At 37.9% G+C, this 108830-nt stretch carries 80 protein-coding genes, 1 tRNA gene and 2 pseudogenes; 25 read left to right on the top strand and 58 right to left on the bottom strand.

All coding sequences use genetic code 11. The features are described from left to right. Positions 1-549 precede the first annotated feature (549 nt). From lipA to moaA, 5 genes are all read left to right on the top strand, one after another. On the top strand, positions 550-1521 hold the full coding sequence (gene lipA / locus H4J66_RS14050) for a lipoyl synthase (RefSeq protein ID WP_182175637.1): 972 nt from the start codon (positions 550-552) through the stop codon (positions 1519-1521). Between the two features lie 21 nt (positions 1522-1542). Beyond that, on the top strand, positions 1543-2325 hold the full coding sequence (locus H4J66_RS14045) for a ferredoxin--NADP reductase (RefSeq protein WP_182175636.1): 783 nt from the start codon (positions 1543-1545) through the stop codon (positions 2323-2325). 605 nt (positions 2326-2930) lie between these two features. Beyond that, positions 2931-3173, top strand: coding sequence for a NifU family protein (locus H4J66_RS14040; protein WP_182175635.1), 243 nt, complete (start codon positions 2931-2933; stop codon positions 3171-3173). After that, positions 3170-4921 (top strand): YdiU family protein, encoded by a 1752-nt coding sequence (locus H4J66_RS14035; RefSeq protein ID WP_182175634.1) that lies wholly within the window; start codon positions 3170-3172, stop codon positions 4919-4921. The genes H4J66_RS14040 and H4J66_RS14035 overlap by 4 nt, the downstream gene beginning before the upstream one ends. Positions 4922-4961: 40 nt before the next feature. Then, positions 4962-6065 (top strand): GTP 3',8-cyclase MoaA, encoded by a 1104-nt coding sequence (moaA, locus tag H4J66_RS14030; RefSeq protein ID WP_182175633.1) that lies wholly within the window; start codon positions 4962-4964, stop codon positions 6063-6065. 1104 nt (positions 6066-7169) lie between these two features. Here moaA and H4J66_RS14025 read toward each other — a convergent pair. Both H4J66_RS14025 and ribA read right to left on the bottom strand, forming a co-directional pair. Continuing rightward, positions 7170-7547, bottom strand: a complete 378-nt coding sequence (locus tag H4J66_RS14025; protein WP_182175632.1) for an RNA-binding S4 domain-containing protein — start codon at positions 7545-7547, stop codon at positions 7170-7172. A gap of 370 nt (positions 7548-7917) precedes the next feature. Continuing rightward, positions 7918-8514 (bottom strand): GTP cyclohydrolase II RibA, encoded by a 597-nt coding sequence (ribA, locus tag H4J66_RS14020; protein WP_182175631.1) that lies wholly within the window; start codon positions 8512-8514, stop codon positions 7918-7920. Between the two features lie 438 nt (positions 8515-8952). On the opposite strand from ribA, the gene H4J66_RS14015 reads away from it, so the two are divergent. The 5 genes from H4J66_RS14015 (at position 8953) to H4J66_RS13995 (ending at position 15079) form a co-directional block, all read left to right on the top strand. Then, positions 8953-11022 (top strand): MFS transporter, encoded by a 2070-nt coding sequence (locus H4J66_RS14015; protein WP_220463311.1) that lies wholly within the window; start codon positions 8953-8955, stop codon positions 11020-11022. 726 nt (positions 11023-11748) lie between these two features. Further along, positions 11749-12123, top strand: coding sequence for a BlaI/MecI/CopY family transcriptional regulator (locus tag H4J66_RS14010; protein WP_182175629.1), 375 nt, complete (start codon positions 11749-11751; stop codon positions 12121-12123). Further along, positions 12116-13351 carry a M56 family metallopeptidase gene (locus H4J66_RS14005; RefSeq protein WP_182175628.1) on the top strand — a complete coding sequence of 412 codons (1236 nt, stop codon included), beginning with the start codon at positions 12116-12118 and terminating at the stop codon, positions 13349-13351. Before H4J66_RS14010 ends, H4J66_RS14005 begins: the two co-directional genes overlap by 8 nt. A 236-nt stretch (positions 13352-13587) precedes the next feature. Beyond that, on the top strand, positions 13588-14136 hold the full coding sequence (locus tag H4J66_RS14000; RefSeq protein ID WP_220463313.1) for a TetR/AcrR family transcriptional regulator: 549 nt from the start codon (positions 13588-13590) through the stop codon (positions 14134-14136). Positions 14137-14524: 388 nt separating this feature from the next. Next, complete coding sequence (locus tag H4J66_RS13995; RefSeq protein WP_182175626.1) at positions 14525-15079, top strand: carboxymuconolactone decarboxylase family protein; 555 nt, start codon at positions 14525-14527, stop codon at positions 15077-15079. Between the two features lie 103 nt (positions 15080-15182). Here the strand turns inward: H4J66_RS13995 and H4J66_RS13990 are convergent, their stop codons facing one another. The 16 genes from H4J66_RS13990 to H4J66_RS13915 all read right to left on the bottom strand — a co-directional run bounded on the left by H4J66_RS13990 (position 15183) and on the right by H4J66_RS13915 (position 34837). Continuing rightward, positions 15183-17012, bottom strand: a complete 1830-nt coding sequence (locus tag H4J66_RS13990; protein WP_182175625.1) for a monovalent cation:proton antiporter-2 (CPA2) family protein — start codon at positions 17010-17012, stop codon at positions 15183-15185. A 599-nt stretch (positions 17013-17611) separates the two neighbouring features. Then, positions 17612-19645: a response regulator gene (locus tag H4J66_RS13985; RefSeq protein ID WP_182175624.1), complete on the bottom strand. Its 2034-nt coding sequence runs from the start codon at positions 19643-19645 to the stop codon at positions 17612-17614. Positions 19646-19652: 7 nt separating this feature from the next. Continuing rightward, entirely contained in the window at positions 19653-20276 is a 624-nt protein-coding gene (locus H4J66_RS13980; protein WP_182175623.1) for a chemotaxis protein CheX, read from the bottom strand. 8 nt (positions 20277-20284) lie between these two features. Further along, a complete protein-coding gene (locus H4J66_RS13975; protein WP_182175622.1) occupies positions 20285-20641 on the bottom strand; it encodes a response regulator in 357 nt (118 codons plus the stop codon). A 426-nt stretch (positions 20642-21067) separates the two neighbouring features. Then, positions 21068-21268 (bottom strand): ATP-binding cassette domain-containing protein, encoded by a 201-nt coding sequence (locus tag H4J66_RS13970; protein ID WP_182175621.1) that lies wholly within the window; start codon positions 21266-21268, stop codon positions 21068-21070. A gap of 211 nt (positions 21269-21479) precedes the next feature. Then, positions 21480-22316, bottom strand: coding sequence for a bifunctional allantoicase/(S)-ureidoglycine aminohydrolase (locus H4J66_RS13965; protein WP_182175620.1), 837 nt, complete (start codon positions 22314-22316; stop codon positions 21480-21482). Further along, entirely contained in the window at positions 22309-24504 is a 2196-nt protein-coding gene (locus tag H4J66_RS13960) for a malate synthase G (RefSeq protein WP_182175619.1), read from the bottom strand. Before H4J66_RS13960 ends, H4J66_RS13965 begins: the two co-directional genes overlap by 8 nt. A 781-nt stretch (positions 24505-25285) precedes the next feature. Further along, positions 25286-26206 (bottom strand): allantoinase PuuE, encoded by a 921-nt coding sequence (gene puuE, locus H4J66_RS13955; protein WP_404842808.1) that lies wholly within the window; start codon positions 26204-26206, stop codon positions 25286-25288. A 99-nt stretch (positions 26207-26305) separates the two neighbouring features. Continuing rightward, positions 26306-26410: an ureidoglycolate lyase gene (locus H4J66_RS20820; RefSeq protein WP_182175618.1), complete on the bottom strand. Its 105-nt coding sequence runs from the start codon at positions 26408-26410 to the stop codon at positions 26306-26308. Positions 26411-26856: 446 nt separating this feature from the next. Continuing rightward, on the bottom strand, positions 26857-28059 hold the full coding sequence (locus H4J66_RS13945) for a urate hydroxylase PuuD (RefSeq protein WP_259369128.1): 1203 nt from the start codon (positions 28057-28059) through the stop codon (positions 26857-26859). Between the two features lie 304 nt (positions 28060-28363). Then, positions 28364-29026, bottom strand: a complete 663-nt coding sequence (locus tag H4J66_RS13940; protein ID WP_182175616.1) for a TetR/AcrR family transcriptional regulator — start codon at positions 29024-29026, stop codon at positions 28364-28366. Positions 29027-29056: 30 nt separating this feature from the next. Next, positions 29057-29758 carry a GntR family transcriptional regulator gene (locus H4J66_RS13935; protein ID WP_182175615.1) on the bottom strand — a complete coding sequence of 234 codons (702 nt, stop codon included), beginning with the start codon at positions 29756-29758 and terminating at the stop codon, positions 29057-29059. A 536-nt stretch (positions 29759-30294) separates the two neighbouring features. Then, entirely contained in the window at positions 30295-32283 is a 1989-nt protein-coding gene (locus tag H4J66_RS13930; protein WP_182175614.1) for a TonB-dependent siderophore receptor, read from the bottom strand. 94 nt (positions 32284-32377) lie between these two features. Next, entirely contained in the window at positions 32378-32752 is a 375-nt protein-coding gene (locus H4J66_RS13925; RefSeq protein WP_182175613.1) for a hypothetical protein, read from the bottom strand. A gap of 296 nt (positions 32753-33048) precedes the next feature. After that, complete coding sequence (locus H4J66_RS13920; protein ID WP_182175612.1) at positions 33049-33579, bottom strand: hypothetical protein; 531 nt, start codon at positions 33577-33579, stop codon at positions 33049-33051. Between the two features lie 322 nt (positions 33580-33901). Continuing rightward, positions 33902-34837, bottom strand: a complete 936-nt coding sequence (locus H4J66_RS13915) for a LysR family transcriptional regulator (protein WP_182175611.1) — start codon at positions 34835-34837, stop codon at positions 33902-33904. A gap of 138 nt (positions 34838-34975) precedes the next feature. Between H4J66_RS13915 and H4J66_RS13910 the strand changes: the two genes are divergently transcribed. After that, positions 34976-36001, top strand: a complete 1026-nt coding sequence (locus H4J66_RS13910) for a zinc-binding alcohol dehydrogenase family protein (protein WP_182175610.1) — start codon at positions 34976-34978, stop codon at positions 35999-36001. A gap of 78 nt (positions 36002-36079) precedes the next feature. Next, entirely contained in the window at positions 36080-37165 is a 1086-nt protein-coding gene (locus H4J66_RS13905) for an L-dopachrome tautomerase-related protein (RefSeq protein ID WP_182175609.1), read from the top strand. 253 nt (positions 37166-37418) lie between these two features. Here H4J66_RS13905 and H4J66_RS13900 read toward each other — a convergent pair whose 3' ends face one another. The 5 genes and pseudogenes from H4J66_RS13900 to H4J66_RS13880 all read right to left on the bottom strand — a co-directional run bounded on the left by H4J66_RS13900 (position 37419) and on the right by H4J66_RS13880 (position 45739). Then, positions 37419-39065, bottom strand: coding sequence for an FMN-binding glutamate synthase family protein (locus tag H4J66_RS13900; protein ID WP_182175608.1), 1647 nt, complete (start codon positions 39063-39065; stop codon positions 37419-37421). Positions 39066-39212: 147 nt separating this feature from the next. Beyond that, positions 39213-40538: an NAD(P)/FAD-dependent oxidoreductase gene (locus H4J66_RS13895; RefSeq protein ID WP_182175607.1), complete on the bottom strand. Its 1326-nt coding sequence runs from the start codon at positions 40536-40538 to the stop codon at positions 39213-39215. Between the two features lie 416 nt (positions 40539-40954). Continuing rightward, the gene (locus tag H4J66_RS13890; protein WP_182175606.1) at positions 40955-41950 is read right to left on the bottom strand and encodes a hypothetical protein; all 996 of its coding nucleotides are present in this window, start codon (positions 41948-41950) and stop codon (positions 40955-40957) included. Then, positions 41947-42978: a hypothetical protein gene (locus H4J66_RS13885; protein ID WP_182175605.1), complete on the bottom strand. Its 1032-nt coding sequence runs from the start codon at positions 42976-42978 to the stop codon at positions 41947-41949. Before H4J66_RS13885 ends, H4J66_RS13890 begins: the two co-directional genes overlap by 4 nt. A 345-nt stretch (positions 42979-43323) precedes the next feature. After that, positions 43324-45739, bottom strand: a pseudogene (locus H4J66_RS13880) (prolyl oligopeptidase family serine peptidase). 228 nt (positions 45740-45967) lie between these two features. Here H4J66_RS13880 and H4J66_RS13875 point away from each other — a divergent pair. The 4 genes from H4J66_RS13875 to H4J66_RS13860 all read left to right on the top strand — a co-directional run bounded on the left by H4J66_RS13875 (position 45968) and on the right by H4J66_RS13860 (position 50633). Continuing rightward, on the top strand, positions 45968-47335 hold the full coding sequence (locus tag H4J66_RS13875; RefSeq protein WP_182175604.1) for a M17 family metallopeptidase: 1368 nt from the start codon (positions 45968-45970) through the stop codon (positions 47333-47335). 270 nt (positions 47336-47605) lie between these two features. Continuing rightward, the gene (locus H4J66_RS13870; protein ID WP_182175603.1) at positions 47606-48151 is read left to right on the top strand and encodes a GbsR/MarR family transcriptional regulator; all 546 of its coding nucleotides are present in this window, start codon (positions 47606-47608) and stop codon (positions 48149-48151) included. 112 nt (positions 48152-48263) lie between these two features. Then, positions 48264-49631: a cytochrome ubiquinol oxidase subunit I gene (locus H4J66_RS13865; RefSeq protein WP_182175602.1), complete on the top strand. Its 1368-nt coding sequence runs from the start codon at positions 48264-48266 to the stop codon at positions 49629-49631. Between the two features lie 3 nt (positions 49632-49634). Next, on the top strand, positions 49635-50633 hold the full coding sequence (locus H4J66_RS13860; RefSeq protein WP_182175601.1) for a cytochrome d ubiquinol oxidase subunit II: 999 nt from the start codon (positions 49635-49637) through the stop codon (positions 50631-50633). Between the two features lie 146 nt (positions 50634-50779). Here the strand turns inward: H4J66_RS13860 and H4J66_RS13855 are convergent, their stop codons facing one another. Together H4J66_RS13855 and H4J66_RS13850 are read right to left on the bottom strand one after the other, a co-directional pair. Next, positions 50780-52981, bottom strand: coding sequence for a xanthine dehydrogenase family protein molybdopterin-binding subunit (locus H4J66_RS13855; RefSeq protein ID WP_182175600.1), 2202 nt, complete (start codon positions 52979-52981; stop codon positions 50780-50782). Next, on the bottom strand, positions 52978-53436 hold the full coding sequence (locus H4J66_RS13850) for a (2Fe-2S)-binding protein (RefSeq protein ID WP_182175599.1): 459 nt from the start codon (positions 53434-53436) through the stop codon (positions 52978-52980). Before H4J66_RS13850 ends, H4J66_RS13855 begins: the two co-directional genes overlap by 4 nt. Before the next feature lie 1111 nt (positions 53437-54547). Here H4J66_RS13850 and H4J66_RS13845 point away from each other — a divergent pair. Beyond that, positions 54548-58720 (top strand): hybrid sensor histidine kinase/response regulator, encoded by a 4173-nt coding sequence (locus H4J66_RS13845; RefSeq protein WP_182175598.1) that lies wholly within the window; start codon positions 54548-54550, stop codon positions 58718-58720. Positions 58721-59303: 583 nt separating this feature from the next. Here H4J66_RS13845 and H4J66_RS13840 read toward each other — a convergent pair. The 9 genes and pseudogenes from H4J66_RS13840 to rlmE form a co-directional block, all read right to left on the bottom strand. After that, a pseudogene (locus tag H4J66_RS13840) lies at positions 59304-60256 on the bottom strand (transposase). A gap of 145 nt (positions 60257-60401) precedes the next feature. Then, on the bottom strand, positions 60402-60719 hold the full coding sequence (locus tag H4J66_RS13835) for a VF530 family DNA-binding protein (RefSeq protein ID WP_182175597.1): 318 nt from the start codon (positions 60717-60719) through the stop codon (positions 60402-60404). A 252-nt stretch (positions 60720-60971) separates the two neighbouring features. Then, a tRNA-Leu gene (locus H4J66_RS13830) sits at positions 60972-61056 on the bottom strand. 12 nt (positions 61057-61068) lie between these two features. Continuing rightward, entirely contained in the window at positions 61069-61464 is a 396-nt protein-coding gene (secG, locus tag H4J66_RS13825; RefSeq protein WP_182175647.1) for a preprotein translocase subunit SecG, read from the bottom strand. A gap of 4 nt (positions 61465-61468) precedes the next feature. Further along, the gene (gene tpiA, locus H4J66_RS13820) at positions 61469-62239 is read right to left on the bottom strand and encodes a triose-phosphate isomerase (RefSeq protein ID WP_182175596.1); all 771 of its coding nucleotides are present in this window, start codon (positions 62237-62239) and stop codon (positions 61469-61471) included. A gap of 114 nt (positions 62240-62353) precedes the next feature. Next, a complete protein-coding gene (gene glmM, locus H4J66_RS13815) occupies positions 62354-63691 on the bottom strand; it encodes a phosphoglucosamine mutase (RefSeq protein ID WP_070373823.1) in 1338 nt (445 codons plus the stop codon). Positions 63692-63737: 46 nt separating this feature from the next. Further along, positions 63738-64520, bottom strand: coding sequence for a dihydropteroate synthase (gene folP, locus H4J66_RS13810; protein WP_182175646.1), 783 nt, complete (start codon positions 64518-64520; stop codon positions 63738-63740). 181 nt (positions 64521-64701) lie between these two features. Then, positions 64702-66663, bottom strand: a complete 1962-nt coding sequence (gene ftsH, locus H4J66_RS13805; RefSeq protein ID WP_070373824.1) for an ATP-dependent zinc metalloprotease FtsH — start codon at positions 66661-66663, stop codon at positions 64702-64704. A 131-nt stretch (positions 66664-66794) separates the two neighbouring features. Then, on the bottom strand, positions 66795-67421 hold the full coding sequence (gene rlmE, locus H4J66_RS13800) for a 23S rRNA (uridine(2552)-2'-O)-methyltransferase RlmE (protein ID WP_182175595.1): 627 nt from the start codon (positions 67419-67421) through the stop codon (positions 66795-66797). Between the two features lie 117 nt (positions 67422-67538). Here rlmE and yhbY point away from each other — a divergent pair, with 117 nt between their 5' ends. Beyond that, positions 67539-67835: a ribosome assembly RNA-binding protein YhbY gene (gene yhbY / locus H4J66_RS13795; protein ID WP_070373826.1), complete on the top strand. Its 297-nt coding sequence runs from the start codon at positions 67539-67541 to the stop codon at positions 67833-67835. Between the two features lie 182 nt (positions 67836-68017). After that, on the top strand, positions 68018-68281 hold the full coding sequence (locus tag H4J66_RS13790; RefSeq protein WP_182175594.1) for a hypothetical protein: 264 nt from the start codon (positions 68018-68020) through the stop codon (positions 68279-68281). A 311-nt stretch (positions 68282-68592) separates the two neighbouring features. Here the strand turns inward: H4J66_RS13790 and H4J66_RS13785 are convergent, their stop codons facing one another. From H4J66_RS13785 to H4J66_RS13730, 12 genes are all read right to left on the bottom strand, one after another. Continuing rightward, entirely contained in the window at positions 68593-68898 is a 306-nt protein-coding gene (locus H4J66_RS13785) for a ComEA family DNA-binding protein (protein WP_220463310.1), read from the bottom strand. Between the two features lie 142 nt (positions 68899-69040). Next, entirely contained in the window at positions 69041-69736 is a 696-nt protein-coding gene (gene pyrF / locus H4J66_RS13780; protein WP_182175593.1) for an orotidine-5'-phosphate decarboxylase, read from the bottom strand. Positions 69737-69895: 159 nt separating this feature from the next. Beyond that, positions 69896-71065, bottom strand: a complete 1170-nt coding sequence (gene lapB / locus H4J66_RS13775; RefSeq protein WP_182175592.1) for a lipopolysaccharide assembly protein LapB — start codon at positions 71063-71065, stop codon at positions 69896-69898. A 5-nt stretch (positions 71066-71070) separates the two neighbouring features. Continuing rightward, on the bottom strand, positions 71071-71313 hold the full coding sequence (locus tag H4J66_RS13770; protein WP_182175591.1) for a lipopolysaccharide assembly protein LapA domain-containing protein: 243 nt from the start codon (positions 71311-71313) through the stop codon (positions 71071-71073). An 80-nt stretch (positions 71314-71393) separates the two neighbouring features. Continuing rightward, positions 71394-71681 (bottom strand): integration host factor subunit beta, encoded by a 288-nt coding sequence (gene ihfB, locus H4J66_RS13765; protein ID WP_070373831.1) that lies wholly within the window; start codon positions 71679-71681, stop codon positions 71394-71396. Positions 71682-71790: 109 nt separating this feature from the next. Further along, positions 71791-73452 (bottom strand): 30S ribosomal protein S1, encoded by a 1662-nt coding sequence (gene rpsA, locus H4J66_RS13760; protein ID WP_070376968.1) that lies wholly within the window; start codon positions 73450-73452, stop codon positions 71791-71793. Positions 73453-73573: 121 nt separating this feature from the next. Beyond that, positions 73574-74254 carry a (d)CMP kinase gene (gene cmk / locus H4J66_RS13755; RefSeq protein WP_182175590.1) on the bottom strand — a complete coding sequence of 227 codons (681 nt, stop codon included), beginning with the start codon at positions 74252-74254 and terminating at the stop codon, positions 73574-73576. Between the two features lie 46 nt (positions 74255-74300). Further along, positions 74301-75644, bottom strand: a complete 1344-nt coding sequence (aroA, locus tag H4J66_RS13750; protein ID WP_182175589.1) for a 3-phosphoshikimate 1-carboxyvinyltransferase — start codon at positions 75642-75644, stop codon at positions 74301-74303. A gap of 132 nt (positions 75645-75776) precedes the next feature. Continuing rightward, complete coding sequence (gene serC, locus H4J66_RS13745) at positions 75777-76865, bottom strand: 3-phosphoserine/phosphohydroxythreonine transaminase (protein ID WP_182175588.1); 1089 nt, start codon at positions 76863-76865, stop codon at positions 75777-75779. Positions 76866-77139: 274 nt separating this feature from the next. Beyond that, on the bottom strand, positions 77140-79863 hold the full coding sequence (gyrA, locus tag H4J66_RS13740; protein WP_182175587.1) for a DNA topoisomerase (ATP-hydrolyzing) subunit A: 2724 nt from the start codon (positions 79861-79863) through the stop codon (positions 77140-77142). Between the two features lie 191 nt (positions 79864-80054). Beyond that, complete coding sequence (locus tag H4J66_RS13735) at positions 80055-80612, bottom strand: Mpo1-like protein (protein ID WP_310650664.1); 558 nt, start codon at positions 80610-80612, stop codon at positions 80055-80057. 199 nt (positions 80613-80811) lie between these two features. Further along, a complete protein-coding gene (locus H4J66_RS13730; protein ID WP_182175586.1) occupies positions 80812-83151 on the bottom strand; it encodes a S8 family serine peptidase in 2340 nt (779 codons plus the stop codon). 454 nt (positions 83152-83605) lie between these two features. On the opposite strand from H4J66_RS13730, the gene ubiG reads away from it, so the two are divergent. Then, positions 83606-84328: a bifunctional 2-polyprenyl-6-hydroxyphenol methylase/3-demethylubiquinol 3-O-methyltransferase UbiG gene (gene ubiG, locus H4J66_RS13725; RefSeq protein WP_182175585.1), complete on the top strand. Its 723-nt coding sequence runs from the start codon at positions 83606-83608 to the stop codon at positions 84326-84328. A 15-nt stretch (positions 84329-84343) separates the two neighbouring features. Next, a complete protein-coding gene (locus H4J66_RS13720) occupies positions 84344-85003 on the top strand; it encodes an HAD family hydrolase (RefSeq protein ID WP_220463309.1) in 660 nt (219 codons plus the stop codon). Positions 85004-85150: 147 nt separating this feature from the next. Here the strand turns inward: H4J66_RS13720 and H4J66_RS13715 are convergent, their stop codons facing one another. The 3 genes from H4J66_RS13715 to H4J66_RS13705 all read right to left on the bottom strand — a co-directional run bounded on the left by H4J66_RS13715 (position 85151) and on the right by H4J66_RS13705 (position 88254). Beyond that, complete coding sequence (locus H4J66_RS13715; protein ID WP_182175584.1) at positions 85151-86194, bottom strand: NADP-dependent oxidoreductase; 1044 nt, start codon at positions 86192-86194, stop codon at positions 85151-85153. 139 nt (positions 86195-86333) lie between these two features. Beyond that, the gene (locus H4J66_RS13710; protein WP_182175583.1) at positions 86334-87491 is read right to left on the bottom strand and encodes an iron-containing alcohol dehydrogenase; all 1158 of its coding nucleotides are present in this window, start codon (positions 87489-87491) and stop codon (positions 86334-86336) included. Positions 87492-87567: 76 nt separating this feature from the next. Next, positions 87568-88254: a type 1 glutamine amidotransferase domain-containing protein gene (locus H4J66_RS13705; protein ID WP_182175582.1), complete on the bottom strand. Its 687-nt coding sequence runs from the start codon at positions 88252-88254 to the stop codon at positions 87568-87570. Positions 88255-88432: 178 nt separating this feature from the next. On the opposite strand from H4J66_RS13705, the gene H4J66_RS13700 reads away from it, so the two are divergent. From H4J66_RS13700 to yfaE, 4 genes are all read left to right on the top strand, one after another. Next, complete coding sequence (locus tag H4J66_RS13700; protein ID WP_182175581.1) at positions 88433-89338, top strand: LysR family transcriptional regulator; 906 nt, start codon at positions 88433-88435, stop codon at positions 89336-89338. Positions 89339-89919: 581 nt separating this feature from the next. Further along, positions 89920-92193 carry a class 1a ribonucleoside-diphosphate reductase subunit alpha gene (gene nrdA, locus H4J66_RS13695; RefSeq protein ID WP_070373844.1) on the top strand — a complete coding sequence of 758 codons (2274 nt, stop codon included), beginning with the start codon at positions 89920-89922 and terminating at the stop codon, positions 92191-92193. Between the two features lie 132 nt (positions 92194-92325). After that, complete coding sequence (gene nrdB / locus H4J66_RS13690) at positions 92326-93456, top strand: class Ia ribonucleoside-diphosphate reductase subunit beta (RefSeq protein ID WP_182175580.1); 1131 nt, start codon at positions 92326-92328, stop codon at positions 93454-93456. 82 nt (positions 93457-93538) lie between these two features. Beyond that, positions 93539-93850 carry a class I ribonucleotide reductase maintenance protein YfaE gene (gene yfaE, locus H4J66_RS13685; protein ID WP_259368602.1) on the top strand — a complete coding sequence of 104 codons (312 nt, stop codon included), beginning with the start codon at positions 93539-93541 and terminating at the stop codon, positions 93848-93850. A 110-nt stretch (positions 93851-93960) separates the two neighbouring features. Here yfaE and H4J66_RS13680 read toward each other — a convergent pair whose 3' ends face one another. The 9 genes from H4J66_RS13680 to H4J66_RS13640 all read right to left on the bottom strand — a co-directional run bounded on the left by H4J66_RS13680 (position 93961) and on the right by H4J66_RS13640 (position 108810). Then, the gene (locus tag H4J66_RS13680) at positions 93961-95274 is read right to left on the bottom strand and encodes a diguanylate cyclase (protein ID WP_182175579.1); all 1314 of its coding nucleotides are present in this window, start codon (positions 95272-95274) and stop codon (positions 93961-93963) included. Positions 95275-95295: 21 nt separating this feature from the next. Further along, on the bottom strand, positions 95296-99486 hold the full coding sequence (locus H4J66_RS13675) for a response regulator (protein ID WP_182175578.1): 4191 nt from the start codon (positions 99484-99486) through the stop codon (positions 95296-95298). A gap of 237 nt (positions 99487-99723) precedes the next feature. Beyond that, positions 99724-102297 (bottom strand): ATP-binding protein, encoded by a 2574-nt coding sequence (locus H4J66_RS13670; protein WP_182175577.1) that lies wholly within the window; start codon positions 102295-102297, stop codon positions 99724-99726. Beyond that, complete coding sequence (locus tag H4J66_RS13665) at positions 102294-103454, bottom strand: response regulator (RefSeq protein ID WP_182175576.1); 1161 nt, start codon at positions 103452-103454, stop codon at positions 102294-102296. Before H4J66_RS13665 ends, H4J66_RS13670 begins: the two co-directional genes overlap by 4 nt. A gap of 46 nt (positions 103455-103500) precedes the next feature. Continuing rightward, the gene (locus H4J66_RS20670; RefSeq protein WP_182175575.1) at positions 103501-104424 is read right to left on the bottom strand and encodes a diguanylate cyclase; all 924 of its coding nucleotides are present in this window, start codon (positions 104422-104424) and stop codon (positions 103501-103503) included. A 43-nt stretch (positions 104425-104467) separates the two neighbouring features. After that, positions 104468-106195 (bottom strand): SpoIIE family protein phosphatase, encoded by a 1728-nt coding sequence (locus tag H4J66_RS20665; protein ID WP_310650663.1) that lies wholly within the window; start codon positions 106193-106195, stop codon positions 104468-104470. A gap of 9 nt (positions 106196-106204) precedes the next feature. Continuing rightward, positions 106205-106513, bottom strand: coding sequence for an STAS domain-containing protein (locus H4J66_RS13650; protein ID WP_070376971.1), 309 nt, complete (start codon positions 106511-106513; stop codon positions 106205-106207). Between the two features lie 22 nt (positions 106514-106535). Next, on the bottom strand, positions 106536-107735 hold the full coding sequence (locus tag H4J66_RS13645) for a methyl-accepting chemotaxis protein (RefSeq protein WP_182175574.1): 1200 nt from the start codon (positions 107733-107735) through the stop codon (positions 106536-106538). Continuing rightward, positions 107725-108810 carry a chemotaxis response regulator protein-glutamate methylesterase gene (locus H4J66_RS13640; RefSeq protein ID WP_182175573.1) on the bottom strand — a complete coding sequence of 362 codons (1086 nt, stop codon included), beginning with the start codon at positions 108808-108810 and terminating at the stop codon, positions 107725-107727. Before H4J66_RS13640 ends, H4J66_RS13645 begins: the two co-directional genes overlap by 11 nt. Between the last annotated feature and the right edge of the window lie 20 nt (positions 108811-108830).

The raw sequence follows: 108830 nt of genomic DNA, 5'->3' as shown, positions 1-108830 counted from the left end.
AAACTCACCACAAACTTTGAAGGTATATTCACTGGCGCGGTTGGCACCGCAGAGCATTTGTGTGAATTTACTGAGCACGTAGGGTTAAAGCGCGCACACGGGAAAGCAAATGCCCAAGCTTGTTTTAATAGCGCGTAAAAATAACCACATGCAAGACCGCACTAAAACCATAAGAAAAAATACGACTACCTTTAAGTAGCAAGTAAAACTTGCCTGAAATTCACTCCTTTAATCAACATCTATAAAAATCGATAGGCAAAAGCTTACAAGATGCAGTACATGCATTATTGTTGACCAATTGATAGCTGTGTTTCAGAGCATTATCACTGCGTAGTATTATCATGGGTGGCATAGTAATTATTATGGGTGGCATAGTAATTATTATGGGTGGCATAATAATTCCTCTCAGCCATTGCGCCTTTTATGTCTGAGAATAATTTGCCTGTCCACGCAATTGATAACTTAGAAACACAGCTGCCAAAATTGTAATCAATAGCGTATATTATAAACGTAGGAGGTCAGTTTTTGGCCTCAAGGTCGATCACTATCATGAGTAACATTAAACAATCACTATTGGTCGCTGGCGAAAAACTTCGTGATGCGGATAAGTTGGCTTTTATTCCAGTAAAAATTATTGCAAGTGAAAAAGCAACCACTTTAAAAAAACCTAGTTGGTTAAAAATAAAGATGCCGAGTAACACCGCTAAGGTAACAGAAATTAAACAAGCGATGCGTAAGCATAATTTAAACTCAGTGTGTGAAGAAGCGTCATGTCCTAATTTACATGAATGTTTTAACCACGGCACAGCAACGTTTATGATCTTGGGTGCTATTTGTACTCGCCGCTGTCCATTTTGTGATGTCGCGCATGGTAGACCCTTACCAGTGAGTGCAGAAGAGCCAGAAAAGTTAGCCGCAACAATACGTGACATGAAATTAAAGTATGTGGTAATCACTTCGGTCGACAGGGATGATCTTCGCGATGGCGGTGCTCAGCATTTTGTTGACTGTATTAAAGCCATACGTAAAGAAATACCTCATATAAAAATTGAAATTTTGGTGCCTGACTTTAAAGGTCGAGTAGAACGAGCACTCAACATTTTAAGTCAGGCACCGCCCGATGTGTTTAACCATAACTTAGAGACTGCACCACATATGTATCGTGAAGTTCGTCCGGGGGCAAGTTATAAAAATTCATTGGAGTTGTTAAGTCGTTTTAAAGCCATGCACCCACAGGTCGCGACAAAATCAGGATTAATGATGGGGCTTGGCGAGACAAATGATGAAATTTCCGCCGTATTAAACGACTTGCGTAAACATAATGTAGAGATGCTAACGTTAGGGCAATACATGCAACCGAGTAAGCATCATCTTGCGGTTAAACGCTATGTACCTCCAGAAGAGTTTGATGAGCTGGGTATTATCGCTAAAAGACTTGGTTTTACTCATGCTGCGTGTGGCCCTTTGGTACGTTCAAGTTACCATGCAGATCTTCAAGCCTCGGGTAAAGAAATAAAATAATAAAACTGTATAGGATAAAACATGAATAAGAAATTTAATCCCGAAAAAGTCATCGATGTTGTTCACTGGAATGATAGCCTATTTTCTTTTAAAACCACACGCAGCCAAGGACTCCGCTTTAGAAATGGGGAATATATCATTATTGGCTTAGCGCAAGATGATGCTAGACCGATCTTACGCGCTTATAGCATTGCTAGTGCAAACCATGAAGATTATTTAGAATTTTTCAGTATTAAAGTTGAAGGCGGTGCTTTCACCTCTAAATTACAACATTTAGCGATTGGTGATGAAGTTATTATTGGCAGTAAACCAACCGGAACCGTGGTTATTGATGATTTACGCGATGGTCGAAACTTATTGTTAATTGGCACTGGCACAGGGCTAGCTCCCTTTTTAAGTATTATCAAAGATCCCGAAACTTATGAACGTTTTGAAAAGGTTATATTATTCCATGGCGTAAGATATGCCAATGAATTAGCATATAAAAACATAATCACTGAAGATCTGCCTAATCACGAATATCTGGGTGAAATGATTACTGAACAGCTCATCTATTATCCATGTGTCACACGAGAGCCTTATAAAAATCAAGGACGAATAACTGATTTATTGCGAACGGGAAAGTTATCTCTTGACCTTGGTATAGCTAAACTTGACCCAGAGTTTGATCGTGTGATGTTGTGCGGTAGTCCTTCAATGTTAAAGGATACCTGTACCATTCTAGATGAAAAAGGCTTCAAGGAAAGTCCTAAAAAAGGAATACAAGGTGACTACGTTGTTGAAAGAGCTTTTGTTGAAAAATAACAGGTTTATTCCATGAAAAAATAGGTAGCAAGGGTCTAAATATTGCTGGTTGCATTTATCAAGTTATCTGAATTTGGCTATAAAAAAACGAATAAAATTAAAAAATAACAGGTGTTTTCATACCTAAAAAAAGAGTGGTGGTCAATTGCATATTATCATGTGTGGCAATTGAGGTTGAAAATCGAACTGACCGATAAAACGATTGAAAAATATTATTCGAGTGATGTACTGAATCTAATTCGTACACCACCACCTATTTTTTACATAGGACCTAAAAATAAGAAAAAAATACAATGAAACCTACGCACGATAATTTGTTAGAATGTTTGAGTCAGGCATTTCCCGATGCTATTATCGAGATTGAGGACGAGAGCGAATAGCATACTGGTCAAGTAGACGCTGACCATTATCGAGTTCAAGTGCTTGACGCCAGATTCAATAGATTACATCGTATAGTCCGGCATTGTCTTATTTATAATGCAATGTCTAACTGAGGTCAGAACAGGTGTATGCACTTAATATTATTCCTATGACTCTAAAAGAAGCTGCACAGGCAAAGAATGATCCACTCACAGCTGCGCGGCTTGATATCGAGTATGTAACCAATGTGTTTTACGTCGGTTGCTAACCACAGCGGCAAGATATCAATAGGAGAAATCAGTCAAGGAAAACTTTACATCAGCATGAGCGGTGGTTGCCAGGGATGTCCATCTTATCAGGTAACATTACGACAGGGACTCGAAGTCATACTGAAAAAGATCGCTCCAAAAATCGAGGAGGTTGTCGATACGACCAACCCCTCAGCGGGAAAACAACCATTCTACCCAAGTCATGAGGAGGCCCTATGACAAATCGACTGCCCCAGCAAACGACTCCAACCATAGTTACGCTAGACGATCTCGCTAAGCTAGCAAACTACTCGCTCATGGATACGCTCAACTGCGATCCTGATGCGAGAGAAAATGGCGTAGACCATAGTCCACGACAAGTATTTACCGGGCACTATGTTCCCGTCAAGCCAACCCCTATCCAAGACCCTGAGTACGTTACTCATAGTAAAACCTTTTTCCGTGAACTGGGTTTTTCCGACAGCATGGCGCAGTCGGCTGACTTCATTCGACTGTTCTCTGGCGACCTAACAGAGGTTCCAGCGCCGCTGCGCAAGTTTGGTTGGGCTACAGGCTATGCATTGTCTATTTACGGTAGCGAATACTATCAACAGTGCCCTTTCCAAACGGGTAACGGCTACGGAGACGGTCGCGCAATGTCTGTGCTTGAGGCAGTTATTAACGGTCAACGCTGGGAAATGCAACTAAAAGGCGGAGGACGTACACCATACTGCCGTGGCGCTGATGGTCGCGCCGTGCTGCGATCAAGTGTGCGCGAGTTTTTAGCACAAGAGCACATGCACGCGCTTGGAGTAGCCTCGTCGCGGTCGCTGAGCTTATACGTGTCGAAAACAGAGCAGGTTAATCGACCGTGGTACGCTGAAGGCTCACGTTCACAGGATCCCGATAGGCTTATATCTGAGGCGGTCGCCATTTCTACGCGCGTCGCACCGTCATTTATTCGTGTGGGTCAGCTAGAACTGTTCAGTCGCCGTGTTCACAAGCAGGAACACCCACAAGCAATGGCAGAGCTTGAGATGATTGTACTGCACTTGATCGATCGTGAGTACAGCGACATCATTGACAATATACTTTCCATGGCTGAAAAAGTGGTGCTGCTCGCGCGCGCGTTCCGCAACCGTTTGACGTCACTGGTAGCCAACTGGATCCGTGTCGGTTATTGTCAGGGCAACTTCAACAGTGACAACTGCGCGGCAGGTGGCTTTACACTCGATTATGGCCCCTTCGGGTTTTGCGATGTATTCAACCCGCAATATCAACCATGGACAGGAGGCGGTCATCACTTTTCGTTTATGAATCAGCCTGTGGCAGCAGAACGAAATTTCAACATGTTTTGTAAGGCGTTGCAGCCACTCGTGGCATTACATCAGGATGCTATAAAAAATCTCGACGAGATTCGCACGGGTTTTACAACCGTAATGCAAGAAAAAATGGAAAAAATGTGGGCTGAAAAACTTGGGCTGCAGACATTTAATGCGGAATTATTGCGCGAACTCGAAACACTGATGGCGCAAACTGCGGTTGATTACACCATTTTCTTCCGAGAACTATCAACGGTGCCTAGCGATATTGGCCCACTCAAAAAAAGCTTCTACAAAAACGCGACGTATAATGCAGATCCCGAAGGAATCGACAAGCGCTGGTCAGCGTGGCTCACAACATGGAAATCTCTTAACGCCAGTACGACCGACCCTAGCACTACCGAAGTAAATAGTGCCCGTTCTCCAGTTGAGCTCTCTAGGCAGATGAAACTTGTCAATCCAAAATATAATTTGCGAGAGTGGTTCGTTGTGCCTGCGTATCAACAAGCGAGCATAGGGAATTACTCGTTAGTGCGAGAATTGCAGGAAGTCATGACGCAGCCATATGCCGAGCAATCAATTGATATGGAAAAAAAATACTATCGGCTTAAGCCACTTGAATTCTTCGAAACCGGTGGGTTATCCCATTATAGCTGCTCGTCATGACTTATCGCTTAATGATCAATTTATCTATATCTAGTGCCCAATGAGCATAAACATAATCCCTACTATTGACCTGCTTTACGCTGGCCAAGTACCGCTAATTCCCGCGTACGCGCCTGCCCCCAATGGTCAGATGTCAGATACACGCGGAAGGCTCTTGGGCGATTTACGCATTTCAGTCACCGACCGATGTAACTTCCGTTGCACTTATTGTATGCCCAAGGAAGTCTTCGGAAAAGGCTACCAATACCTGCCACAATCCGAACTATTGAGTTTCGATGAGATCACGCGCATGGCGCGACTGTTTGTTGCACACGGTGTTACAAAAATTCGTCTTACCGGTGGCGAACCCCTACTACGTAAAAACCTCGAGGTGTTGGTTGAAATGCTGGCCGCCTTAAAAACACCAAACGACAAGCCACTTGATATCGCGCTTACTACCAATGCCACGTTATTACCCAAGAAAGTAAAAGCGCTTAAAGCCGCAGGCCTTAATCGGATTACCGTTTCCCTCGACTCTCTTGATGAGGTGACATTCCGGGCTATGAACGACGTTAACTTCCCTGTAGCCGATGTATTAAAGGGGATCGATGCGGCACATGATGCTGGTTTTAGCGCCATTAAAATTAACATGGTGGTTAAGAAGGGTGTCAATGATCAAGATGTCGTTGCCATGGCGCGGCATTTCAAAGGCAGCGGGCATATTGTCCGCTTTATCGAATTCATGGATGTGGGTTCTTCTAATGGTTGGCGCATGAAGGATGTTATTTCTTCGGCTGAGATTGTACGTATGGTCAATGCTGATATGCCGCTTGTCGAAGCAAAGTCCAACTACAGCGGTGAAGTTGCCAAACGTTGGAATTATGCCGATGGTAGCGGCGAAATTGGGGTTATATCCAGTGTAACGCAAGCCTTCTGTTCTACCTGCACACGCACCCGACTTTCAACTGATGGCAAATTGTTCACTTGCCTATTCGCACAGTCGGGCCATGATCTACGCGCACTTATGCGTTCAGGTAAGAGCGATACGCAAATTACCCGTGCTATAGGGCTAATTTGGAATCAGCGTAAGGATCGCTATTCACAACTTCGAACAGAAGAAACGACAAGCAACAAAAAAGTGGAGATGTCATATATCGGCGGCTGATATTTTCAACCTATCGTGATTACAAAGCGTATAGGAAAAACCTTGTAAAACAGTTTGCAGATAAGCTTGATGGATTAGTTTCAGCTCAAGCCTAAGTTCCAAGGAATGCTCAACTTTTAGTGCGAGAGAATGTATATGTTGCGCCAGATAACCGTCATATGGTCGTTGTACAAACCCTGACAAATATCTACATCTGTTATATTAAAAGGTAAGTCCCCATCAATGGTAATAGCCCCTCCGTTACTGTATTATTTGACTCTGTTAAGGAGCTAGTAGGATAGTCATTGGCATTTTTTTAATTGGTATGGGGATTGTTAGCTCCCAAGCTAGTTAAAGAATAAAAGAACAAGAAAGCCATAGAATTTGTCAATATTGTAATACTTCAATCGTATGTGAGATGCCAAAAACAGCTATTGAACTAGGGCTGCGAATAGAACCTTACCAATAAACAGAACTTATCTTCATCTTATAAAGTAGGTACAAAAATTTAAACTACTGCATAGATAAAAACAAACCAGAGAGCTAATTCAATTGTTAAAAATAAATTTTGATTTCTTGGATTGGATTAGTAATTATAACGGGAAGCTTACTCTACAAATTGATATCTTTGCTATAAATATTTAAGTCAGGTTCAGGAATACACATAAGAGCAATATTAGCTGTAAATTCATAGTTATTTATATACCCATATGGCATAGATTCCCTTTGTAATCCAACCTTCTAATGTCTTATTTGATGCCACAACAGAGGTTTACGTTAATTATTTTTCGCCTCTATATTACGTACTAAGCAATTATAAATTCTATGGCACTATATGCCCCAAGCCACGATAGAAGCAGAAACTTATATCGCTATATGATCGGAAAGTTGACCTTAACATTCAGTAAGTCTTTATGTCTCGAATACGCACTAGGAAGTCATTAACACTGATTTTTTTTCATTGCTCATTAAAGCTAGTCTAAACTTCGAGAACACATTACCCATAGTTTTACTGGGGTTCATCGCCTAGAATATTATGCCATTTATTAAAATAACTGGAAATTGAATTTCCCCCAACAAAGAAGTTACGATTTATTTTCAATATGGAGGAAATTTAACAAAGAATTAAAGTGCTGTAGACTTTCTTTTTGAGCGTTCACTCGATGGTTTTGTAACAGGTTCAGATGCAATAATCGGCGATTTACTTCTTGCTCTTTTTTTCTTTTTTGAATTCTGACTTACTGAAACGACAGAATTGATAAACTCTGCTGATTTCTTAGTCGGGTTATAAGCAACCTCAATAATTTTACCGTTATATTCGATAATATCGCCGCGACGAATTTTTTTACGCTTTTGAACTGAAACTTCATTATTTACTAAAACATTACCTTCACTGATCATGGTTTTAGCTTCGCCGCCACCACCAACCATATTAGCAATTTTGAGTAATTTACATAGTTCTATAGGTTCAACACAAATGTCGATAATAGTGTGTTCAGACATGAAATACGCCTAATAATTTTAAATAATAATATCATTGAATTCTAACATATATAAACGCTATTGAATAAGAATTATATTAAGGACACTGGGCATTGTTAAGCTAGCATAGCCAGTAAATACTTAATGTAGGAATACCTTAAAATTTAACTATTTCTGTATAATTCACTATTGGGTTATACATCTAAAAAACTTTCCCTTATTAATAATTAATACTACTGACTTAGTGAATAACGAATTTAGCTAAAAGCGCTACTTAAAAGTGATTTATTCTATCGACTGCCTAAGCATTTCATACAATGCTTTAGAGAAAAATCCAACGGATACATAATTACCGATGGACTTTATAGGTTTGGAATCAAAGATTAACTATCTAATCAATTTTCAAATCATGCTTACCATGATTTTTTTTGGTACGTAAATAATTGTTATTATCATCTTTTAAATGCAAACCCGTGTTCACTTGTTCGACAATATTAAAATAATCTTTTAAGGCATTTATTTTTTTAGGGTTATTAGTGATCAAACGTAAATCTTTAACGGCTAAAGCTTGCAGCATAGTCACTGCATCTTCAAAACTACGGGCATCTTCTGCAAAACCTAAGTGCTTGTTGGCTTGATAGGTATCCATCCCTTGGCTTTGTAACACGTAGGCATCTAATTTATTGTATAAACCAATGCCACGACCTTCTTGGCGAAGGTAAAGAATAATTCCGCCCTGCTCTTTCATCAAATTGATAGTTTCATCTAACTGCTCACCGCAATCACAACGTGAAGAGTGGAATACATCGCCCGTTAAACATTCCGAATGCATACGAACTAGTGGTGCTTGCTGATTTTTATCGGCCTGTTGAAAAATTAACGCTATGTGCTCATGGTTTTCATCAAACATTGTAAAGGTCGCGATTTCTGCCTCGATATCACTGTGTAATCCAACTTTTAGATTAATTCTTGCACGTATTTTATTCATGGGTTTCTTTATTAAATTAGCAAAGGCGCTGTTATTAGCCCCTTAAATATTACCACTCGTTACATTCATATTGAGATATTTATCTAGCTTTCAAGTTTTAATCAACTTTTTAGCTTAAATAGTACAATCTATGGGGAATTCACTGCTTATATTAACAATAATCGATTAATACGGCTAATAAGTTAACCTTGAAATATATTTACTATAACGAAGTGTTAGAGTCATTTCTGCTGTTAAATATTGAGATGACAGTGTGATTTAAAAGGTAACGATTGAATTTTGAACGAATAAACTAATTTTAGTCATCTGTTTTTATTATTCCACTGTAAACCCTAATATGCGCTTGATATACTAAACATCTGTGAGTTACTTTGAAGTAACATCAATAATTTATAATTAAAGCGTTCCGCTAAATAGATAAGAGTATTCCTTGTGATAATGACCCTCAGACCCTTTATTTTAGTATTAATAAGTGGCTTCTTGTTAATGCTAGGCTATGGACTCAGTAATATTTTATTGCCTGTACGCATGCAGAGCGATGGAATGAGCATGAACAATATTGGTTTAGTGTTATCGATGTTATCTGTGGGTTTTTTGTTGGGTGCATATTATAGCCGTATGTTATTACAACGTGTCGGGCACATAAGAATATTCGCGATGTGTGGTAGCTTAACTTCCGTCGCTATTTTACTTTCAGGCCTATATCCAGAACCATTAATGCTTGCATGTATGAGAATTGTCACTGGCTTTTGTATTGTTTGTACCAATGCCACACTTGATAGTTGGTTAAGCCACAGCGCCACAGAAAATAATAGAGGGCGCATACTATCAATTAATCAAATGATGATAATGACAGCACTATTTTCTGGTCAGTTCTTATTAAATGTCGCGCCTGTTGATGACATTACCTTATTTGTTATCTGCGGCATTTTATTTAGCTTATCAATCACACCTATCGTGATTAGTAAGCAACAAGGACCACAAATTGAAGACAGTCAATCAATGTCTTTAATGACGGTTTTCAAGTTATCTCCTTTAGGTGTGGTCAGTTGCTTTTACTGTGGAGTCCTCTATGCGGCTTTAATTAATATGCTGCCTATTTTCGCCAGTAACAATGGTATTGCCGGTTTAGATTTATCCATATTTATGGGCACAGCCATTTCTGGGGCAATCATTTTGCAGTTCCCTATTGCCTACTTATCAGATCACTTTGACCGTCGAAAAGTGATGTTCTGTATGGTCGCAACACTCATTTTATTATGTTTATTAGTACCTTTTCTTATTTCCTCAGATATGTTCAAACTCACCTTGTTGGCCGTAGCACTGATTACGGGATTAGTTGCCTGCCTTTATCCAATGAGTATGTCAGAGACTTTTGATAAAGTATTAAAGGAACAAATTTTATCTGCAATGAGTTCGTTATTATTGATCTATGCATTAGGCAGCATTTTAGGCCCCTACCTAGCCTCTATGATCATGGATACTTTCGGTAACAGTGCCTTGTTTAGTTTTATGAATGTCGTTGCGATAACACTGTTACTATTTATCAGTATTCGAATGAAACTAAGAAAAGCGTTACCGCTTGATGAGCAAGAAAGCTTTGTTATGCAAACACCCAGCGGCGTAGTATCGGAACTCGATCCTCGTACGCAATATGCAGAGGCACAATTTGAAACAACGCCAGAAGTTGAAGTTGCTATCAGCCTTGCAAATAAAAACCCATCAGCAGCCGTTAACATGGTTAAAGCGCTAGTCCTTCGAGACCCCCGAAATGCTTCAAATCTAGCCGCCGCATTAAGTACCATAGACGCGATAGACATTAGTAAACTTTATGCGGCAATAACCTCCGCAGCACCTCAAATGAGTATTCATATTGCTCAAGCATTAACAAATGCTTCCCCTGAGAAAGCCAATCAATTGGTTGATTGGATAACATCTGAGTACCCTGACCAATTTACTAATATTATTGTTGCTATTGCAAATACAATGCCTGACGACGGTATTAATGTCATGGAACTCGCCGCTGAAAATATGGCCGAAGATTACCCAAGTGAACTTTTAGAAATGACTAAAGAATACATGACAAATTTATCAGATTCTTTAGATGCAATGCGACCGATAGATAGAATAGCCGCTGTATCAGAAAATACAGCAACTGAGCTTTATAATCGATTAACAGATGTTGCTCCTGAGCAATCAGCCGAGCTTGCCTTTACGGTATCAGATTCACTTCCTGAATCGTCAAGTGATGTTGCAGAGGCCTATGTACAAAATTTAATCGACAGTGAACAAGCTGGCTCAGCACAGACCTCAGAAAACATTGAAAATGCTGCCAGTAACTATGTTAACCATATGGTTGAAAATATTCCTGAACATGCGGTAGAAATTGCCAGCACATTTGTCGATTCTTTCCCCGAGGTTGCATCGGATATGCTTGAAATATTACAAGAATCAGATGATATTGAAGATAGCAAGTTAACCACTTCTATTGATAAAAAACCCTTGTAAGACTTTACAAATCGGTGATAGCAATTATGCTACAGGTCAAAATCTTTAATATCAGTAAAAATGATGAGCCTAGAATGAAAATTGTTGACGTTAGCAATATAAGAATTAATGATAACTTTGTCTACTAAGCGAAAACTAGACGTTATTGTTTTTATTAATTTCGTACAGATATAAATATCTATTTTTAACAATACAAAATGTAAAATAAGCTAACAAAGTCATTTTTACCTAAAAAGCTAAAGTCAAAGTAAAGTTAAACGCTAAACCTGTAGGGACTATTAGGGGTTTTCTATTTTTTGCAACTTACACCTGCGCTACATATTTAATTATAAATATAACGACCTAGCATGGCCCTTTGTTTTAAAAACCAACTGTAGCTGTAAAGCGTAAATACCATTGTTCTATTTAAAGCTTAAATCCAATCAGTACTTTAAGTAAAATAAGCGCCTAAAGAATATCAACACTTTAGTTACTTTTATTCTGTGTTATAAATTGACTTACCATGGCTGATATTGTCGAACTTTGCTTAGCTTCTAGGTATTTATCTATCTCAATCAAGAAAAAGTGACTTTAAAGTACAGCAGATATCTAGGGGATTTGACTCTCTACTAAAACATGTAAACCAAGTTACCAATAGATATATAAATACCATTAGCACCTCGAGACTTGACAGCTGTGATTACAAGTGTAATATCAACACATCGATTACAACTGTAATATTTAAATATGTCTGAAATTACTAATACAGAATTTGAAGTGTTAGAAGCGTTGTGGGCTCAACACCCTGCTACAGCAAATAGCATTATTGAACAGCTTAATAAACATAAGCCCTGGCACGATAAAACAGTAAAAACGCTGATAAATCGTCTGGTAAAAAAAGAGGCGATAGGTTTTGAAAAGCAAGAACGTCATTATCTTTATTTTCCGTTACTTGAGCGAGATGCTTATACGGAAGTTCAAAGCCAAAGTTTCATTGAACGGTTATTTAGAGGAAGAGTTTCGCCATTAGTTGCTGGTTTTGCGAAAAAAAACAATTTGAAGAAAGAAGATATTGATGAATTAAAGCTTCTCATTACAAAATGGGAGCAAGACAATGATTGATAACCTCTTTACTTTATTACTGCCCTTAACATTGTTGCTAACTATACTGCTAGTTGGACATAAATGGCGAATACATTATTTAGGCGCTAGTAATACTTATTTACTATGGTTAATAGTGCCCTTAGGCCTGGTGATATATTGCTTACCACTCCCTTGGCAGCAGAATAGCCTATCAAAAATAATTGAAATAAAACGTTACTTGATAACTCCAACCCTTGAAATTCAACAAAGTCTTTCTATGTCTTGGGCTCTCTATATTTGGCTAATTATTGCGGCTGCCATGATAACCTATGGCTTGTTAACTTATCATATATTTAACAAGCACCTTCAGCTCACCGCTATTAATAAGTCTATGGTGCCATTAGTGTTACCCCCAAATATATTACTCTACCAAAGTACAGGTACTTATAGCCCAATGTTGGTGGGTTTAGTACAGCAAAAACTTATTATTCCAGAAGATTTTTTTGAGCTTTATAGTACTGAGCAACAAAAACTAATTCTTGAACATGAAATTTGTCATTTTGATCGAAATGACATTTATTGGAACCTAATTGCGCTGACTTGCTTAACGTTGTTTTGGTTTCACCCTCTTGCTTGGCTCGGCTATTTTAGGTTTCGTCAAGATCAAGAGCTTTCCTGTGATCAACTCGTTCTGGCGCGCAAACCAAAAGAGAGCAGGATTAACTATAGTAAAGCGCTGTTAGTGGCGGCTCAGTCGACACCTTCATTAGCATTTGCTCAACTATCATTTAAAAAATATGGAGATAAAAAAATGATGTTAGAACGAATTAATAATTTAAAAACTCGTCCAAAAAGCTCTAAATTAATATTGGCTAGCGTAATATTTACCACCGTTACTCTGCTCTCAGGATTAAGTTACGCAGGAAATCAACAGGAAAGTCTTGGAGATAAAGTCGCAGAGTCAGTTCAGCTTAAGCCTATTCAGCGAGTCAATCCTAGATATCCAGAACAAGCAGCAAAAGACAATATAGAGGGCTCAGTAGTACTAACGTTTGATATCATGACAAATGGTGCGGTTGAAAATGTAGCAGTCATAAATTCAAAGCCTGCCGGTGTATTTGACCAAGCAGCCTTAAAGGCATTAAAACAATGGAAATACTCTGTCAGTGACCACATGTTAAAAAATGCGTTAGTTCAATTAGATTTTTCAATGAATAAAGATAAAAAACATGAAAGTTTAATTGAGCGTATTCAGATAACTAAGTAAAGTTAGCGTAATATTTTAAAAAGGTTACCTAGGTAGCCTTTTTACATTTAAGTGAGTATACCCAATCGTAGAATTAATCACTTTTACTATAAATCTTTCCATAACGTTATCCATTTATTGCTGCTTGAATGCGCCTGTACCGTTAGGTACAATGGGTTGAGTTAAATTTACAGGGTAATATTGTGATAAAAGGTAAAAGAAGAGCCTTCGATGAGAGTACAGCATTAAATGCTGCGATGAATGTCTTTTGGCAAAAAGGTTATGTTGGCGCATCACTCACCGATTTAACTAAAGAAATGGGGATTAACAAACCAAGTATGTACAGTACTTTTGGTAACAAAGAAGCCTTATTTGTTAAAGCCACACAATGCTATATTGAAACTAAAATGAAACCTCATATGGCGTTACTATTTGCACCTGATCTTTCCCTAAAAAATCGTTTGAAAAATCATATGATGTCAATTGTCACCATGCAGTGCAGTGATGAACAAGCAAAAGGATGCTACTTAGTTTTATGTCAATCAGAACTGGTCAGTGGTGATATTCCTGAGCAAGCAAAATTGATACTCGAAGATGCTGAAGTCATTCCTAAACAATTATATGTCGATTTTTTCAATCAAGATTTAGAGGCTATCGCTTTAGGGCTAAATAAAAATGCCGACGCAAACAGTCTAAGCGTATATACGTTATTAAAAGGCACTGCCTCTATGGCTCGTTCTGGCGTAGCTAAATCGCAACTAGAATATACTGTAGATAGTATGCTTAAAGGTATCGGCGTTAACTAAAGAGATCGCTCTTTTTAAAACGATGTCCCTGGGCTATACACATCCTGCAATAATACGCTATTTAGCATTATTTTGGGGGATTTAAAATTTGATATTCCCCAATAAAGCACTACAAGTGCTCCAGTTCAATTTTAATTACCCTTTCGTGAATCAGCATACCTAAGCACGTTATTTACTCTTTAGCATAACCTCAATCTCTAGACCTTTAAATCGATAATATTTATTTCATTAATTACGGTTGACTTAATCATACCGATCGGTACAATAATGAAATCAAGGCATACCGATCGGTACATCTATTGTAAATAAGCACCATAGACGTGAAGTATTCATTCACTGTGAATTTTAATCTGATCAATAAAATTAAATTAATGATAAGGAAAGTAAAATGACAACTTTAACAATACATACCATTGAATCTGCTCCACAAGCAAGTAAGACACTTTTAGAAGGCTCAGTTAAAGCTTTTGGCATGTTACCAAATTTACATGGTGTACTTGCTAGCTCACCACAACTTCTTGAAGCTTATCAAAAACTTCATGAGCTATTTACAAATACCTCATTTGATGCAGAAGAATTAACTGTTGTTTGGCAAACAATAAATGTTGAACACGGCTGTAATTACTGTGTACCAGCACACACGGCTATTGCTCATTCAATGAAAGTTGATACTGCAATAACTGAGGCTTTGCGTAATCAATCGCCAATGCCAAACGCTAAGTTACAAGCACTTCAAGATATGACCTTGATTATTGTTCGTAATCGCGGACACGTTAGTGATACAGAATTAGCCAGTTTTAAAGAAACTGGGTATGGCGAACAGCAAATATTAGAAATAATATTAGGCCTGTCTCAAAAAGTGATCAGTAACTATACCAATCACATTGCGAGTACGCCAACAGACGCACCATTCAAAGCATTTGCATGGCAGAAAAATGCATAAGTAGCGCTGGGGGAATAACTAAGTTAATTATTCTACTGACCATTCCCCGATTAAATGCTAAATACGTTAATAAAGTGCTAATAACATCGAGTTATTAGCACTTTTATTTGTTATTTTTTTGACGATTTTTTAGTTTGTTTTGCTCAATTTTATCGTTTTGTAATACTTGTTGCAAATCTTCACTTCGTTGTTTAACCGCTACCCCATAACTTTTATCATCACCCCATTTATCAGCCAAAATTGTCATTGACTCAGTATCATGTTCAGCAAAAAGTTCTCCTGCTCTAGCCGATTCAACCGGATCGTTGCCAAGTAATACCAATGCTTCAATACCAAAATTAACGGCAGAGTCAAAAGTTTCTCGTTTAAGACTTGTCACCCCAAGCTGCATAATTTGATAAGCGTGTCGTCGGTCAATAGCGCGTGCAAGAATTTTTAAATGCGGATAGTGCTTACGAGCCAATTTAATAATATCTAATGTTTTATCGGGCTCGTCTACAGCAATAACCAGCATTTTTGCATTTTGGGCCCCTGCAGCTGCTAATAAATCTTGTCGGGCGGCATCACCATAAAAAACTTTGTTACCAAAACGCCTGAGTAAATCTATTTGGCTAGCACTGTGATCAAGAATCGACAAATGATAGCCTTGAGCTGTTAATAAACGTCCTATAATTTGTCCAAAACGTCCATAACCAGCAATAATGACATTTTTTGTGGGTTCGAGGTCTTTTATCGCATCAAATTCAGGTGTAGCAGAAGTTTTTCTCGCCAATACCTTCTCATATAAAATCAATAGTAATGGTGCGCAAAGCATTGATATAGCAACGATAAGTGTAATTAACTTAGTCTGCTCTGGTGTGGTGATAAGTAGATTACTTGTTAATGAAAGTAAGACAAAAGCAAATTCACCACCTTGTGCTAAAGCTAAAGTGAACAGTATCTTTTGACTGCCTTTCATCTTAAAAAAATGTGCCAACACAAAAAGAACCAGTGCTTTAATCGTTATAAGGGCTAATACCGTTAACGTAACAAATGTAATTTTCTCAAAAAGAAGAGGAAAATCTATCGAAGCACCTACGGTTATAAAGAACAAACCGAGCAATAATCCTTTAAAGGGTTCAATATCAGCCTCTAATTCGTGCCTAAACTCGCTTTCAGCCAGAACTACACCCGCTAAGAATGTACCCAGCGCAGGAGACAAACCTATTTTTTCCATAATCAGTGCAATGGCAATAACTAATAATAATGCCGCAATGGTAAAAATTTCACGTAACCTTGTTTCTGCAATGTAACGAAATAATGGCGATGAGATGTATTTGCCTGCTAAAATAATGGCTGCAATGACTGAAAGAGAAACCCCCACTTGAACGTAAACGGGTAAGTGAGCAATCAAACTATGGCCAGAAGACTGTGCTGTACTTAAGTCTTGAAAGGCAAGCAGTGGTAATATTGCAAGAATAGGAATTACCGCAATATCTTGGAACAGGAGTACCGAGAAAGCATTTTGCCCCGCGTCTTGTTTGATCCAACCCTTTTCTGTCAATGTCTGCAAAACAATCGCTGTTGAAGACAATGCTAACATCAAGCCTATTGCCAATGATGTTTGCCAAGGCAAACTGAATAGGTAAAAACAAAGTGTAAAAATAAGTGTGCTTGTTGCTATAACTTGTAAGCCACCTAGGCCTAGAATAGAGTGGCGCAATTTCCAGAGTCTGGCCGGTTGTAATTCCAGGCCAACTAAAAATAGCATCATCACAACACCAAACTCGGCAAAATGCATAACACTGGTTTGATCGCCAACCAAGCCGAGTAAGTTAGGGCTAATTAAAATTCCCGCTAACAGATAACCCAAAACAGAACCTAAGCCGAGTCTCTTTGCCACCGGCACGGCAACAAGTGCTGCAACTAAGTATATAACTGCTATTTCTAACATCTTTAAATGTACTCCTTTCACTAGGGCGTTATTGAATAGTTAAATTTGAGGATTAGTCGCCTAAGTTATACGTATTTTATCAATATTTTAAACCTGATGCGATTGCCTACTGCCAAGTTATAGGCGAGAAGCAAAATTGTCAGCTGAAGTTTAATGATGACGATAATAATAAAATTTATTTTTCAATTTAAAGGAGAATAAAATTTGCCACTTGTTATATGTTAAGTGTTGATGGCGACAACAGCACTAATAGTATAAATAATGATTGTTAACATCGCCAAAGTAACTGACAGCTCAGTCTCGACTGGAGAGCCTAAAGTTGTCTTTTTATCAAAAATCACTGCATTATGCGAAGAATTCAAGCGTCAATAATGCAAACATGAATATATGGTTTACTTCATGGTGAAGCTCTTGTAACGCTTATTAGCAACATTTAAATTTAAGGTTAATGTTGCTTTTGATAGTGCTCAGATAAAATAAGTAATGAGCGTTGATAATTAATTTTAGCGATACTTTAAAAAGTTACTATATTAAAAAAGTGGCCTGTGCTTTTATTTTTCTGTTTTACTAGTAAGAAAATCACTAGTTGATTACTAAAGTTAATTAAGCTTGTTCAACCAGTAACTAATTTTCTCTTCCAACAGTTTAGGGTTTATCGGTTTAGAAATATAATCATTCATACCCGATACAAAGCATTTTTCTTTATCACCTTTCATAGTATTTGCCGTCATTGCAATAATAGGAATAGTCGAGAAAAAGACACTATCCATATTATTTCTTATATGTTCAGTGGCTTGATAGCCATCCATTTCTGGCATTTGGCAATCCATTAGAATTAGGTCATAAGGTTCTTCTGGATCTTTCTTCTCTAAGATATCGATTGCATTTACACCATTGACTGCTATATCAATAGAATAATCAAACTTTCTTAATATACCTAGAGCAACTTGTTGGTTAATTCGGTTGTCTTCAACTAACAATATTTTTGCTTTAGCGATCTGACTTTTATTGTCTAACATATTACTTCTAAGGCTAGCCGTCTTTTTTAATGCCTGTGTCTTGTTAAGTGTAGCATCTAGGATATTAAGTAACTCATCAATGACTACAGGTTTTAATAAATAATCTGAGGATCCTGATGTTGATGACAAAGGACCTTTAACAATCTGATCCATTGAGGTTAACATCACTATTTTAAGCTTATCAAGTGACTTAATTCTTCTAATCTCAGCGTTTAGCTCACTACCTGACATACTCGGCATTTGCATATCAATAATAGCCATAGCAAAATAATGGCTATCGTATTGCTTCAATATAGCCAATGCCTTACTACCACTGTTAGCTTGAATAACTTTAGCCCCAAAAAGACTGAGTTGTTTGCTAAGCACTTCAAGATGAGTAAGATTATCATCAGTAACTAGAATGCTCATTCCATTTAAATGGGTACCTAACTGAATTTGCAATTTTTCTGTGGTAGGTTTTAATTGGATATTAAAACTAAATTCGCTACCTTGACCAAAGACACTGCTAACAGTAATACCTCCCCCCATTAATTCACATAATTGCTTTACAATAGACAAGCCTAAACCAGTACCACCATACTCTCGTGTTGTCGATACATCGACTTGAGTGAACACATCAAAAAGTATTGAACATTTATCCGCTGGTATACCGATTCCTGTATCTATGACATCGATATGTAGTTTTATATCTCCATTGTCATTTAAAACTGTCTTTGCTTTAATAACAATCTCACCCGTGGGGGTAAACTTTATTGCATTGCCAACTAAGTTAGTAATGATTTGTCTTAATCTACCAGGATCACCAATGACCATTTGATGAGCAACATCGGTGACATCAAGAATAATTTCTAATTTTTTATCTTTGTTGTTCATCGATAATGACTGAACCAAATCACCTAAATTCCTTAAAAGGTCAAATGTAATCAATTCTACTTCAAGTTTACCTGCTTCTATTTTTGAAAAATCTAGAATGTCGTTTAGAATATGAAGCAAGGTATCGGCGCTTGAATGCGCTAATCGAGTAAAATGAGCTTGTTCTTGACTTTGCTCGGTCGTTGATAATAAATTTAACATACCTAAAACACCGTTCATTGGCGTTCTAATTTCATGACTCATATTAGCCAAAAACTGTGATTTAGTCCGATTGGCTAATTCAGCTTTTAATTGTTGTTTCTTATTTTCATCGGCTAAACTTTTCAGCATCAATTCTTTTTTAACTGAACTAGACACATCTTGGATCAGAATTTCACATAAGCGTTCATTGCGGGAAGTATTGATGCTTTTAATCGATATTTGCTGCTGTATACGGTAATTGTTATCACCGACATGGCTTTTATGGAATAACGCTAAAGGTTTAGGATTAAAAGTATTAGAGAGTTTAGTGGGCAATCCTAACGTTAATGCCTCACTGCATGCATCACTTAAGCGAGAATAGTTAAAACCCTCTAGAATATCACCGATTTTACAACCAAAACCTTTATCATCGACTATTGCAGAATGATCTTTTATCCACTGATTATAAAAAACAACCTGATAGTTTTCATCAATAATGATAATACCAAGGGAAAGCTCATTAACAGAACTAAACAAAATATTTTTTGTTAAATTATTCATAGCAGAGCTAAGCTTCACTTTTGTTAGTAATGCCAAAAACAAATTTTCGCACAGATTCTTGAAAAATCTCTAACGAGGTAATATCCATAATAAAAGAAATAAAGCCTTCAATATTATCATCAGGTAAAGAGAACTTAACTTTTATATATAAAGACCAATCATTTTCGCTGCTATATACATAGACTTTATTAATATCTCCTTGTATAAACTCCGGCATTTCAATTTTTATTGAAGATTTAAGAAAGTTAATGACCGTTCCAAAACAAGCATTTAAAATAACATTGCCTATTTCTACTAAAGAATCTTGCTCAAGATCAGACAAAGCCTCGGGAGGAAACTTATTACCAAGTAAAGTACTCACTAATTGCAAACCACTTTCTTTGCTAAACATGAGTAATGCTTGGCCTTTAAAGTCACCTTCAAATCGTTGGATTACAGCACTAATTTCTGTATCACTAGCAAAATTCAATTTAGATTTAGCTACTTTGTTAGAGATGATTTCGACTTTTGGGATAGTTAAATCAACCGGTTGAGATACCATTTTATTCAGGGAATTGGCTGCTCTACCAATACCGATATTAAATATTTCGGTGAGGGCATCAATTTCAAGTGGAGATAAATTATCCTTCATATGCTTCCCTAACTATTTAAAAAATGGCTAATAAGTTCTTCGGTAATCGGCTTAGTTAAAAAAACAACACCCGCTTGCTCAGCCTGCTGTTTTATTTCATCTTGAATATTTGCGGTCAACAAAGCGCGCTTAGGAATTGAAATTAGTTTATCTAATGCAAAAATTAATTCTATACCTGTCATACTAGGCATATTATAATCAAAAATCGCAATATCAATTTTACTTTCCGCCGTTAATTGGCTCAAGCACTGCTCGCCACCTCCAGCTTCAATGATGTCGACTCCAGGTATATAAGATTTAACAATTTCTTTGAGCATCATTCGAGAAACAATACTATCGTCGACAATTAACACAACTTTACTCATTTAAATACCCAATTATTTTTAATAATCTTTCTCATAAAAGCATATAAACGAATGGGTTTATATGCAAGCTAATATATTGAAATATAATTAGTAATTTGATCAAGGTACAAAAACAAGCTGTAATCTTACAAACATCCCCTTAATGGGAGGTGTTTTTGATTAGAACTAATGAGCCTAAGGGGAACTTTAAAAGCCTATAAGTCGACGTTAAAAAGGTAGGAGGTGGTTAAATACATTTGTGTAATGCCAGCAACATAAGTGTTGGCTAAATGATAAATATTTGCGTTATCAAAGTTTATACTCGGCCTATAAACGTCAATAAAATTACCTAAGGTAAAAATGTCAATCCGTCGCAAAAATGAGTAATAACGAGTAACGTCTGTTTGTGTTTTCTTACACGTGCGAGAGTTTGATAATCACTACTTCTTAGTTCCCTAGATCTAAGCCTTTGGTTGGCTCGTATAAAATCAGCACCTTTGCTAGACGTAACAACCAATGTGCAATCTCTAATCGTTGTGCTTGGCCATCCGATAATCCTACATTTTTAGAGACTAGCAAAGTATCAATACCAAACGATAAGTTATCAATAAATGAAGTTAACTTTACTAATTGAGATACCTCAAGCATTTCTTAGTAGCTAGCATCATCTTTTGCTAGGTTTATAGGGATTTTATAAATGCTAGCAAATAAGAAGCCCTATTCCGCTTACAAGGATGCCTTTAGCAGACATATATAAACCTCTTATTAGCCAGCGGCTAAAGTAAAATATCCAACATTATTAGCACATTCGATATTTTACTAAAAAGTACGCATAGAGCGACGATAAGCACAGAAGAGATTAACTTCTCGGACGTATAAATGGCATATGTCTATTTACATCTTTATATAACAAATATCTAAATGGACCTGGGCCACCGGCATAGCAAGATTGTGGACAAAAAGCACGTAACCACATAAAGTCACCCGCCTCTACTTCAACCCACTCACCGTTTAAATGATAAACAGCTTTACCTTCTAAAACATATAATCCATGTTCCATCACATGTGTTTCGTCAAAAGGGATCACGCCGCCTGGTTCAAAAGTTACAATGTTTACATGCATATCATGGCGCATATCTGATTGCTCAGTAAATCTGGTGGTTTTCCATACACCACCGGTATTAGGCATTTCAATAGCTTCAACTTCATGGTCACTGGTTACAAAAGCTTCTGGTGCATCGATGCCTTCAACAACTTGATAAGCTTTGCGGATCCAATGGAATTTTACATTTTCTAAACTATTATTTTTAAGTGTCCATTTAGCACCAGCAGGTAAATAAGCATACCCACCTGATGTCATATAGTGGTTTGTCCCTTCGATAGTAACATCCATTTCACCTTCAACAATAAAGAGTACACCTTCAGCATTTTCATCAAGTTCTGGTTTTTCAGAGCCTCCGTTTGGTGCTACTTCTACTATATATTGAGAAAAAGTTTCTGAAAAACCACTCAATGGACGAGCCAGCACCCACATCCTCATATTATTCCAAAAGGGTAAGTAACTGATAACAATATCAGTTAACACACCTTTAGGTATAATTGCGTAAGCTTCGGTAAAAATAGCGCGATCAGAGATCAATTGTGTTTGTGGGGGTAATCCACCTTTAGGCGCATAATATGTACTTTTATTAGACATTTTCGTTTTTCCTTATTGTTTGGGCTTCATTAAATTCTTTTCTATAAGCGTGAAGTAAAGGCTCGGTATAACCATTGGGCTGTGTTTTTCCTTTAAAGACAAGATCTAATGCTGCTTGAAAAGCTAAACTACTGACAAAGTTAACAGACATTGGCTGATATAAAGGGTCATGGGCATTTTGTTGATCAACAATAACCGCCATTTTTTCTAAGGAAGATCTCACTTCAGACTCAGATAAAATACCATGGGCTAGCCAGTTACAAATGTGCTGACTAGAAATTCGTAATGTCGCTCTATCTTCCATTAAGCCAACATTGTTAATGTCGGGGACTTTTGAGGCGCCCATGCCTAAATCAACCCAACGAACTACGTAACCCAAGAGACCTTGGGTATTGTTATTAAGCTCTTTTTCTATTGCCTCTTTACCCAATTGCTCAGATTTTTTTAATAAGGGTACTGTTAATATATCATTTAAACGAGCACGAGGTCTTTGCGCAACACTATTTTGTACTTCAAATACATTCACTTGATGGTAATGTATTGCATGTAAGGTGGCCCCGGTTGGTGATGGAACCCATGCCGTATTAGCACCTGATAAAGGATGAGCAATTTTCATTTTCATCATCTCAGCCATTTCATCAGGAATAGTCCACATCCCTTTACCAATTTGTGCTTTACCGGAAAAACCGCAAGCTAAACCTATATCTACATTCCAATCTTCGTAGGCTTTAATCCAGGGTTGTGCCTTCATATCACCTTTTAACACCATGGGACCTAGTAGCATACTGGTATGTATTTCATCGCCCGTTCTATCTAAAAAACCAGTATTAATAAATACAACACGATTTTTTACGGCTCTAATACACTCTTTCAGGTTGACTGTTGTGCGACGTTCTTCATCCATTACCCCAATTTTAATGGTATATCTGACAAGACTTAAACCGTCTTCAACAGCATTAAACAGTTTGTTAGCAAAAGCCACTTCATCAGGGCCATGCATTTTAGGCTTAACAATGTAGACACTACCCTTTCTTGAGTTACGGTGAATACTATTTTTTTGTAAATCGTGTAAGGCTATTAAGGTGCTTATCATGGCGTCCATGATACCCTCTTGAATTTCGAAGCCCTCTTGATCGAGTATTGCAGTACTGGTCATTAAGTGACCAACATTTCGACAGAATAATAAACTGCGTCCTGGCAAATTTAAGTTACCACCGTTAAGATCCTGATAAATTTTATCAGCTTGTAATACTCGCTGGGTTATTTTACCTGCTTTATCAATAGTTTCACTTAAGTCACCTTTCATTAGCCCTAACCAATTACGATAAACATGAATTTTTTCTTTGGCGTCTACTGCAACTACCGAATCTTCAAAATCTTGTATTGTGGTTAATGCTGATTCTAAAGTAATATCTTTTATATTTGCAGCGTCTGTTTTACCAATAGCTGAGCTTGCATCTATTTCTATCGCCACACGTAAATTATGATGGTTAAGTAAAATGGAGCTGAGCTTATTCTTATCCCCCTGAAAGCCAATAAATTGTTCAGTATTTTTTAATAGTGAGGTTTGACCATCAATTAAAGTGACTAAAAGCTTTTTATTGTCAATAATATAAGCACATGACTGATGATGTGAGCCGTTGACTAGTGGAAAGTGATCATCTAAAAATTGACGGCCGTAAGCGACTACTTTTGCTGCTCTAATAGGATTATGCGTTGCTTTTTTCTCAGCGCCATCTTCACCACTAATGACATTAGTTCCATAAAGGGCATCGTATAAACTTCCCCAGCGCGCATTAGCGGCATTTAATGCAAATCTAGCGTTGGCGGCCGGAACAACAAGTTGTGGTCCAGCTTGTGAGCTGACTTCATTATCTACGTTGTTTGTGGTGATAAGAAAGTCATCACCTTCAGGGCTCAAATAGTCTATATCAAAAAGAAAATTTTTATATTCCTCAATATCAAAATTATCTTGATGCGCGAGATTCCAATCATCAAGTTGTTCCTGTAATTGAGTGCGTTTTACTAATAAGGCTCTGTTTTCAGGGCCTAATTGATGAGTTATTGTTGATAAGGACTTCCAAAAAACATCAGCAGAAATGTTTAAGCCGAGTAAAACCTCGTCTTCTATGAATTTTACTAAATCAATATCGACTTTTAGCAAGTTTTTCTGTTGATATATTGTCATTTACTTAACCACTTATTCCTTAATCATACGTTGATTGTTATGTTAATTATGTGTTGAGGTCTTCGCTGATAATTGTCTTTATCTAAAGCTGCAATGTTGATGAATGTAAACAAATTCACAACATCTGTCAACAAAGGCAGTTAATTGTAAACGTAATTGTTGACAATTAACATTTAAGTCAAATCTATTAAGGTCAAACAATATTTATGCTTAATGAAATACCTTAATAATCACGTGTAATTTACCAAAAAGTTGACCTATAATGCGAGTAACGCACATAAAAAACATAATAATCATACGCTTACTGGTTTAATGACTAATACTGACGGTCACAAACAGACGAGTTATTACTTGACGACACCAAGATTGAAGTTGGAAAGTACGTTATCATGCTCCATGTGGCAGACTACTTTTCAAATAAAAGGGCTAACAAGATAAACCACCATTGTTAAATCGTATTCCAACTCATCTTGGCATTTTGACGCTAACGCAAATTATTATGTACCGTTAGTGCGAGTATGTTGGCGAGTTATTTTATGGGAGCAGACATTTTTGGTGCGTTAACTATGCCTTTTTTAGCGGTTAGAAAAACAGATCATCGTGGTTTTATTGCTAGTGTAACCTTTGTTTCAACTTACTTCTTTTGAGGGGGGCATTGTAATATTTTTACCCTATGCTCAATCTGTTAACAACAACACCAGTCAAACCTCTTAAATTGAGGCTCTTGGTGTTGTTGCTGTATAATTAGCTTTAGCTATTTACTACTTACTCTGCTTACTACTTATTCTGCTTTATGGTTTGCTAACCAGTGCTCTGCAATATCTTGCCTTCTACACACCCAGACATCATTATATTTTCCAATATAATCTAGGAACTTAACCAAACTTGCAAAACGACCTGGTCGGCCAATAATGCGGCAATGCAAACCAATAGACATCATTTTTGGCGCATCAGCTCCTTCAGCATACAAGGTATCAAAAGTATCTTTTAAGTAACAATAAAACTGTTCACCTGAATTAAAACCTTGCGGACTCGCAAAACGCATATCATTGGCATCTAAACTATAAGGGACAATTAAATGTGGCTTTTTTTTACCTTTGACATAATAAGGTAAATCATCAGCATAACTATCAGCATCATATAAAAAAGAGCCCTCCTCCATAACCAACTGTCGAGTATTTTCACTCATGCGGCCAAGATACCAACCTTTAGGTTTTTGTCCTGTCATTTCCTCGTGGATAGCTATCGCTTTTTTTAAATGTTCACGCTCGGTTTCAATGGGTACATTTTGATAATCTATCCACCTGTATCCATGACTGGCAATTTCCCAATCTGCTTTTAACATCGCTTCAACCGCTTCAGGATTACGTTGCATCGCCATCGCGACACCAAAAACAGTTACAGGTAAGCCCCGCTGAGAGAATAAGCGATGTAATCGCCAAAAACCTGCGCGGCTGCCATATTCATAAAAAGACTCCATGTTCATATGCCGTTCGTTAACAAACGGTTGTGCGCCAATGATTTCTGATAGAAAAGTTTCCGAGGCATTATCACCATGTAAAATGCAATTCTCGGCTCCTTCTTCATAGTTGATCACAAATTGCACCGCCACTTTTGCCTTATTCGGCCAAGTAACGTTAGGTGCATGCTCTCCGTATCCTTTCATATCTCGAGGGTAATTATTCATATCTATTTTACTCATACTAATGTCAACTCAATAGTTTCGTTTTCTAAAGTAAGTTCATCACAATGTTTGCCAGCACCGACCCTGTCAAAGCCAATAAAAAATCGGTCTTTTTTCTTATATTAAGGGCATATGCCAAATTACTGCATGAAAATTAAAGCCTTGTTGTCCATGGGTTACAAAAACCTGTAAATTTGCACTAGAAACAGAATCACCTGCCATTTTTAATATCTTTGAAGTGAACTTGTTAGAGGTAATATCAGCTTGAACAAGGGTGTAAGCTCTTTAATTGCATCGTTATGATCAGTTTTAAAGAGGTGATAGCGAGGACCAAACTCGAGATCTGTACACAGGTTCAATTAACATCACTGGCAAGGGTTACATCGGCACAACAATAGCTATCACCCCAAGTAAAGCCTGTTGAATTTGCAATAGTGAACGTTACTTCATTGCCATCAGGGCTTGGTTTATCATGTCCTGTGTCCTATAAACTTGCTACTTTAATTGTACTAAAAGTAGCAGCTTGTGTTGTAGCAACACTCAAACCAAACAATAGAAACGAGGTAGTACTAATAACTGTGGTTATCATGTTCATTTATCTTCTCAGTTTTTGTTTTGTTGTAACTTTTTATTCCGTGATTATTTAGTTGTATAAAGTAAAGGTTACATTACTCTTTTGTTGTTTGACGTTGTTGGTACCACAGTGCAATTAACTTCCGCTCTGAGTCAGTAATTTTGGTTAAGTTACCTATAGGCATAGCTTTAAGGACTACGGTTTGTTGATAAATTTGGGTGGCTTGCGCTTTAATTTGTTCAGGTGTGTCATAAATAAAGCCTTTAGGCGCAGCGGCAAAACCAGCTTGAGTGGGTTTGTCTGCATGACAAGATGAACAACGCTGTTGAATAATGGCTTGAACTTGAGAGAATTCTACTGGTGATACTGTTGAATCAGTGTTCGTGACGATTGACTTAGGCGCCATAGCCCAGATAACGACCACCATAATAACTACAGCAGTAACTAACGCTCCTGTTAGTGGTTTTCCTGGCGTGTGACGCGAAACAAAAAACACCCGTATTAAAGCACCAGCCATAGAAATACCCATTAATATTAACCAGTTATATTCATGGTTATAAGTCATGGCATAGTGATTACTTATCATCACAAAGACAACAGGTAAGGTAAAATAAGTGTTATGAACAGAACGCTGTTTACCTGCTATTCCGGGGGCGGCGTCAACTTTCTCGCCTGCTATAAGCCTTTCGACCATTTTCTTTTGGCCAGGAATAATAACAAAGAATACGCTAGCGGCCATAATAGTACCTAACATGGCACCAAAGGTCATAAAAGCGCCACGACCACTAAATATGTGTGTTAATGCATAAGCGGCGGCAGAGACAAGTGCAAAAATTACAACACCTAAAACTAAATCATTTTTAGCTAAAGCAGATTTACATAAGAAGTCGTAAATAAGGTATCCACCAAACATAAAGCCTAAGCTAATTGCAATGGCTGTGCTTTGCGATATATCAGCAACACTTGTATCAATAAGGTAAATATCAGCGCCATACCAGTAGACAATAGCCATTAAAAAGAAACCACTGATCCACGTTGTATATGCTTCCCATTTAGACCAATGAAGATTATCGTCTAAAGGCTGGTTTTTGGGACCCAACATGTATTTTTGCGAATGATAAAAACCACCACCGTGTACCGCCCATAACTCACCAAAAACACCATTTTTGGTATCTGCAGGATTTTTAGGTGTATATAATGAATTATCTAGCATAACAAAATAAAATGATGCGCCAATCCAAGCTATGCCGGTAATTATATGAAAACTTCGCACTAAAAAATTTAATACATCAAACAAATACGCTTCCAAATTTCTGACCCTTTTAAAGAATTTATATTGCATTTATAGCGCGGCTTAATTTGCCAACTTAACTATAGCTTAAGGCTTGTGTTGTGTAATTTACATTCATTACTAAACATCAACTTAGCATATAAAACAAAAACAAAATTGTCAACAATCTTGTTTACAATTAGTTATCAGTACAGACAAGTGTTTTTACCCATAAACTAAAGCCAAAAAATTTAAATAACTTTATGTTTCTGAATAATATAGGTGATTTTTCTAAAGGAAAGGATTGAAATTATAAAAGTTATATCTATTGTTAGCACTTCTCAACAAGCTGCATACCACAACCTTTTAAAATGATATGTTTTATTGTTCTTTTAGCATCATCAAAGTCGCTATTGGTCAATGGCCTATCCAAAGCAGCTTCAATCTCAACTGAAAAGTTCGCATAATGTTGAGTAGCCCCCCAAATAGTAAACAACAAATGATAAGCTGATATTTGCTCATCTAACTTACCTTGCGCTTGCCATGATTGAATGATGTTAGCTTTGTCAGTGATCCACTGTTTAAAATCTGTTTTCAAATATTGACTTAAATAAGGCGCGCCATGCAGTAACTCACTAGCAAAAATAATTGAAGGAGTAGGATTAGTTCTTGAATACTCTATTTTCGCATCTATGTAGCTTGCAATTGCTTTTGCTGGGTCATCATTGGGATTTATATCAGCAAAAGCTTGATTCCATAAATTGATAATATTAGTTAACACCGCACCATAAAGCGCGAGTTTATTCGTGAAATAATAATGAATGTTACTTCTGGGTAACATTGCCGTTTTCGCAATACGCGCAATGGACGCACCATTAAAGCCATATTTCTTAAATTCTTGTTCAGCAGCTTTTATTATTTTATTTTTGTTTAATAGCCTAGCTTTTTGTTGTGTATTGACTAAATCATCATCAGTAATTTTTATTGTTGCCATATTTTAACCAAATATCTCACCGTTAACGCATTAACGTTTTTTAAATATATCAACTAAATCGCTAGTAAATTCTTTTTCATCTAAATTTAAACGCGTCTCAATACTATGAATATGTTGATACATAAGTGCTGTAGCTTTTTCAACCTGACCTTTTTCCATTACGTCGATAAGCTCGAAGTGTTCAAAATGCGAGCATTTTGGCGCATCAGGGTTTTCATACAGTACAATCACTAAAGAGGTTTGCGGTATTAAGGTTGTCAGAATGCGTTCAAGCGTGGTGTTTTTTGATATCTTCGCCAGCATTAAATGAAAGTCGCCACCGAGTTGAATACCTTCAACCATATGTTCACGTTCGATATTATTTTCTTCTGATTTAACTATTTTTTTCAATAAGTCGAAGTCACTATGCGTTGCATGCTTAATGACATCTTTAACAATCTCTACTTCAATTAATTTTCGAGCTTCAAGAATATCTTTACCTTGTTTAACGGTCGGACTTGCGATAAATGCCCCTTTGTTCGGTTGAATTTCAATAATATGGTCTTGAGAAAGTCGCAGTAAAGCACTACGAATCGTTGTACGACCCACATTGAATATTTTTGATAAATTTTCTTCAGTCAGCCGAGTACCTGGGCGTAAACGAAACGATAATATTGCATCAAAAATTTCTTGGTATATTTCTTTATCGCTAATTTTTTTAATTTTTTCGTCAGACTTCAACTTAACTTTCATCACAATCCTAAATACAAATTGACCACTTGGTACTAATCCTCTTAGATTATAGTATATAGAGTTTTATGTTAACTAGTCATTCAACTTCATTACAATCAATAACTTTATCGCTTATTTAAATAAATAGCGCCTAACTGGCGCTGAATATCAAAAAGACAGTCTCATATTAAGTAATCAAAACTTAAACTAAAGATCCCTAAATAGTTAATCTTCATTATGAGCATTTTTTTTGATAAGTTAATAGAGTAACCTGTTAACGCTAACTAATGCCACATTATAGACTAGAGGTTTTATATTCTTGATCTCAGCTGTGGCTGAGTGAGACTGACAAACTTAGCACCCTAATCCCTATTTAGGGTTTAGGGTGACGATGAGAACTAAACGCTAGCCACTAGAAGCCCTTAATAGCACATTTAAGATCACCAAAGCACCCGTTCTTCGAATCAGGGGATAGCTAAAACTGCCGGTATCCCCTCTAAAAACACTTAATACAATATGGTCAGTCCAACAAATCGTTATACTAATATAGTATAATTTTAACCGCCAAATTTAAAACGTAAACCAGCATTAACGGTAAAACCATCGTTTCTTGACCAAATGTTGGTTGTCCATCGACCGCTAGGTGCTTGTTCGGGTAATACTAAAGAGTCATCCTTTGTTTGTCGCACATTTAACAAGTTTTCAGCATTAACAAAAAAACTGACTTGTCCGATGGTAATTTGACCCAGCAGCCCTAAGTGCCAATAAGGGCTGCTTCGCTCTCGATATGGGTTGTTTTCAAGTTGTTGTGCACCCGTATAGTAAGCTTCAAATCCTACCATATGACTACCATGTTCTTCCCACATTACAACAAGACCAGCCGAATGTTTAGGGGTTAACGCTAAGGGTACTCGGCCAAATTGCGGATCTTTTTCTTTAGTGGCGTCTATGTATAGATAGCTACCGGTAAATTTAATATCTTGCCAGCGATAGCGTAGTAATAATTCAGCACCGTTAATGTTACTTTCGCCAGCAGCATTGACGATAAGAACTTGCTTTCTTGAAGCATCATCACTATTAATCACGGCTAACTCAGTAACGTTATCAATATCAGACGCAAATAATGTCAGGCTAGTTTCTACACTGCCCAGCACATAGCTAAAATCTATAGATGCGGTAGATGCTCGCTCCTCATCAATACTTTCTAGCGGCGCAAGACGAGATAAACCGGCTTCATCAATATCCTCAATAAAAGGACTTGGTGCGAAAAAACCTTGCCCATATGCCCCTCTAACCGACCAGCTTTCTTGGCCGTATAATAATGAAATTCGCGGGCTTACTTGCGTGCCGTATTCATTATGCCAATCAGCACGTGCACTAAGCGACATAGAAATATCATCACTGACTTCATAATCTAGTTGCGAAAATAGTCCCGGCACTTGATAGGAATAATTAAATTCAGAAAAGGTATCAGATTCGAACTTTTCAGACTGTAGCGCTAAGCCAACTAACCATGCCGCTTTATCCGAATACCCTGACAAACTCGACTCAATCAGGCTGCTTGTATGGCTGTCATCATCTTGAACAGGACCAAATTGATGCTCGTGGTCTTGTTTCATTGCCGAGCCACGGACATTAATAGTCATCACCTGCCCCAATGGGCGGTCATATATGAAGCCAACATCAGTTCTAAGCGTACCCTGTATTTGAGGAAAACTATTACCATCAGGTAAAGTAACGTCACCTAAAGTACCACCATCCCTTTGTTCTTTCATTGCACCCAAGGTAACGTAAAGGTTTGCACCATTATCTTGCTGCCAATAGAAACGAGGTCGGACACTATGCCTTTCGTAGCCAGCCAAATCAATCCAGCCATCGTTATCTAAGTCTTGCTCTTCTTGATGATGAACTCCAGCAGTAATCGATGCACTTAAAGCGCTAGTTAAAGGAGCGGCAAAGTATAAAGTGATATCTTGACCATTTTTAGACGTAGCATTAAGTAACACTTCGCCCTCATAAACATCTGAAGGTGTGCGTGAAATTAGATTGATCACCCCTCCAAGTGCTGAGCCACCATAAAGTGAAGAAGCAGACCCTTTAATTATTTCAACATTTGCAAGGTCTGTAGGTGGAATTTGCAACAGGCCAATTGAAGCGGTTTGACCACCGTACAAGGGTAAACCGTCACTTAAGAGCTGTGTGTAACGACCATACATTCCTTGCAGTCGAATGTTAGAACTTCCTAGCGCAGGCGAGGTGGTTTGCACTCTAACGCCACCCGTTTCAGCCACTAACATAGAGATATTCCCTGGACGCATTAGCGCTTTTTCTTGTATTTCTTCCCCATTAATAATTTCGGTTCGTGTTGCCGATTCAGTAACGATACGACCTAAACGAGAAGCGCTTACTTGAATTTTTTCAATTCTGTTATCGTTATGTTCATGGTGTTCTTTGTTGTGTTCATCTTCATTGTTATTTTCATTCGCGTAAGAAAACGCAGGAATTAACAGCATGGCTACTGCCGTTTTTAATGATATTTTAAACATTTTTACCTCAGGTATTACTTAATAATAATTCAGCACAAGGGCACTAATTAACTTGAAAAGTGATGAGTTGTACAATCTTTGTTATTCTAAGTTTTTATGAGGTAAAAATAGGAGGCCGATAGAGCAAAGGATAAATAGATTTAAGCTGCTCAAATTGTTGCATATAAAAAGCTTCAGCTAAGATAGTTATTTTAGCTGAGTGAACGACAGTATTAAAATATACAGTTGATGAACATGCATTGACAATACAAGTACAATTAACATCGCAACATTCGATACCACAGCAGTCTTCTGGGTTAGCTTTACTAACTGTACTTAAACCGTAATGTTTTACTTGTTTGCTGGTATCAAAAGAAAGAGCGTTTTCTGAAGTTTCACAAGACATAGCAGTATTAAAGCTTATTGCTTGCCCAACGAAGGCAACAAGCATCATTGCTATAATAAACATTCTTAACACTGCTTTAAACATAAAAACCCTTAAAAACCATACACAGAGTATTATAAGAGTTTATTCATGATATGTGAACAATCATAGGCAACTTCGTGCGAGTTACCTATTAAGTCGGTACTATAAACTGTTTAAGCAATTATTAAGTATAATGCCTAGTTTGTCAGATAAGCAGACAAACTAGCATTAGCCTTTTTATGATAAACGACATCTATGGTAGCCTTGCTGGCAGTTATTGGTGGGCTTTGGTTAGGTGAAACATCTATTCTCTGCCTGTTGATATCTACCTTTGAGAGCGGTTTTAATAAACGTTGATTTTAATTACCCGTATTATTTTGTACTGACAAATTAAACGTTTTTACATCACAGTTACTGAGGGCATCACAACCTCTTATAATAAACCTTAAGCTTGATAGGTCATTATCTTGAAAAGACTCGCTTCCTACAGATTTGTTTCCAAAAGAGCAAGATAAGCTGTTGTCATCAATTACACATTGAACTTCACCTGTTGCGTTTGGGCAGAGTGAGAAAGAAGCGCTACCACATTTAAGCCCGGCTATTTTATTATCGTCAGAATATACGTCGCCGTTAATCGATAAGTATAAATCTATTCTGTAGGCTGCAGAAGTCGGTGATACCCACTGAACTTCAAAGCGAATACCTTCTATAACAGTAACCTGCTCTCCTTCATAATAATCTCTTGAATCAAAGCGAATATTCTGTAAGGTGAAGCCTTCTTCAACCGGTGGCAATATATTAATCTCTGGTGCTTTTTTATCAGCACCGCCGCCACAAGCGCTAAGCACGATTAAAGTAGTGGTTAATATAGTTAATAAAAGATGTTTCATCGATGTCCTTTTTATTACGTTAAATGTATTCCATACTTAACAGCTCATTAGTCAAAGAAGACATTAAGCTTTTCAGTTCATTACGTCAATAACAGGCATTAAAGTCATGTTAATATAATTGAGTGACGGATGACGTTATTGCCAATCATAAGAAATTATTTTTAGCTAAAAATCTCTCCAGCAAACTTATAACTGCCGTTGGTATTTCACCTATTTATACACAACAATACTACATTGTCGTCACTAGCCTCTAAAGCATTTAGGATTACCATCAAACTTAAAACCAATAAAATCGCTCATTTAAATCACATAAAATGCTCAATTAGTAGACATCCGCTTGAGCTAAAATACCTTTGTTTATAAGTTGAGTAAGAACATAGTTACACTTTATTTTTAAGTGTTCTCTAAGCAGGCGAACTGCCGGAGTAATGGTCTGTCTACTTGGGCAAATAATCCATAATTCTGTTGGCTTAGGGACAAAGCCAGTTAATAGTGTCACAAGTTGGTTACTCAGCAAGTCATATGACATATCTAAACTAGATTTTACAGCTATTCCTTTACCACCTAAACACCAACGCCTGACTAGGTCAGCATCGTTTGAAACGCGATTACTTTTCATTTTGACTTTAATAAACTCACTTTTATAAGAGAATTCCCATACATCATGAACAATGTCATGTAACTTATATAGAAGACCGTTATGCGTGGTCAAATCATTAGGATGCTTGGGTATACCATTCGCTTTTAGGTACTGAGGTGTTGCACAAATAACTCGTGGTACATTACAGATTTTAAAACCGTAAAGGTTGGCATCATTTGGTGAACCATAGCGCAAGGCAATATCAACGGGATCCCTATAGAAATCAATATTACTATCACTGACATGTAATTTAACACTGATCCCCGTGTGCTCTTCCATAAATTCATCAAGCCAAGGTAATACTAAATTCCGACCTAAATCTGAGGGGATAGAAATCCTTAATTCACCATCAATAATGTCTAAATCATCTTTAACATTTTGCTTAGCTACGTCAAGCATTTGCAATGCTTGCTGACAATTTGGAATATACCTTTCACCTGCAACAGAGAGCCTTAAGCTTCGAGTCGTTCGTATAAACAGATCAACGCCAAGCGCACGTTCAACCCTTTTTATTGCTGCACTAGCTGTTGCTGTATGCATATCTAAACTCTCTGCCGCTGCAGTAATACTGCGAAATTCGGCAACTTTTAAGATAATATTAAGATCTTCTAATAGCATAATTGTCAAAAATAATTTGATAAAGAATCTATCATTATGCTGTTTCTATTTGAGCGATCAAGTCATATCATTATAATCACCATAACAATTAACGTTAACTCCCCGTAATTAATAATTATAAAGCTTTGGAGAAAAACCATGAAAGCAGTTGGCTACATACAATCATTACCGATCAGTAATCCTAAATCATTAATAGACATCGAACTATCGCAACCTACAGCTTCAGGACATGACTTATTAGTACAGGTTATGTCTATCGCTGTTAACCCTGTAGATTACAAAATCCGTCAAAATGTTGCAGCAGAGAACGATGAATACAAAGTACTTGGTTGGGACGCTGTTGGTGAAGTCGTGGCCATAGGTGAGTCAGTGAGTCACTTTAAACCTGGGGATAAAGTCTTTTATGCCGGAGATTTAAATCGCCAAGGAAGTAACGCCGAATATCAATTAGTTGATGAGCGCATCGTCGGTCATAAGCCAAAAAGTTTATCAGATGGCGAAGCCGCTGCATTACCATTAACCGCGATTACTGCTTGGGAATTATTGTTTGAACGCTTATTAATCAAACAACAACATCCTGAGATAAAGAAAAAATCAAACGATATAATTTTAATTGTTGGCGCGGCGGGAGGTGTCGGTTCGATTTTAGTTCAGTTAGCAAGTGCACTAACAGGCGCAACTGTCATTGCTACGGCGTCACGTGATAGTTCTGCAAAATGGGTAAAAAAACTGGGGGCAGATTATGTTATCGATCACTCCAAATCACTAGTAGCACAAATTGAACAATTAGCTATAGGGCAAGTAACACACGTTGCTAGTTTAACGCATACTGACTCCTATTTAGATAGCTTTGTTGAACTGTTAGCTCCAATGGGAAAGATAGCCTTAATTGACGATCCTAAGTCGCTTGATATCAGTAAACTTAAATTTAAAAGTTTGTCACTGCACTGGGAGTTTATGTTTACACGTTCAATGTTCAAAACAACAGATATCGATGAGCAACATCGCTTACTTAACAAAATTGCAGACTTGATTGACCAAGGATATATCCAAACTACGGTCGGTAAAAACTTAGGAACCATTAACGCTAAAAACCTAAGAGCGGCCCATAAAATACTTGAATCAGGACAATCGATTGGAAAAATTGTCTTAGAAGGTTTTTAAAAAGCAGTCCTGCAAATATAAGAGACTCATCTAAGACGATTAAGTATAATTATTAACAACTTAATAATAGGTATAAAAATGAAAAAATTACTTTCAGTAATAGCTTATAGCATAGCATTACTCACTACAGTGACTACCTTAGCCAATAACAGCGACCTTCACACAGTCGCTACATTCGATGCACAACATCCACCGGGTAACATTGCTATTACGCCATCGGGAAGAAAGTTTTTGTCGATACATGGATTTTATGGACAGAAGCAAAAGATCATGGAGCTTATGCCAGACGGCACCACAAAACCTTATCCTAATGAAGAATGGGCATATAATTATAATAATGGTAAAGGTTTTTATGGTGTTCTGGGGATTAATGTATCCGCCGAGGGTGTGTTATGGATGCTAGATACGTCAGGTCCTGATCATGCGGGGCGATTAGTGGGTTGGGATACTAAAAGTGAGCAGCTTGATAAAATTATTTATTTAGCAAAGCCAACGATTACAGATACGTCGTTTCTAAACGACTTAGCCGTTGATAACAAAAATGGCTATATCTATATTGCTGACACGGCACAAGGTAGTCAAGCCGCAATTATTGCTGTAAACCTTAAAACGGGTGCCGCACGAAGAATACTGCAAGACAGCCATTATACTCGTGCTGAAAACATCGATATAGTTATTGAAGGTCGCACAATGAAAATTGGTGGGCAAGCTGCGCGTTTGGGTGTAAACCCAATTACCCTTGAGCCAAATGAAGACTGGTTATACTTTGGCTCTATGTCGGGCACATCGGTATATCGTGTTGCCACGAGCGCAATTATAAATGAAAGTCTGTCAAGTAAAGAGCTCGAGGGAAAAGTACAACGCTACGGTACTAAGCCTATTTCTGATGGTATTATTGTCGATGGTGGCGGTAATATATATGTCACCGATATTACTAACGGCGCTATTGGTGTGGTTAAACCTAGTGGTGATTACCAAGTGTTATTTAAAGATGAACGTCTTGTCTGGCCTGATGGTTTTAGTTACGGAGACGATGATAAAATTTACCTTACCGTTAATAAACTTCACCGCTCGCCAATACTCAACAACGGTAAAGATGACAGCCAAGGGCAATATAGCGTGCTTTCTTTTAAGCCACTTGTTAAAGGTAAAGTAGGTCGTTAGTGCCCCGCTACCCTTTTCCTTGACTTATCAACACTAAAAAGTCTTTTTGCCGCTTTTAACTATTAAAAGTATGAGGGTAATTATCAATACGAACGTCTATTTTATTAATGAAAAAGACGTTCTATTCTAATATCGTGGCCCATAATATGAACCACGATATTGGAGTTTTAGTGGTCAATATTCATTGATAATTAAACGGTTCTCAACCTCAGAGATAACAATCAAAGAGTATTGCGCAACGCTCAGGTAATCATTAAAAAATTTGCTTAACGGCTAATTCAGGTGGTACCAAAGGCGCGATATCATTAACATAAAAAGTATCGCTAGAGGCTTGATTCCACCAGGTTAACCACATCCCAGTAATATTTTCTTGCCTGAACTGACTATCAGTCAGTTCAGGTACTGTGTGGGTATTAGATTCTAACATGCCGTTTGGTGTTCTACGTTTTATCATGTTGTAAGTTAACTGCGAGACATCATCTAATCCCATGCTTCCCAATAATTCAAAGAAGCTATTTAGGGTGTGATGATGAAATGAGGTTACACGTTTACCTTTTACTTCTATATCGATGGCTTTAGAGCGATTCTTATCTTGTGTGGCGACCCCCGTTGGGCACATATTGGTGTCACATTGCCTAGATTGGATACAGCCTAATGACATCATAAATGTTCGGGCCGCGTTGACAATATCAGCACCGAAGGCAACCTTGTTAAGCATGTCAAAACCAGAAGCTGTTTTACCGGCTGAAATCACCCGTATCTGTTTACGTAGTCCTAATCCGACAAGTGCCTGATGAACAAAATAGGTTCCTTCCAAGCAGGTCATACCCAGTCTGTTACTAAATTCCACGGGTGCAGCACCTGTGCCCCCTTCTGCGCCATCAACCGTAATAAAATCAAGGTAGATGTTACTTTCCAACATGGCTTTGCCAAGACATAAAAATTCAGCCGGGTTACCAACACAAATTTTGATACCAATGGGCTTGCCACCACTTAACTCTCTAAGCTGGCTAACAAATGACAGTAATTCAAATGGGCTATTGCATTCAGGGTTAATCGCCGGAGAGACACAATCTTCTTCTTTACTGACACCTCTGATTTGCGCGATTTCATCTGTTATCTTAGCTTTAGGAAGTACGCCACCATGACCAGGTTTAGCGCCCTGCGACAACTTTATTTCAATCATTTTTACTTGTGCTAATTGAGCTGTTTTAGCAAACATCTCAGGATTGAATCGGCCATCTTCATTTCGACAGCCAAAAAGCCCCGTACCTATTTGCCAAACCAAGTCTCCACCATGTTTTAAATGATAAGGGCTAACACCACCTTCGCCAGTATTATGATAAAAGCCACCTGCACCTGCGCCTAGATTCATCGCTTCAATAGCTTCTGCACTTAATGAGCCATAACTCATTGCTGATATATTTAATCTTGACGCTTTATAGGGTTTTGAACATTGTCGCCCACCGACGGTAACATGCTTAGATTCATCCTTTATTGTTTTTGGTGCTAGCGAGTGCCATATACTTTGATAGTTAGTTTGCATTAAGTCTCGTTGAGTGCCAAAGGGAATGGTGTCTGTCACCGACTTTGCACGTCGATAAACCAGATCTCTTTGTTCGCGATTAAAAGGCATTTCTTCGGTGTTATTGGCAATAAAATACTGTTGAACTTCTGTTCGTATTGATTCAAAGAAGTAACGAAAGTAAGCAATAACCGGATACAGTCTATTTAAGGTATGTTTACTTAGGGTAAGATCATATGCACCTACTATTGAATAGGTCAGGGTAAAAAACACCAAAAAACCAGGGAACCAGCCAGCAATAGTATAAAGTAAGATAAAGCTACTGATGTTACCTAGGGTTAAAACTTGCCAGTAAAATTTTTGAGCTGAAGTCATTTTTAAATATCCTACTATATTTCTAATCTGCTTATTTAACCCCATTGATCAATGGGATAATATTTTTTTTGGTGCATGGCGGTAATAAATAGGTGTAAAGCCTATAGATACTAAAAATCTTTATCAATCATCTTCACCACCCACCAGTTAATGTAATTTCAGGTTAGGCCTTAACGCTCTATTAACCCTACCAACAAGGACAATGAGTAAGGTTTTAAGCACACCAAAAAGTGTCACTTGGTGCATACGGTATAACCCAATATAAACCAGTCTTGCCAACTTACCTTCGATGAACATGCTGCGTTGATTAATGTTTCCCATTAGACTGCCTACTGCCGTATAAGATGACAATGACACCAAAGAACCATAATCGATATATTCATAGGCGACTAAGGGTTTCAATGCTAATTTAGCAATAATATTGGTAAAGACAGTCGATGCCATTTGATGTGCTGCTTGCGCCCTAGGGGGAACTTTTATCCCTTTTAATGTCGTGCATGAAGCGCAGTCGCCAAGGGCAAATATATCGGTGTCTAAGGGAGTTTGCAGGAATGGATTAACCAATAATTGGTTGTTCTTTGCACTTTCCAAACCGCCAATAGCTTGCATAAAATCAGGTCCCTTTATGCCCGCCGCCCAAACAGTAATGCTGCTAGCGATTTCACGGCCATCTTTTGTTATTACACTGTTGGGCGTAACTTCAGTAACCGCGGTGTTAGTATTTACGGTGATACCAAGCGCCTCTAGTTCTTGTTGTGCACTTTGTGCTATGCGTTCAGGAAGTGCAGCAAGGATCCGAGGCCCAGCTTCTACAATGTGAATATCTAGACTCTTTTTTGATAAATGGTCATATCCATAATTTTTCAGTAATTCAGAAGTTTTTACTATTTCTGCAGCAAGCTCTACGCCTGTAGCACCACCACCAATAATGGCAATATTGAGACTGCTGCGCGTATCGTCCCCTTTAAGTCGTAAAAAGGCATTAAGTAACTCAGTATGGAATCGCTCTGCATTTTCACAAGTATCAAGAAATGTACAGTACTCCTTTGCTCCCAGCGTATTAAAGTCATTCGTTACAGACCCTAACGCAAATACCAATAATGAGTATTTAACCTGGCGAGCAGGAAATATTAAAGCACCGTCTTGATCATTTAATTGTTTTAAAAGTACATGCTTAGATTCTCGGTTGAGTCCATCAACTACACCTAGCTGAAACAAAAAACCATTACGCGCACCATGAGATAAATAATCAACACAATCTATATCTGCGTCAAGTGAGCCTGAAGCGACTTCATGTAAAAGTGGTTTCCAAACATGTTTTCTATTTTGGTCGATTAAAATAACTTTCTGTTTGGTTTTTCGAAAATACTTGCCGAGTTTAGTGGCAAGCTCTAAACCTCCTGCACCGCCACCGATTATAACAATGGGGTCTGAAGAAATGGTCAGTTTTCGCCACCAAGGCCTGATTAACATTTTATTCGCTGATCCTTAAACTATAATGAGCCAACACCATTAAAAGCTAGCGTTATTTGTATTACATATTCCCTTCCTTAATCTATGCTTAAGTTAGTGAATATGTAATAAACTATCATGCTATCTTTATGAATGCACTAAGGATAAACGTGTCTTCCTGGTTTAAACGTTTAGGTCCATTTCTTGGTGTAGTGTTCTTTCTTATGACTGCGACACGAGTCTATTTTAAATTAGAACATTTTAAATATGCAGACTCTCTTTCAGCCTTGAGTAGTACATCTAGTTGGGTTATCGGCCAGGGTGTTATACTTACTTTGCTAAATCATCTGATCTCCAGCCGTATTAATAATAAGTTAATCCTAAATATTACTAACGACTTCATCACCAATAAAAGTCGTTAGTGTCGAGGCTAAAATTTACAGATCTTTTATATTGTTAAGATAGTTTTTGTAGTTAGACTTTTTATCTTCGAATAATTTCAGTAAATCTAAAGTAACAAAAATACCATGCTGCTGCTCGCTGTTAGTCGTTAAACCAAAAGAATAAGTATTGTTTATGTGAAACATAACCCCGTGAGTTACCGACTTAACTGAAACTCTATCTGCATAGGTAGAGACGACTGATAGTCCCAAAGGTATCTTTAACTGCCAATAATTAATCCCGGCCCATTCTATAGCAAGTGCTTCTTTCATCTGTTCGCCATGTTCAGCATCGACACTGTAATGCATAATAATAGAAGGATGTAAGGCAAAGTACTGTTTATTGGGGGGTGGAACTAAACGGTTTTCTTTTAATTTATCTTGGTAATACCAAGTATTAATGGCTAAATCTATAAAAGTTTGCGAACGCGAATTTTCAAAATAATTTGACCATGCAGTGTTCTTTAAAGCTATATTTATACCTGCTTTTGAATTGGCATATTGATAAGAAGATTCAAAAGGAGCAACAATTACCTTATGCAAATTATCAAAGAGGATCTTACAGTTTTTTGGTCCCGCCCCCTTACAGTCAGCATTATCTAAAACTGCAATTTCATCATTGTTGTACTTTAAATGATATTTTCCAGTCTTGGTGCTTTTTGAGGCATTAATATTTTTAGGGTACGACAATGTGGTTAACGATTTATAAGCATTGTTAATGATAAAATAGCTGTCGACACCAATTTTTTCTAGTGGTTTAACATGTAAAGAAAGTTTTTCCTTCCAATTAATAAACCAAGCATTCATCGCTTGATCGACTTCTGAGCCATCGAGAAGTTTATTACATATTTTCAGAGAAATATCATCGACCCCCTCATACATATCAATAAAAAATGTCCCTTTTGTAGCGTCGTGTTTTTGACAAATAAGCTCTTCAGAAAAAGAAGATAAAGATATCAAGACAAGTAAAATACCCATCAATAAATATTTCATTGTTTATCCTCTTTGAAATATCTAATAAAACCATTAATAGCTGCCACTAATCCCTTAATGTCAGCAGTAAAGCCACCTGTTTGTTGATAATGTTTAATTTTATTTAGCTCTCCTTGATAATGTTTAAATGCCTTATTAGCTTGTGCTTGCTCAGTTGAGTTGGGGTCGAAGTCATCTAAAAAGGCATAAAGTAAAGGATAAGATACTTTTGGATCTTCAATGTACCCTTTAATTGAATGGGTATTCTTGCGACTAAATTCTTTAGTAACTATTTTTCGATATGCATTATCAAACGCTGATTTACTTATCCAACTACCATTATTTTTAGGATCGAAGCGTCTAAATAGATCAAAAGCAATAGGGTCGCACTCATGATAGATATTATAAAATTCATTCATTATTCCGCCAACACCGGGTTTAACAATAGATTGATAAGGTGAAGTTAAACCAGAAGCCCACGTGACTAAATCGCTAACATTAGCGAAACTCCAATAAGTAGATATTTGCGGTTGACCGAGCGGTTTTTCATCAGGAAAGAGTTTATTTAATGAGTCATGCATTACTGACGTGCCAAGAGAATGCGTTAAAAAATGATAAGTTGTACCTGCACTGTGTTGACCAAATATACTCACTAACTCTTTGATAACAAAGCCCCTAACGCTTTCACCAAAGATAGACAAATACAGGATAACATCTAAGGCATGAGTATTTTCAAAGGTATCACTCCCCAAGTTGGCATCAATACCTATCAATTTATTCATTAAGTCAGGCGTATCAACACCCGCCAGCTGAGTTTTAATAAAGTGTTCAACTGTTTTACTACTGCTTGAAATTTCCTTGCGGATCTTTTCAAATAGATGGTCATAACTAATGCTATGGATGATCAATTCATTTTCAATTTTTAGTTTTTTATAACTTGGATACCTTTCCAATGCATTGTTAATTGACTCAACAACGTCTTCTTTAAAAGAGTCAGAGGTGTGCATTCCAATGCCATGCATTAAAATTAAGACCGGCTTATCGCTCATTTTTTTCTCCAAATATCGACGTCAATGTTAAATAGACTTTACGAACGTGAAGATTCAGCCGAGTAAAAAGGAAAGGCGCTATCCTAGCTAAGTCAAATTGAATCCATTTAAGTTCAGTAACCAACTATAGGTACAGTTTATAAATTAAACAACAATAGAGCAGCATTAGCGCATGTTATATAGATTTTTCATAATGAGCATAACCTTATGCGTTAACGCATTATTGATTTGCTGAAATTTAAAATTTCATTATTTTGCGGTGAGTAATTCGCCATGCTCACTGATAAACAGTTGACATGGCTTTTACTTAGACGATTATTTGATAGTTAAAGCGCCTGATAAATTTTATTTAGGGGTAGCGCTATTAGTGGGGTTTTTCACATGTATGTCTAACCATTGATATTGTTCCCAAAGCATATGGAGCAACGACTCTCTGGCTCGATAACCGTGTTGTTCATGTGGTAGCATCACCAAGCGAGCATTACCGCCAAGTCCTTTTAGTGCAGCAAACATTCGTTCTGATTGCATTGGAAAGGTACCTGAATTTGGATCTTCTTTACCGTGGAGCATCAACATAGGCTCATTAATTTTTTCTGCATGAAAGAACGGTGACATCGATGCATAGGCTGGTTGACCTTCCCAAAAACTACGCTCTTCTCCTTGAAAGCCGAAGGGGGGTTAAAGTTCGATTATAGGCACCACTTCTCGCAATACCCGCTTTAAATAAATCACTATGGGCAAGTAAATTAGCCACCATAAAAGTACCGTACGAATGACCCGCAATAGCAATTCGCTCTTTATCTGTAACGCCTTTTTCAACTAAAACATCAACAGCTGCTTGTGCACTTGCAACTAATTGCTCCCTAAAAGTATCATTAGGCAATTCACCATCAAAACCAACAATCGGCATTTTAGCACCAGAGAATACAGCAAAGCCTTGTGCTAAATGCGGCATCGGTCCCCAATAACTAACCCGGACAAATTCATAAGGTGAATCAGAAACCTGCCCAGCAACTTCCTTGTCTTTATATTCTCTGGGATAAGCCCAAATTAAAGTTGGTAACGGTCCTTGGCTTTTATCATAGCCGGCAGGTAAATAAAGTGTGCCACTTAATTCCACACCATCTTTGCGTTTATATTTTAGCTTTTCTTTACTAATACCGACAAAGGCAGGAGTTGGATGTGGAAAATCAGTAAACTTTGTTAAAGTATTTTTACTTAAATCACGGACAAAAAAGTTAGGTTGTTCGCTAATAGACTCTCGCAAGGTCATTACTTTACTGGCTTGGTCATTGAGTAATAAAACAACGCGTTCATAGTAAGGCGCTTTTGATTGCCAGACGTTTGTTATCTTTTTAGTTCTAAAATCATATTGATTTAAAAAAGGAATATTACCTTCTTCAGAAGCGCCTCTGCCAGTTAAATAAACTTTCTTATCGTTATCAGAAGTCTTAATAACCTCTAAACCGAATTGGTTTCGTTCTTTAACAAAACGACCAGGGTCATTGTAACGATCATTATAAGAGCGCGCTTGAAAGAGCTCCATTTTAGCGTTGGCGTCACTTGGATTGAATTTCCATTGCCTGATTTGACGATCACTAAAACGCCAATCACTGATCATCGCGAAATTATTGTTCCCCCACGTTATATCATCGAAGCGACGTGCTACTTTTTGGAATACTTGTGGAGTATTTTTAAAAGGGGCGGTCCATGCATAAATAAAATCATGGTAATCGACAACAGTTTTCATATTGCCGCCATCTTGAGCTTCAGCCCAAACTAGCGTGGCAGCTACATCACTTCGCCAACTGATATCGCGTCGGCCTTCTCTAACCGAATCAAATCCCTTAGGAATATTTTCTCCTGAAGCTAAATCAGCGACTTGAGTCACTAACGTCCCCTTTACTGTCCATACTTGTGTTTCTATAGGGAAACGACTGGCAGGTACCAAATAAGAAAAAGGCTTTTTAACTTGTGAAACCAGTAAATACTGACCATCAGGTGAAATGTTAAAATCTTTAACCATACTGATGTTACCCAGCTTATTTATTTTGCCGGTTAAGTTAATTCCAACTAATTGAGAACGCGTTAAAAACTCAAAAAGTGCTTCATCATATGGCGTTTTTAATAGATTTGAATATGTTCTTACTGCGGCTTTTTTACCTGAGGTAGTTTGAATAACCGGCTCTATAGACGCTTTAGACGCAAGAGGCTTATCGCTTGCGTTAGCAACAGTTAAACGTGTGTAAAAACCATTTGAATCATGTTTCCAACGATACTTAGTACCGCCCAGTGAAGCATTAATCGTTTGCTTGCTCACTCGCTTAGTTTTTTTCGTTTTGAGGTTATACGTCCATAATGTTAAACCTTGTTTATTTTCTAAGATAAAGGCTAAATATTGAGAGTCAGGTGAAAAGTTAACACTCATTATTTTTCCTGCGGGCAAGTCCTTAATCTCAATTTGTTTAGCACCATCAACGTGCTTAAGACTAATCCCGGTATAGCCACTAGAACGACTAGGTGCGAAGATATCAGCATTAATTCTTAATCCTGCGAGTTTTTCTTCAGCCTGAGCAAGCTCTTCAATAGTCTTAGCGCCAGGTCGAGCTAATATCGCGACCCATTGTTTATCTGCCGAAATCATCACACTCGGTTGCCTTGGGGCATCAACGAGATCTGCAAGTTGCTTGGGGGGTATTTTAAAGCCGCTATCAGCAAAAGCACTTTGGCTTAATATAAGCGTAATTAATATAAAAAGCATATGTTTCAATTAGATATTCCTTTTCTTTAGTTGAAATTCTAATTTACCATAACATAGGTAATTTCAATTTTTTGGTCTTTATATCAACATTTTATTTACAAAACACCTAAGGTCGCAATAATTACTTTATAATTAGGCCAGAAACATCCGATAGCACTTCAACTTAATCTTGCTTAGGTTACAATCTAGCAAGACATAAAAACCAATCAATTCGTCCTAAGGAAATTCATGAATCAGTTACTACGTGCCGACGATAAAGGTACATCACTTTTTATCATCAACAAAAATAACTATAACGACTGGTTAAGCGAGCAAACCCAGCAAAACCAAGCATGGTTAGCCAATACTAATTATAAAGCTGAAGGTTTAGCGTTATTACCTAATACTCAAGGGGAGTTGTCGCTAGCAGTATTTGTTGTTGAAGATGCCAGACACTTCTTTGCCTGTGGCGAATTAATTAAGCAACTTCCTCCTGGTCAGTATTTGTTACATGCGACAGATGAACAGCAACAAGCCATCTGTTTTTCATGGCTAATGGGCGCCTATAAATTCGATCGTTATGTAACAAAAAACAAAAATAATGCCCCGCTTCCCTGCTTAGCCGTTAATAATCAAACCATAGTCGGCAGTGCCATTAAATATGCCGAGGCAACGACTTTAGTCCGTGACTTAGTCAATACGCCAGCAGCTGATATGATGCCAATAGATCTTGGTGACTGTGCGCAAAACTTGGCTGATAGGTATCACGGCCAAGTTCAGCAAATTATTGGTGATGAACTTGTCGAACAAAATTACCCAACCATACATGCCGTTGGTCGCGCGAGTGCGCATGCACCTCGTTTAATTGACTTAACTTGGGGTAATAGCCATCACCCAAAAGTAACGTTAGTGGGTAAAGGCGTTTGCTTTGACAGTGGTGGTCTCGACTTAAAACCCGCTGCCGGTATGCGTAATATGAAAAAAGATATGGGCGGATCTGCACATGTCCTCGGATTAGCTCAATTAATTATGTCGCATAACCTACCGATTAATTTACGAGTACTCATTCCTGCGGTAGAAAATGCCGTGTCAAGCAATGCCATAAGACCTGGTGATGTTATTACTACACGCGCAGGTATTACCGTTGAAATTCACAACACTGATGCAGAAGGTCGCTTAGTATTGTGTGATGCTCTAACAGAAGCTGACACCGAACAGCCTGATTTAATTATTGATTTTGCAACCCTCACTGGCGCAATGCGTGTTGCTTTAGGCACAGAATTACCAGGGTTTTTCTCAACAAGCGATGAAGTTGCTGCAGGTATTACCCAAGCGGGCAGCAAAATTAGCGATCCGGTCTGGCGTATGCCGCTTTATAGCCCATACGGTGATTTACTGAAAAGCTCTATTGCTGATATGACCAATTGCGCCGCAATACCCTTTGGTGGTGCAATTACCGCGGCATTATATCTACAAGAGTTTGTAAAAAAAGAGACTGATTGGGTTCACTTTGATGTGATGGCATTTAATATCAGAGCTTTACCAGGGCGCCCCCTTGGCGGCGAAGCTTTCGGTATTCGCGCCGTATTTGATTACTTACAAGCTAAGTATAAATAACCAATTAAAACCACATCACCATAAAAGTTAATAACTGCGGTGCTTTTGCGCCGCATTTATTCATAAATTTCTGTCGCTACCAAAGCTAGTTTTTATTAATACTTTCCCCATTTTTCTGTCGGTACCTCACTTAACAACACCTTGCTTTATCACGAGCTGAGTGACTCACTTAACAATCAAAAAAAAGCCATAATATTCAAAATAACACTTGATCTAAATCAACAAAGGTTTAAACTTTCAGAAATTACTGAAAGTTCAGAATACTTAATTATGATTATGACAGCTAAAATTGAATCGTTCGTTATGCACTGTGGTGAAATGGGCAGTCGCTGGGGCTTTAACCGCACCGTTGGTCAAATGTATGGTTTATTAATTATTCACAATGATTCACTCACTGCGCTACAAATATCAGAAGCCCTCAACATTTCTCGCGGTAATGTCAGTATGGGTATTAAAGAATTACAGTCTTGGCGCTTAGTTCAAGTACAACATAAACCCAAAGATCGCAAAGAATATTACTCACCGGCTGGGTCTATTTGGGAAATGGCAATACGTGTCTTTGAAGAACGTCGCAAACGTGAGGTTGACCCTACCCTGTCACTATTACGCGATAACCTTTTAGATGAACCCGCTAACCCTCAAGAACAATATGCACAGCAAAAAATGCATGAGATGCATGACCTACTTGAAACGATTACCCATTGGGCGGCAGAACTACAAAGTATGAGCCCAGAAAAGCTTAATACATTAATGAAACTTGGCGCCGGTGTCAGTAAAGTTATTGATATAAAAGATAAACTTTTAAATAAAAACTAAATTGTTACTTTGACTTTTTTGAAGCTAACACATTAATGTTGTAAAAAATTGTCACTTTAAACGTTAAACCCGTTGATACTATTCGTGTTTTCTAGGGTTTATGGAGTAAATCATGTTAGAAACCTTAATGCTTTCACGCATCCAGTTTGCCGCTAATATTAGCTTTCATATCCTGTTTCCAACAATAACCATCGCACTGAGCTGGTTTTTGTTTTATTTCAAATTACGCTTTGACCAAACCAATGATCCTATCTGGATGCGAGCCTACCGTTTTTGGGTCAAAATATTTGCCCTTACCTTCGCAATAGGCGTGGTTACCGGTATTACTATGTCGTTTCAATTTGGCACTAACTGGCCAAAATTTATGGAGACAGTCGGTAATATAGCGGGACCATTATTGGGTTATGAAGTACTCACTGCTTTCTTTTTAGAGGCTGGTTTTTTAGGCATTATGTTATTTGGTATGAATCGAGTTTCGGCTCGAGTACATACACTATCAACGTTAATTGTCGCTTTTGGTACCAGTTTATCGTCATTTTGGATCTTAGCACTTAACTCTTGGATGCAAACGCCTCAAGGTCATGAGATGCGCGATGGTGTCGCATTTCCCGTTGACTGGTTTGCTATTATTTTCAACCCGTCATTCCCTTACAAATTGTCTCATATGCTGGTTGCCTCTGGTTTAACGGCGGCATTTTTAGTTGCCGGTATAAGTGCTTATCGCTTACTCAAGGGTGATAACAAAAAAGCGCCACAATTAACGCTTAAAATAGCGTTAACAGTCGCTGCAGTACTGGCACCAGTACAGATATTGTTAGGTGATATGCATGGTTTAAATACCTTAGAACATCAACCACAAAAAATTGCCGCCATGGAAGGTATCTGGCATACCGAAAAAGGCGCACCACTGTTGTTATTTGCACTTCCTGATGAAGAGCAAAAAACCAATCATTTTGAAATAGCCGTTCCTAAAATGGCCAGCTTTATTTTAACACACGATTTTGATGGCGAAATAAAGGGGCTAAACGAATTTGAAGGTAACCATCCCCCTGTTGCGCCGGTGTTCTTTGCTTTTAGAATCATGGTAGCTTTAGGCCTATTCATGTTTATTGTCGCTTGGTTTAGTCGTTTTCAATTGTGGCGTAAAAAACAATTGCCCCCTTGGCTATTAAAAGTGCTGGTTGCGATGAGCTTCTCGGGTTGGGCCGCCACATTAGCGGGCTGGTATGTCACTGAGATTGGTCGTCAACCTTGGCTAGTGACAGGGATTTTAACGGTAAAAGATGCAGCGACAGATATAGCGCCAGCAAATGTAGGAATAACACTTACACTTTATTTGACTTTATATGTTGTCATTATGGTTGCCTACCTACACACCCTATTTACGATGGCAGGACGAGCGATTGAACTTGAAGAATTCAGTATCGATGAACAAGTAAAATCTGTTATTCACACACCTAGTAAAATAATCGAGGGATAAGTTATGTTTGAAGAAAATACCTTAGCGCTAATTTTTGTCTCATTTATGGGTTTTTCAATCTTACTTTATGCCATTTTAGATGGCTATGATTTAGGTGTCGGCATTATGCTACCACTCGATCAAACAGACAATGCAGATACCATGATAGCTTCAATAGGTCCTTTTTGGGATGCTAACGAAACTTGGCTAGTTTTAGCGATTGGTTTATTGTTGATAGCCTTTCCTGCGGCTCACAGCTATATATTTAAAGAGCTCTATTTACCCACCGCGGTATTATTAATTAGTTTGGTGCTTCGTGGTGTTGCTTTTGATTTTCGTGCTAAAGCCGCCTTTGGTCATAAGCCTACATGGAATAAAGTCTTCAAAATAGGCTCGTTACTCGCTGCTTTAAGCCAAGGTTACATGTTAGGTATGTATGTTATGGGCTTTGAAAACACTGTAGCCGCTTATTGTTTTAGTTTACTGAGTGCCTTTGGTGTTGCGGCCGCTTATAGCTATATAGGTGCTTGTTGGTTAATTATGAAAACTGAAGGTGAACTGCAAATACAAGCGGTAGCTTGGGCGAAAAAATCAGGACTAATTTGTTTCCTTGGTATTATAGCTGTCTCCTTTGTTAATCCGTTAATTAATCCAGGTGTCTATGAAAAATGGTTTACTTGGCCAAACACTTTACTGATATTAACGTTACCGACTATTTGCTTTGGGTTATTTATTTTTAGCCTAATACAATTAAAGCAACTACCTAAAGTAAATGACAAAGGCTGTTGGCGACCTTTTATCGCGGCAGTGATTATCTTCACTCTATGTTTTTTTGGTTTAGCCTTTAGTTTTTTTCCGTACATAGTACCTAACAAACTGACTATTTGGGAAACAGCCGCAGCACCTGAATCTTTGAGCTTTCTATTATGGGGAACCTTCATTGTGGTACCTGTTATATTTAGTTATACCGCTTTTTCTTATCGGGTATTTTGGGGCAAGGTGCGAGAGCTCAGATATTATTAAGCGTGAATTTATCCTCAAGTAAACTGAGCACAGACACTTAATTATTGATGTTCTTCTATTAAGTATTTTTGCTAAGCGTCGTTCTTAATTACAAACCAGCCTTATCGCTGGTTTTTAATTAAGGTCATTATACTTTGGTTATCATATTAAGCGTTAATTGGTAAACGCATTGGTCTTTTACCTAAGACCGCCAATGCATTGGCAACTGCTGGGGCAATAGTGGGTACGCCAACTTCACCAAAACCACCGGGTTCATTAGCACTTTCAAGCAACTTCACTTGAACAATAGGCGCTTCAGCCATTTTAATGATAGGGTAATCATGAAAATTGCTTTGTTTGACACCGCCACTTTCAATATCACAACGTCCATAAAGTGCCGCCGTTAATCCAAAGAGCACGCCACCTTCGACTTGAGCTATTGCTGAGTCTGGGTTGACCACCACACCACTGTCAGTCACTATCCAAACACGATGAACACACGCTTGGTTATTTTGCAGTGAAACTTCAGCAACGGTAGCAACCATAGTGCCAAAACTTTTTTGTACAGCAACGCCCATCGCTTTACCGTCAGAGCTAACACCGTATTGCCAATTGCACAGCTGCGCCACTTCCTTTAAGCATTTGGCATGATCGTCGTTATTATCGAGTAATGCTAATCGATATTTAATGGGATCAACCTGTGCTTTTTTAGCCAATATATCGATAAAACTCTCGTTGAAAAATGCATGTTGACTATTTTCGACACTACGCCAAAAACCAATAGGCACGGGAGAAGGATGATTAGCAAACTGCACCTTAATATTATCGACGTTATAAGGTGGCATAGAAGCTGGCGCGCCACCTTCGCTGCCATAGCTTGCCGATAGCCAATAACGTGGTTTAGCGTTTTCGTCAAGCTGTGCTGAAAATTTTGCCAGAACTGCCGGTCGATAAACATCTTGTCTCGTGTCTGCCTCACGCGACCAAGTGAGTTTGATAGGAAACTTGTATTTTTTTACTAGAGTGACAACTTCATCAATCCACATTATTGGATTGTCTTCACTCATGCTAAAACCGACACGACGACCAAAGCCTCCTCCCATTGAATGGGCATGAAAAACAACATCTTCTACGTCCATATTAGCGACTTTTGCCGCATGGACACGAGCATAAAGTGGATTTTGTACACCCGCAGCAACATGAAGCTTATCGCCTTCGAACCAAGCGCTAGCATTCATCGGCTCCATAGTAGCGTGTGCTAAATAAGGCACCCAAAATTCAGCTTCAACAGTTTCACCGCTACCGCCTAACACAGACGCTACATCACCAATATTGTGAGCATCACTCAATTCTCCTTGCAAACTCTCACGTTGAAAAGTTTCAATACTTGCTGAACTTAAATCACTATTTTTATGGGATGCTGCCGTAATTTTTAACGCTTTTATCGCTTGCTCTGCTCGCCAAGGATTATTAGCAATAACAGCAACGGATAGCCCCATATTTTCAACACCCAGTACACCCCGCATCGAGGTAATTTCAACTAAGTTATCAATAGTGGCGACATTAGCGCCAAATACACCGCTGTGTGCAATAGCTGCATAGCGCATCCCTTCCACATGGCGATCGATACCGTATTGTGTTTCAAGAAATATTTTGTCCGGTAAATCATGACGAGGCATTGCCTTACCAATAAACTTACGATCACCTTTAGCACGAAGTGTGTAGTTTTCAGGAACGTCTAAAGTTGCCGCATACTCAACCAGTTCGCCATAACTCCAGCGGTTGTCGCCATCAACAACATATCCAGCATCGGTAGTCGTATTAGTACTTGCGCCGTATTTATCGATGGCTGCGTTAATCAGCATTTGACGTGCAGCTGCGGCTGCTTCACGCATAACTTGCCAGCCAGTAAAACGAATAGAGGCGCTCCCCCCTGTCATTTGCATATTCAGTAAATCTGCTAGACGGTTGAAAGCATTACTAGCAATATGCTCTGCCCAGGCTGGTGGCTTACCGATCATTTCACTAACGAAGCCTTCAAAAACGCCACCATTGGAAAATGCAGTGGTCGCAGGCGCAAGCTCTAATTTGATTTGCTGCCAATCCAAGTCAAGTTCATCAGCCACTATTTGGGTTAAACCAGTACCGGCGCCTTGACCTAGTTCGGTATGCGGAGAAAGTAGCGTAACGGTATTGTCTTTGTTGATACGAAGCCACAAGTTGAGCAAGGTGTCTTTGGTGTTGCCATCTCGCTGCACACCAAGGCGATCATGCATGGCCAAATGTGTCCCTAAACCTATAACCCCTAACGCTAATCCGCCGCCAATCGCAGCACCACCAAAAACGAACATCCGACGAGTAATACTCATAAAGACATCTCCTTTGCTACATCAAGAATGGCAGCTTTAACTCGGCTGTAAGTTCCGCAACGACAGATATTGGTCATTGCTGTATCGATATCGTCAGAAGTTGGATTAGGAGTACTCGCTAGTAATGCAGCTGCTGCCATCATCATGCCTGACTGACAATAACCACACTGAGGAACTTGGTGTTTAATCCAAGCAGCCTGTAAAGCGTGCGGAGCCTCTTTTGAACCGAGAGTTTCAACCGTATTCACTTGCTTACCTTGAGCTGCAATCGCCGGATACATACAAGAGCGAACGGCCTGATTGTCAACGTGTACCGTGCAAGCACCACATTGTGCTATGCCACAGCCAAACTTAGTGCCGCGAAGACCTGCTTCTTCGCGGATCAACCAAAGCAAAGGCATATCGTCTTCGACATCAAATAATTTTTCGCGGCCATTAAGGTTGATCGAAATCATAGGGGTTCCTTGCTAAAATATTATAAAGAGAGATAAAAATTTCCAATAAAATCAATCGATAAGATTAATCTAAGAAATCAAAACTGACAGTTATTGTGTTTGGGTTTGCGACTATCATCGCTAAAAAATATTATCCTCACAATAGCAGATATTGATAATTTACAACGATGTTCTTCACAACCAATCACTGTAAGCAGAACCTAATAAAGGTTATTCACGATTATTGAATGAAATAAATATTATGTTGCTTTCTATTTTGAGTCAATAATTACCTTATCACCACTCAATTCCTTAGCGTGCCCAACTACAATTTAATGTTTAATCTCGTGAGATTCTTGCTGTTTTTATGAGGAGGTAAAATGTGACTTCGTTAAATATAGTACAGATAAATTTACTTTAATTTCCAACAAAAAACACCTCAAAACTAATGCTATCGTCTCCCTTTATTAAAACGATATGTGATAGATTTAACGATTAATTAAGTAAATACTAGATGTTGACAATAATACAAAAAGCACCCGCTATGGATCATATTTATTAACGGTAGTTTCAGACAAAGCGAGGAGATTAATGGTAATGACTGGTAAAACAAGCACTGATTTCTGTAATTTATTTTCCATATGACGACTCACTATAATATTACGTTATTTACATCAGTCATAAAAGGTAGTTAATTTGTCTTTAATAACTACATTAACACATGATTATCAATAATATGCACTATAGATCTTAGTGTTATAAATAGCATTGTATTAATAAAGTCTCACCGTTAACGTTTAGTACATAAAAGTGAATACTCCTTGGGCCTAAAACTTTTCTCCTAAAATAAAATGATACACTTGGGTCACCTAAGTAAAGACCCAAACGGCCTTTAGTGTTATTTAATCCGCAACATGTTAACAAAAATTTTATATAACTATCAAAGCCAAAGTAGCATACTAGACGATAAGCTTATGGCTTACATTACAGGGGCGTTATATAGTGCATGAGCAAATAAAACTAAGCTTTTGGCTTAATTAGGTTTATCCGCCTTTAGCAATGTTATAACCTATTAAATAAGATCTTTTGTACTTTTTGTTGACCTTACTTGGATTTGATAATCTAAATATTTATGAAATATAATTTATCGCTTGTTAATCACGTTATCTACTTTGTTATGCTATTTATTGGAACGATTGCTCCAGCATATGGTAATGAGTCGCCTTCAAAGCTCATAAATGAATACTCGGTTAAAATGCTGACCGAGGAAGATGGCTTTATTTCTTCTGAGATATATTCAATTATTCAGGATAACCAAGGGTTACTTTGGTTTGGTACCGCTGAAAATGGCGTTATGCGCTATGATGGTCGAAAAATAACCCTATTTGAATTTGATAGTATGAGTTCAAACGGTTTATCGCATAATGATGCTGGAAACCTGATGTTGGACCACGCTGGAAATATATGGATTGGCACTTGGGGAGGAGGCGCTAGCCTATATGAACCAAAAACAGGAAGCTTTAGTAATTTCATTCATGATCCGCTTCGCCTTGCTTCTATTTCATCTAATCGAATTCAATCCTTGTTTCATGACCAAGAGGACAATATTTGGTTAGGATCATATGATAAAGGGCTAAGTCGATATATAGGTAATAATAGCTTTGAGCATATTACAAAGACTGATGATTCACCATCAAGTTTATCCCATAATAGAATATGGGATATTGAAAACAACAATAGCAATAGCCTCTGGGTTGCAACTAGCTTTGGCTTAAATTTATATGACAAAACTAAGCAAACCTTTTCTCATTTTTTCCCTGCTCCAGAAAATAAAACACCAACAGGCGCAAATGAAATACGCAGTATTTTAAAAACGTCAAAAGACAAGCTTTATTTAGGTACTCAACAAGGTCCATTCTCCTTCGATAAAGAAAATGGTCTTTTTACACGATTAAAAACACTTGATAATCAATATTTAGATCAAGTGAATTCTATGATAGAAGACCAAGAGGGCTACATCTGGTTTGTTACCAGCAAAGGCTTGTTTCGACAATCAAACACCGGCCCTCAAATTGAACAACTTGACCTTGGCAATAACAAGGGTCTAAGAATAATTTTCGAAGATAGCTCTAGAACCATCTGGGTCACTAGCGAGACTCACGGCATATATAAGTTAGTACCACATCGTAAATTTAAATCGATTAATAGCCCTGAACTGACCGCGCCAAATGGAATAATCACAGATGCTAGTGGTGATCTTGTCATTGTATCTTCGTCATCGCAGTTATATAAGTGGCAGGTATCATCACAAAAACTAACCACATTATCAGCACCGATCTTTAGTGATAAGAATGGCTATGGCGCTAATAGACTATTAGAAAATCCCATTATATTTCTTGATGGTAATAATAGTTTATGGGTTGCACAAGATGAAGGTTTAGCTAAATTCAACTTAGACACTCAACATGTTGAGTTATTAACCTACCCTAAAACAGATCCAAACCATAAAGAGTTCAGAGAGTTACGAGCCCTTAACATGGACCAATATGGGTACCTTTGGATTGGTACTTATAAAAATGGTGTCTATCGTTATAACCCATCGACTAAAACCTTTACTCATTTAAATGAATCTATGGGATTATCTCATCCCGAAGTTTTAAAAATATTTAAAGATAGTGAACAAAATATGTGGGTTGGAACCGGTAACGGTGTAAATCTTTGGCAAGCAGACGAACAAAAATTCATTTCATTTCAAAATAATAAAAAAAAATCTGATAGTTTATTAGGAAATATCGTACAGGATATCCATCAAAGTAGAAATGGCAAAGTTTGGATTGCAACACAAGAAGGACTCAACTTATATCTTCCAGAAAAAAAAGCCTTTAAACATTTTGGTAAAAGAAATGGATTACCTACTTCTTTAATCCGTGCAATTGCTGATGATATAAGTGGTCATTTATGGCTAACGACCAATAAGGGGATCTCAAGATTAGACCCTTTATCAGGAAAAGTGACTAATTTTGACAGCTATAATGGCTTATTAGGAATGAATTATTATCCTAATAGCCTAGTAAAAGGTGCAAATGAGACATTTTTTACCAGTAGCCAACGCGGCATCGAGTATTTTAGCGCTTTAGATATAGAAACAACCAATGACAAATTCAACCTGGTTTTAACCGGCTTTAATAAAATGGGTCAGCCAATAAAACTTGATAAACCTTATTCTTATGTCACTGATATTGAACTGACCTATCATGACTACTTTTTCTCTTTTGAGTTCTCTGTTTTAGATTTTATTTCACCTAACAAAAACAAATATGCTTATAAACTTGAAGGCTATGATGATAATTGGATTGAAGTGGGTAATAGAAATATTGCTTCATTTACTAATTTAGATGGAGGTACATATAAACTGCTTGTCAAAGCGACAAGCAACAGTGGAGAGTGGGGGAAGAAATTACTGTCGATTAACTTGTATATATCACCACCTCCTTGGAAAACCTGGTGGGCATATAGTTTATATGTATTATTAACCTTATTTGTTGTATTTATTACCATTTATTTAAGAACACGTTTGCAGCAGACAGAAATAGACAGACAAAAGCAATTTGTGTTAACACTTGAAGAGCAAGTAACTGAGAAAACAGCTTCGCTAAAGACACAGGCTAAGGATTTAATTGCAGCATTAAAAAAATCTGAAGAGGCAACACAACTTAAATCAGAATTTTTAGCTAATATGAGTCACGAAATAAGAACACCAATGAACGGGATTTTAGGCATGCTGGGTTTACTCATTGATAGTGACCTAACAAAAGAACAAGCCCAAAACGTAGGCATAGCAGATACCAGTGCCCACGCTTTATTGGCACTTATTAATGATATTCTTGATCTTTCAAAGATTGAAGCGGGTAAAATAGAACTTGAGTATATAGATTTTAATTTACGTAATTTAGTGGGAGAGCTTGCCGAATCTATTTCACTTGCCGCGCAAAGAAAAGGCGTTGAAATAATACTCGATTTAACGGGTATTCCCTGCTCTTTCATTAAATCAGATCCAGGACGAATACGACAAATTCTCACCAATATTTTAAGTAATGCCATAAAATTTACCGAGCAAGGTCAGATAATAATTAAAGCTAAACTCGAACCTGCCCAAAAAGATCATCACTTTATATTTAGTTGTGAAATTGAAGATACCGGCATAGGTATTCCAGCAGAAAAAATATTTTTACTGTTTGGCTCGTTTAGCCAAATTGACGCTTCCACAACCAGAAAATATGGCGGGACCGGGTTAGGATTAAGTATAACAAAAAAACTATGTAAGCTACTCAATGGTGATGTAACGGTATCCAGTAATATAGGCCATGGCAGCTGTTTTAAAGTATCATGTCTAGTACAAGAAAGTGAATTGTCGACCTGCGTAGTGCCACCGATAGAAGGCCTAAGGTTAAATATTTTAATTGTCGATGATAATAAAACTAGCCGTGAGGTGTTGCGCAGGCAATTAGAGTGCTGGGGGATAAACGTCACTGAAGCTGAAAGTGCTAAAGAAGCTTTATTTCTTTGCGATGAATGTTTTTATTCATCAAATTCAATGATATTTGATCTAGCATTAGTGGACATGGAAATGCCATCAATGAATGGAGAAGCATTAGCTAAAATAATTCGAGCGAATAAAAGCTATGACCCAATGGCACTAGTGATGATGACGTCAATCGATGAAAAGCACGACGCTAAATACTTTGCAGACATGGGTAGTAGTGCCTATTTTCCAAAACCAGCAACAACCCGCAATTTATTTAATGCTTTAGCGGTTATTAAAAATACTACTGATACATTAATAGCGGCGCATAACAATATCGACCTAGCAGCAATAAAAAAGCCTAATATTGGTGAAATGGAAGGTCACTGGCCTAGAGAAATGCATGTGCTTCTTGTTGAAGATAACCAGGTAAACCAAATGGTAGCGCTAGCTGTCTTAAAAAAAATCGGCTTAACCACAGATTTAGCGACTAATGGTGTTGACGCCTTAAATAGATTAAAAGAAGCGACTGTTATTAAACCCTATACGGTTGTGATAATGGATTGCCAAATGCCAGAAATGGACGGTTATGAAGCAACAAGGAGAATAAGAGCAGGTGATGCTGGAGGAGAAAACACCGCAATACCTATCATTGCAATGACAGCTAATGCGATGCAAGGTGACAAAGAAAAATGTATAGAAGCGGGTATGGATGATTATTTAACCAAACCAATCGAGCCAATGTTGGTGCTTGAAAAATTAAAGTTATGGCGACATAAATAAAGATATTGTCGGGTTTAAGTAGTTATTGTCTTTATAATCTCGTTATTTAACATATGGGTACGAACTCGGCCCTCGCCTTTACTACCTTAAAAGAAGTCGCTAATAAACTATTACCGGTATCAACTTTAGACGACCTTTCAACAGACTTTACTAAGGCTCAAACCATTCTTGCAAGTACCATCCTATTTATATTGTCAGCTATTTTAAAATATGGCTGACGTTAGCATATATACTCTATGGCGCTAACACACCAAAGTGCAATAATCTTAAAAGAACGTTGTCAAAACCATATAATATTAATCTTCAGGTATATTTACTTAAGCAGACACTCAATTTAATTCAAATTTAACAACATCACATCGATATTTCAATATACTGTCAGTCGTTATCATTAAAAAGGGCTTTTGATAAGATACTATGGGGTTAAAACTCATTTTCAGTCAATTAACAACCTAAAATACTCAGTTATGAGCAAGTATCATCCTCCAAGACAGACTGGTTAAATTTATAAAATTTTTGAATGAGTGTCGTTAATTTAGTTAATTTAAGCAAAGAGTTTATTGCTATGACTTAAGTTTTATCATCACTTTAACTGTTGATGTTCGCAGTAAACACTTAAGGCATCTTCGTGGCCAACCGCACCATGAAACTGCTTGCTAAATTGGGTGGTAATGATTAACCAGTTTTTGGCTGATGTATTTAATCGACTGAGTATATTGGGCTGGCCGTCTTCTATGAAACCGTTTTTATCTTCTCTGATACAACGTCCGGTTAACTCAATTAATTGTAGGTAATCGGTAAGCTCAAATGCTAGGCCCTTAACCATTTTTTTTCCTGGGTGACCAACAAAAGGGAGTAGTGCATTGGGTTGTTGACTTTTTTTGCCTGCTCGCAGCGTAGCTTGATGCTGGTGTGCGTTGAGCTTTCGGGCGTTTTGGCTATATTGGCTATATTGGCTATATTGGCTATATTGGGATTTAAATCAACATAGGCCATACAAGCAAAAAGCGCTGCTTCATCTAATAAAGCTTGAGATTTAAATCGTCCTTCCCAAAATCGACCGGTACAGTTGTCTTCTTGATTAGCAGATCTAGCAATACCTTCATTAATATAGCCCATGAACCAACTGACTTTCATCAGCCTCTTTCAATAGACCTCAGACGTTGCTTTAACGATATCCAGTAACGGTTTTGCTAATTCTTGACCACGACAGTACTGCTGTGTGAGTAATGTGCCTTTGTGTAAGCGGTGCCAACGCTCAAGCACTTCACTCATGCTCCATTGCTTTGCTTTTTCCTCATCAATAAATAGCACAACATGATAATGATTACTCATTACGGCATAGGCACAGACGTCAATCGCAAAGACGTCGATAAGAAAGTGTAACCTACCTTCCACCCAACCTCTGCGGTGTTCAAAGCTTTGTCCAGACAAGACATCTTCGCCACATAGAAAAACGCGTCGCACACAACGCGCAACACAATGATAATAAGGGGTGTCTACTAAACTGATTTGCTGTTTCCTTGGCGTAGCCATAATTCACATGTAATTATGTCGCTTAGTTATATCAGTGAAGTGCATCGGTAAGGATTATCAATGTAGGCCGAGTGTCCTGTTAAAATAGTTAAGACTGAGTATCCTGTTAAAATATAATATCTTAGAGTCGCATAAGTCTTTTTTTCTATGTTGGCCAAACGAAAGGAGCGGGCTTGGTTGAAGCCTTTTCTGCTACTGCTGTATTTTGGGCGAGTATCCCCCTTATTAATTTCCCCGTTTCTTTATGCTTACTACAAAATGTTTTTAAATATAAAATTTCAACTCTACTGCGTGCCCAAGGGGTTGTACGCAGAAATTTCAAACTTGATTTAAGGCGCGGTTTATTGGTAAAACAACGAATATTAAGTAACTCACCCATTTTATCCCAACCAATTTTTTTCTCTAGTTCGGTTAAGATCTGTTCAAGTTTAACGCCGTGGAGTGGATCATTACTTATATTCATAGTCTGCTTAAATTTAAAAATAGCATTGTAACAAGTTTACTAAATATTGACAGACTTATGCGTTTAACTCAGGTAAAAGTACAGAAAGAACTTTAAGGAAAAGTTAATATTCTCAGAGGGCTGATAACAGACAACAGACATAGATATTATTCTCAACCTAAGTCACCACCCCTTCAAATTAACGCGTCTAGTAATTCAGTAATTTAACGCAATAAAAAAGGCTTACATTACTGTAAGCCTCTTCTATAGTATTGGTGCAGATGGAGAGACTCGAACTCTCACGACCTAAGTCACCACCCCCTCAAGGTGGCGCGTCTACCAATTCCGCCACATCTGCATTTTTAAAACTTTACTTTGGAATGTCGTTATCATTCGCTTTTTTAGTCGCTGCAGGAATATCGCTATTCCCTGATGACTGACCTGGCTCTACACTCTCGCTAGGGATTGATTCATCACCTGGTATAGTTCGCTCTACAGGAGTGTTTAAGTTGTTCCACTCATCGGTAGATTTAATTCTATTTGCCGTTAAGTTACCTAACACTAAGCTGATAACAAAGAACGCAATAGCTAACCATGTAGTCGCTTTAGTTAAAAAATTACCTGAGCCACTTGAACCGAATATTGTTGCTGAAGAGCCGGCACCAAAAGATGCGCCCATATCTGCGCCTTTACCTTGTTGGATTAAAACTAAACCAATTAAACAAATTGAAACAATTAAATAAGCGATAATTAACGATTGATACAACATTTTAAGATCCTTTGGCTGACGAGCAAATTATTTTGAATTCGTCGACTTTTAAACTAGCACCACCAATAAGACCACCGTCAATATCAGTTTGTGCGAATAATTCTTCACAGTTAGCAGCATTTACGCTACCACCGTATAATAATGGCACTTTATTCGCGATAGTATCATCAGCGTTAGCTAAAAATTGACGAATAAATAAGTGTGTTGCTTGTGCCATTTCTGGAGATGCTGTTTTGCCAGTACCAATAGCCCAAACAGGCTCGTAAGCAATAACAACATCTGTAAATTTTTCTATACCTATTTCGTCAATTACTGGCTGTAATTGTGAAGCGAGTACTGTCTCTGTTTGTTCAGCAGCTCGTTCATCTTCACATTCACCAATACACAATATAGGTGTTAAACCAGCATCCAAAGTAGCTTTAACTTTATGAGCAACTTGTGTACTTGTTTCTTTGTAAATGCATCTTCGTTCAGAATGCCCTACAATAACATAATTTACAGAAACTTCCTTGAGCATATCTGTGGATATTTCACCAGTATATGCTCCACTTTGATGCTCGCTTACATTTTGCGCACCTAAATGGATGTTTGCTTGTAAATTTTCACTTTTAGCACTTATTCTAAATGCTGATAGAAAAGGAGCAGGAGGACAAACAACAACGTCGACATTTTCAGCTAGCTTGACACTATTTAATCCTGAAATCATTTCTTTTATCAGCGACAAACTTCCATTCATTTTCCAGTTTGCAGCTACTATTGCTTGTCTTTTCATTTATCTTTCCTAATTAAAGCGGCGAGATATTAACTAACCTACGAACAAGATACAAGTGTTTAACTTAATATCTTGTTCATTTGCTTATTATTCAACCGTCTGACGTCTATTTTGTTAGCAAGCGGCTTTGACAGCATCAGCAATGATATTTGCTAGCTCGGTAACTTCTGTTAATTCTGGTCCTTCAACCATAACCCGTATTAAAGGCTCAGTACCTGATTTACGTAATAACACGCGACCACGCCCTGAAAGTTGTTCATTGACCGTATGTACAGCAGCGACGACATTCTGAGCCGTTAACGGGTCATTGTCACCTGTAAACCTAACATTAACTAACACTTGTGGTAATTTAGTCATCCCTTGGCGGAGTTCGTGCAAGGTTTTATCACCACTGCAAACAGCAGTTAATACATTTAACGCGGCGATAATACCATCACCCGTAGAGGTGTTTTTTAAATTAATCACATGGCCAGAATTTTCAGCGCCCAACTGCCAACCTTTTTTGTTGAGCATTTCGGTAACATATCGATCGCCTACTTTGCTGCGAGCAAAAGGTATACCCATATCCGCAAGCGCAATTTCAAGGCCCATATTACTCATCAGTGTGCCAACAACACCACCACTAATAACGCCACTTTGTAAATCGTTTGAAGCTATAACGTAGACACACTCATCACCGTCAAGTACATAACCAGTGTGGTCAACCATCATCAAGCGGTCGCCATCACCATCTAGTGCAATACCTAAATCAGCCTGATGTTCAACAACAGCCTTACTGATAGCGTCCATTGATGTTGCACCACATTGGTCGTTAATATTGGTACCATTTGGCGACGTACCGATTTCAATCACTTGTGCACCTAATTCACGAAACACGTTAGGTGCGATGTGGTAAGTTGCACCGTGCGCGCAATCAACAACAATTTTATAATCTTTTAAAGAATATTGGCTAGGAAAATTACTTTTACAAAACTCAATATAGCGCCCAGCAGCGTCTTCAATTCGCGTTGCTTTACCTAATTTAGCCGATTCAACACAGCCCATTTCTTTATCTAATTGTGCTTCAATAGCCAGTTCGACATCATCGGGTAACTTCTCACCATTTTGTGAGAAAAACTTAATGCCGTTGTCATAAAATGGATTATGTGATGCACTAATAACGATACCCGCTTCAGCGCGAAAAGTTTTAGTAAGGTAAGCAATCCCTGGCGTCGGCATGGGTCCCAATAAGCCAATATCGATTCCCGCAGCAGAAAAACCAGCTTCTAGGGCTGACTCAAGCATGTAGCCTGAAATTCGGGTATCTTTACCGATAAGTACTTTTTTCGTGCCTTGGGCAGCTAGTACGCGGCCAGCGGCATAACCTAATTTCATCACAAACTCAGCAGTGATTGGGTATTGTCCTACTAGGCCTCTTATGCCATCGGTTCCAAAATATCTTCTTTCTGACATTTTATTTGTCCTTTATATTTACTTTTTTAGTATATTTAATGTTGAGTTATCTATTTATGGTGGTAGCTTCTAAAACCTTTAAAGCATCGACTGTTTCTTTTACATCGTGAACACGAATAATTCTTGCCCCTTGCTGAGCGGCTATAATAGCTGTTGCTAAGCTACCCGCTAGGCGTTCATTAATCTCTCGATTAAGAAGATTACCGATCATCGACTTTCTCGACAGTCCTGCCAATATCGGCAAATCTAGGCATTGAAATTTAGCCATATTCGCCAATAAACTATAATTTTGTTCTAACGATTTACCAAAACCAAAGCCAGGGTCTAAAATAAGACGAGAACGATTAATACCCGCTTGTGTACAGGCTAAAATTCTTTCCTGAAAGAAAATGGTAATGTCGTCTATTAAATTAACGTAGTGAGGATTGTGCTGCATGGTTCGAGGTAAACCTTGCATATGCATTAAACAAATACCAACACCTTGGTCTTGTGCTAATACCGTTAAGCAACCTTCATTTTGCAGAGCTCGAACATCATTGATGATACCTGCCCCATAAGTGATGCCCTCAGACATCACCGCGGCTTTACTGGTATCAATAGAGACAATGATATTAAAACGTGCATTAATGGCTTTTAATACGGGAATAACACGCGCTAACTCATCTTTAACAGAAACTTCTTTTGCGCCTGGACGGGTTGATTCGCCCCCGATATCAATAATGGTGGCGCCATCGGCTATCATTTGTTCGGCTTGTCTTAATGCAGAGTCAATACGAGAGAATTGTCCGCCATCAGAAAATGAGTCTGGGGTTACATTTAAAATCCCCATCACCTGCGGGGTTTCAATATTAAGGAAATGTGTACCACAAGGTAGATTTTTCAACAAAACTTATGCTCTTTGTGATTATTCTGTATAGAAATTTATTTTATAAAAAACAATTTACTGTCAACAAAGTAAATTAGCTTTTATAAAATAAAGCCTCGTTAATCGAGGCTATATTTAAAGGCTATTAATCAGCAGAGGCGTCACTAGGTTTATCTAGATCTGGCGCTACTTCTTTTTTCTCAGCTTTATCTTCTTTAGTATCAGAAGAGGCGTTGTCATCAGCTTTAGGTGGCTTCTTTGAATCAGAGTGATTATCCCACTCAGCCATTGGCGGACGAACTTCTCTGCGTTCCATCAAGTCATCGATTTGTCTAGCATCGATAGTTTCGTAATGCATTAACGCATCTTTCATTGTCTCTAAAATATCACGGTTCTCGTTCAATATTTTTTCTGCACGTTGATAGTTACGGTCAACAAATGCTTTGATTTCAATATCAATCGCTTGTGCAGTTTCGTCAGACATGTTCAACGATTTAGATGATGAACGACCTAAAAACACTTCACCTTCCTCTTCGGCAAATAACATTGGACCCAATTTTTGTGAAAAGCCCCACTGAGTAACCATTTTACGAGCAAGTTGAGTCGCACGTTCAATATCGTTAGATGCACCGGTAGAAACTTTCTCAAAACCGTAAATCATTTCTTCAGCAATACGACCACCGTAAAGTGACGAAATATTACTTTCTAAATGCTGTTTACTATGACTGAATCTGTCTTGTTCTGGTAAATACATAGTGACACCTAAAGCGCGGCCACGAGGAATAATACTCACCTTGTAAACGGGGTCATGATCTGGCACTAAACGCCCAACGATTGCGTGCCCTGCTTCATGATAAGCTGTCATCGCTTTTTCTTCTTCGCTCATAACCATCGAACGACGTTCAGCACCCATTAATATTTTGTCTTTCGCTTTTTCAAATTCATCCATCGATACAGTGCGGCGAGCCGAACGTGCAGCGAATAATGCGGCTTCATTAACTAAGTTAGCTAAATCTGCACCCGACATGCCCGGTGTACCACGTGCAATAACTGATGCTTTAACATCGTCACCCAAAGGTACTTTGCGCATATGCACTTTAAGAATTTGTTCGCGACCACGAATATCAGGTAGACCAACCGTTACTTGACGGTCAAAACGACCTGGACGAAGTAATGCCGGATCTAAAACATCTGGACGGTTAGTTGCGGCAATTACGATAACGCCTTCATTACCTTCAAAACCATCCATTTCAACTAACATTTGGTTAAGTGTTTGTTCACGCTCGTCGTGTCCACCACCCATACCTGCGCCACGTTGGCGACCTACCGCATCAATTTCATCGATAAAAATGATACAAGGGGCTGATTTTTTAGCTTGCTCAAACATGTCTCGCACACGAGATGCACCAACACCAACAAACATTTCAACAAAGTCAGAACCTGATATAGTGAAGAATGGTACTTTAGCTTCACCAGCAATAGCTTTTGCCAGTAAGGTTTTACCTGTACCTGGTTGTCCTACGAGTAAGACACCTGAAGGAATACGGCCACCAAGTTTCTGAAATTTAGTTGGCTCTTTTAAGTAATCAACAAGCTCAGATACTTCTTCTTTCGCTTCGTCGCAACCAGCAACATCAGCAAAAGTTGTTTTTATCTGATCTTCACTTAAAAGCTTCGCTTTAGACTTACCAAAAGACATCGCCCCTTTTCCACCACCGCCTTGCATCTGACGCATGAAGAAAATCCACACACCTATCAACAAAATCATTGGGAACCAAGAGATAAAAATAGTGGTTAAAAAGCTAGTTTCTTCTGGCAATTCACCAGAAGCATTAACACCTTGTTTAACTAAGTCGTTAATTAAATCACGATCGAAACCACCAGGAATAACAGTTACAAAGGCTTCACCACTACGTTTTGTGCCTTTGATAACACCATTACGATCAACATTTGCGTCACGAATCTGTCCTTGACGGACATCTTTAATGAAACGCGTGTAATCAACTTGTTGTTCAGTAGTGGTGCTCGGAGTGAATCCTTGGAATACCGACATTAAAACAACCGCTATTACCAACCATAAAATAAGATTTTTTGCCATATCGCTCAACTTAATGACCTCTTGTACTTTGAATGAACTTTTACTTAACCGTTAACTAGCACAGATAAACGGCTAGTTCTGAAATCAACCTAAACTTTTAAGTTGATGAGTCGTAATTTACTATAATTTAACGCTCGGAGCTATTTAAATCCGGTAGCAACCAAATATACTTCGCGTGAACGTGCACGTGACGAATCTGGTTTACGGGTTTTTACTGTTTTAAATACTCCTCTTAAATCTTGCATAAATTGCTCAAATCCCGCTCCTTGAAAGACTTTAACAACAAACGCGCCATTTTTCTTTAAGACCTGATTACACATGTCTAGTGCTAATTCAACAAGATACATACTTCTTGCGGCATCAGCACCGTCATTACCGGTAAAATTAGCTGCCATGTCAGACATAACAACATCGATATCTTTGCCACCAATACGGTTTAGTAATGCATTAAGGACCGGTTCTTCTCTGAAGTCGCCTTGTAAAAAGTCAACACCAGCAATAGGGTCCATTGCCAGGATATCACAAGCAATAATTTGCCCACCACCTCCAACGGCTTTGACCGCATATTCTGACCAACCTCCTGGTGCAGCACCTAGGTCGACCACTTTCATACCTTTTTTAATCAGCTTATCTTTAACGTTTATTTCTTCAATTTTAAAGTATGCTCTAGAACGCACACCGAGTTTCTGAGCTTTTTTTACATACTCATCATCAAAGTGTTCTTGCATCCAACGGGTACTACTATTACTTAATTTCTTTTTACTCATTAATTTAACTTAATTAATTTGTTAATAATGCAAAACGATTTAACGTTTTATTAGTATTACAGACTAGATGGAGGTAAAATAGTATTAATTCAAGCTAACTTGTAACGAAAATTGTTAATGAGCCTAAATAAAAAACAAATACAGTATTTAAAAGGTCTTGCTCACCCATTGAAACCAGTGGTTTTATTGGGTAACAACGGCTTAACAGAGGCAGTAGTTGCCGAAATTGATTATTCATTAAATCATCATGAATTAATTAAAATTAAAATCCCAACCGATGATCGTGACAGTAAAGCATTAATTGTTGAAGCTATTTGCCGTGAAACAGCGTCAATTAAAGTTCAAGTAATTGGTAAAACATTAATTATTTATCGTCAGTCACCAGAAAAGAAAATAAGAATTCCTAAAATTTAATTTTTACATTCTTATTTAAAAGAGCTTCGGCTCTTTTTTTATGTCTAAAATTTATAAATTCATGCAGGCTGGCATTCAAACATTACATTATTGACAGCTACATTAGCACAATCTAATATATCTTTAGCAGAGAAACATTATTGACTCTTTTTAATCATTAAATATTAAGACCTCTATAAATATTGAAAACTATATCGACACTGATAGCTGAAATTAGAAAAAACATACAAACCACATCGGCTCATGATGCTTATCTAAGTGAACAAAAAGAGAAAAGCCTATTTATTGACATACGTGAAGCGCAAGAAGTCGCTACAAGCCCAGTGATAAATTCAGTTAATATTCCGCGTGGTGTTTTAGAAATGAATATTGGTAACTGCACTACTGATAAAAACCAGCGTATATCTTCATTGTGCAACTGGCGTCCTGGCGAGTCTTGCTGCTGAACAATTAAGCCGTTTAGGCTATAAAGATGTTTGGGCTATTATATGTCAGCATACTGATGTTTATTCTGCACAAGAAAAATTAACATCGCGCCAATAACCCTGTACTTTACTCGTAAGTAAAATTGAAAAGGCTAAAAAGTTAAGCTGTTTAGGCTATAAAGATGTTTGGGCTATTAAATGTCAGCATACTGATGTTTATTCTGCACAAGAAAAAATTAACATCGCGTCAATAATTCTATATTTTACTTAAAAGCAAAATTGAAAAGGCTAAACAATTGAGTTGTTTAGCCTTTTTCTATTTTCAAGAAATACTATATCGTTAATTTTGACTTATTTAACGCTAATATTTTCTCGCCAATACCTGTAACATTCAACAAGTCTTCGACCGAGATAAACCTACCATTTTCATTTCGATATTTGACAATAGCTGCTGCTTTTTTCATGCCTATGCCTTTTAATAAGGATAAGGTCTTCATATCAGCATGGTTTATATCAATACGCTCGTCAACTTGATTCATATTGGCATTGGGCTCATTACCGCCGACATTGTCAGCAAAGCTTAATGAAGAAAATGTAAAGGTGAGACAAATAAGTAAGATTTTTGAAAGATTAATCATGATTATATCCTTTTATTGTAAATTCCATTGCGCCTCACAAACAATAAACTGTCAATTTATTATTAACAAGACGTCAATAGGTTTAGGATAAAATTTTACCTTTGTCAATTTATAGCCATTAATAAAATTATACTGATTGACCTTAATTAAGCGATAAATTAATCGACTGCAAAACTTGCTGTGGGTTTTCAGCTTGAGTAATGGGTCTGCCAATAACTAAATAATCAACGCCAACGGCCATTGCCTGCTCTGGCGTCATAATACGTTTTTGATCGTCACTGGCGGTACCAGCAGGTCTAATACCTGGCGTGATAAGCTTAAAATCTTTACCTAAAGCGCTTTTCAGGCTTTGTGCTTCCTGTGCTGAACAAACAACACCATCAAGGCCAGCTTCTTTTGTCAACTTTGCTAGCAGCATCACTTGCTCGGCTGGCGTTCGTGTAATACCTAAGCCAAATAAGTCTTCTTCACTCATACTGGTTAAAACAGTGACAGCAATAAGTAATGGGGCGTTATCACCGTATTTTTCTAATGCCTGTTTAGCTTTAACCATCATTTCACGTCCGCCACTGGCATGAACATTAACCATCCATACCCCCATTTCTGCTGCAGCAGTTACCGCTTTTGCTACGGTGTTAGGAATATCGTGGAACTTTAAATCTAAAAAAACATCGAAGCCACGGCCCGTCAATTCTTTAACAAACGCAGGTCCAAAATGAGTAAACATTTCTTTTCCCACTTTTAAGCGACAATCCTTTGGTTGGATCTTCTCAACAAATGCAAGTGCATCCGCTTTTTTATCGAAATCTAGGGCAACAACTACTTTTGCATCATTCATACTCAATCCTCAATTCTTAATTCTTTAATTCTTTAATTCTTTAATAATATTCTAATTTGACCTTCTATGATTCAAAAGCAAAGAAAAAGCACGCAGCTGACGCTAATCAGTGAGTACTTTAGATGCAGCCATTGAAATGTAGAACAAAGAAGTTAGATATTATTCGCCTTCTAGGCCTCTAACTGGTTTCAATTGTTCCCAGTCATGACATGAAGGACACGCCCAATAATGTTTACTACTATTAAAACCACAGGTTCGACAACTATAACGGGGTTTTAAATTCAAATAAGCGCCAATCAATTCTTTGATCATATCTAAATTTTCGGTGTTGTCATGCTCAGTAGAGTTAACCATTTGCATCTTAATAAAATGCTTAAAGCCTTTAATGGTTGGACGCTTTTTCAAGGCAAGTAAAATAAACTCTTTCGCTTTTTTGTTGCCATATTTAGCTTCAAGATGACTTAAGTATTTTATCAGTGCGCTCGAACCACCGGTTTCATCATAAACTTTTCTAATGAATTTAAAATATTCATCGTCGGCATCTAACTGATGATAACAATTTTGCATTTCATCAATAACATCAGGAAAGAATTCTTTATCCTGAAGATAGATGTCTTGATAACATCGGCAGGCTTCATTGAACTGTTGATGCTTTTCATAAATTTGAGCTAATAACCAATTAGCACGACAAGAATTAGCATCATAAATCAACGCCAACTCTAATAACTCTATGACTTCAATAAAGTTATCTTCTGCGAAGGCTGTTGTCGCTAATTCACAATAAAAATTAGCTAAGTTATGAAGAAGTTTTTTATCTTTAGTTTTAACAATGGCTTTTTTATGACTGATGCCTTTTGACCAATCTTTAGTAGACTGGTAAATACGCATTAAATAATCAAGAGATTTTAAGCCATAGTGTTTTGATTTAAGCAGTTTTTCAAACATCGTTTCAGCGCGGTCGTATAAGCCGGCACTAAAGAAATCTTTACCTAGTTCATAAGCCGCTTGTTGCTTATCTTTAGCGGATAAATGTTTCTGTCTAACTAAGTGCTCATGCACTTTTAATGCGCGGTCAAGCTCACCACGGCGACGAAATAAATTGGCCATGGCAAAGTGTGCTTCAACAGTATCATCTTCAACTTTAAGAGCTTCTAGTAAGTAGTCTATCGCTTTATCTTGTTGATTTGATAAGAGGTAATTTAAGCCTGTTGAATATTTTATCGACAAGGCTTGTTTAGCTGAGTGATCATTTTGTTTAACACTATTACGGCCCATGAACCAGCCATAGCCCATTGCAACAGGGAGTAATAAGAACAATAGTTCTAACATATAATTTACACTGATTCTTTAGAGGATGACTTTTTAGGTTTTATCATTCGAACAAACTTCCAAAATAATGCAAAGAGTAAGCCGAGTACAAAGCCCAAAGTGGTAAATAAACTGACAGCCGCAGCAACTGATAGTTCAGTTCGGGCGATGAGATAATTCAACGTTAAGGTCTGCTCATTTTGACTACCAAAGATAAAAGCGATGACTAGTAAGCTGAACAGTAAAAACGCTGTAATATAAATACGCAAAATAAGTTACCTATGATGAAAATTAAGTTAAAAAAAACGGCATACCATTATAGCATGCCGTTTTATTGATAATTTATCAATTACGCTATTGAAAGATTTACCCTTTCACGTAACTCTTTTCCAGGTTTAAAATGAGGAACGTATTTACCTGCCAACTCAACGGATTCGCCAGTTTTAGGGTTACGTCCAACACGAGGAGCACGAAAATGTAATGAAAAACTACCAAAACCACGAATTTCAATACGCTCACCTTTTGACAAGGTTTGTGCCATCATTTCTAAGATTTCTTTAATAGATTGTTCAACATCTCTCGCTGATAAATGACTTAATTTATCGGCTAATCTTTCAATAAGTTCAGATTTGGTCATTTGACCTCCTGTGTTCACTAGATTGAAGTTAATAGTACCTTCTCACCAATGGATTTTAAACGAAGAGAAGGGTTATGTTTCAAACACTTCTCACCTTCAAGTGTCTAAATTAGTTTTTAGCGTTTTTAAACGCTGCAGCCATTGCACTTAAACCAGTTTCTTCAACTTGGTTTAGGTTATCCATAGCTTCACGTTCTTCTGCTTGGTCTTTAGCTTTGATTGATAAGCTGATAGCACGGTTCTTACGATCCACACCCATAAACTTAGTCTCAACACTATCACCAACAGATAATTCAGTTGACGCATCTTCGATACGCTCACTAGAAATATCAGATACGCGTAGGTATCCTTCAACGCCTTCGGCTAATTCAATTTTAGCGCCTTTAGCATCTACTTCGATAACCTTACCTGTAACAATAGCACCTTTCTTAGTATCTGCAAGGTACTGATTAAACGGATCATCTTCAGTTTGCTTAACACCTAAAGAAATACGTTCGCGCTCAGGGTCAACTTGTAATACTACAGCTGAGATTTCATCACCTTTCTTGTATTCACGAACAGCTTCTTCGCCGCCAGCCCATGAAATATCAGATAAGTGAACAAGACCATCAATGCCGCCGTCAAGACCAATAAAAATACCAAAGTCAGTAATTGACTTGATCTTACCAGATACTTTGTCGCCTTTGTTGAAGTTCTTAGCGAACTCTTCCCAAGGGTTAGCAATACACTGTTTAAGGCCTAAAGAAATACGACGACGTTCTTCGTCAATTTCTAATACCATAACTTCAACCGTGTCACCTAAGTTAACAACTTTAGATGGGTGGATATTTTTGTTAGTCCAATCCATTTCAGAAACGTGAACTAAACCTTCAACGCCTTCTTGGATTTCAACAAAACAACCGTAGTCAGTTAAGTTAGTTACACGACCAGTAAGTTTAGCGCCTTCAGGGTAACGCTTAGCAATTGCTACCCATGGATCTTCACCTAACTGCTTCATACCTAGAGATACACGAGTGCGCTCACGGTCAAATTTCAATACTTTAACTTGTATTTCGTCACCAACATTTACGATTTCACTTGGGTGCTTAACGCGCTTCCAAGCCATATCTGTAATGTGTAGTAAGCCGTCAATGCCGCCTAAGTCTACGAATGCGCCGTAGTCAGTAAGGTTCTTAACGATACCTTTAACTTCTAGGCCTTCTGCTAATGACTCTAACAATGCATCACGTTCAACGCTGCTTTCAGATTCGATAACGGCACGACGAGAAACAACAACGTTATTACGCTTTTGATCAAGCTTAATAACTTTAAATTCTAATTCTTTGCCTTCAAGGTGAGTTGTATCGCGAATTGGGCGAACATCTACTAATGAACCCGGTAAGAAAGCACGAATATCGCTAACTTCAACCGTGAAACCACCTTTAACTTTACCGTTGATAACACCGATAACAGTTTCTTTTTCTTCATATGCTTTCTCAAGCACTTGCCACGCTTCATGACGTTTAGCGTCATCACGTGAAAGAATAGTTTCACCAAAACCGTCATCTGTAGCTTTAAGAGATACGTCGACTTCATCGCCAACGCTTACATCAACTTCACCAGCGTTGTTTTTAAACTGGTTAATGTCAATAACACTTTCAGATTTAAGGCCAGCATCAACGATAACATTGTCTTTAGTAATAGCGACAATCGTACCTTTGATAATTGAACCAGGGCGTGTTTCGATTTCTTTTAAACTTTCTTCAAATAGTTGTGCGAAATTTTCAGTCATAACTTGCATATAAACTCAGTTATTAATCCAGTCAACATCAATGTTTCATGGGGTTATTTAATAGTGCCCAGTGCATCCGTACAGTAGGCTATAGGTTGATTTTGAAGCTATATAGCTTCGTTTACGTTAACTTGCCATTGGCAAATGTTAAAATCTTGGTAACCACTTCATCAATAGAAAGGTCAGTAGAATCAACAATTAACGCACCTTCTGCTGGGATAAGGGGAGCGACCGTACGGGTCTGATCTCGCTCATCTCGCTGACGTATATCATCCAAAAGGCGCCCGATTTTAACATCAAAACCTTTCTCTTTCAACTGATTAAATCGACGTTGTGCTCTTTCTTCTGCAGAAGCGGTTAAAAAAACTTTAACTGGTGCGTTACTAAAAACGATTGTTCCCATGTCTCTTCCATCAGCGACAAGCCCGGGAGCGACTTTAAAAGCACGTTGGCGACGTAAAAGCGCTTCACGCACCCGAGGGAAGGCTGCTATTTTAGAAGCGATAGCACCAACTTCCTCTGTGCGTATGCTATTACTAACATCTTCGCCTTCTAAAATAACTTTTCCTTCACCTTGACTGGTTATTTCAAATTGCACGTCTAAATGAGCAGCAATGGGGATCAAGGATTCTTCATCTTCGATAGTTAAATGGTGATGCAATGTCGCCACTGCAAGCACACGATAAATAGCTCCGCTGTCAAGCAAGTGCCAGCCAAGTTGCTCTGCAACTAAACGTGCGGCTGTGCCCTTACCTGCTCCACTAGGTCCATCTATAGTTATTACCGGTATTTGTTCTATCATATTTTTATCTACACTAAAGCAAGTTAAACTAAGTTAGTCACTTAATTTAAGCTTGATTGAGCGTTAGTCCCACTTGGTTTGCTAAGGTGACAAAATTAGGGAACGAAGTCGCTACATTGTCACACTCTAAAATTTGAATTTCACCAGTAGCTCGTAATGAGCTAATCGCAAAAGACATGGCAATACGGTGATCATCATGACTATGAATAGTCCCTGATGTTAATTGCCCACCAACAATATCTATACCGTCATCATAAACAGTACAGTCAATATCTAATTCTTTTAAGCCATCAGCCATTGCTTGAATGCGATCGCTTTCTTTCACTCTTAATTCTTCCGCGCCACGTAAACGTGTTGTACCTTCAGCACAAGCAGCCGCAATAAATATCGCTGGGAACTCATCTATGGCAAGCGGTACATCACGTTCGTTTATATCAATACCTTTTAATGGTGATGATTTAACCACAACATCAGCAACAGGCTCTCCGCCCGCCATACGCTCGTTGATGATGCTCAAATCGCCATTCATCTGCTGTAAAATATTAATAGCACCAATACGCGTCGGGTTCATACCCACATTACGAATAGTCAACTGACCTTCTTTAGCAATTAAACCCGCAACCATAAAAAATGTTGCTGATGAAATATCGCCGGGTACTTGAATGTCGCAAGCCGTTAGTTGATGGCCGCCTTCAATAGAAACCTTTTTACCCATAGGGGTATCTTCAACCTTTACCGGATAACCAAAGGCGGTCAACATGCGTTCAGTGTGATCGCGAGTAATACCGGGTTCGGTTACCGAGGTAATGCCGTCGGCATAAATACCAGCAAGTAATACACAAGATTTTACTTGTGCACTGGCCATGGGTAAGTCGTAATGAATCGCGGTTAAGGTTTGACCTTCATCAATACCTTGTGAAATAACCGGTGGCGTACCATTTTTGGCAGCAGAGATATTTGCACCCATTAATTTTAATGGGTCAACAACGCGTGCCATAGGACGTTTATTTAAAGAACTGTCACCAGCCATTTGCCATGCAAAATTTTGTCCGGCGAGTAATCCCGACATTAATCGGATTGTTGTCCCTGAATTACCAATATTTAAAGCTTCTTGAGGTGCGGTTAAACCACGTAAACCTTTGCCATGAATAACAACATTTTGTTGCTTGTCAGGGCCTTCTATTTTTATGCCCATCGCCTTAAACGCATTCATTGTTGCTAAACAATCGTCTCCAGGTAAGAAACCCGAAACATGCGTGGTACCTTCAGCTAAAGAGCCAAACATAATAGAGCGATGCGAACATGACTTGTCACCCGGTACAATGATATCTCCGGATACTTTTCCGGCAAGGCCTGTGGTGATAGTTAATGTTTTATTTACTTGAGACATTTTTTTTCCATTAAATTAATGTTTTTTTATGACAATTTTTCAATCACTTTTACTAAATATAATTACTGATGTTGCTCGCCAGCACTATAAACGAGCGATAAAACAAAGATAAAATGATTACTTTACTTGTTATTACTTGCTGTTTTTAGCGGAAAATTCTTTCATAAAAGCAACCAACGCAGTTATACCCACTAATGGCATAGCATTATAAATACTGGCGCGCATACCACCCACCATACGATGACCCTTTAAAGCCATTAGTCCCTGCGCTTCTGCTTGTTTTAAAAACTCATCATTCAAGCTTTCATCTGTTAACCAAAAAGGCACATTCATTAGACTACGATACTTTGCTTCAATATGATTTTGATAAAACGCACTTTCATCAATATAACCATATAAAACCTCAGCTTTTTGTTTGTTTATCTTTGAAATTTCTTTAACACCGCCACGCTCTTTTAACCATTCAAATACTAAACCGGCTAAATACCATGCATAGGTTGGCGGCGTATTGTACATTGAATCGTTCTTTGCTAACACCTGATAATTCATGATTGAGGGCGTTGTTAATTGAGCATTGCCTAATAAGTCATTACGCACAATAACAATAGTTAGACCAGAGGGACCAATATTTTTTTGCGCACCGGCATAGATAAGACCGAATTTTTTAACGTCAATTTCATGAGACAAAATGGTTGACGACATGTCAGCAACCAGTGGCACCCCATGAGTTTCTGGAATATCAAACATCTCGATACCGTCAACGGTTTCATTCGGGCAATAATGTACAAAGGCAGCATTAGGGTTTAAGCCCCACTCGTTACTTGGTAATACGTGAGTTTCGCCTTTAACCTTACTAACAACATTGATCGCGTTTATTTCACCATAATGCTCAGCTTCTGCAGCGGCAGCTTTTGACCAAGAGCCAGAAATAACATAATCGGCTGATTTGCCGTTTGGTAGAAAATTTAAAGGGACCGCAGAAAATTGACCTCGACCACCACCATGACAAAACAAAACACTGTAATTTTCTGGTATTGCCATCAAATCACGTAAATCCGCTTCGGCTTTTGCGGCTACTACCAAAAACTCTTTACTGCGGTGACTCAGCTCCATCACTGAACTACCCGTACCTTGCCAATTGACAAATTCTGCTTGTGCCTTTTTCATTACCTCTACAGGTAACATCGCAGGACCGGCACAAAAGTTAAATACATGAGACATATAACACAACACCTTCTATAAAGTTTTAAATACGCTTGTCGATGCACTTGGTCTAACTGTTTTAATTATTTTTATTATAAACATCAATTTGGTCAGCATTCTCTTGGGTAAAATAAGACTGCTCATCAAATGGAAAAATGCTCCTGCATTTGCTTAATACCGTTCGTCCTGAACATCGTCACTCATTCACATCCATGTGATCGTGACATACGTTCGTCCTAAACATAAAAAGGGCGGTGATTAGCCGCCCTTTAAACCGAATTTATAGCGGTAACTATTCGTTATCACTTTCGATGAGTTGTTCTTCATCACTGTCAGCTTCTGGTGCTACCTCTGTTGAGGTACTCTCAGTTGACGAAGCGATTAACTGCTCAGAAGTTTCTTCCGTTCCTTCAGGAACGTCTTCTTCTTCAATTTCGTCAATACGTTGCAATGCAACAACATGTTCACCTTCAACCGTTCTAATAATACGAACACCTTGAGTATTACGACCAATAACACTAACTTCATTAACACGAGTACGTACTAAAGTACCGTTATCAGTGATAAGCATTATTTCATCTAAATCTTCAACCTGAACAGCGCCAACTACTGGGCCATTTCGATCGCTAACTTTAATAGAAACAACACCTTTAGTCGCACGACTTTTCGCTGGGTATTCAGTTAACGCGGTACGTTTACCAAAGCCATTTTCGGTTATCGTTAATATTGGGCCATCATTAACTGGCACAATAAGTGACACAACCTTTTGATCACCTTCTAACTTAATACCTCGAACACCAGTACCGGTTCGTCCGATAGGTTTTAATGCCCAACGTTCTTCACCTGTTTCTGCATCTAATTTAATTTCACCCGTTTCACTGTCACGAAGTTTCTCATTAAAACGAACAACTTTACCCGCATCCGAGAACAACATAATATCGTTGTAACCGTCGGTAATAGCAACGCCAATTAAGGTGTCATCATCACGTAAGTTAAGGGCTATAATACCGTTAGCACGTTGGTTTTTATAAGCGGTAAGTGCTGTTTTCTTAACAGTACCTGAAGCCGTTGCCATGATAATAAACTTGTCTTCTGCATATTCACGAACCGGTAATATTGCGGTAATACGTTCACCTGCATCAAGCGGTAAAATATTAACAATAGGTCGGCCACGGGCAGTACGACTCGCTAAAGGTAATTGGAACACTTTCAACCAGTAGAGTTTTCCGCGATCTGAGAAACACAAAATAGTATCGTGGGTATTAGCAATGAGTAAACGTTCAATGAAATCTTCTTCTTTCATCTTAGTCGCTGCTTTACCTTTACCACCACGGCGTTGTGCTTGATAGTCACTTAACACTTGGTATTTAACATAACCTTCATGTGATAACGTAACCACAACATCTTCTTCTGTGATCAAGTCTTCCATGGATAAGTCATGCGAAGCATTAGTAATTTCAGTACGACGTTCATCACCAAAATCATTACGGATAGTTTCTAGCTCTTCACGAATAATTTCCATTAAACGTTCAGGCGAACCTAATATATGTAATAACTCAGCGATAATATCGAGTAATGCTTTGTATTCAGATAAGATTTTTTCGTGTTCTAAACCAGTCAACTTATGTAAGCGAAGATCTAATATCGCTTGTGCTTGTTGCATAGTTAAGAAGTATTGACCGTCTTGAATACCAAAACCAGCTTCAACCCATTCAGGGCGTGCTGCGTCATCACCAGCGGCGCTGAGCATATCAGCAACATTACCTAAATCCCAACCACGAGCCAGCAGTTTTTCTTTTGCTTCACTTGGCGTTGGTGAATTTTTAATTAATTCAATGATCGGGTCAATGTTCGCTAATGCAATCGACAAACCTTCTAGTAAATGCGCGCGTTCACGTGCTTTACGTAATTCAAAGATAGTACGACGAGTAACAACTTCACGGCGATGAAGGATAAACTCTTCAAGCATTTCCTTGATATTAAATAATTTAGGTTGGCCGTTAGTTAACGCCACCATATTTAAACCAAAAGAAACTTGCATTTGGGTAAGTTTGTACAAGTTATTTAAAACAACTTCACCGACTTCTCCACGTTTAATTTCAATAACCATGCGCATGCCGTCTTTATCAGACTCATCACGCAGCGCTGAAATACCTTCAAGGCGTTTTTCTTTTACCAGCTCTGCCATCTTTTCGATAAGGCGGGCTTTGTTTACTTGATAAGGTAATTCATGAACAACAATCGTTTCTTTACCGGTTGTTTCATGAACTTCGATGTCGGCACGGGCGCGAATTTTAATTTTGCCACGACCAGTACGGTAAGCTTCTTCAATACCGGCACGACCGCTAATAATACCGGCTGTTGGAAAATCAGGACCAGGTATATATTCTAATATCTCTTCAAAGGTCAAATCACTATTTTCAATCAGTGCTAAACAGCCGTTTATCACTTCTGTTAAATTGTGAGGAGGTATATTGGTTGCCATACCTACGGCGATACCTGAGGTACCATTCACTAATAAATTAGGAATACGCGTTGGCATAACAACAGGTATATGTTCTGTACCGTCATAGTTAGGTACAAAATCTACCGTTTCTTTATCAAGATCTGCCAAAATAGAATGTGCTATTTTTGACATTCTGATTTCGGTATAACGCATTGCTGCTGCAGAGTCACCGTCAACCGAACCAAAGTTACCCTGACCATCTACTAGCATATAGCGTAATGAAAATGGTTGCGCCATACGTACTATCGTATCGTAAACGGCAGTATCGCCGTGTGGGTGGTATTTACCTATTACATCACCAACAACACGTGCTGATTTTTTGTAAGGTTTATTGAAGTCATTACCAAGTACATTCATCGCAAATAATACGCGGCGATGAACAGGTTTTAAGCCGTCTCGTACATCTGGTAATGCACGGCCTACAATTACGCTCATGGCGTAATCTAGATAAGAATTTTTTAGCTCATCTTCAATATTGACGGGTACAACATTGTTTGACAAATCGGTCATAAGTCGATGGTATCCCTTAACTTAGCAAGAATTTTGAAAGTTTTTTCGAAATTATAATTATTAATTAACACAGCATACTATCATATTTTTAATGAGATGCCATACCGCTTTATTATCTTAAAAGTACTTAAAATGGTAGCACTGAAAAGTCATTAACTTCCAAATGGTTGTTTATTGTTCACCATTTTAACTCAACATATATTATTGTGCTTTTTTTGTTCAAATATACGGCGTTTCTCAATGGCTTTTTCAGTAATTTTTTTATTTAATATTCTCCCTTGTCCTAATGAAAAATAAATTTCCGCAATTACAAATAATGGTCCAATAAATAATTGGTTAATATCATCAAAAAATGCCGGCTTTGCTTTTTCGTAATGATGACCAACAAATTGAATAACCCATCCAATAATAAAGACACTTATTGCAATAATAATATGATGTTCTACTTTTACAACTTCATGAACACTCCACATTAACGGGCCAAACAAAATGAACGCCAGTAACGCAAGAGGTAACGACAATATTAAATAATAAATAAACACCGCAATTGAAAGTATGGCGGCTAAAGTAAAGTTAACTTGTGCAACGCCTAAGTAGTTATTGATAACAACTTCAAAGGATACACTGGCAAGTAATAAGGCAATTGACCAAATGATCATTGGCACACCAATAAAGTGTGTATGAATATTTTTTCTGTTTAAGTGAACGCTTTTATAGCTAGACAGTTGTTCTATTACTGTTTTCATCATGACCTCTTAGATTTTTTCGCATCGTACCTATTAAGTGACAATTTATATTTATAGCTATTAAACTTCAAGATGCAATTACAGCCCATTTTGTGTCAAGTAACTATATCATCTTCTTTTTACAACAGATCTAACGAAAAACCCTGCCGAAGCAGGGTTTTATTTATCAACATAAAGTGAACGGGTTGCCCCTTTCTTTAGATTATTTGGGTGTAGCTTGTAGATTTAATGTTATACCTGAAGCTGCTGAATAGCCGTAGATATCGACATACCATACACCTTTAGCTGGGTCGGTAAAGTTACAAGCTTCATTGTTACCATTTTTATAAGGGCGACAATCATAAACAGACGTTGTTGACTGTTTACCTTGTGTTACATATAAATCTGCATCACCTGAACCACCTGAAAGTGTAACCGTTAGATCGGCATAACCATCGGCTAAATCAAGGGTGTAACGTTTCCATGTTCTTCTTGCAACATTAACATTATTAATTGTGGTATCAATCGGATTAATTGTATTACCACCACCCGTAGAAGGTTCAGTGTAACTACCCGTTAAACTAACACCGGCAAAATCACTATAGGCTTTAAGTCTTACGTAGTAAATGCCACCTGCTTGTGTACTTGCACACGATTCAACATTACCTGATTGATAAGGGCGACAATCGTAAACACTGTCAGTTGGCTCAGCACCAAACTTCACATATAAATCAGCATCACCACTACCACCTGTCATCGCAAAATTAATATCTGTTGCACCAGCAGGTACTTCCATAGTGAAAACTAAATCATTACCCGTTGCAGCCGTTAACTCAGTTTTAACCTGACCATTTTCAAGGACAGTATCTGGTATTGTTCCACCACCACCGCCAGTGTCACCGCCAGAGCCATCACATCCATTTGCGGTAATGTAATCGATCGCATCTTTAGTTTGGGCTAAACCATAACCAAATTTAACATCGCGACCCGCAGCACCTAAATCTTGTGCACTACTATTTAATACGTTACGAATTTCAACGTTAGTACAGCTTGGGTGATGACTCCATACCAAGGCAGCAACACCAGCAACATGAGGAGATGCCATTGAAGTGCCACTCATTTTGCCATAATTACCCGCGCCAATATTTATACTGGCGCTTAAGCCTATATTATTTTTCATCGCTGCGCCGTCCGTATCAGATACAGTAACACTTGGGATAGAAGTTGCGTTTGCATCACCTAACGTGCCACCAAAGCTTCCCGGTGCATTGTTATAAAGAATTGCACCTACACCTCCGCTGTCTTGACAAGCTTTAACTTTATCATAAAACGAAATATTGCCACGTTGGATTAAACAAACACTACCTGCAGCGCCTGTATCTATAGCTTCGCCCGTGGCAAAGTCATAGAGAGAGCCCGTTGCTTGACCTTGGTTTTCCATTGCATTAGCGGTATAACCGACATTAGCGACAGAGACTTCAACGACTGAACCTGAACCTTCAGGATAAATAGAATAAACATCAACGCCTGGGCCAGATATCTCTACTTGGCTATTTTTTTGTGAAAAGTCAGCTAAGGCTTTATTACTGTCAACAGCAGCAACTGACATCACTGCATCGTAAGAAGCAGGAAAGCTTTCTAAATCAGTCGTTGCTGTAGCAACACCATCATTACCGGCTGCAGCTATAAGTAAAACGCCTGCATCATAGGCCGCTTGAATACCATTTTGTTCGCTGGTACTTGAACCAGAACCACCTAAGCTCATGTTAATAACGTCTGCACCATTACTGACACAATCGTTAATAGCACTAACAAGTGTTGAAGAGTATCCCCATCCCGCAGCATTAAATACTTTTATAATGTGCAAATTAGGATCGGTGCCAATAACACCACGAACGCCAATACCATTATTAAGTGCGGCAATTGTTCCTGCTACGTGAGTACCGTGCGGACCACCTTCATCATACCAGTTACCTGTACCGCTATTGCTTGTACCAGTTATTGTGCCTCCTTGTGCCCCCATGTCTTCATGAGGTAAGTCTAAACCTGAATCAATAATACATATTTTCTTACCGCCAGCGTTGGCAGAAGCAATCATATCGTCAACTTGATCGGCTTGAACCATGCCAATACCATAAGGCACCGTTTGTGCCATAAAGCGACGTGGTAAATCTTCTTCTACGTATTCCACATTATTGTCCATCGCTAAATTCATCACTTGTGATGTAGATAGCTCAGCACTGATCATATTAACATCTGGAAATTCGGCTTTAACATTGACCCGTAATCTCTTTAATTTTTCCTTAACGGCGGCAAGGCGAACAAAGGCGTTTTGGCTACCGATGAAACTAGTTGTTTGATTACTGCCTGCTTGGTTATTAGCTGCTTGCTTGTATTTGATTATAAAGCGTTTGGGTAAGGGTGAACTGGTCACTTCAGATAATACATTATCTGCGTTTTGTATGCTAAGTGGTTGAGCAGCGTAAAGTGCTGTCGATATTGATACCGACAATATACTTGCAGTGGTCAATATTAATGATTTCTTTGTTATCTTATTCGACATCTATATTCCTACCTATTAGGTTAATTTTAATTATTATTTTGCTGGGGGAATTTCAAATGAGAGTGATACGTCATTTTCGAAGCAGCAATGAACATAACATCAATGTTTCACACATTACAAGTATGTTATTGAAATGTTAAATAAAAAAGACAAAACAAAAGTAACAACCACATTTAAATCAACAACTTATAACATAAGACTTTATTTTTACTGCTAAATCTTGGTAAATAAAGACTTAAATTAAGGGGCATTAGCTGATAAAAATCAGTAATGAGTAAGATAATCGCTATAAAAAAGTCTTAATGTGCCCTGCTTTCTCAGTTTTGGCTCGTCTGCATTAGCTATGACTTATCCACTTTTAACGAGGATAACAAACTCAACGTTCAGTACTAGGCGAACCATTTACTTTAGTTTAGAATTACTGACAATAATTGATTAAAATAATGAAAATGTAATGTCAACAACTAACAACACTAAAACTGTTAACGTAAATGAAGAAGAAATAGCCAAATTTGAAAAAGTTGCAAGCCAGTGGTGGGACCTTGATGGCGATTTTAAACCATTGCATCAAATAAACCCTATTCGTCGACAATTTATTTGTCAGCATGTCGGTGATATTTTTGGTAAAAAAATTATTGATGTTGGCTGTGGTGGTGGTATTTTAGCCGAGAGTTTAGCCAAGCTTGGTGGCGATGTTACTGGGATTGACCTTGGCGAAGAGCCATTAAATGTAGCTAGATTGCATGCGTTGGAGAGTGGTTTAACGGTCGATTATCAAAAAATACCCGCCGAAGACAAAGCGATTGATCAACCCAAAACATTTGATGTCGTCACTTGTATGGAAATGCTTGAGCACGTACCCGATCCCGCTTCAATTATAGAAGCTTGCGCTAAAATGATAAAACCCGGTGGTTATGTCTTTTTTTCAACCTTAAACAAATCAATAAAATCATATTTATTGGCTATTGTTGCCGCCGAAAAAGTCCTTAAAATAGTCCCGGACGGTACACACGACCACAAAAGTTTTATTCGTCCATCGACCTTAATTGGCTGGGCTGAATCATTTGATCTCAAATGCATTGATGCCGCAGGCATTCATTACAACCCGCTGACAGAGAATCACAAACTTATTTCATCACTAGATGTAAATTATATTCTTTGTTGTCAAAAAATTTAAATAAGGGAATGTCCATTGCGAAATACTAAAATTTCAGGGGTATTATTTGATCTTGATGGCACCTTATTAGATACTGCTAATGATTTAGGTGCAGCACTTAACTACGTTTTACGAAAATATAACTTAGCAGAAGTGGCTCGTGAAGATTATCGTCCAATCGCTTCTGATGGTGCATTAGGGTTATTAACCCTTGGTTTTGCACAAGCTTTAAAAAACTATGATTACGAGGAGTTACGCGCGGAATTCCTCACTTATTACCAAGAAAATATTGCGGTACATACCTGTCTTTATCCTGGCGTAGCTCAATTACTGTTGACGTTGAATGAACGAAACATTCCTTGGGGTGTTGTGACGAATAAGCCAGAAGGTTTAACAAGACTATTATTGCCTTATTATAGTGAATTCGAAAAATGTTTATCACTGGTTGGTGGTGATACTTTCACCAACCGAAAACCACACCCAGAGCCTATCCTCAAAGCTTGTGAACAAATATCAGTGCCAAGTGAGCTATGTTTGTATGTCGGAGACGCTTTGCGTGATATTGAAGCCGGCAATAGTGCTCAAGCAACTACCGTCATTGCAAAGTGGGGCTATATTATCGCTGGTGAAGATTGTAAAAACTGGCAAGCAGACTATCACGCTGAAACCCCCTTAGATATCTTATCATTACTGTAATAATGTTAAGCCAAACGCGAATAAAGTAACGGTTTAAATCCAGTGATATAGGTCCTTAACTTGCTATAACCAACACATAAAAAAGCCACTCAACCGTGGCTTTTTTCTTAATAAAACACCCATAATAAAGTAGAGCTTGGTTAACTGTTAGTCAATATTGTCAGGGCCTACTCGCACAATTAACTTACCAAAATTCTCACCTTCTAATAAACCAATAAAAGCATTTACTGTATTTTCTAGTCCGGTAATTAAATGCTCTTTATAGTTAATTTCACCTGCCATTAACCATTTTACCATTTGCTCGCTAAACTCGTTATAACGATGACCATAATCATCAAAGACAATAAAACCTTGCATTTTTATACGCTTAACAAGTAGTGTTCCCATCAATGAAGAAAGTCTGTCAGGTCCACTAGGTAATTCTGTCGCATTGTACTGAGAAATTAAGCCACACAAAGGAATACGGGCACAGCTATTTAATAGTGGCATAACAGCGTCAAAGACTTTACCGCCAACGTTTTCAAAATAGACATCAATCCCTGATGTACAAACGGCCGCTAGTTGCTCAGCTAAGTCATCACTTTTATGATCAAGACAATGATCAAACCCTAAACTGTCAACTGCATAGGTACATTTAGTCTCACCGCCAGCAATACCGATCACTTTACAGCCTTTTAATTTAGCTATTTGACCCACTAAACTTCCAACCGCTCCTGTTGCCGCAGCAACGACTACCGTTTCACCTGCTTTTGGTTGACCGATATCCAATAAACCCATGTAAGCCGTTAGCCCAGGCATACCCAAAACACCTAAGGCATGAGACGGGTTAACCATATCATTATCAAGCTTGAGCAATTCACTACCATGAATAACGCTATAATCCTGCCAGCCACCAAAAGCGACAACCCAATCACCTTTTGTGTAATCGTTGTGATTTGACTCTTCTACTCGACAAACACTTCCACCCACCATCACTGCATTTAAAGCGACGGGATCGGCATAAGACTTAGCATCATTCATTCGCCCTCGCATATAAGGGTCGAGTGAAAGAAAAACCGTACGAAGTAATACTTCGTTAGCTTGAGGGATGGGTTTATTACTAGTAACGAGATTAAAATTTTCTGCTTTTGGCGCGCCAACGGGTCTTGATGCTAGCACCATTTGGCGATTGGTATCTGTTGTTTGAGTCATAAGAGTTACTCCTGTAAAGAGCCAGTAAAAGCGCTAAGTGTGTTGGGATTAAAAAAGGCCAATATAAGAGAAATATATCGACCTTTTATGAATAAGGGCAGCGTGTCAATTAAACAAGCCACTCATTTTTATTTTATCTTTACAAGGCTTGCGTTAAAATCTCTCGGCTTATTGCTAGAGTAATATCACTGTTTTCACCTAGTGCTGTCATGCCATGTTGCTCTAATCGTTCGACAAGGGAATCAATATCAGCGCTACCAAGATCAACGTGAGATAAGCGCGTTGGTACCTGCATCTTTTCAAAAAACTCTTCTGTTAAACGGATAGCTTGATCAATACGTGCATTATCATCACCTTCAGTTATCTGCCAAACACGTGTTGCATATTGAAGTAATTTTTCACGCTTTTGCTCACGACGTACTTTCATCACGGCAGGTAACACAATAGATAAGGTTCGAGCGTGGTCAATACCAAAGGCACCTGTTAATTCATGGCCTATCATATGTGTTGACCAATCTTGTGGTACTCCAGCACCAATAAGACCGTTTAGTGCCATAGTGGCCGACCACATAATATTTGCTCTAACGTCTAAATCATCTTTAGTTGCCGGGGCTAAGGCTTTAGGTCCTTCTTCAATTAAGGTTTGTAATAAACCTTCACTGAACCTGTCTTGTACTTTGCCATTAACGCTGTAAGTTAAGTACTGTTCAATGGTATGAATAAAAGCATCAACAACACCATTACCAATTTGACGATCTGATAATGAGAAGGTCACACTTGGGTCTAACACCGCAAATAATGGACGCACTAAAGGACTAGAAAAAGGGAGCTTATTACCGTCTCGTGTTACCACGGAATTACCATTACTTTCTGAGCCAGTGGCAGGTAAAGTTAACACCGCGCCAATGGGTAAAGCTTTAGTGAACGCTTGCTGTTTGGCAAGAATATCCCAAGGGTCATCACCTTCAAATAATGCCGCAGCGGCAATAAATTTAGCGCCATCAACAACAGAGCCACCGCCAACAGCAAGTAAATAATCAATGTTTTCAGCTTTGATGATCGTTTGCGCTTTCATTAAAGTGTCGTAAGTTGGGTTAGGTTCAATGCCTGAAAATTCAAAGTAAGTGTGTTCTTTAAGCGCATCAATAACCTGCTCATAAACACCATTACCTTTGATTGAACCTCCACCGTAAACAACGAGTACTCTTGCATCTAGTGGTATTTCTTTTGAAATAGTTTTAATTTCTCCCGGACCAAAATTAATTTTAGTTGGGTTTTGAAAATTGAAATTTAACATTTATATGTCCTTAAAGGTAAAGCGTTAAATCGATTAGCTAAACAGCTTAGCTAATCGAGTTGTCTGTTCTAAGTAGCTATGCTGAAAGGTGAGTTAATAATTTTTCAGCGGCTAATGCCGAGCTAGCTGGGTTTTGACCAGTAATAATAAGACCATCTTGAATTGCAAAGGCATGCCAATCTTGAGCCTTTTGGTATTCGCCGCCACGTTTAATCAATTCATCTTCTACTAAAAATGGCACAACTTCAGTTAATTGCACCGCTTCTTCTTCACTGTTAGTAAAACCGGTTACGGCTTTGCCTTTGACAGCAAAATCACCAGAGGCTTGTTTTACATTTAACAAAGCAGCACTTGCATGACAAACTGTTGCAACAGCTTTTCCGGCGTTAAGAAAGTTTTCAATCAAAGTAATTGAGTCAGTATTGTCGGTAAGGTCCCATAATGGACCATGACCACCAGGATAGAATACTGCGTCAAAATCAGCTTCATTAACAGAAGCTAATATTAGCGTATTAGCGATTTTAGCTTGTGCTTCGCTGTCTGCATCGTAACGGTCTGTCGCAGCTGTTTGAAAGTCTTCAAGTGTGCTGGTTGGGTCTATTGGTGCTTGTCCACCTTTAGGTGTTGCTAAAGTAACTTCCACACCCGCATCGATAAAGGCATAATAAGGAGCAGCAAATTCTTCAACCCAAAAGCCGGTTTTTTGGCCTGTGTTACCGAGCTCGTCATGTGAAGTAAGTACCATTAATATTTGTTTAGTCATTATCATTCATCCGTTTGGTTATATAAGTGAGTTTAGGTGTTTTTTGATTCTATTTGTCCAGTATATGCCTAAGAACGAACATGAACAATGCAGATAAAACTGACATCATTGTATCAATAATTGATACAATGATTGACAAAGTAAATTATTGGCTGGTTATTACCTCAATAGGTACGTTATGGATATCTCATTTGAACAACTCAAAAGTATGGTTGTTTTCGCTCAAGTCATTGAACAAGGTAGCTTAAGTGCAGCCGCTAAACATTTAGGGCTCTCAAGAGCAGTAGTAAGTTATCATTTGAAGAAGCTTGAAGCGCAGCTCGAGGTAAAGTTACTTAATCGTTCAACACGTGCGATTAATCTTACTGAAGCGGGTCAAGCCTATTATGAGCGCTGTCGAGTTATTGCTGAGCAAGCGAGTGCCGCTAATCAGCAAATTGAAAATTTCAAAAATGAACCTATCGGCTTACTTAAAATAACGTGTCCGGTAAATGTTGGTTTGCAGACCGTTGTGCCGGCACTGAACGAATTTAAAAAAATTTACCCCAAAATAGCACTCGATGTGATGTTAACTGATGAGGTCGTTAATATTATGAAAGAAGGTATCGATTTAGCAATTCGTGGTGCCCCCTTACCTGACTCTGGTTTGCAAGCAACTAAACTGGCAACGCTGCAAACATGCCTATGTGGCGCACCTGAATATTTCCTGCAATTTGGCCGCCCCACTAAACCGTCTGATTTAAGCGACCACCAATGGGTTATTTATAAATTAACCTCTGGAGTGTTAACCTTGACTAAGGGCAGTCGTTCGTTCAGTGTCACCACAAAAGGTAGTATTAGTACCAATAATGCAGCTGCACGTACCGCCTTTGTTGAAGCAGGACATGGTCTGGGACGTATTCCTATTTACGATGCTTGGCCAAAAATAAAAGCAGGCACTTTAGAAACAGTGCTAGATGATTATGCTTTTAGCGACATTAATGTCTTTGGTGTATTCCCGCCAGGTACAGCCAATTCCAAAAAACTGCGCTTATTACTTAACTTCTTAAAAGAATATTTTACCAGCCAAAGTATAATAAAATAGCAATAACCCAACTTATTAGCATATATATTTCTGTGTGGACCAACCGCTATTATGACTGACTAATAACTAGCGGATAAACTTTATACAAGTTGTCATAGTAACGCTTAACCTGAACAGCTATATCAACATTATTGTTCATTTAGTGGCCTTGCTGCTTAAAAAAAAGCAACGTGTTGTTTTTATTAGAAATTAAGTTTTAGCTGACAAAAACAACCAATAAACGGGTAATTTTATTTAAAAATAAATTATCCACAAAAATTAATTAAAATAAACGTTGCGTTTTTGTAATATCAAAAATAAAAAGCACTACTAAGTTAGTCGTTACTAACTGAACTTTTACTCTGAAGAAAGTTATTAAAAACTATGCTTTTTATCACTTGCAAAAACAGTCAAACCTCATTATCTTGTGATCAGTTTTTAGAAAACCCCTACATATAGTGTATTTGTTGTTCAGATGTTTTTTTGTACTCATTTACATTTTAGGGAAATATAATACTGATAAGTGTTCACTTAACGTTTTTATAGTTGACAACGTTAAGTAAATAAAGCGACCAGCATAATTAATAAATGACAGGCTCTTCATGACTAATAATCTTTTTGTAAGTAAGCGTAACGGCAAAAAAGAACTCATCGATTTAGAAAAAATTCATCAAGTTATCACGTGGGCTGCTGAAGGCCTTGATAACGTTTCGGTGTCACAAGTTGAGTTGAAATCTCATATTCAATTCTACGACGGTATCAAGACTGCTGACATACATGAAACTATCATTAAAGCTGCCGCTGATCTTATTTCAGAAGAGACACCTGATTATCAATATTTATCAGCACGTTTGGCTATTTTTCATCTACGTAAAAAAGCCTACGGTCAATTTGAGCCACCTAAATTATTTACCCATGTTGTTAGTATGGTAGAAAATGGTAAATATGATGAACATCTTCTAGCTGATTACAGCGAAGCAGAGTTTGAACAAATGGAAAAATTTCTTGTTCATCCTCGCGATCTAGACTTTAGTTACGCCGCTGTCAAACAATTAGAAGGTAAATACCTTGTCCAAAACCGGGTAACGGGTGAAATTTACGAAAGTGCTCAGTTTTTATATATCTTAGTGGCCGCTTGTTTATTTGCTAAATATCCTGTAGAAACACGTTTAAAATATGTTGAAGGTTTTTATCACGCAATTTCAACCTTCAAAATATCGTTACCTACCCCTATTATGGCAGGGGTACGTACGCCTACACGTCAATTTTCATCTTGTGTATTAATTGAATGTGGTGACAGTTTAGACTCAATAAACGCGGCTTCTAGCTCTATTGTTAAATATGTTTCACAACGAGCAGGTATTGGTATCAATGCTGGCCGTATTCGCGCTTTAGGTAGCTCGATACGTAATGGTGAAGCCTTTCATACCGGTTGTATTCCGTTTTTCAAGCATTTTCAAACGGCTGTTAAAAGTTGTTCTCAAGGGGGGGTTCGAGGTGGCGCAGCAACGTTGTTCTACCCACTTTGGCATTTAGAAGTTGAAAGTTTACTGGTCCTTAAAAATAACCGAGGTGTTGAAGAAAATCGTGTCCGCCATTTAGATTACGGCGTGCAATTCAATAAGCTTATGTACACACGTTTAATTAAAGGTGAGTCTATTACTCTCTTTAGCCCAAGCGATGTCCCTGGGCTTTATGATGCCTTTTTTGAAGACCAAGATAAATTTGAAGCCTTGTATGTAAAATATGAAGCTGATGATTCTATTCGTAAAAAATGTATTAAAGCTATTGAGTTATTCACCTTGTTTGCTCAAGAGCGTGCCAGCACAGGTCGAATTTATTTACAGAATGTTGATCACTGTAATACACACAGCCCATTCGATCCGAAACAGGCACCGATACGCCAAAGTAATTTGTGTTTAGAGATTGCGCTACCGACACAACCAATGAATGATATTAATGATCCAAATGGTGAAATTGCTCTTTGTACTTTGTCAGCCTTTAACTTAGGCGCAATAGAAAGCTTAGATGAATTAGAAGGTTTATCAGACCTTGCAGTTCGAGCACTTGATAGTTTACTTGATTATCAAAACTACCCAATGCCAGCTGCTTACAATGCGACGATAGGCAGAAGAACATTAGGCATAGGCGTAATAAACTACGCTTATTACTTAGCTAAAAACGGCGTGTATTATTCAAATGGCAGTGCCAACAATTTAACTCACCGTACCTTTGAAGCCATTCAATTTAATTTATTGAAAGCATCAAACGAATTAGCAAAAGAAAAAGGCGCTTGTCCTAAATTTAATGAGACACGTTTATCGCAAGGTATTTTACCGATTGATACTTATAAAAAGACTATTGACGACATTACTGGTGAGCCCCTTCATCTTGACTGGGAAACTTTGCGAGAGAGTATCAAGACACATGGCGTAAGAAATTCAACGGTTTCAGCGTTAATGCCATCTGAAACTTCATCACAAATTTCAAATGCTACAAATGGAATTGAACCACCAAGAGGTTTAATCAGTATAAAGGCTAGTAAAGATGGTGTTTTAAAACAGGTTGTACCTGAATATCAAAGATTAAAGGGTAACTATGAGTTACTTTGGAATATTCCAAGTAACGAAGGTTACTTGCAGTTAGTGGGTATCATGCAGAAGTTTATTGACCAAACCATCTCTGCAAATACTAACTATGACCCTGCACGCTTTGAAGGCGGAAAAGTACCGGTGAAGCAAATCTTAAAAGATATTTTAACCGCTTATAAACTAGGCGTTAAAACCATGTATTACCATAACACCCGTGATGGTGCGTCTGAGAATATGCTCGGATTAGAAGAAGAAGACTGTGAAGGCGGTGCATGTAAAATTTAATTGTGCGCACAACAAAGCTTCATTGTTTGTTAACAATGAAGCTTTGAGCATAATCAGTCATACCTATAATTTTAAAAAACAAAATTTTGATAACAGGCTGTGATTTTCACGCTTGTTATCAAGGAGTAATAGATGTCCTACACTACGTTTAATCAAGTTCCTAATAACGCACTACTCGAGCCGATGTTTTTAGGTAACAGTGTCAATGTCTCACGATATGACCAACAACGTTTTATCGCCTTTGAAAAACTTATTGAAAAACAGTTATCGTTTTTTTGGCGTCCCGAAGAAATTGATGTATCAAAAGACAGATCTGATTGGCAAAGTTTAACGCCTTCAGAAAAGCATATTTTCATTTCCAACCTAAAATATCAAACTTTGCTTGATTCTATGGCTGCACGCTCAGTAAATGCGATGTTTTTACCGCTGGTTTCATTACCAGAAGTAGAAACTTGGATAGAGACCTGGGCTTTTAGTGAAACCATTCATTCTCGTTCATACACGCATATTTTGAGAAACTTGTTTTCAGATCCAAGTGAAATATTTGACGATATCGTTGTTAACCCAGCTATTTTAAAGCGTGCATCAAGTATTTCTAAATACTTTGATGCCGTGATAATCACCACACAACTACTCCAGTCACAAGGTGACGGTACCTATGAAGTCGATGGTAAAATGATTGAAGTGTCGACTCGCAAGCTCAAAGAACGCTTATACTTGGCTGTTTGTTCGGTTAACGCTTTAGAAGCCATTCGTTTTTATGTCAGCTTTGCCTGTTCATTTGCTTTTGCCGAGCGTGAATTATTAGAAGGTAATGCTAAAATTATTAAGCTTATTGCTCGAGATGAGGCTTTGCATTTAACCGGTACTCAACATATTTTAAATAACTGGTTATCCGGTAGAGATGATCCTGAAATGAAAATCATTTCTCAAGAAATGAAAGAGCAAGGATTACAGATATTTCTTGATGTTGTTGATCAAGAAAAAGAATGGGCTCAGTACTTATTCAAAGACGGCTCAATGATTGGCTTAAATGCGGCAATATTAAATCAATATATTGAGTACATCAGTAATCAACGCTTAACCGCTATTGGTTTTGATGCACCCTTTGATATAAAAAGTAACCCATTACCATGGATGAATGCTTATTTAGTATCAGACAATGTTCAGGTCGCTCCACAAGAAACAGAAATATCGAGTTACCTGGTCGGTCAAGTCGACTCTTCTGTATCAAGTGATGATTTTGATGGCTTTGACCTTTAATGGTTTTAACCTCCATATAAAGAAGCGATTATCATGCTTTCTTATTACATCATTAGCACATTTTGCGTTTGAGTCTTTTTAAATGAAAAGTGCTAATGATATGGCCATTTGCCAGCAAAAATTACCTGAAAGTAAGAAAGCTCATCGTATTTTTGTCGATAATAAAACCATTACCTTTCAAGCCAATGACAAAAGCTTACTTGACTGTTTAGAGAACGCTAATGTAGAAGTACATTATCATTGTCGTGACGGTTTTTGTGGGGCGTGTCGAGTAACCTTAGTTGAAGGCGAAATTAGCTATCCTCAAGGAGAACCACTGGCTTTTATCGGCGATGGTGAAGTGCTATCTTGCTGTTGTGTGCCAAAAAGTGACATCAAACTTATTGTTGAATAACTTAGTACTAGGATTATTAACGGGTCTTTAAACATCGGAGAATGAACGCGTATAGATGTTGAGCGACAAATATACCCGTCACTCAATATCCAGATCTGTCAATCTTATACTTATAATTGCGCGCTTAACCTAACTTCAATACCGCCTAAAACCTTAATTAACTCTGCGGCAACCGGTTGATACAATTGTTGATAACGCGCGGTATCTTCAACACTTACCGCTTCATCTAGCGCTTTAGTCAATTCAAACAGTTGCATAGCTCCTACTGAGCAAGAAACACCTTTTAAGGTATGTACTAAGTGCTTACAAGCAGTTTGATCATCACTACTGATCGCTTGTTGAATCTTTTCGCTGTCTTTGGAATGGTCTTCATAAAACATCACCAGTATTTCAGCAAAAAGGTCTTCATCTCCGAGCACATTACCAATACCTATTTCAGCATCAATACCTGGATATTGGTCTTCACTGGCCACCGGTAATGCGTCGACAATACCCTCAGCGACAACCGTATTTGATTCTTGATGCACCTTCACTTGATTTCGACCACTGTGTTTTGCTTCATATAGACTAAGATCAGCTTCTTTTAACAAGCCTTCTAAGTTCATCTCATCGCCCTTGCCTAATGATAAGCCGATACTCACGGTTACAGACACCTTTTCATCTATGGTATCATCAATATGTATTTTACTGTGTTCTACTCTTTCTCTTAAGCGTTCACAGGCAACAAGCGCATTCTCTGGAGAGGTATTTGCCATACATATCGCAAACTCTTCGCCGCCAACTCGACCAATAATATCATGATCTCGAAAACAATCGCAGATGATATCAGCAAATTCAACAAGGACTTTATCACCGGCATCATGGCCATAATTATCGTTAACCACTTTAAAAAAATCTATATCGAGCATCGCCACAGCAAGCGGGTTATTCGTGCGTTTTGCTTGGCTAATCGCTTTACCCGCTAAATCTTCAAAAGCGCCTCTGTTACGAATGCCGGTTAAGAAGTCTGTTTTAGCCAGCGACTCTAGCTCTAAAGTTTTCTCTAAAAGCCGAAGCGAGGTTCGTATTCTAGCCAGTAACACTTTAGGAATATAAGGTTTAGTTACGTAGTCGTCGGCGCCAAATTCTAGAGCAGCAACAATTTGATCTTCATCATCTGAAGCCGATAACATAATGACCGGCGTATTGAAAATAATAGGGTGAGTTTTTAATTTGTGTAACATCTCTAAGCCTGAGATACCCGGCATATACATATCTAATAAAATGAAGTCTATCGCTTGCTCTTCTAAAACCTCTAAGGCTTTTTCTCCAGATTCGGCGGTAAACACATTATAACCTTCTTCACCTAAATCAAACTCTAATAGCATGAGCGTGTCTTTTGCGTCATCAACAGCGAGAATGTTATATTTTTTCTTAGTATTCATAATTTATTCCCATTGTAAGGCTTACTCGTCATCTTTAGCTGTTAGGTGTTTTTGTAAGGTATCAATTAACAAATAATATTCCCTTGATAAATCATTCTGCAACGACAACAATTCAACGCTATTTTTTATTCTAGCCAATTGTTCAATTTGTCGCGTTAATTTTCCAAGATTAATTCCACCTAAATTTTTTGACGAACCACTAATTTTATGTGCTAAAGCTATAATATCATCAAATAATTTATTTTCCATAGCGATAACTAACTCATTTTTAAGCGCCGGCATATCCTCAATAAATAAACTGATCAGCTGTTTACTTAATTTTTCATTATTTCTAATACGCTTTAAAAAGCCTGTTTTATCCCAAATGATATCTTCATTTTTCTTTGAATGACTACTTTTGGAGTTATCACCATGGCTGGTCTGGGTTACGGGCTCTGCAATTACACGACTGTTATTATCAGACACAGTTTCAAAGCTATCTAGCCCAACCCATACCGATATTTTTTTAAGTAAAATATCGGTATCTACCGGTTTACTCGCGTAATCACTCATGCCTGCCGCTAAACATTTTTCTTTATCGCCTTTCATCGCATTGGCGGTCATGGCAATAATTGGAATGTTACGATGAACAACACCGGCCTTTCCTGCCCTTATTGCTCTTGTTGCATCGTAGCCGTCCATTTCAGGCATTTGACAGTCCATAATAATGATTTGATAGGGTGCATCTTCTGGTGAAGAATTTAAAGCAGCCAGGGCTTCGATACCATTACCAGCAACATCAGCTGACAAACCAATATTGGCTAGCACACCTAGAATGACCACTTGGTTAATACGGTTATCTTCAACCAATAAGATACGGGTATTTTTGGCAATAACACGATTAACATTTGAATGTTTTAATTTATGGACGTTATGTTGAGTAACAAAGGGTTTATTGACACTCAAAGTGCCTTCTTCGTCTAAAACAAGATTTAACGTAGCAAATAAATCTGCGGTTGTTACTGGCTTGGGGAAATACGCAGAAAAACCGAGTTGTTCAAAAAAGTTAGTATCTCCTCGGTCACTCATTGACGTCATAATAATAAGTTTTGTTTTTTGTGTATGTCGATGCTTCCTCAAGCGCTCACCTAAAGTAACGCCGTCTATGCCAGGCATTTGCATATCAAGAATTGCGGCATCAAAAAAATCAACCGGGTGATTATCAACCTGCTCAATAGCACAAGTGCCATCCTTTGCTTGCGTAACCTCTGCCCCCCAAATAGCTAACTGTCCTTTTAATACCGCCAAATTTGTCGCGTTATCATCAACTATAAGAATTTGCTTACCTTTTATGTCTACATGAGGCATGACTGTTTGAGAGTTATCACTTTCGTTAAGTAGTATGGTGAAAGTAAACACACTGCCCTGACCTTCGGTACTTGTTAAGGTAATATCCCCTGACATCAGTTGAGCTAATTGTTTAACAATGGCCAAACCTAAGCCTGTACCCCCATATTTTCGTGTAGTAGAGGCGTCTACCTGGGTGAAAGAATCAAACAATGCAATCATTTTATTTTCAGGAATACCAATACCCGTATCTGATATGCTGCATGTTAGTTGCAACTGATGTTGATATTTCTTAATCGAGGCTTTAATGAGTACTTCACCGGTCTCGGTAAACTTTATTGAATTACTGACTAAATTTGACAGTATTTGTCGCAAACGGCTAGGATCACCCTTAACTAAAGATTGTTCAACACCGCAAACATCCAGTATCAATTCCAGGCCTTTCTCCTGCGCTTTTATCGCCATCGACTCAGCAAAGTCGCCAAGCTGACCTCGAATATCAAAATCAAGTATTTCAAGTTCTAATTTTCCTGCCTCTATTTTTGAAAAGTCTAAAATATCATTAATCAAAGATAATAAAGATTGCGCACTTGAACTGGCTAATTGCAAATGGTGAGCTTGTTGTTTGTCGATATTACTTTGCTGAAGTAAACCTAACATCCCTAAAACGCCATTCATCGGGGTACGTATTTCATGACTCATACTTGCAAGAAACTGCGAACGCAGCAGCAGAGCGTGCTCTGCCATATCTAAAGCGTCCTGTTTTAAAGTACGCAAGTTTCTTTGCTCGGTTATATCACGATGAGTTCCCACCACTCTGAAGTTTTTTTGATCTTTATGATTAACCACTTGAGTATGTGTTTCAATATATCGAATAGTTCCGTCTGGCAAAGTGATACGGTATTCAAAATTAAGTGCTATGCCTTTCTTAATTTCATGGATAAATTGTTCTTCCACAAATTTAACATCGTCTATGTGTATAGCTGTTCGCCAAATTTTTTCTGTAGGCACTGTTGAGTTTTTATCATAGCCAAATAATTCATACATTCGACTGTCCCAAAAACTTAGCCCTGTTTGAAGATTATAGTCCCAAACGCCTATTTTTGGTGCTGACAAAGCAAAATTTAAACGCCATGCCATATCTTTAGCTTCTTCAATACTGCGGATACTTTCTGCTGCCAACAACTTATTTTCAGTGATGTCACGTATTAATCCGGTAAAAACAACATCACCAGGAATATTTATTTTGCTGATACTTAAATGCATAAAAAACTTTTCACCATTTTTTCTTAATGCAGTCAGTTCAAGTGTGCGTCCTTTTACTTCACTTGAGCTATGTTGTAAAAAACGTTTAAATTCGTCCGCTTGGTTAATAGTATTATCTATTGGCACTAGAAATAGTGCGTTTTGACCAAGGACCTCATTAGTTTGATAGCCAAATATTTTTTCAGCCGCATGATTAAAAGCGAGAATATTGCCTTTCCCGTCAATATTTATAACACCATCAGCGATTGAGTTTAAAATAGAATGAAGCTTTGCTAACGCATCTTCTGCCCGTATTGTTTCACTTTTTTGGACAATTGACTTTTGCTCTATTTGCATGAATAGATTTTGAAAACTTCTTGCTAAAACGCCGATTTCATCATTTTCTTGCACCGGTAACTTACCGATAACACCCTGTTCTTCATATTGGGCAACACCTCTAGTCATCAACAACAAAGCACGTGTTATCCGCTTTGACGCCATAATACAAAACACTAGACTTAATATCGCTAAGATAAAGCTAAATAATATTGTGCGGTTTTGCATATTTTCTAATGATTGCAGATAAATATTACTTTTATTTTCAATAACTAAGTGTAATGGGTTTACTTGGCCAAATTCATCAAACTGAACAGTAGAGTAATAGGCTAATTTATTATCAACATCTATCTCTTTATCTTGAAAGAGCTTATCGCTAGTGAGTATTGAGGAAAAAATAACACTGAGCGACGGAAACTTTTCAGTCACCTTGATATTTTTTTCATCAACTTTTTGATCAGCTGGAAAATAAATAAAATCACCCGCTGAATTAGCAAGATAAAAAGTAACTTTTTCTAAAGCATTTTCCTTAAGCCGTTCAATAAATAATGAAAAATCAACTTCTATTGTTATTGAACCAAAAAGTTTGTTGTCAGCATTATAAACAGGGGTACCGATAAATAAAGAACTTTGTAAAGGCTTGTCCTGAGTGTTTTTTTGATAAAATATCTCTGAAAAATACACTTCACCATCTTTTACTAATAAAGCCGCTTTTAATGAATCAAGCGCTATATTTTGACTAGATTGCTCAAAAGGAATGACCTTCACTTGGTCATTTTCATGGTCAACACTGACATTACTACGAACATGATTCTCTGTTGTTAAATAACTTATATTTTTATAAATCGGTTTTTTTTTGATAAATTCTTTGAATATCCCCTGTAATTTTTTTCGCCATAACAGGTTTTGATCATCATCTGATTTGATAGACTCCATAACACCTTGTATTGACGCGGTCTTACTGAGGAAGATTGAGTCGTTGGCACTTTCTCGATAGAAATAGGCTATTAATGGTTTTACAATTTTACTTTTAATATTGAGTTCATCAAACGCCTGCTCTTTAACCAACTGCTGGCTTTCAATATAAAATACAGTGCCAACCGCAAAAGCAATAAAGAGTGATAAAGAAAAACCAGCAAATGGAATTTTAAAAGCTAATGAGCTAAAAACTTTTCCGATTGAGAAGCTTTTACTGGCTTTAGTTAATGGCTGCGCAGTATGATCATGTTCTTTACATGCGCCATAATTATCTTCTAAATGATTGTTTTTGATAAGTGCTACTTCTCTTTTGGTGAATCTATTCATACGCCGATAAAAAAAGAGCCTAAAACAATGTTTTTATGAGAAAGTGCTAAATACTCAATTGACTATCAAATAACATACTAGAACCAACTCTTATATGCAATTGTAGTTGAGTAACAACAATAACGCTGATAACTAAACCTTAAGGTATTACAGAGCATTTACCGATAAAACATCACTAAATTAGCAATAGTTACTGGCTAAGTGGCTAACTGTCATCATATATATTCAAGCTGCAAGTTAATTATTTTCAATTAGAAAGCTTGCCAATTCTTTTGAATTAAACGGTTTTCTGAGAATGGGGTAATGCCATTTTTTATTTTCCTCAGCAATATAACCACTAATTGAAAATACTCTAATATTGGGAAACTTTGCTTTCACTAATTCCACAGCCTCCCAACCTGAAATATCGGGTAATATCATATCGGTAATAAAAATATCAAAAGGTTGCTCAGTCACTAAAATTTTGATTAGACCCTTTTTATTGTTGGTATGTTTAGTTTTAACGCCTTCATTTTCCAAATACAAGGAAACAAACTCAGCAATACTTATTTCATCATCTAAAATAAGTACACGCTTTCCCTTCATATTTAATTGGCTTTTAAGCGTTAAGGGGATTTTTTTCGGGGAAATTTTTAAAATATGACACTTAAAGACTAAGGTAAAGTGCGCCCCACCCAGACTGCCATGCCCTAAAACTCGTATTTGACCATTATGTTTATATATTGTGCTATAAACATTAGCTAAACCAATACCGTTGCCCTTATTATCTGATTTACTGCTGTAAAAGGGATCAAACACTTTAGTCAAATTACTTTGCTCAATACCTAAACCACTATCTTTGACATGAATTTCTAAGTTTTGCTGTTCATTAATGTTGGCCGATATTTCTATCTGTCCAATTAAGCCTCTTTCGCGGATCGCATCCTGAGAATTTAACACTAAGTTAAGCAATATATTAATAAATTCACCTTGAGGAAACTTTATTTTACAGCATAGGTCATTGGTATTAATGCTAAAGTCTATGGTAGAAAGTAACAATTGCTTAAAAAGATATTGGTTATCAATAATATCTTGTATCGGGTCAAAACGAACCACTTTGATGGTAGGTTTACGCGTAAAAGCTAATAAACGCTCGGTAACGCTTTTACCTTTATCTATCGCATTCTTGACCCGCTCAATATACCTTGAAATATCACGTTCACCTTGAGCGAACTTAATCTCTAACATTTCAGTAGCACCTAAAGCGACGCCCAGTACATTATTGATGTCATGTGAAACATTGCCAAAAGTATTACCCAGTAAAGCGAGTCGATTACTAATAAGTTGTTGTTGGTCTTTACGAAATTGCTCAGTAACGTTTTCAACAATCCAAATAAATATTCCTTCATCGGCTTCATAGGTTACCGATAAATCAAAAACACTGTTGTATTGATCAAAGCTAATATGAGTTTCTTTAAGTTGACCGCACGCTTTTGCTTTTCGTTTAAACGCAAGATAGTCGATAATACTGAAATTAATATAATTAAAAAGCACAGCGCTACTGTGGGCAGTTTTTGGTGTTAGCTCTTGATAAACGACATTATCTTTGTCATCAATAAAGAAAACCGGTACCTTTATTGTATAATTGACCATAGCGAGCAGTTTTAATTTTTCAAAAATAGTTTCTGATTGGCTAATATCTTTAAATACGCCGAAAACACCAACAACGTCACCCGCAGTATTGAGCTCAACCTCACCAAAACACTCCACTTTCACTTTATTGCCCAGTTTATTTCTTATAGCACTTTTAAAGTAGAAGCCTTGTTTATTGGCAATGGCATTATCTAAATAATTTCGTACCTTAACCTGTTCTTCTACCAGGTAAAAGTCTAAGGCCGAAACTACCTTTGGTTGGTAATTAGTGGCGTCTACACCATGAATTTTATAAAGCTCAGTTGACCAACATAAGGTATTATCAATACAATCTAGACGCCAATGCCCTGATTTATTTACACTTTCCGCTAGCAACAGATAATTATTTCTTTCTTTTAGCTTTTCGACTAATTGATGTTGCGCGGTGATATCTTTAACTGAGCCAAACATTTTATAAGCACGCTCAGCCCTGTATTCGATAATTTTACCAAAAACAGTTACCCACTTCGTAGCACCTTGCTCTGTAGTCATTGACAGCGTTAAATTTATACTGGGTATTTCACCAAGACAATGCGCTTTGGCTTCTTGGTTAAGGCGGGCTAAATCTTCTTCTTTTAACCATTTTTGACCAAAAGAAAGTTGGCCTAAGAATGCTTCTGCCGAATAATCCAACATAGCCATAAATTTTGCGGAATAAAGTAGCGTTCCTTCAATTATATTCCACTCCCAAAAAGCTTCTTCTATGGTGTTTAATATTTTATGGGTGTATTTTGATAGTGCTGCAGATTCTATTTTTTCTACTAGCTTTTCCCGCTCATTAATCGTTTTATCGTCAGAGCTATTGTTTAACAATGAATCCGAAAGGTAGACGGTATAACCACCAGCAACTTCACTTGTTTTTATTGTACAATTAAGCATCTCATCTGATTTACTCAATAAAACAACATCTCTAACACCTGATCTACGTTGGAAGTTATGACAAAACTTTAGATGCGAATTAGCAAATTCCTTTGGCAAGAGCATTTCTAGCGGTTGCCCTTTAATTTCTGCTAAACAATAACCAGAAAAACTTTCTGCCCAACGATTACAACCGGTAATAATCCCTTGATGATCTAATTGAATAACCGAAAAAGGAATACTATTGATCGATACCGTTAAATCGTCAGAGGTAGCGTTCAAAATAGTTCATCTTCATCATCAAAATCAACTATTTCCTCTTCTTGTTGTTGATTAAGGACTTCAAGTTCATCAACACTGGCTAAGGCGCCATCAAGTAAATCGGTAACTTCAAGAAAATTTATATCATCTTGTGAGTGTTTTTTTAAGGCACCATGAACCAAGTTGGTCAGATATTGTTCTTGTTCATCCGACATCTCTAGGACATGGAAGCTCATACCTATGTTAGTGACTATCTCATTCATCACTTCCTGTTGATGGTGCTTAGATATGGCAATCATGTTTTTGGTAGTAAAAACAGCTTTCTGAATTTTGCTTTGTACTTGCACCAGTGAATTTTTATAAGTAATAAAAGCAATACGTGCACCGATGCATTCAATAACAGAGGCTAGTGCATCAATATATATATCAGTATCAATAGCGCCATCTACTAAATTTAAAATAAGGATTGAGCACAGTGGATGGTTAAAAATAGTTCTAGAACTAAAGCGATATAAGCGAGGTTTAACCCTTAACAGTTTCATTACATCGATTTCTACAGGAGAACAAAAGCCATTTTTAGAACTAAAGAAAAGGGCTTTTTCATTGATCGGGTAAAAAGTAATACAGCCATCTAAGTTCATTGTATAAAGAAATAAAAATACTTCATCTCTAATTTTTTCTAAAGTAAAACAATGATTAAGTCGAGATGTTAGCTGCATACAGCTGCCATATTTAGCCGCTTGTGCCATTGAAATATTAATAACTCGATCTTTTGAACTGATTTCTGTTTCAAAGCTATGAATTTTATCTTGATAAGAAATAAGTTTTTTTAGCTTTTTATTCAAAGCTAATAAAGAAATAGGTTTTGCAAGGAAATCATCGGCACCACACTCTAAACCTTTAAGTACAGCATCTTCGGTGGCTAGGCCAGAATACAAGACAAAAGAGGTTGCGACGGTATGTTGTTCAACGTTACGTTTTATCCATTGTGACCCTTTGTCTTCGCCAATATTTTCATCAACTAAGGCGATGTCAAAAAGTTGATTGTCGCTGACTAACTTATCCGCATCTTTAATATTAGTCGCGCACGTTACTTCAAAACTTTTGGTTAATGCTTCATGAAGCAGTTCAAGGTAATCTTTGTCATCATCAATAATTAACAAACGGGGTTTAAGCATAATAATTCCTTTATTTATGAGATTTCAACCTTAGTAAATGCAGTTGTTAAGCACTTTTTTGAAAAACACTAGAACCATTACGCCCTTGGTCTTTTGCTTGATATAAAGCGATATCAGCTTGTTTTATTAATTCACTTGCATTGGCTACGTGATCGTCAGCGCTTGTTGTTGCAATACCAATACTTACCGTCACATAAGGAAATATCGATGAATATTCGTGCTTTATTTTTTGACTTAATAACGCCAAACTTAATTCTTTTGCTTTAAACCTAGCACCCTCGAGCGGCGTAAAAGGCAGCACAACAATAAACTCTTCTCCCCCATAGCGAGCTAATGAGTCAGTGGCTCGATTAAGCGTTTCATTAAGGGTATTAGCAACCTGAACTAAGCACTTATCGCCTTGTGGGTGACCATAGTTATCGTTATAAGGCTTAAAAAAGTCAATATCTATCATCAATATTGATAATTCCCCTTTTTGGCGCTCATTAATTTTCCAAGCACTAGCGAGGACTTCTTCTAACCCTCTTCGGTTAAGTATCTGCGTTAGCGGGTCAATACTACTGAGTATTTCTAGTTGTTTATTGGTGCGCTCAAGTGCCCCTTTCATTTTGGCAATACGTTCCATCGCTCTTAATTTTGCGCTTAAAATCACTTGTTTTATCGGCTTTGTTAAGTAATCATCAGCACCCGCGTCAATACCTTGAGTTAAGTACTCTTCGCTGTCGTTGGCGCTAAGAAAAATAATAGGGAACCATTGTGGGTATTCTTTTCTCATCATTTTTGTTAGCGCAAAACCGTCAACCTCGGGCATTTCTATATCCATAAGCACTAAATCAATGTTTTCTTTCTTTAATGCCGCCATCGCCTGGACATGGCCATTAGCAACGACGGCAATATGGCCGCTGTCAATGATCATGGCACTAACAACTTCTCTGATAAACTTATTATCATCCACAACTAAAATGTTCACATTAATACCTTATTACATTGGTCATAAATTAAAATATTGATGTTTACGATGCCCAAACATAAGATGCTTCGACCACACTACCATTATCTTGGAAGTCTAAGCTGTCACAAAGCTGCTCAACTAACTCAATGCCACGACCGCTAAGCTCGAGTTTATTTGCTGGCTTGTTCACTCGTTGCTCATAGTATTTTTTTATATCAAATCCTTGACCACTGTCTTGTATTTTAATCATAATTCGTCCGCCATTTGGAAAGGGGTAATGGCATATTTGTAATTCAATAAAGCCATGCGCTAAATTTTTCAAACGCAATTCTCGCTCTTTGTAATATTGAGAGAAACCATCTGCACTGGCTTTTAAATTAGAGCTCAAACCTAAGACACCATGGTCAAGTGAATTAACAAATAACTCAGTGAGTATGCTGTATAAACTTTGCCAATGCTCTGCATGACCTTCTATTTCATTTATTTGACTCATAGCCATAGGAATTGGGTTTATAGAGGCTAAGCGCTTACCACTTAAGGTAAGTTGCCAGTGCCATGCTGGCTCTGTTGCCAAATAGATATCGTCAAGTTGCTTAGCTGAAATATTGGTAATGCCATGACTGGCAACCAGCACGTGATCCCAACCTCCGCAAGGAATGTCAATCAATGAAATATCATCTTCTTGTGGCATAGCTTGGCAAAAGTCATTAACCGCGTTAAGCACACATTCACTAACCTTCTGTGTGATTACACCCTGCTTTGCCGCCTGTTCGAATCGGTCAAAATCAAACATTTCCCCGTGTTCATTTCTCGCCTCAAGAATACCATCGCTGATTAAGATCATCCGATCGGTTTCTTCAATACCAAATACGGTTAATTTACTCTCAGGTAAAAGCTTTGGAAGCACACCTATCGGTGGGTGACTTGACGATATTTGATATTTTATTTCACCTTGTTCAGAAAACAAGTAAGCATCGGGTAAGCCCGCATTAAAAACATACACAGATTTATCATGGCTAGAGATACTGGCAAACCCAGCCGCAAGAAATAAATCTGCAGGCAGTAAATCATAAAGTTGATGGTTAATTTGATTAATAATTTCAAATAACAAAAAACCTTTTTTGGTCATCGCTCTAAAGGTTTCCGCTAAGGGAATAGCACCAATAGATGAACGCAGTCCATGGCCAGTAAAATCTCCCAACATAACATTAACGTCGCCATTAGGAGATAAAGCGGTCAGTTGTATATCACCACTAAATAACGCAGCGGGTTTTTTAATAATGCCAATGCGGTCAAGCGAGAAGTTTCTTGCCTCAATAACGCCCGACATTAACTGTTCAGCAAGCTCGGCATCTTTTTGTTGTTCTTGTTGTAAAATCTTAACTTGTGCGTATAAATCACTGATTCGTTGAATTGACTTTATTTTAGCTTTAAAAACTTCGGGTGAAAATGGCCTGACCAATATGCCGTCACCGCCAGCATCAACACACTCAATAAAAGCTTTATCTGTATCCATGCTGGTAATAAAAATCAGTGGGCACAAGCTATTATCTTGCGATAAACTTTTAATTTTTCTTGCGGCTTCATAGCCGTTCATAATGGGCATATTAATGTCCATTAACACTAAATCAGGCTTGTACTCCACATACATAGCCACGCCACGAGCGCCATCATTAGCTGTAAAAACACGATAACCTTGCTCTTTTAATAAGACACTTAAAACTTTGCATTGCATGGCAGAGTCATCAACGACTAAAGCTAATTTAACATCATTTTTTTCAGCTAACACGGCTATAACCTATAATTCTATAGTGAGCAAACGGTGAAATTGCGCAATTTCTAAAATTTTATTCACTGACTCGCTTGGTTTACTAATCACGACTTTTCCTGAATAGTTCTCAGCATGATCTTTAAGCAATAAAATCATGCCTAAAGCAGAGCTATCCATATAAGTCGTTTTTGATAAACAGATAGTAAACATCGAGTTTTTTTCTTTACAGTTAACGTAGGCATCTCGAAAATGTTGATGCAGTGAAAAATCAAACCGACCTTCAATACTAATTTCTATATTTTTTTTATCTTCTGATACTTGTTTTATAACATTCATAGTCGTTCCTAATAATTTAGAATTAAAACAACTCAACAACACCTTCATCCATAGATGACTGAGATACGCTGCGCTGCTCATTTTGATGTTGAGATTGTTCGATGAGCGATTGACATTGATGCTGTAATTTTTGTAATGCTTGTGGAGTATTACTATTATTGATTTCAAATTCCATTAAAACTTGATTGAGAGCCGTAATAGTTTCAGTATTATTTTTAAGGGTTGCAAGGGCTTGACACGTTAAGTCTTCAAATTGTAGCGAGCGAATGCCTGTAGCGACTGTTTCAGCAATTTTTGGTGATAATCCAGCAAGCTCTTCAATAATGGCATTGGTTTGTGAAGAAGATTCACCCACATGCTCAACCATAAGACTGACTCGACTTTTAGCTTCAAGTGTTGCGGTCATATCAGCTGAAGCCATGACTTGAACTGAGTTTCTTAGCTTTTCAATGATAATTTGTGCCAATGATATTTCTTCACGAATATTATCATTAAGCTTGGTAGAATTAACCGATAACGCCCTGACTTCATTGGCCACTACAGCAAAACCTCTACCGGCATCTCCTGCTCTCGCTGCTTCTATAGCGGCATTAAGGGCTAATAAATTAGTTTGGCTCGCTAAACTTTCTACTTGTCCCAATAAGCTAAAAATACCGTCAAGCTGTTTACTCATTTCATCGCTAAATGACACGGCGGCTAAACTTTGCTTGCTGGTGGTCATAATCACCTGTAAAAAATCATCTAAAGTCTCACTGGAGTCGTGAACAAAAGACTCTATCGTGGTACCGTTTTCATCAACAGCACCTCGATGATTACCAATAGCGGCATTAAGCATGACTTGTTGTTCATCCGTTAAGCTTTTTAAAGACTTGAAACTATCTGCAATCCCAGTCGTAGCCTCTTGAATTAAGATACTGGCCCGGTCAACTTCTGTATCAACGATGGCTATTTGCTGGCTAAGTAAGCTAACAATTTTTGTCAGGGTTATTTTTATTTCTTTTTCATTGTTGTTTACATTAAGCCCATTGCGCCCCTCAACATCACTTGCACTTGATAATGTTAGCAAAGCATGATTATTTTTATATAAGATAATCAAGACAAACGACAGTAATAATGTCAGCGTAACTGATAAGTAACTCAGTTGAAAAAATAAAAGGTCCATCAGTATTACGCCAACAATCACCAGCCCAGTCTTTAATAACAGCATGGCTTTATTTTTCATAAAACACCTCTTTTTTACCCTGTCGAGTCAGTGCAGCATGAGCTAAAATTTCCTTAGGTATATTAACTAATGAGCACTCTTTTACCTGAGCATTTAATGCATGAGCACTGCCTGGCATCCCCCAAATTAAACTACTTGCCTTATCTTGGATAATAGTCATAGCGCCAGTATTTTTTAAATTTAATAAACCTTTGGCTCCATCTTGTCCCATTCCGGTTAATAATACCGCTTGAACATTATTAGCAAGTGGCAGTAAAGAATTAAACAAAATGTCTACGGCAGGCTTGTGGCGGTTAACATCAGGTGAGTCTTCTAAAATACAAAAAAGTGATCCGCCTTTACTTTCTACTTTTAGATGAAGGTTACCTGGCGCAATATAAACATTACCCGCTTTAATCTTTTGGCCATGCCTTGCTTCTTGCACATCAACGGCACAAATTTCGTTCATCCGTTGTGCATATCTCGCACTGAATGTTTTTGGAATATGTAAGGTGATAACCACAGCTGGAGAATTACTTGGCAAAGCGGTAATAATCGCTTTAATTGCTTCAGTGCCTCCTGTTGAAGCGCCAATAGCCACTAAATGATTCGAGCGCTGGCAACCTTTAAAGGGTAGTAGAACATTCGCTAGAGGTTTTGATAACGTGCTGTCAAGTCGAAATTTTTTATTCTCAACCGTTGCGGCAAATTTTATTTTTCTCAACAAAGTCTCTTGAAAGGTAGACTTATTAGCAATCAAGGCTTCAAAACTAGGTTTTGCAATAAAATCAACAGCTCCTATTTCTAAAGCTTGTAGGGTGATATCAGCCCCTTTAGTCGTTAATGTTGATAGCATCACTACCGGCATAGGATGCAGTCGCATTAAGTTTTTCAAAAAGGTAATACCATCCATCTTTGGCATTTCAATATCTAAAGTCAGTACGTCAGGATTTAGCTTTTTGATTTGCTCTCGAGCGATCATAGGGTCTTTAGCTTCCCCAACCACTTCAATTTCAGGATCATCTTTTAAAACCTCATTAACAACCGCTCGGATAACCGAGGAATCGTCAATAATTAATACCTTAATTGGCTTCATATAACTAACATCCTAAGCTC

The organism is Colwellia sp. MB3u-55 (genome assembly GCF_014076785.1).
Classification (GTDB): Bacteria; Pseudomonadota; Gammaproteobacteria; order Enterobacterales; family Alteromonadaceae; genus Colwellia_A.
The sequence above is the reverse complement of the archived record's forward strand: the minus strand, read 5'-3'. Positions and strand labels throughout refer to the sequence as shown.

Bases quoted from the DNA above. Each gene is read 5' to 3' on its own strand.
- lipA (WP_182175637.1), top strand. From the start codon at position 550: ATGAGTAACATTAAACAATCACTATTGGTCGCTGGCGAAAAACTTCGT.
- H4J66_RS14045 (WP_182175636.1), top strand. From the start codon at position 1,543: ATGAATAAGAAATTTAATCCCGAAAAAGTCATCGATGTTGTTCACTGG.
- H4J66_RS14040 (WP_182175635.1), top strand. From the start codon at position 2,931: ATGTGTTTTACGTCGGTTGCTAACCACAGCGGCAAGATATCAATAGGA.
- H4J66_RS14035 (WP_182175634.1), top strand. From the start codon at position 3,170: ATGACAAATCGACTGCCCCAGCAAACGACTCCAACCATAGTTACGCTA.
- moaA (WP_182175633.1), top strand. From the start codon at position 4,962: ATGAGCATAAACATAATCCCTACTATTGACCTGCTTTACGCTGGCCAA.
- H4J66_RS14025 (WP_182175632.1), bottom strand. From the start codon at position 7,547: ATGTCTGAACACACTATTATCGACATTTGTGTTGAACCTATAGAACTA.
- ribA (WP_182175631.1), bottom strand. From the start codon at position 8,514: ATGAATAAAATACGTGCAAGAATTAATCTAAAAGTTGGATTACACAGT.
- H4J66_RS14015 (WP_220463311.1), top strand. From the start codon at position 8,953: ATGACCCTCAGACCCTTTATTTTAGTATTAATAAGTGGCTTCTTGTTA.
- H4J66_RS14010 (WP_182175629.1), top strand. From the start codon at position 11,749: ATGTCTGAAATTACTAATACAGAATTTGAAGTGTTAGAAGCGTTGTGG.
- H4J66_RS14005 (WP_182175628.1), top strand. From the start codon at position 12,116: ATGATTGATAACCTCTTTACTTTATTACTGCCCTTAACATTGTTGCTA.
- H4J66_RS14000 (WP_220463313.1), top strand. From the start codon at position 13,588: ATGAATGTCTTTTGGCAAAAAGGTTATGTTGGCGCATCACTCACCGAT.
- H4J66_RS13995 (WP_182175626.1), top strand. From the start codon at position 14,525: ATGACAACTTTAACAATACATACCATTGAATCTGCTCCACAAGCAAGT.
- H4J66_RS13990 (WP_182175625.1), bottom strand. From the start codon at position 17,012: ATGTTAGAAATAGCAGTTATATACTTAGTTGCAGCACTTGTTGCCGTG.
- H4J66_RS13985 (WP_182175624.1), bottom strand. From the start codon at position 19,645: ATGAATAATTTAACAAAAAATATTTTGTTTAGTTCTGTTAATGAGCTT.
- H4J66_RS13980 (WP_182175623.1), bottom strand. From the start codon at position 20,276: ATGAAGGATAATTTATCTCCACTTGAAATTGATGCCCTCACCGAAATA.
- H4J66_RS13975 (WP_182175622.1), bottom strand. From the start codon at position 20,641: ATGAGTAAAGTTGTGTTAATTGTCGACGATAGTATTGTTTCTCGAATG.
- H4J66_RS13970 (WP_182175621.1), bottom strand. From the start codon at position 21,268: ATGCTTGAGGTATCTCAATTAGTAAAGTTAACTTCATTTATTGATAAC.
- H4J66_RS13965 (WP_182175620.1), bottom strand. From the start codon at position 22,316: ATGTCTAATAAAAGTACATATTATGCGCCTAAAGGTGGATTACCCCCA.
- H4J66_RS13960 (WP_182175619.1), bottom strand. From the start codon at position 24,504: ATGACAATATATCAACAGAAAAACTTGCTAAAAGTCGATATTGATTTA.
- puuE (WP_404842808.1), bottom strand. From the start codon at position 26,206: ATGAGTAAAATAGATATGAATAATTACCCTCGAGATATGAAAGGATAC.
- H4J66_RS20820 (WP_182175618.1), bottom strand. From the start codon at position 26,410: ATGGCAGGTGATTCTGTTTCTAGTGCAAATTTACAGGTTTTTGTAACC.
- H4J66_RS13940 (WP_182175616.1), bottom strand. From the start codon at position 29,026: ATGGCAACAATAAAAATTACTGATGATGATTTAGTCAATACACAACAA.
- H4J66_RS13935 (WP_182175615.1), bottom strand. From the start codon at position 29,758: ATGAAAGTTAAGTTGAAGTCTGACGAAAAAATTAAAAAAATTAGCGAT.
- H4J66_RS13930 (WP_182175614.1), bottom strand. From the start codon at position 32,283: ATGTTTAAAATATCATTAAAAACGGCAGTAGCCATGCTGTTAATTCCT.
- H4J66_RS13925 (WP_182175613.1), bottom strand. From the start codon at position 32,752: ATGTTTAAAGCAGTGTTAAGAATGTTTATTATAGCAATGATGCTTGTT.
- H4J66_RS13920 (WP_182175612.1), bottom strand. From the start codon at position 33,579: ATGAAACATCTTTTATTAACTATATTAACCACTACTTTAATCGTGCTT.
- H4J66_RS13915 (WP_182175611.1), bottom strand. From the start codon at position 34,837: ATGCTATTAGAAGATCTTAATATTATCTTAAAAGTTGCCGAATTTCGC.
- H4J66_RS13910 (WP_182175610.1), top strand. From the start codon at position 34,976: ATGAAAGCAGTTGGCTACATACAATCATTACCGATCAGTAATCCTAAA.
- H4J66_RS13905 (WP_182175609.1), top strand. From the start codon at position 36,080: ATGAAAAAATTACTTTCAGTAATAGCTTATAGCATAGCATTACTCACT.
- H4J66_RS13900 (WP_182175608.1), bottom strand. From the start codon at position 39,065: ATGACTTCAGCTCAAAAATTTTACTGGCAAGTTTTAACCCTAGGTAAC.
- H4J66_RS13895 (WP_182175607.1), bottom strand. From the start codon at position 40,538: ATGTTAATCAGGCCTTGGTGGCGAAAACTGACCATTTCTTCAGACCCC.
- H4J66_RS13890 (WP_182175606.1), bottom strand. From the start codon at position 41,950: ATGAAATATTTATTGATGGGTATTTTACTTGTCTTGATATCTTTATCT.
- H4J66_RS13885 (WP_182175605.1), bottom strand. From the start codon at position 42,978: ATGAGCGATAAGCCGGTCTTAATTTTAATGCATGGCATTGGAATGCAC.
- H4J66_RS13875 (WP_182175604.1), top strand. From the start codon at position 45,968: ATGAATCAGTTACTACGTGCCGACGATAAAGGTACATCACTTTTTATC.
- H4J66_RS13870 (WP_182175603.1), top strand. From the start codon at position 47,606: ATGATTATGACAGCTAAAATTGAATCGTTCGTTATGCACTGTGGTGAA.
- H4J66_RS13865 (WP_182175602.1), top strand. From the start codon at position 48,264: ATGTTAGAAACCTTAATGCTTTCACGCATCCAGTTTGCCGCTAATATT.
- H4J66_RS13860 (WP_182175601.1), top strand. From the start codon at position 49,635: ATGTTTGAAGAAAATACCTTAGCGCTAATTTTTGTCTCATTTATGGGT.
- H4J66_RS13855 (WP_182175600.1), bottom strand. From the start codon at position 52,981: ATGAGTATTACTCGTCGGATGTTCGTTTTTGGTGGTGCTGCGATTGGC.
- H4J66_RS13850 (WP_182175599.1), bottom strand. From the start codon at position 53,436: ATGATTTCGATCAACCTTAATGGCCGCGAAAAATTATTTGATGTCGAA.
- H4J66_RS13845 (WP_182175598.1), top strand. From the start codon at position 54,548: ATGAAATATAATTTATCGCTTGTTAATCACGTTATCTACTTTGTTATG.
- H4J66_RS13835 (WP_182175597.1), bottom strand. From the start codon at position 60,719: ATGAATATAAGTAATGATCCACTCCACGGCGTTAAACTTGAACAGATC.
- tpiA (WP_182175596.1), bottom strand. From the start codon at position 62,239: ATGAAAAGACAAGCAATAGTAGCTGCAAACTGGAAAATGAATGGAAGT.
- glmM (WP_070373823.1), bottom strand. From the start codon at position 63,691: ATGTCAGAAAGAAGATATTTTGGAACCGATGGCATAAGAGGCCTAGTA.
- folP (WP_182175646.1), bottom strand. From the start codon at position 64,520: ATGGGGATTTTAAATGTAACCCCAGACTCATTTTCTGATGGCGGACAA.
- rlmE (WP_182175595.1), bottom strand. From the start codon at position 67,421: ATGAGTAAAAAGAAATTAAGTAATAGTAGTACCCGTTGGATGCAAGAA.
- yhbY (WP_070373826.1), top strand. From the start codon at position 67,539: ATGAGCCTAAATAAAAAACAAATACAGTATTTAAAAGGTCTTGCTCAC.
- H4J66_RS13785 (WP_220463310.1), bottom strand. From the start codon at position 68,898: ATGATTAATCTTTCAAAAATCTTACTTATTTGTCTCACCTTTACATTT.
- pyrF (WP_182175593.1), bottom strand. From the start codon at position 69,736: ATGAATGATGCAAAAGTAGTTGTTGCCCTAGATTTCGATAAAAAAGCG.
- lapB (WP_182175592.1), bottom strand. From the start codon at position 71,065: ATGTTAGAACTATTGTTCTTATTACTCCCTGTTGCAATGGGCTATGGC.
- ihfB (WP_070373831.1), bottom strand. From the start codon at position 71,681: ATGACCAAATCTGAACTTATTGAAAGATTAGCCGATAAATTAAGTCAT.
- rpsA (WP_070376968.1), bottom strand. From the start codon at position 73,452: ATGACTGAAAATTTCGCACAACTATTTGAAGAAAGTTTAAAAGAAATC.
- cmk (WP_182175590.1), bottom strand. From the start codon at position 74,254: ATGATAGAACAAATACCGGTAATAACTATAGATGGACCTAGTGGAGCA.
- aroA (WP_182175589.1), bottom strand. From the start codon at position 75,644: ATGTCTCAAGTAAATAAAACATTAACTATCACCACAGGCCTTGCCGGA.
- serC (WP_182175588.1), bottom strand. From the start codon at position 76,865: ATGTCTCATGTATTTAACTTTTGTGCCGGTCCTGCGATGTTACCTGTA.
- gyrA (WP_182175587.1), bottom strand. From the start codon at position 79,863: ATGACCGATTTGTCAAACAATGTTGTACCCGTCAATATTGAAGATGAG.
- H4J66_RS13735 (WP_310650664.1), bottom strand. From the start codon at position 80,612: ATGATGAAAACAGTAATAGAACAACTGTCTAGCTATAAAAGCGTTCAC.
- H4J66_RS13730 (WP_182175586.1), bottom strand. From the start codon at position 83,151: ATGTCGAATAAGATAACAAAGAAATCATTAATATTGACCACTGCAAGT.
- ubiG (WP_182175585.1), top strand. From the start codon at position 83,606: ATGTCAACAACTAACAACACTAAAACTGTTAACGTAAATGAAGAAGAA.
- H4J66_RS13715 (WP_182175584.1), bottom strand. From the start codon at position 86,194: ATGACTCAAACAACAGATACCAATCGCCAAATGGTGCTAGCATCAAGA.
- H4J66_RS13710 (WP_182175583.1), bottom strand. From the start codon at position 87,491: ATGTTAAATTTCAATTTTCAAAACCCAACTAAAATTAATTTTGGTCCG.
- H4J66_RS13705 (WP_182175582.1), bottom strand. From the start codon at position 88,254: ATGACTAAACAAATATTAATGGTACTTACTTCACATGACGAGCTCGGT.
- H4J66_RS13700 (WP_182175581.1), top strand. From the start codon at position 88,433: ATGGATATCTCATTTGAACAACTCAAAAGTATGGTTGTTTTCGCTCAA.
- nrdA (WP_070373844.1), top strand. From the start codon at position 89,920: ATGACTAATAATCTTTTTGTAAGTAAGCGTAACGGCAAAAAAGAACTC.
- nrdB (WP_182175580.1), top strand. From the start codon at position 92,326: ATGTCCTACACTACGTTTAATCAAGTTCCTAATAACGCACTACTCGAG.
- yfaE (WP_259368602.1), top strand. From the start codon at position 93,539: ATGAAAAGTGCTAATGATATGGCCATTTGCCAGCAAAAATTACCTGAA.
- H4J66_RS13680 (WP_182175579.1), bottom strand. From the start codon at position 95,274: ATGAATACTAAGAAAAAATATAACATTCTCGCTGTTGATGACGCAAAA.
- H4J66_RS13675 (WP_182175578.1), bottom strand. From the start codon at position 99,486: ATGAATAGATTCACCAAAAGAGAAGTAGCACTTATCAAAAACAATCAT.
- H4J66_RS13665 (WP_182175576.1), bottom strand. From the start codon at position 103,454: ATGCTTAAACCCCGTTTGTTAATTATTGATGATGACAAAGATTACCTT.
- H4J66_RS13650 (WP_070376971.1), bottom strand. From the start codon at position 106,513: ATGAATGTTATAAAACAAGTATCAGAAGATAAAAAAAATATAGAAATT.
- H4J66_RS13645 (WP_182175574.1), bottom strand. From the start codon at position 107,735: ATGAAAAATAAAGCCATGCTGTTATTAAAGACTGGGCTGGTGATTGTT.
- H4J66_RS13640 (WP_182175573.1), bottom strand. From the start codon at position 108,810: ATGAAGCCAATTAAGGTATTAATTATTGACGATTCCTCGGTTATCCGA.